This window comes from Nonomuraea rhodomycinica, from assembly GCF_013363995.1.
Classification (GTDB): Bacteria; Actinomycetota; Actinomycetes; order Streptosporangiales; family Streptosporangiaceae; genus Nonomuraea; species Nonomuraea rhodomycinica.
Genome location: NZ_JABWGO010000002.1, coordinates 398,375 through 513,717, shown reverse-complemented (window position 1 = coordinate 513,717; position 115,343 = coordinate 398,375). Strand labels below are relative to the sequence as shown.

The window sequence follows — 115,343 nt, the reverse complement described above, 5'->3', positions numbered from 1 at the left end:
CGCGCCCGTGTCCGCCGAGTGGACGGCGCTGCCCTCCGGCCCGCTGGGGCCGGCCGACCGTGACCTTCTGGTCAAGGTACGTCAGGCAGGCCTATGGGAGATACCCGTCGGACGGTACGCGCAGGAACGCGCGGCGTCCCAGCGGGTCAAGGACGTCGGGATGCACCTGGTGGAGGACCACACCAAGCTGGACGTGGTCACCCGCCAGTACGCGGCGAAACTGGGCGTGCCACTGCCCGACCAGCCCAATCCCGACCAGCAGAGCTGGATGGCTCAACTGGCGGCCGAGAACGGTCCCGCCTTCGACCGGGATTTCGCCAACCTGCTGCGCGCGGCGCACGGGAAGGTCTTCACCGTCGTGGCGGGCGTCCGGGCGGGGACGCGCAACAGCGAGGTGCGCAAGTTCGCCCAGCAGGCGGTGAACGTGGTCATGAAGCACATGACGCTGCTCGAGTCCACCGGGCTGGTGGACCAAAACGCGCTTCCTGAGCCCCCGACCCCCTCGGCCACTCCACCCGCCCCCGCGGCGGTCGAAACGAGGAGACAACCATGAGTAGTTCGAGACGCGTGGCCGCGGCCGTGTCCGCCCTGGCCATGGTGGCCGGCGGTCTGGTGTCCGCGGCCGTCTTCAGCGTCAGTCCGGCCTTCGCCGACCACTGCGACCCCGCCGAACAGCATCAGGGGCAGCAGACGACGCGGGCTCAGCGGCCGGGGCAGGACGAGCAGGCGCCGGACGGCCAGGACCAGGGCCAGCAGGACCAGGGTCAGAACGACCAGGGACAGAACGACCAGGACCAGGGTCAGGACAACCGGGATCAGGGTCAGAACCAGGACCAGGGTCAGCAGCGGAACCAGCAGCGCGACAACCGCCAGGACAACCAGCAGCAGGACAACCAGGATCAGGGCTTCGAGCAGCAGGGCACCGGCGGCGGGGCGCTCTCCCCCGCGCCTGACCCGACCGGCCAGGACCAGAACGGCCAGAGCCGCGACGGCCAGAACCGCAACGGGCAGGACCCCAACAACAACCAGGACCAGGGACAGGACGACCAGGACCAGGGCGACCAGCAGGCCGACCGGAACGGCCAGGACCAGGACGACCAGCAGGCCGGCGAGCCGACCCAGGACGCCAACACCCTGTTCCGCCGGCGCGGCCGGGGCAACCAGCAGCAGCCCACCCGCCGGCCCACCCCGTCGCCCTCCCCCACGGCCGGCGGCGAGAACGAGTGCGCCGACCTGGGCCCGTTCCTGACCGACTTCGTCGACATCCGCCAGGTCCAGCCCACCTCGATCGACGCGCCGCGCGGCCGGGGCGGTTCCCGCGGCACGTTCGTCTCCGCGTGCGGCACCAACCGCAACGGCCACAACAACCCGGACAACTTCATCGTCGCGCCGGGTGTCTCGAACGGCGCCCACCACCTGCACGACTACGTGGGCAACGTGTCCACGAACGGCTTCTCCACCGACGAGAGCCTCGCGGCGGCGGGGACGACGTGCCGGTTCGGCGACAGGTCGACGTACTTCTGGCCGGTGCTGCGCGACCGCAAGGTCGACGTCAACACCGGCGACCCGGACGGCAACGTCGGCCAGGTGCTGCGTGCCCGCTCGGTGACGCTCCAGTTCCGGGGCAACGCGGTGTCCCGGGTGACGGCCATGCCGCGGTTCCTGCGGTTGATCACCGGCGACGCCAAGGCGGCCACGAACGGCGGGGCCAACGCCCGCGCGGCCTGGACCTGCACCGGCTTCCAGAACCGAATCACCACGAAATATCCGCTTTGCCCGCGCGGTAGTGGGGTCGTGCGTATTCTGGACTTCCCGAGTTGCTGGGACGGGCAGAACACCGACAGCGCCAACCACCGGACGCACGTGGTCTTCCCCGACCAGAGTGGTGCCTGCCCCGGAGGCATGAAGGCTGTTCCGCAGCTGCGGATGACCCTCGTCTACAGCGTTCCCCAGGGTCCCTCGTTCGCCGTGGACGCCTTCCCCGAACAGCAGCACAACCCCATCACCGACCACGCGGACTTCGCCAACGTCATGCCCGACCGGCTGATGGCCTTCGTGGTCAACTGCATCAACCGGGGCCGCCGCTGCTGACCTGACCACGCGCCGTCCACCGGGTCGCCCGCCGGCCCGCCACCCGACGCCACCCTCCCGCCGCACCGGCGCGCGGGCCCGCCTCCCCGGGCCCGGCCGGAACGAGCCCGGCCCTCCTCCCCCGAGGGGCCGGGCCGAGCGGAGCCGGGCCCCTGTTCCCGAGGGGCCGGGCTCACGGCGAGCCGGAGCGGCGGTCACGGGCCGGCGGAGCCCGACGGGCGATCCGGGTGAACGGCGCGGTCAGGACGGCCCGGACCCTCCCGAGGCGCACCCTCAACTGACCTTGGAGGGAATGAATGCTCCACAGACGACACCCCCGGCACGCGCCGGCCAAGCTGGACACCCGCAACGTCCGGCTGGGCCTGAGCGTGGCCATCATGGCGCTCGGCCTGTCGGCCTTCGCCCTGACCAGGACCGACCGCGGCATGTCCGTGTTCGGTCAGGGGGTGAGCTTCCTCGAGTTCTACGCCGGGGTCTTCGCCCTGATGCTGCTGACCGCCACCGTCGGGCTCGGCCTGCTGACGACCGAGCGCGTCTTCCTGTCGCCGTCCAACCGGGTCAGGGCCCAGCTCGCGCACCGGGCCACCGCCGCGATCGGCATGGGGTACATGTTCACCCACATCGGTCTCATGGTCAGTCTCGGCCACGTCCCGCCGGCCGCGGCCGTGCTCCCCGTGGCCGGGGTCTGGGTGGGCTTCGGCGCCCTCGCCTCGAACCTCATGATCGCGGTCGTGGTGACGGGCGTCGTCCGGGGACGGTTCGCGGTGACGGGCAAGCCGTGGATGTGGCGGACGCTGCACGCCGGGGCGTACCTGGCCTGGCCGGTGTCCATCCTGCACGGGCTGACCGCCGGCCGTACCGCCGCCGGCTGGGTCACCTGGTCGTACGCGGCCTGCCTGGCCGCGGTCGGCTCGGCCCTGCTCGTCCGGGTGCTGGCCACGGTCCTGCGGCCCGCCACGCGGGCCGAGGTGGTGCCGACGCCCGCGGTCTCCGACGCGCCGGCGGCGCGCCGCCCGAGGGAGGCCAACGCGCCGGTCAGCCTGGCCGCCGCCGCCGCGCGGCGGAAGTTCCGGGAGGCGGGATGATCCCGCTCCGCGCCTCCGCGGAGGTCCCCTCTCCCAGGGACCTCCACCCCTCCCCGGAGTCCCCCGCCCGAGGGGGCCTCCTCACCTCCCCGGAGACGACCATCCAGGAGACGTTGTGATCCCGCACCGAGCACCGGACGTGTTACGGCTGGGCCCCGCCCGGCTGACCGCCGGGCTGGACCACACCAGGCGGCTCGACCTGCCGGCGCACCGCACGCTGCACGGCGAGCCCGCCCCCCGCGACGTCGAGACCCTCATCGCGGAGGTGAACGAGGTCGACATGCGCGGCCGGGGCGGCGCCGCCTTCCCCTTCGGCCGCAAGCTGCGCGCCGTCGCCGACGCCTCCGGCTCGCGCGAGTGCGTGGTGCTGGTCAACGGCGCCGAAGGCGAGCCGGCCAGCTCCAAGGACGCGATGCTGCTCATCCGCGCCCCCCATCTCGTCCTCGACGGCGCCGTGCTGGCCGCCGAGGCGCTGAACGCCCGCGAGGTGGTCGTCGCCACCGCCCGCGGCGAGGTGGCCGAGTCCTCCATCGCCGCCGCCGTGGCCGAGCGGCGCGCCGCCAAGGTGGCGGGCGCGGCCGAGAGCCACATCCCGATCCGCGTGGTCGGGCTGGAGGAGCGGTTCATCTCCGGCGAGGGCGGCGCGCTCGTCCGCGCCGTGAACGGCCTGGAGGGCATCCCGCCGGGCCGCAAGAAGCGCGCCGCGACGAGCGGCGTGGACGGCCTGCCCACGCTGCTGTCCAACACCGAGACCTTCGCCCAGCTCGCCGTCCTCGCCGAGCTGGGCCCCGAGAAGTACGCCGAGGTGGGCACCAGCAGGGAGCCCGGGACCGTGCTGCTCACGGTCAGCGGCGGCGCCGCGACCAACGCGGTCATCGAGGCGCAGACCGGCACGCTGCTGGCCGACGTGCTCGACCTCTGCGACGCCGAGCCGGGCGAGGGCGTGCTCATGGGCGGCTACCACGGCGCCTTCCTCACGCCGCAGGCCGCCGTGTCGGCGGTGATCTCCCGCGAGGGCATGAAGCAGGCCGGCGCCGACCTCGGCGCGGGCATCATCGTGCCGCTCGGCGAGGCGACCTGCCCGCTGGGCGAGGCGGCCCGGGTGGCCGCGTACCTCGCCGCGCAGTCGGCCGGCCAGTGCGGCCCGTGCCGGCTCGGCCTGCCGGACGTGGCGCGCCAGCTCCTCGCCCTCGCGGACGGCACCGGCTCGACCGACGCCGTGCGCCGGGCCGTGCGGGCCGTCGAGCGGCGCGGGGCCTGCTTCCACCCGGACGGCACGGCCAAGTTCGTGCTGTCGGCGCTGGACGCGTTCGAGAGCGACATCGCGCTGCACCTGGAGTTCGGCTCGTGCGGCCGGCCGGTGCTCGGCGTGCTGCCGCTGCCGGAGCAGGAGGTCGAGCCGGAGTACCGGCTGGACGTGGACTGGACCCGCTGCGAGGGGCACGGGCTGTGTGCCCACCTGCTGCCGGAGTTCGTGGCGCTGGACGAGTACGGGTTCCCGTCGTTCAAGACCGTGCCGGGCTGGATGGCGAAGGAGGCGCGCCGGGCGGTGGACATGTGTCCCGCGCTGGCGTTGCGCCTGGCCGAGTCGTCGATGGTCCGCACGGGCTGACCGACCGCCCCGGGCCCGCCGGGAGGGGCTCCGGCGGGCCCGCGGCCCCGCGGGGGGAGGACATCAGATCGTGATGAACCCGTCCCTCCGCGGTTGCATCTCACCGGATGTGCTGAACGACGACCGCGGGGAGCCGACCATGGACCGCCGCCACTTCCTCCGCGCCGCCGCCCTGGCCCCGGCGCTGATCACGGCGCCGGCCCTGGTGACCGCCCGGCCGGCGCGGGCGCAGGCGCCCGACTGGGCGAAGCTGCGGCGCGGCCTGTCGGGCACGCTCGTGCTGCCCGGCGACTCCGCGTACGGCACGGCCCGCCGCCTGTTCAACCCGGTCTTCGACCGGATCCGGCCGCGCGGCGTCGCCTACTGCGAGAGCGCCGCGGACGTGGCGGCGAGCCTGGCGTTCGTGCGGGCGCACGGGCTGCCGGTCACCGCCCGCTCGGGCGGCCACTCCTACGCGGGCTGGTCCACCGGCACCGGCCTGGTCGTGGACGTCTCCCGGATGAACAAGGTCCGCTACGCGAGCGGCCGGGCGACCGTCGGCGCGGGGGCCAAGCTGATCGACGTGTTCTCCACGCTGGCCGGGCACGGGGTGGGCATCCCCGCGGGCACCTGCCCCACGGTCGGCGTGGGCGGCCTCGCGCTGGGCGGCGGCATCGGCGTGCTGTCCAGGAAGTACGGGCTGACCTGCGACACGCTGGAGTCGGTACGGATCGTGACGGCCGACGGGCGGGTCCTGGACTGCGACGAGCGCACTCACCCCGACCTGTTCTGGGCCTGCCGGGGAGGCGGCGGCGGCAACTTCGGCGTGGCCGTGTCGTTCACGTTCCGCACCCACGCCACGCGCGACCTCAACGTCTTCTTCCTGCGCTGGCCGTGGGCCAAGGCGTCCGCCGCGCTGACCGCCTGGCAGGCGTGGGCGCCCGGCGCGCCCGACGACCTGTGGTCCACGCTGCACCTCACCCGCGACCCGGGCGGTCCGGAGGTGCGGATCACCGGCGTGCACCTGGGCTCCAGGGCCGAGCTGGACCGGCTGCTCGCGCCCGTCGTGGCGCGGATCGGCCGGCCGGTCTCCCGCACCGTCTACCGGACGTCGTACCTCCAGGCGATGAAGGTGATGGGCGGCTGCTCCTCGCTGACCGTGGACCAGTGCCACCCCTCGCCGCACGGCCGGCTGGGCCGGGCGAGCTTCGCCGCCAAGTCGCACCTGGCCTACCGGCCGCTCACCCCCGACGGGGTGCGCGCGATGGTGGCCGAGGTGGGCCGGCCCGGTCCGCACTCGGTGCTGATCGACGCCATGGGCGGCGCCGTGTCGCGGGTGCGGCCCGACGCGACCGCCTTCCCGCACCGGGCCGCGCTCTACAGCGTGCAGTACTACCAGGAGGGCAGCGACCGGTCCTGGCTGCGCCGGATCCACTCCGCCATGGCGCCGCACCTCGGCGACCACGCGTACGTCAACTACATCGACCCCGACCTGACGGACTGGCGCGCCGCCTACTACGGGCCGAACGCCGCCCGCCTGGCCCAGGTCAAGGCCGCCTATGACCCGTCACGCCTGTTCCGGCTCCCGCAGGGGGTCTGAGGGCCGGAAGTGCTCCAGGACCTCCGGGTTGGCCATGGCGTCGGGGTTGGCGGCCTGCTCGACGGGGGTCCCGAGCAGGATCTTGCGGACCGGCACCTCCAGTTTCTTGCCCGACAGCGTGCGCGGGATCCCGGGCACGGCCCGGATCTCGTTCGGCACGTGCCGGGGCGACAGCTCGTCGCGCAGCGCCGCGCACAGGGCCCGGGTCAGCTCGTCGCTCATCTCGGCGCCCTCGGCCAGCGTCACGTACAGCAGCAGCCGCCCCTCCTGGCCGAGCACGCCCGTGTCGATGACCAGGCTGTCGGTGATCTGCTCGAACCGCTCGACGACCCGGTAGAACTCGCTGGTGCCCATCCGGACGCCGCCCCGGTTGAGGGTGGAGTCGGAGCGGCCGTAGATGACGCAGCTCCCGTCCTCGTCGATCCTGATCCAGTCGCCGTGGCGCCAGACGCCCGGGTAGACGTCGAAGTAGCTGTCGCGGTAGCGCTCGCCGTCCGGGTCGTTCCAGAACATGACCGGCATCGACGGCATCGGCCGGGTGAGCACCAGCTCTCCCACCTCGCCGGTGACCGACCGGCCCTCGGGGTCGTACGCCTCCACCGCGGCGCCCAGCGAGCGGCACGGGATGACGCCCGCCCGGATCGGGTGCAGCATGGTCGCGCCCACGAAGCCGGTGCACACGTCCGTGCCGCCGGAGAACGAGCCGATCGGCACGTCCGGCAGCTCCTCGTGGACCCAGGCGAAGCCCTCGGGAGGCAGCGGCGATCCGGTGGAGCCGACGCCGCGCAGCCGCTCCAGCCCCTCGGGGCGCAGCCCCGCCTTCAGCGAGGCCATGATGTACGGCGCGCCCACCCCGAAGTACGTCACGCCCTCCGAGGCGGCGATCCGCCACAGGGTGGCGGGGGAGGGATGGGTGGCCGAGCCGTCGTAGAGCACCGGGACGGCCCCCACCAGCAGGGCGCCGATGAGGTAGTTCCACATCATCCAGCCCGTGGTGGTGTACCAGAAGAACACATCCCCCTCGCCGAGGTCCTGGTGGAAGGAGAGCGACTTCAGGTGCTCCAGGACCACGCCGCCGTGGCCGTGGACGATCGGCTTGGGCAGGCCGGTCGTGCCGCTGGAGTACAGGATCCACAGGGGATGGCCGAACGGCACCCGCTCGAACTCCAGCGGCCCGCTCTCCGCGCGCAGCCCCTCCCAGCCGATCACCTCGCCGTGCGGCACGGCGCGCGCCGGGCCGGGGGCGGGCTCGGCCTGCTGGGGCGGCAGCCCCTCGGCCGCGGCCGACAGGTACGGGATCCACACCGTGGCGCGCAGCGAGGGCAGCGCGGCGGCGATCTCGTTCACCGCCTCCGAGCGGTCGTAGGCCTTGCCGTTGTAGCGGTAGCCGTCGACGGCGATGAGCACCTTGGGCTCGATCTGCCGGAAGCGGTCCACGATGCTGGCCACCCCGAAGTCCGGCGAGCCGGCCGACCAGATCGCGCCGAGGGAGGCGGTGGCCAGGAAGGCGACGAGCGCCTGCGGGATGTTGGGCAGGTAGGCCGCGACCCGGTCGCCGCGGCCGACGCCGAGCCGCACCAGCCCGGCCCGCACGCGGGCGACCTCCTCGCGCAGCTCGTCGTGGGTGATCTCCTGGCGGGCGCCGTCCTCCGAGACGAACACGACGGCCGTGCCGCCGGAGTGGCGCAGCGCGTTCTCCGCGTAGTTCAGGCTGCTTCCGGCGAACCACTCGGCGTCCGGCATCGTCCCGGACAGGACGGGCCCGTCACCACGCTCGCCGACCACCTGGAAGTGGTCCCAGATCGACGTCCAGAACTCCTCGGGACGCTCGACCGACCACCGCCACACCTCCTCGTAGCCCGCCCCCGGCTTCCCGATCGACTCCACGTATCGGGTCAGCTTGGCGCGCTTGACGATCTCTTCGGTCGGCTCCCAGAGAAGTGTCCCTTCAGCAACCATGTGCCCCATCCTGTCGCCCGGTCGGGCGGAAGTCATACCCGCTCCGCCACACAACTAGCTAGCGTCTTAGGTGGTCCACCGCCATACGCGCGGCCGTGCCGATCACCGCGTCGGCGCGCGGCTGGTTGACCGCGGGGCTGAAGGAGCGGGTGAACACCGCCACCGCGTAGCGGCCGCCGTCGGGGTACTCGACCACCCCGGCCTCGGCGCGCAGCGTCGGCAGGGAGCCGGTCTTGCCGCTGACGTCCACGTCGTCGTACGGGAAGCCGGAGGCCAGCCGGTGCGGCCACACCTGCTTGTTGAGCACCGAGCGCATCCAGGCGCACGAGGCGGGCGAGGCGGCCTCGTCGCGCCAGATGAGCCCGAACAGCTCGGCCGTCTCGCGCGGCGTGCTGCGGTTGGTGCGCGGCGGGTCCAGCACGCTCAGCCGGTCGATCTCCTCCAGGTCGAGGTACGGCCAGCCGTGCCCGGTGTCCTCGGCCATGCTCGCGTACAGGTCGGCCGACTTCTGCTGGACGAAGGTGCCCTCCAGCCCGAACTCCGCCAGCATGGTGTTGACCGCCGCGAACCCCACCCGGGCCGACAGCACGTCGGCGGCGGTGTTGTCGCTGACCGCGATCATCAGGTAGGCGAGGTCCCGCAGCGACATCGTGACGTCGTCCAGCATGGCCGACAGCCCGGTGGGGCCGAAGGCGCGCTCGCCGGCCCGCACGGTGACCGGCGCGGCCGGGTCGAGCAGCCCGGCGTCGGCCTGCCGGCAGAACGCGACCAGCAGCGGCACCTTGAACACCGACGCGGTCGGCACGGGCACGTCCGAGCCGTGCCCGACCTGCCGGCCGGTGTCGACGTCCGTCGCGTGCAGCCAGCCGGTGACGCCCGCCGCGCGGAAGACCGCACCGAAGTCCGGCTCGTTCATGCCAGCACCCCCGGCCGGCGGCTGACCCGCCGCACGGGCACCGCGCCCTCGTCCGCCATACCGGCGCGCTCCTTCAGCGTTCGTACGGCCACCGCCGAGAAGGCGGCGACCGCTTCCGTCTCGACCCGCCAGGCCGTGGAGACCCGACCGGCGATGGGCGAGCCTAGCAGCGGGCGCCAGGCCAGCCCGGGCAGGTCCGCGTGCGGTCCGAAGGCCACCGCTGCCCCGGCGAGCACCAGGCCCAGGCCGGCGCCCTCGTGCACCTGCGGCGGCACGTAGCCGTGGCGGCGGCACTCGGCCAGCACCTCGGCGTGGACGCCCGGCTCGCCCTCGCGGGGCGGCATCAGCAGCTCACGGCCGCCCAGGTCGGCCAGGTGCAGCTCGCCGCCCCGGGCCAGCGGGTCGTCCTCGGCCAGCAGCACGCCCTGCGACTGGATCAGGGGCGGGCCGAACAGCAGGCCGGGCGCGGCGAGGGGGTGGCGCACGATGCCCACGTCGATGGCGCCCTCGGCCAGCGCGGCGACCTGCTCGGCCGTCCAGATCTCGGCGGGCGCCAGCCGTACCTCGGGATGGCTCTCCCGGAAGCCGGCGACGAGCCCGGCGATCACGGCGGGCGCCAGGTCGGGCGGGACGCCGACGCGCAGCACGGTGCCCTGGCCGTGCCGGGCCAGCTCACGCAGCCGGTCGGCCCGGGAGACGATCTCGCGGGCCTCGCCGAGCAGCAGCCGCCCGGACTCGGTGAGGCGGACCTGCCGGGCGGAGCGGTCGAACAGCCGGACCCCGAGCTCCTCCTCCAGTCGCTTGATCCGCTGGCTGAGGGGCGGCTGCGCCATGCCGAGCCGGATCGCGGCGTTGCCGAAGTGGAGTTCCTCCGCGACCACGATGAAGTAGCGAAGGTGCCGGACGAGGTCCATGAGCAGCAACTATAGCCAAACTCATATGCAAGGTCGGCTCATATCGGTATTGGACAGGACGGCGAGGGCTCTGGTCTTCTCACCCCATGGCACCACCAACGGGGACAATCTACGCCCACCTCAGGGAGGACGAGCCGCGTCCGCGCAGGCGGCGCAGGTGGCGATGGGTCGCCGCGGCACTGCTCGTCCCGGCCCTCGCGGCCGGCGGCACGCTCTGGGTCCTGCGCACGGAGGGCACACCCGAGCAGACCGCCGACGACTACCTGCGCGCGTGGACGGACCAGAGCTACGCCGACATGCGCGAGCTCGTCGCCGACCCGCCCGCCGACTTCGAGCAGTGGCACCGGCGCTTCCTCACCGACCTCAAGGCCGAGCACGCCTCCTTCAAGCGCCACATACCGAACGGGGTCTTCGCCAGCGCCGTGGGGGACGACGGCACCGTGACCTTCGGGGCCGCCGTCCGGGGCAAGCGGGACTGGGACTACGACGGCGAGCTCAAGCTCGTCGAGCGCGACGGCAGGTGGAAGGTCGCCTGGACCCCGGCCACCATCCACCGCCTGCTCAAGAAGGGCAGGTCGCTGCGGGCCGTCACCCGGCCGGGCGAGCCGGCGCACGTGCTCGCCGCCGGCGGCGAACGCATCGACACCCCGGGCACGCCCGGCTCGGTGCAGCAACTCGTGGAGGGCCTCAAGCAGACGTACCCGGACTGGCTCGCCGGCTACCAGGAGACCACGATCGAGCTCTACGAGGGCAACGAGCCGGTCAAGACACTCGTGGCGGCCGGCGGCAAGGTGCCGCTGAAGACCACGATCGACCTCAAGGTGCACCGGGCGGGGGCCGCCGCGCTGGAGGGCGTGGACAAGCCCGCCTCCCTGGTGGCGCTGCGGCCCTCCACGGGCGAGATCCTCGCCGTGGTCAACAAGCCGGGCGGCTTCAACCGGGCGCTGCTCGGCAAGTACCCGCCCGGGTCCACGTTCAAGATCATCACCGCGTCCGCACTGGTCGCGGACGGCGCGAAGCCGGACGCGCGGGTGACCTGCCCGGCCGAGCAGAACATCGGCGGCTTCCCCTTCCACAACGCCGGCTTCAAGGACTACGGCACGCTGCCCTTCCGCGACGCCTTCGCCCACTCCTGCAACACCACGTTCGGCGCGATGAGCGTGGACCGGCTCGGCGCCGACCGGCTCGCCGAGGTGGCCGCCGGCTTCGGCTTCGGCGCGGCGATCACGCCGGGCGTGCCGGCCGTCAAGGCGGAGTTCCCGGCGCCGAAGGACGACACGGACCTCGCCTCCGCCTCCATCGGGCAGGGCCGGGTGCTGGCCAGCCCGCTGAACATGGCCTCCGTGGCCGGGGCCGTCGCCGCCGGCGCCTGGTGGCCGCCCCGGCTGGTGCCGGAGGAGCGGGTGCCGGACCACACGCTCCGGCCGCGCCGCCTGGAGGAGAACGTGGTGCGGGCGCTGCGCGACCTCATGCCGGCCGTCGTCACCGACGGCACGGCCAAGGCCGTCAGCTTCCCGGAGGGCACAGCGGGCAAGACCGGCACGGCGGAGTACGGGTCGGGCAAGGAGCCGCCCGCGCACTCGTGGTTCGCCGGCTACCGGGGCGACCTGGCGTTCGCGGTGATCGTGGAGGGCGGCGGGGCGGGCTCCGCCGTGGCGGCCCCGGTCGCGGCCCGTTTCCTCGACGCGCTCACCTGAGCCGCTCGCGCGAGAGCGCTCACCTGAGCCGCTCGTGCGAGAGCGCTCGCCCGAGCCGCGGGCGGCCTGAGGTCAGGCCGGGGTGGTGAGGCGCGCCACGGCGGCCACCACCTCCGCGGCGTCGGACAGGTCGGGCAGCACGACGTCGGCCCCCTCCTCGCGCAGCTCGCCCGCCGTCGAGCGGCCCGAGGCGACCGCGATCATCGCCGCGCCGCCGATGCGGGCGGCCTGGACGTCGCGCGCCGAGTCGCCGATGACCACGGTGTTGGCCGCCGTGAACGGCGTGCCCAGCCGCTGCCGGGCCCGGCCCTGGGCGACCTGGAGCAGCGTCGCCTTGGGGTAGGCCTCCTCGCCGTAGCCGCCGAGCTCGAAGTCGATGTGCTTGTCCAGCCCGAACGCCTTGAGCTTGTGGACGGCGTTGCCCTTGATGGTGCCGGTCAGCACCGACTGGACCACGCCGTCGAGCCGGGCCACGGCCTTGAGCGCGGCCTTGGCCCCGGGCATCGCCCTGCCCTCCCGCGGCAGCCTGCCGCTGCGGTCGGCGAAGGCCGCGGCCAGCGCGTCGAGGAACTTGGGCAAGTGGGCGTCCTCGGCCACGACGCCGTTGAGGGCGAGGGTCTCGAAGACGATCTCGGAGTCGGGGCGGCCCAGCGCCGGGGCGAGCTTGACCAGCGGGCGGCCGGTCACGGCGCGGAACGCCTCGGCGTAGGCGTCACGGGTGACGATGGTCACGTCGACCAGGGTCAGGTCGATGTTCCAGAGCACTAGGCGGTTGATGGCGGCCTCCTGGGGGGACCCTGCAAGGGTACGGCCAACCCGGCGGCCACGGCGCCCCGATCCCCCGGCACCGTCGCGCCGTCAGATGTGGTCCATCGCCTCGGCCAGCGTGTCGACGACCGGCAGGCCCGTGGCCTCCAGGTCGGCCCGCGAGGTCATGCCACCCGTGTAGAGCACGGCCCGCGCGCCCACGTGACGGGCGGCGATGCCGTCGTCGACGCTGTCGCCGATCACCAGCACCTGCCCAGGCTCGACGTCGAGCGCCTGGATGTGGGCGGCCATGTGCGCGGCCTTCTCACCGCCGGTGGCCCCGACCAGGCCGTCGACCCGGTTGAAGTGACCGGTGATGCCGAAGGACTCGATGATCGTCAGCAGGTGGGGGTGGGGGGCCATCGAGCACAGCGACTGCGTGCCCGTCCAGCTCGCCAGCGTGGCCAGCGCGCCCTCGGCCAGGCCGCACACCGCGCTCAGCCGGTAGTAGTGCTCGTGGAAGCCCGCGTCGAGCACTTCCCACTCGCCCTCGTTCAGCGGGCGGCCGAGCAGCCGCTCGTAGGCCAGCCAGATGGGCCGGGTGTAGACGGCGCGGAAGCCGTCGGCCGTGAGGGGCTCCAGCTCGTACGGGCCGAAGACCTCGTTGGTGGCTCCGACGACGGCGTCGATGTCGTGGAAGAGGGTGCCGTTCCAGTCCCAGATGATGTGCTTCGTCATGACAGGCTTCAGGGTAGCGGGCCCCTGTGACGAAAAGGTCAACGGACGGATGAACGGACCGCCGCGGCGCACGGGGCCGCGGCGGTAGTCCGTGCGGTCCTACTTGCAGGCCTGGCCGGTCGCCCCGGAGCCGCGCTGGCCGCCCATGCCGCTGCCCCACTTCACGCTGGCGCTGCCCCAGGCGCAGATGTTGTTGCCGTCGACCATGTTGCCCCAGTGGCGGCCGCCGTTGCCCTTCCTGAACTGGAAGACGTCGACGGTGCCCTTGGCGTTCTCGACCCTGATCGAGCCGTAGACGTCGGTCGCCGTGTTGATCTCGATCCAGTTGGTCTTGCACCGGAACGAGTACATGAGCTTGACCGTGCCGACCTTGGGCTCGAGCTGGCTCCTGATGATCGCGGTGCGGACCGCGCGGGCGGAGTTGCCGCAGCCGGTCTGGTACGGGTCCTTGTGGTCGTATCCGCGGGCCTGGGCCGTTGCCGCCTGCGCGGGCGAGACGACCACCAGGGCCGCGGCCACCGCGCCGACCGCGGTCACGACTGCTCGGAGCTTCACGGGAAGCGACTCCTTCTGTCAGGGGACGTGGTCCGGCCTGAGATCCTAGCGACCTTGGTCAAGAAAGGGTCAAGGTCCTTTACCCGCTATTTAACACGCCCCTAATGATCACTGTGCAGGAGATGCGGGATCTCCTGCGTCGCGTACCACATGAGCTCGTGCGCCTCGGCTCCGTCCACGGTGAAGCGGGCGTCCTCGTCACCCGCGTCGGAGGCGGGCAGCGCGGCGACGGCCGCCCCGACGTCGGGCACGGCGTACAGGTCGTCCACGTGCACCGCGGCGACCTTGGACATCGGCACCGGCCGCGACAGGCGTACGGTGGCCCGCTCCTCCAGGTCGGCGCCGGCCGTCAGCGTGCCGTCGGGCACCTCGGCGGCCACGACCACGCGCCGGGGCACCCAGACGGAGCCGTCCTCGTCCTTGACCGGCTCCGTGTCCTGTCCGCCGGTCCCGGCGGGGCGCTCGGCGGCCAGCAGCCGCAGGGAGGCGCGGGCGGCCTCGGTGAGCGCGACGTACTCGAGCTCCTCGGTGTCGCCCGAGGCGTACCACTCGGTCAGCGCGGGCGTCACCGCGTAACCGGTCAGCGGGGCCGGGCCGAGCTCGCCCGCCTCCACCGCGCGGGCGAGGGCGGACAGCGTGCACGGCAGGTAGACGCGCATCAGAAACCTTTCACAACGTGCGGAGGCACCATCATGCCGGTCGCAGGGGGATCTGGAGCAGCGACTCGAGCTGCGCGATGGTCGTCTCGGCGTCGCGGTGGTGGATGCCGTGGATGCCCAGCGCGCGGGCGGCGGCGATGTTGGCCTCGAAGTCGTCGATGAACACGCACGACTCGCCCGGCAGCGCCAGCAGGTCGAGGGCGTGCCGGAAGATGCGGGGCTCCGGCTTGCGCATGCCGACCTCGCCGGAGATGACCACCGCGTCGAAGAGCTCGTCCCAGCCGTCGCGCGGGTAGGTGTGGGCCCAGGAGTTGGACAGCAGGCACGTGCGCACCCCGTGGCCCCGGACCGCCCGCAGCATGTCGTGCATGGCCTCGACCCGTTCGAAGCCGGCGAACATCCGCTCCAGCAGGCCCTCCGCCTCCGGCGGCACCCCGTCGAGGGTCAGCAGGCGGGCGGCCAGGTCGCGTTCGAAGACGGAGCCGTCTAGCTCGCCGCGCTCCAGCGCGTGCACCACCGTCTCCTGCGAGCCCTCCTCCGCGCCGTCGTACGCCTGGCGGACCAGCTCGCTCATGACCGCGTGGTAGTGGGCGTGGTCGATGCGGTCGGCCACGATCCACCTGGCGATGGAGTCGGACAGGCTGGTGGTCAGCACGCCGCCCCAGTCGATGAGAACCCCGGCTACCACACCGCCTCCTCCGACAGGTCAGGATCCAAGCGTAGAGCGTCGCGCGGGACGGCTAGCTGCCCTCCCGGGTCACCTGGGCGGCCAGCCTGCGGTGCTCGGCGGAGCGCAGCACGCCGGCCGCCTGCGCCGCCGAGGCCCGCGGCGCCGCGCGCAGGAAGCCGCGCTTGTGCCGCAGGGTCAGCAGCCGGGTCACGGACTGGTCGAGCCGGGCGCGGCTGATCCGGCCGGACTTCACGGCCGACATCACCGCGGTGTACGCCTTCGGCAGGTCGTTCGGCATGAGCAGCAGGTCGGCGCCGGCGAGGACGGCCCGCACGGCCACCTCCCCGTCGCCGTACTTCTTGCGCACGCCCTCCATGTTGAGCGCGTCGGTCGAGACCACGCCCTTGAAGCCGAGCTTCTCGCGCAGCAGCCCGGTCAGGATGGGCCTGGACAGCGTCGCCGGGTCGCCGGACGCGTCGAGCTTGGGGAAGACGATGTGCGCGCTCATCACCGCGTCGACCCCCGCCGCGACGGCGGCCTTGAACGGCGGCGCGTCGATCCGCTCCCACTGCGCGCGCGTGTGCTTGATCACCGGGAGCCCGGTGTGGCTGTCGACGTCGGTGTCGCCGTGGCCGGGGAAGTGCTTGGCGCTGGAGGCCACGCCCGCGTCGCCGAAGCCCTTGACCGCGCCCGAGACCATCGCCGCCACCTTGGCCGGGTCGTCGCCGTAGGCGCGCCGGCCGATGACCGGGTTGTCCGGGTTGACGTTGACGTCGGCGACGGGGGCGAAGTCCAGGTTGACGCCGAGCGCGCGCAGCTCCTCGCCGGTGGCCCTGGCCACGGCCCGCGACCGCGCCGGGTCACCGGTGGCGCCCACGGTGGAGGCGCCGGGGAACTTCGTCATCAGCGCACCCATGCGGGACACCAGGCCGTTCTCCTGGTCGGTGCCGATGATCAGGGGCACGCGCGGCGAGGCGGCCTGGAGGCCGTTGGTGAGCGCGACGACCTGCGGGACGCTCTTGACGTTGGCCGGGAAGAGGATGACGCCGCCGAGGTGGTACTTCGCGATCACCTTGGCGGGGGTCTGGGCGCCGTACCTGGCCTGGTTCTCGCCGGAGACCGAGTCGGCGGCCGTGCCGTACAGGACGGGCATGAAGAGCTGGCCGACCTTCTCCTCCACGCTCATGCGGGCCAGCACCCGGCTCACGTCGCCGTTCGCGGCGGGGACGCGGCTCGGCACGGCGGTGCCGGTCGTGCCCTCCGGGGAGTCCTGCGCGGCGGTGGCCGTGGGGGCCGCCGGGGCGGTGGGTGTGCCGGGAGCGCGCGTGCCGGGGGTCGCCCCCGCGGTGCCGCCTCCCCCGCACGCCGTGAGCGCGAACACGAGCAGCCCTGCCATGCCGATCCGTCCAGACATGCCCTCCACCGTATCCAGGCTCGGGCACCTCCGAAGCCCGATCCCGCCGGGCCCGTGGCTCTCCCGGCCCCCGGCCACGGCTCACCTCCAGCTCTCCCCCGGTGTCCGGTCGCAGCCGCCCCCGGCTGCCCGTGGAAGGTGCGGACGCTCAGAGGCCCAGGCGGTCCAGGGCGGGCAGGCAGGCGCGGGCGGCGGCGCGGGCCGAGGCCGGTCCGGTGGCCGCGAGGGCCGCCTCGGCCGCCTCGCGGCACTGCTCCAGCGTGTGCTCGCCCAGCCCGGCCCGTACGGCCGGCAGCGCCGCCGCCGCCATCGACAGCGACGTGACCCCGAGTCCCACGAGCACGCAGGCCAGCGCCGGATCGGCCGCCGCCTCGCCGCACACCCCGCACGGCCGCGCCGCTTCGGCCGCCCCGGCGGCGGCCAGCCGGACGAGGTCGAGCAGGGCGGGCTGCCACGGGTCCTGGAGGTCGCCGAGCGTGCCGAGCTCCCGGTCGGCGGCGAACGCGTACTGGGCCAGGTCGTTGGTGCCGATCGACAGGAAGTCCACCTCGGCGGCCAGGCTCGCGGCCCGCAGCGCCGCCGCCGGCACCTCGACCATCACCCCGGCCCGGCGCAGACCCCTGGCCCGGCACGCCTGCGCGAACCACCTCGCCTCCTCGGCGGTCGCCACCATGGGCGCCATGACCTGGAGCTCGGCCGTCTCGGACGCGGCCGCCCGCGCCAGCGCGCCGAGCTGGGCGTCGAGGACGTCACCGAAGCGCCGCAGCAGCCGCAGGCCGCGCTCGCCCAGCGCCGGGTTCGGCTCATCGCCGGGCGGCGGCAGGAAGGCCAGCGGCTTGTCGGCTCCGGCGTCGAGCGCGCGCACCACGACCGGGCGGCCGGGGAAGGCGACCAGCGCCGCCCGGTAGGCGCGCTCCTGCTCCTCGGCCGCCGGCGCGTGCCTCCTGCCGAGGAAGAGGAACTCGGTCCGGTAGAGGCCGACGCCCTCCGCGCCGTTGCGCAGCGCGGCGTCGAGGTCCTGGGGGCCGCCGATGTTGGCCAGCAGCGGCACGGGGTGGCCGTCGCGGGTCCCGCGGCTCTCCCCGGCCCGGGCCCGCGCCGCCCGGCGGGCCTGGTCGAGACTTGCCGCCCGGGCCAGGTCCTCGGCCGACACGTCGGTCCGCACCTCACCCGAGGATCCGTCGACCAGCACGGTGGCGCCGGGCGTGATGGCGGTCGCGCCGGCGCAGCCGACGACGGCGGGCACGCCCATCGCGCGGGCGAGGATCGCGGTGTGGCTGGTCGGGCCGCCCCCTTCCGTGACGAACGCGGCGACCACGTCGCGCGACAGCAGCGCGGTGTCCGCGGGGGCGAGGTCGCGCGCGACCAGCACGTACGGCCGGGGCGCGCCGCCGGGCTCGGCGGGCGGGGCGGGCTCGGCCGGAACGCCCGGCAGGGGGTGGCCGGTGAGCACGGCGATCGCCCGGTCCCGGACGTCGTCGAGGTCCGCGACCCGCTCGGCGAGGTAGCCGCCGGCGCCCGCGAGCGCGTCGCGGTACTTCGCGAAGGCGGAGAAGACCGCCCGAGGCGCGGCGACCCCCTCGTCCACGAGCGCCTCCACCCCCACGGTCAGACCGGGGTCGGTGGCCATGAGCGCCTGCGCGCGCAGGATGTCGGCCCCCTCGCGGCCGGGGCCGCCGGAGGCGGGGTCCTCCGGCCGGTCGAGCCGCGCCGCGCGGGCCTCCAGCTCGTCCGCCACCTGGCGCAGGGCGGCCAGGGCGCGTTCCTTCTCGGCGTCCGCGTCGCCCGCGTGGGCGGAGTCCTCGGGGGGTTCGGGAACGGATGCCGTCAGGATGTACGCGGGGCCGTGTCCGGCGCCCGGGCTCACCCCTGCCCCCGTCAGCCTCACGGCGATCCGGCGATGTTCGCCAGCTCGTCGAGGACCGCGTCGGCGCCGTCGCCCTCGGCCTTGATCACGACCGTCTCGTCCTGCTGGACGTCGAGCGCGAGGATCTGCAGGATGCTCTTGGCGTTGACCGGGTCGCGGCCCGGCTTGGCGATCCAGACGTCCATCGGCGCCTTGGCCGCCGCCCGTACGAACGTGGCCGCCGGTCTGGCGTGCAGCCCGACGTCCGCGACCACGGTGACCTTGCGTTCAGGCATGGCTCTTCGTCCTCCTTCGCCGGTCCGGACCACGCCGGACCCGTCTGCCGTCCCGGCGCGGTGCCGGGTCTCGTACCATCATCGGCGCCGGCGCGGAGCCGGAGCCACACGGGTCAGAGCCAACGGAACAACTCCTCCCCTGCCCGCACGCTTCCCGGCGCCACCCGGCTGACCGCGGCGGCGTCCGCGTCGAGCGCGACCACGGCGCAGACCGGCGACCGGCCGCCCGCCTCGATCGCGGCCGGGTCCCAGGCCACGACGGGCTGGCCGGCGCCGACCCGGTCGCCCTCCGCCGCGAGCGCCTCGAAGCCCTCGCCCTTGAGCTGGACCGTGTCGATGCCCAGGTGGACCAGCACACCTCTGCCGTCGTCCCCGACGATCACGTAAGCATGCGGATGCAGTTTCATGATTTTTCCGGCGATGGGGGCCACGGCCTTGCCGGGCTCCCGCAGCGGGTCGATCGCCGCTCCGGGGCCCACCATCCCCGCGGAGAACACCGGATCGGGCACGGCCGCCAGCTCCACTGCCGCCCCCTCGACGGGGGCGAGAACAGTCGTCATGGTCTCGCCCTCTAGCCGATGAGATCCTCGATGTCGCTGGCGATCGTGTCGGCCTCCGGACCCACGACGACCTGGACGACATTGCCCGCGGCCATCACGCCGTGGACGCCGGCCGCGTGCAGGGCGTCGCGGTCGATCTTGGACACGTCGCGCACCTCGGTGCGCAGCCGGGTGATGCAGGGCTCGATGTCGATGATGTTGCCGGCACCGCCGAGCCCGGCGATGATCGCGCTCGCGTCCGCCGCCATCCGTCCTCCTCCTCGCTGTCCGACCAGGTTAGACGGCTGTCCGGCCGGGCCGGACGACCGTGCGCGGTCAGTCGGTCTGCGTCACCTTGTTCAGGCCGCGCGGGGCGTCGGGGTCCACGCCGAGCCGCCGGGCCAGGGCCTCGGTCAGGAGCTGGCCGGGGACGATCAGGCCCATCGGCGCGACCCACTCGGGCAGGTCCGGGCCGTTGAGGGCGGCCGTGCCGGCCGCGGCGAGGGCCGCGCCGCCGCCGATCGTGAACGCGGGCGCGCCCGCCGCGACGACCCGCTCGGCCAGGGCGACCGTGCCGGGCAGCGTGGGGCTGTTCTCGGCGGCGAGCAGCAGCGCCGGGGTCTCGGCGTCCACGACCGCGATCGGGCCGTGCAGCAGGTCGGCGTACGACAGGCCCATGGCGTGCAGGTAGCACGCCTCCTTGAGCTTGAGCGCGGTCTCCAGCGCGGTGGAGAAGGCCAGGCCGCGGGCCGAGACGACCGCGCCGTGCTTGTCGGCCAGGCCCTCGACCACGGCGTCCAGGTCGCCCGGCTGGTCGATGAGCCGCTCGACGGCGTCCGGCACCCGCTGGAGGTCCTTCTCGTCCACCTCGGCGCCGAGGCCGAGCGCGAGCACCGCCAGCGCGGCGAGCTGGGTGGTGTAGGTCTTGGTGGCCGGCACGGCCTTCTCCTCGCCGGCCAGCGTGCACAGCGCGAGGTCGGCGGCCTGCGCGAGGGGGCTGTCGGGGCCGCCGTTGGTGACGCCGACGGTCTTCGCCCCGCAGTCGCGCGCCCAGGCCAGCGTCTCGACGATCTCCTCCGTACGGCCCGACTGGGAGATCGCCACGGCCAGCACGCCGTCCAGGTCGAGCTTGCGGCGGTAGGTCGTCGCGATGGACGGCGCGGCGAGCGCGGACAGCCGGCCCGCGCGCGACTCGATGAGGTAGCGGCCGTAGACTGCGGCGTTGTCCGACGTGCCGCGGGCGATGAACAGCAGCTGACGGGTCCGCTCACCCAGCGCCCGCACCTCGTCCACCCGGGGGAGCAGCGCGTCGAGTGTGGCCCTCAGCGCCGCGGGTTGCTCGGCGATCTCGCTGCGCATTCTGCTGGTCATCTCACGCTCGCAATCGTTACCGTTCGGACTTGACCCTGTTTTGCGACATGTGGTCTAGTCCGGACTAGACCAGTACGAACCATAGCCCATTGCCCAGGTCAGATCGAGGGGAGGATCCGTGGCCCGCATCGATCCGGACAGCCCGGTGCCCAAGTACTTCCAGCTGCGCGAGATCCTGCTGGACCTCATCGACAGCGATGAGCTGCGCATCGGCGCCGCCATCCCGTCCGAGCGGGAGCTGTGCCAGCGCTTCGGCCTGTCCCGGATGACCGTGCGCCAGGCGGTCGACCACCTGGTGTCCGAGGGGCGGCTGCACCGAGTGCCCGGCAAGGGCACGTTCGTCGCCCGGCCCAAGATCGAACTGGCCCTCCAGCTCACCTCGTTCACCGACGACATGCGCGCCCGCGGCATGGAGCCCGGCTCGCGCGACCTCGACCGGCGCGTCGTGCGCGCCAGCGCCCACCTGGCCAAGGAGCTGGGCATCCAGCCGGGCGAGGAGGTGCACTTCATCGAACGGCTGCGCACCGCCGACGGCGAGCCGCTGTCCATCGAGCGCGCGCACATCCCCGTGCGCCTCGCCCCCGGCCTCGGCGACCTCGACCTGGCCGACAAGTCGCTGTACGAGCTGCTGGAGACCCGCTACGGCCTGGTCATGGACGCGGGGGAGCTGACCATCGACGGGGGCATCGCCGACCCGAGCGACGCCGACCTGCTCAAGCTGCCGCGCGGCGGCGCCGTGCTGCTGCTCCAGCGCAGGTCCTTCTCCGGGGGCGTCTGCGCCGAGCTGGGCGTCTCGACCTACCGCGCCGACCGCTACCAGCTGCGCACCAGCCTGGAAATGCCCGCCAGACGGGGCTGAGGGCCCGGCTCCCACCCTCAGGAGGAACGTCCGGTGAACGAGACCACCGCCCGGCCTTCGCCGTTCGCCCGCGCCCTGACCGCCCTCCGGCCCCGGCTCGCGCGGGTCATGAGCGTGCTCCAGCGGCTGGGCCGCTCCCTCATGCTGCCCATCGCCGCCCTCCCGGCTGCCGCGCTGCTCGTCCGCTTCGGGCAGCCCGACATGCTCGGCTCCAACGGCCCGGCCCCCGGCGGCCTGGCGGACGTGGCCGGGTTCGCCTGGATGGGACGGGTCGCCCCGGTGCTGGCCGCGGCGGGCGCCGCGCTCTTCGACAACCTGCCGCTGCTGTTCGCCGTGGGGGTGGCCATCGGGTTCGCGCGCAAGGCCGACGGGACGACCGCGCTGGCCGCCGTGGTCGGCTATCTGGTGTTCGACCGGGTGTCCAAGGTGATGTTCCTCGGCTCGTCCATCCGCGGCACCGTGCTGCTGCGCAAGGTCGAGGACGGCGCGATCACCGAGGTCGTCGACCTCGGGCTGCAGAACCCGACCAAGGTGCTCGGCGGCATCATGATGGGGCTCGTCGCCGCCCTGCTGTGGCAGCGCTTCCACCGGATCAAGCTGCCGTCGTGGCTGGCGTTCTTCGGCGGGCGGCGCTTCGTGCCCATCGTCACGGCCATCGTGGCACTGCTGCTCGGCGTCGTCATCGGCTGGATCTGGCCGGTCCTCGGGGGCTGGATCGGCGACGCCGGACAGGCCCTCACCACGCTCGGGCCGCTCGGCACCGGCATCTATGGGGTGATCAACCGGCTGCTCATCCCGCTGGGGCTGCACCACTTCGTCAACTCCATCGTGTGGCACGTGGTGCCGCAGTGCGAGGTGGGCGGGCGGGTCCTCGGCGGCGACTGGAACTGCTACTTCGGCGGGGCCGAGCACTCCGGGCAGTTCATGGCCGGGTTCTTCCCCGTCATGATGTTCGCGCTGCCGGCCGCCGCGCTGGCCATGTGGCGGGCCGCGCCGCCGCACCGGCGCCGCGCCGTGGGCGGCATCATGCTCTCGGCCGCGCTCGCCTCCCTGGTCACGGGCATCACGGAGCCGATCGAGTTCGCGTTCATCTTCGTGGCGCCGCTGCTGTTCGTCGTCCACGCCGTGCTGACCGGGATCGCGGTGGCGGTGACGACGCTGGTCGGCGGGCAGCTCGGGTTCGGCTTCTCCGCGGGCCTGCTCGACATGCTGCTGAACGCGAGCAAGTCCAACACCCGCAACCTGCCCGGGATCCTGGCGATCGGGGTCGTGTACGGGGTGGTGTACTACGTCGTGTTCAGCTTCCTCATCCGGCGGCTGAACATCCTGACGCCGGGACGCGAGCCCGAGCCGGACGTGGACTCCGGCGAGCCGCGCACACCCCCCGCAGACGCCGCCCGCGCGGCCCCCTCCTCGGCGGAACCGTCAGGAACGGCGGGCGACCAGGGCACGGGGTGAGGGTCGGGCGTTTCCTGTCGGGCGTTTCCTGTCGGCCGTTTCGCTCCCTCGCGCCGGGCCGGAAGTCTTACGGACGGTCCGGTGTCGTGACGGGCGCGACCGGAAGGCCGCGGGGGACGGCCGGGCACCGCTCCAGCTCCGGGTGATCTTCTCCGCCAACTGCCCCGAACCACCGTTCCGCACGGGAAAGCTGGCGGCCGGCGTATTCGGGGGCCGGGCCGAAAACTCCTTGTAGCGATCGTCTCCCCCGCGATTCTGGAGGGCCCATGCCATCCCTTCCCCGCACGCCCCTTGCCCGCCGTGCACGCGCGGCGCGCACCGCCCGAGCGGCCACCGCAAACGCCGTCGCCACCGTCGCCACCACCTGTCCAGACGTGGCCCGTCCCGATGCGGACCGTCCTGACGTGGCCCGTCCAGACGTGGCCCGTCCCGATGCGGACCGTCCTGACGTGGCCCGTCCAGACGTGGCCCGTCCCGACATGGGCCGTCCCGACGCGGCCCGTCCCGACATGGGCCGTCCCGACGCGGCCCGTCCCGACGCGGCCCGTTATGGCGTGGAACCGCCCGAGGTGGTGGGGTCGCTCGCCCTGGACACGCGGCACCTGGTGTGGGGCCCTCCGGGCGCGGCGCCGGACGAGCGGGCGCTGCGCCTGCTCGGGCAGGCCCTGGCCGAGGTGCTCACCGGGCGCCGGCCGCCCGAGACGGTGGCCGACCGGCTCACCGACCAGGCGTACCGGGAACTGCTGCGGGCCGGCCGCATGCTCGACACGCGCCGCCCGCCGTTCGCGGCCGTCCCCCGCGTGACGGAGCCCGCGGACGGGGTCGTCGAGATGTGCGTGCTGCTGCACTGCGGCGAACGCAGCCACGTCCTGGCCGTACGCCTGGAGCGACGTGGCGTGCAGTGGCTCGTCACCGACTTCGAGACCGCCTGAGAGGCTCCCCGACGAGACAGGGCATGTGACGACCTCCCCGGCGAGGCAGACCACCCGACGGCCACCCCGACGCGACAGGCCACCTGATGGCCTGCCCGGCGAGACAGGCCGCCTGGCCCTCTGACGGGGAGGACAAGACAGCCCGACGGGGCCGCGGCGCGAAGGACCGTCCGAGGGGCGCCCTTCGACGGCAAACGGCCCCGCTCCCCTCGCCTGGGCGAGAGCAGCGGGGCCGCTGAACCTCAGCCGCGAGCCCGGTCAGGCCGCGTTGCGCGGATCGGCCGCGTTGAGCGGGACCGGGTCAGGCCGCGTTGCGCGGGTCGCCGTGGCAGCGCTTGTACTTCTTGCCGGACCCGCACGGGCACGGCGCGTTGCGCTCGACGTTGCCGTAGGCCGCCCGCTCCGCCGCGGTGGTGCGGACGCGGGTGTGCTCGACCTCGCCCTGCTCGCCCGGCGCGGAGTACTCCAGCTCGGCGGGCCGCTCGGGACCGCGCAGGCCGCGCGCGATGATGGAGCGGGTCTCCGCCACCATCGCGTCCTCCTGCGCCTCCTCGACGATCGGGTTCTGCTGGACCTCGACCTCGATGTTGAACAGGAACCCGACCGAGTCCTCCTTGATGCCCTCGAGCATCGCGGCGAACATCTCGAAGCCCTCGCGCTGGTACTCGATCTGCGGGTCCTTCTGCGCGTAGGCCCGCATGCCGATGCCCTCGCGCAGGTAGTCCATCTCGTACAGGTGCTCGCGCCACTTGCGGTCGAGGACGGACAGGATGACGCGGCGCTCGAACTCGCGCATCGCCTCGGAGCCGAGCTCCTGCTCGCGACGGTCGTAGGCGGCCAGCGCGTCCTGCTTGATCTTCTCGCTGATGAACTCGGCGGTGAGCTCCTCGCGCGAGCCGGCCTCCTCGACCAGGTTGTCGATGGTGACCTGGATCGGGTAGAGCTCGCTGAACGCCTTCCACAGCTTGTCGAGGTCCCACTCCTCGGCGAAGCCCTCGGAGGTGGCGCCCACGACGTAGCCGTCGATCACGTCGCCGATGAAGCCGCGCACCTGCTCGTGCAGGTCGGCGCCCTCCAGCACCCGGTGGCGCTCGGCGTAGATGACCTTGCGCTGGCGGTTCATCACCTCGTCGTACTTGAGAACTTCCTTGCGGATCTCGAAGTTCTGCTGCTCGACCTGGTGCTGGGCGGAGGCGATGGCCTTGGAGACGATGCCCGACTCGATCGGCTGGTCGTCGGGGATGTTGAGCCGCGTCATGATCATCTCGACGCGGGCCGAGTTGAACAGGCGCATCAGGTCGTCGCCGAGCGAGAGGTAGAAGCGCGACTCGCCGGGGTCGCCCTGACGGCCGGAACGGCCGCGGAGCTGGTTGTCGATGCGGCGCGACTCGTGGCGCTCGGTGCCGAGGACGTACAGGCCGCCGATCTCGACGACCTCGTCGTGCTCGGCCTGGACCGCGGCCTTGGCCTTCTCCAGCGCCTCGGGCCAGGCCTTCTCGTACTCCTCCGGCGTCTCGACCGGGTCGAGGCCGCGCTGGCGGAGTTCGAGGTCGGCGCGGAACTCGGGGTTGCCGCCGAGCATGATGTCGGTGCCGCGGCCGGCCATGTTGGTGGCGACGGTGACGGCGCCCTTGCGCCCCGCCTCGGCGATGATCGCGGCCTCACGCGCGTGGTTCTTCGCGTTGAGCACCTCGTGCGGGACGCCCTGGCGCTTGAGCGCCCGCGACAGCCGCTCGGACTTCTCGACCGAGGTGGTGCCGACGAGCACCGGCTGGCCCTGCTCGTAGCGTTCCTTGATGTCCATGACCACGGCGTCGAACTTGGCGTCCTCGGTCTTGTAGACCACGTCGGCCTGGTCCTTGCGGATCATCGGCCGGTTGGTGGGGATCGGGACCACGCCGAGCTTGTAGGTCTTGTGGAACTCGTTGGCCTCGGTGACGGCGGTGCCGGTCATGCCGGACAGCTTGTCGTAGAGGCGGAAGTAGTTCTGCAGCGTGACGGTGGCGAGAGTCTGGTTCTCGTCCTTGATCTGCACGCCTTCCTTGGCCTCGATGGCCTGGTGCATGCCCTCGTTGTAGCGACGGCCGTGCAGGATGCGCCCGGTGAACTCGTCGACGATCAGGACCTCGCCGTCGGCGACGATGTAGTCCTTGTCCTTCTTGAACAGCTCCTTGGCCTTGAGCGCGTTGTTCAGGAAGCCGACCAGGTGGGTGTGCTCGGGCTTGTAGAGGTTGTCGATGCCGAGCCAGTCCTCGACCTTGGCGACGCCCGCCTCCAGCACGCCGACCGTGCGCTTCTTCTCGTCGACGACGTAGTCGCCGGTGCTCTCCTCGCCGGGGTTCTTCGCCTCGACGCCGCGGCGCAGCCTGGGCACGATCTTGGCGAACTCGGCGTACCACTTGCCGGACTGCTCGCCGGGGCCGGAGATGATCAGCGGCGTGCGGGCCTCGTCGATGAGGATGGAGTCGACCTCGTCCACGATCGCGAAGTAGTGGCCGCGCTGCACGCACTCGTCGAGCGACCAGGCCATGTTGTCGCGCAGGTAGTCGAAGCCGAACTCGTTGTTGGTGCCGTACGTGATGTCGGCCTCGTACTGCCTGCGGCGCTCGTCGGGCTGCTGCCCGGCGATGATCACGCCGACCTCCAGGCCGAGGAAGCGGTGGATGCGGCCCATCTTCTCGGCGTCGCGCTTGGCGAGGTAGTCGTTGACCGTGATCACATGGACGCCCTTGCCGGCCAGCGCGTTGAGGTAGGCGGGCAGGGTGCAGGTGAGGGTCTTGCCCTCACCGGTCTTCATCTCGGAGATGTTGCCCATGTGGAGGTTGGCGCCGCCCATGATCTGGACGTCGTAGGGGCGCTGGCCCAGCACACGGCGGGCCGCCTCGCGCACGGTGGCGAACGCCTCGGGAAGCAGGTCGTCGAGCGACTCCCCGTCTTTGTGGCGCTGCTTGAACTCGTCCGTCAGCGCGCGCAACTCCGCGTCGGACAGGCTCGTGAAGTCGTCCTCGATGGAGTTGACCTGGTCTGCGATCCGCTTGAGCTTACGGAGGGTCTTGCCCTCGCCGGCACGCAGGATCTTGTCGAGAATGGCTGCCACTTTATGTAAAGCTCCTCGCAGGTCTACCCCGGCGGCGCCGCCAGGAGGAGAGGCCGAGACAAACTTCCCCGTTGCCATGGTAGGCGGTTCCGCCAGCAGACACAGCCACCGCGACATCGAGGGCGCAGGTGATGTCTGGGAGAATGGGACGAGGCAGAGGGTATGCCGGTTGACAGCCGGCTCGCACCAAATAGCGGGATATCCGGCAAAGGGAAGGATTGTGTCATGGTAGAGGGCCAGAAGAGCGAGCAGACTGAGCATCTCGGCAGTCACGGCGGGCGCGCGTCTTCGTGGCTCGCGGTCACCGTCATGCTGATCGGGTTCATCATCGGCGGTGTCGGACTGACCATGGCGAGCTGGACGCTCGTCTGGGTCGGCGCCGGGGTGATCGTCGTGGGCGGCATCCTGGCGCTCGTCTTCGACATCTTCTCCGACGTCGTGATCGACGCTCCCCGCGTCGGCATGTCCGTCGAAGACCACCGCTGACCCCGAGCCCCGACGGTCGTCCGAGCCGCGGGAGCGGCGTCACACCACGCGACGCCGCTCCTTCGCGCGCTGGCGCTCCTGAAGCTGCCGCTCCACGCGCCTGACGTCTCCTCGGGCGCGCCGCAGCTGTTATCTCCTCCGGTTTCCCGGGCGCGTCGCCTGAGCCGACTGCGTTCTCCCAGGGGTACGCCACGGGCTGACCCCGTTCTCCCCGGGGTTACGCCACGAGCTGATGCCGTTCTCCCCAGGGGTGCACGGCGGGCCTGATGCCCGTCCTTTCGGCGCGCCACGGCCTGTTCTCCCTCCCCCTGATGTCGCCACCGGCCAGATGCTCTTTCCCAGGCGTGCCGCGTTCTCCGCGTTCTCTCCCGGCGTGCCGCGAGGCCCGGTGCGGCTTCGTGGGCGGGTGTTTCGCGGGTCCCGGGTGTTTCGCGCGCCTTGGGCATGGGGGTCCCTTAAGGACCTTGAGTGCGAGGGCGGTGCGGGTGGTGAAATGACCCGGTCAGCGATGGACGCTCCGGCCCCGCCACCTCCCGGGGCGTTCCTCCAGATTTCCACCAGCCGCCCCCGCGCTCGCACTTCTGTCGGTGGGCGGCGCTAGCATGCGCCGCATGCTCCCTCGTACTCGTACGGAATCGCTCACATGACCGACCTGACCGCCGACGAGGCGCGCCGCATCATCCTGCGCGCGCAGGGCCTGCTCGGCGCCGAGGGGCGCCGAGGCGGCCCGCGCGGCATGCTGCGCAGGCTCGGCGCAGTGCAGCTCGACACGATCTCGGTCCTCGCCCGGTCCCATGAGCTGGTCGCCTACGCGCGCCTGGGAGCGGTGGGCAGGGCGGAGGTCGAGCGCGCCTACTGGCACGAGCCGGCTCAGAGCTTCGAGTACTGGTGCCACGCCGCCTGCATCCTGCCGATCGAGCACTGGCCGCTCTACGCCTTCCGCCGCCGCGCCTACCGGGAGCGCGGCTTCCGCTGGCACGAGGTCCCCTACGACCACGTCGAGAAGCTGCTGCGGCAGGTGCGCGAGTCCGGCCCCGTCACCACCGCCGAGGTGGGCGGCGCGCGGGCGGCCAGGCGTTCCGACGGCGACGGCCAGGCCGGCGAGTGGTGGGACTGGTCCGAGTCCAAGATCGCGCTGGAGTGGCTGCTCGACATCGGCGAGCTGGTCTGCACCCGGCGCGTCGGCTGGCGGCGGATCTACGACCTCGCCGAGCGCGTCGTCCCCGCCGACCTCCTGGCCGAGGACCTCACCGACGAGGAGTGCGTCGTACGGCTCGCGCGAGTCGCGGGCCGCGCGCTGGGCGTCGCGACGCGGGGCGATCTGATCGACTTCCTGCGGCTCAAGGGCAAGTACGCCGCGATGCTGGACGAGTGCCTGCTCAGCGGCGCGGCCGGGCTCGTGCCCGTGACCGTGTCGGGCTGGCCGGCCCGAGACGCCTCCCGTGGCGGGAGCGCGAACGGTGGGAGCGCAAGCGCCGACGGGCAGGGTGCGGGCGACGGCGACGCGAGCGGCAGCGGCAGCGGCAGCGGCAAGGTGACGATCGCGGTCAACGGGCGGGCCGCCGGTGCGGGCCGGGCCGCCGTCAGGGCGAAGACCGTCAAGGGCGCCGCCGCGTGGGCCGATCCCGAGGCGCTGGCGTCCGAGCCGCGCGGCCGGCACCGCACCACCCTGGTCTCGCCGTTCGACTCGCTGATCTGGCACCGGGGCCGCACCGAGCGGGTCTTCGGCTTCGCGTACACGCTGGAGCTGTACGTGCCGCGCCACAAGCGCGTGCACGGCTACTTCACGATGCCCGTGCTGGCCGGAGGAAGGCTCATCGGGCGGGTCGATCCCGCGCGCGAGGGCTCCACGCTGGTGGCGCGGCAGCTCAGCCTGGAGCCGGGGCTGAGCGGCGCCCGGTGGGCCGACGCGCTGCGCGACGCCCTCTGGTCGGCCGCCGAGTGGGTGGGCTGCGACGCCGTACGGGTCGAACGGGCCGACCCGGGCCTCGCCGCCCACCTGGAGACGGCCGTCAGGTGATCTCCAGCATGCGCTCGCGCACGGCGTAGACCACGGCCTCCATGCGCGAGTGCAGCTGCAGCTTGTCCAGGATGTTGCGGACGTGGTTCTTCACCGTGTTCTCGCTGATGAACAGCTGCTTGGCGATCTCCCGGTTGTTCATGCCCTTGGCGACCAGGCGCAGCACCTCCATCTCGCGCTCGGTGAGCCGCGGGACCGGCAACTGGGGGGGTCGCTCGGCCTCCTTGCGGCTCATGTTCGCGAACTCGGTGATGAGCTTGGCCGCCATGGCCGGGTTGATGAGCGACTGGCCCTCGTGGACGCCGCGCACCGCCGCCGGGACGTCGTTGATCTGGACGTCCTTGAGCAGGTAGCCCGTCGCGCCGGCCTTGATGGCCTCGAAGAGGTCCTCCTCCTCGTCGCTCACCGTCAGCATGATGATGCGGGTGCTCGGCACCGAGGCCCGGATGCCCTTGGTGGCCTCGATGCCGTCCTGCCGGGGCATGCGGACGTCCATCAACGCCACGTCGGGCATGAGGCGGTCGGCCAGTTCGACCGCCTCCTGCCCGTCGCTCGCCTCTCCGACCACGTCGATGTCCGGCTCCGCGGCCAGCGCCAGGGCCAGGCTCCGCCTGATCAGCTCGTGGTCGTCCACGATCAGCACACGGATCGGCTCGCCGCCGGGCGCGCCGCCCTCATCGGGCTCGGTCACGAGGCCTCCTCGGTCAGCCTCGCGACCTCGCTTCGCTCGCTCACACGCACCTGACTGAGCTCGCTCACGTCTCCTCCTCGTCGGGGGGCCAGAGCCGTTGGACCGATGATGACACGAGTGCCGGGTCCTCGGTTGGTCGAGAAGATCCTTTAAGACGCTATCAGGGCTCGACGAGCCGCAACACGCCGTAGTTGTACCCCCGCCGGTTGTAGACGACGCACGGCTGGCCGCTCTCCTTGTCACGGAACAGGTAGAAGTCGTGTCCGACCAGCTCCATCTCGAGGAGGGCCTGGTCGATGGTCATGGGCTCGGCTCGGTGGAACTTCTCCCTCACGATGAGGGGGCCGTCACCTTCCATCTCGATGGGGACGATGTCGTCGTAGCGCCGGTCGTCGTACTGGGCGTCGTCGGGAAGCTCGCCGGTCTCGGGCTCGGGGGCCTCGGTGGCGAGCGGGGATGGGGCGGGTGTGAGATCCGCTGCGTCTGGGAGCGACGCGGTGAGCTCCGCCACGGAGGGCGGGCAGTGGTTGCCGTGGTGGACCTTGCGCCGGTCGGCGAGCCTGCGCAGGCGGCCTTCCAGCTTGTCCAGGGCGATGTCGAGGGCGGAGAAGCGGTCGTCGGCGGAGGCCTCGGCCCTGATGGCGGGCCCCCGGGAATGGATGGTCAGCTCGACGCGCTCGCGTTGCGCGGCGAGGCGCGGATTGCGCTCCTTCGACACCTCCACGTCGACTCTGATCAGTTTGCTGTCGAGACGCTCGATCCTGGCCAGCTTGGTCGTCACTTGGTCGCGGAACCGATCACTCACTCCTGTGTGCCGGCCCTTGACGATGATGTCCATGCAACAGCCCCCCTTCGCCTAACGACTGAGATAGAGCGCCCGGCGACGCGCCTGCCGGGCGGGGTCTTCTGTTTGCCTCCTGTTCACCGTTCCCCGCTTTCGGCCTTCCATCACCGGAGTTTCGGGCGGCACCCGTCCGGCCGACCTGGTCTTCGACCCCACATCCGCCTGCTGAGGGTTTCGCAGCTCTGATGCCACTACCGCCCTTCTCTTCTGACGAGGGACATCTGGACCCTCGGGAAGGCAGGACTTACCCCTAAGCCGCACCGTGATCGGTCGACAAAGAGTCGCCTTACGTGGACCGTTTCGCCTGCGGCTGGCATCGGCTAGCAGAGCCGGGACTCCCGGCTCTGCGCAACCACGGACCCGAACGGGTGCCATGTCAGAACGCTATCCGGATCGGACCCGAATGTCAGCCTGGGGATTGCCCAAAGGATCACTTTCTGTGATTTTCGCTTGGTGTGACTCGGGGGAAAGTTGCCCCCGTTTAGGATCTCCCTACCTTTATGTACTCCGGGATGATCTCTCTGAGCTGGCCTTCATCCGTACGGGGGGTAGTCAGATGTGACCCGCACGTGAGCACGCCCCGCCGCCGAACGTCACTTACGGTGACCTTCGGGCATTTTCGGATCTTCGGCGTGTCGCGGCCACGGTCACGGCGCAGGCCACGTCCCACCCCTCCTCCCGGAGCGCGCGGGCGGCCTCCGCCAACGTCGCGCCGGTGGTGACCAGGTCGTCCACGAGCACCACGGGCATGCCGAGCGCCCAGGGCGTGCCGGGCGTCCGAAACTTGTCCGTCCCGTGACCGTGGAGGGCTGCCGGTGACGGTGCCGTCGCGGTGGCCTTCGGCGCCGCCTCGCGTCCGACGACGCCGGTCATGTCGGCGGCGCGTTGCGCGAGGCGCAGGGAGCCCGCCACGTCGGCGCCGCGTTCGGCGGCGCTCAGGGAACCTGTCGGGTTCGGCGGGCGTCCGGTGACGCTCAAGGAACCTGTCGGGTTCGGCGGGCGTCCGGTGACGCGCAGGGAGCCCGCCAGGTTCGCGGCGCGTCCGGCCGCGTCGAGCCCGGCCTGGTCGGCCACGCGTCGTGCCGGCGTCAGGGCCCGCCACAGCACCGCCGGACGGCCGAGCCGGGTCAGGGCGTGGACGGCCAGCTCGGCGAGCCGCCCCATGGGGTCGTGGCCCCGCGAGCGCAGGGCGCGGCGGGCGCTCGGCACCGGCACGACCGCGAACGGGCCCTCGACGGGACGGCCGGCCGCGAGGGCCGAGGCCACGGTGAAGGCGAGCAGGGCGGCCAGGGGGACCGCCAGGCCGGTCTGGGCGCGTTCCTTGTAGGCGATCACGGCTCGCCGCAGCGGGCCTTCGTACCAGGCGGCGGACCAGCAGGCCGGGAGCCCGGCGGGGCGCGGCGCCGGCGTGCGGGGCTCCGGGGCGACGAGCGGCGCGAGGCACGCGTCGCACAGGGGCGCCCCGGGCGCGCCGCAGCCCACGCAGGGGCGCGGCAGGAGCACGTCGAGCACGGCGGTCAGCACGCGCCCCAGCATGCAGGACGCCACCGACATTCCCGCCGGGGGCACGAGGCGCCCTCCGCGCCGGGCGGGTTCCCTTCGCACCGCGCTCCTCCTGTACGCGCCCCGGGGTGCAGGCCGGTGGGACCGGACGACGGCGGTGGAGGGCGGCGAGGCGGTGGGACGTCGACGGGAGCCGACGAGGGCGCGACGGGTGCGGACGGTGCGCCAGACCGTGCGGTCAGCCCAGGGAGAAGATGGGGTTGGCGGCGTCGCCCTCGCCGACCTTGGACACCCACCCCTGCTTGTCCTGGTTGAACTCCAGGATCCCCTTGCGCCCCTCCGTGGCCGCGAGCAGCCGCTGGCCCAGGGCGCTGATCGACTCCAGCCGCTTGTTGGTCGCCGGGAGCTCCGTGCTCTGCCCGTCGCCCACGTAGATCTCCCTGACGCTCTGCGCGTTCTTGCTCTGGACGAGCACCAGCAGCCGCTCGCCATCGCGCCAGGCGATGTCCCGGATCTCCTCGTCGGTCACCGTGATCAGCGTCTGGAAGTTGCCCAGCATGGGGGCGCCGCCCCCGCCGGTGATCGCGCCGACCCGCACCTCGTTCTTGCCGACCGTCACCGCGACCCGCACGCCGTCGCGGGAGACGCGCAGCCGCGTGACGTCGAGCCCGTCGAGGCCCGGCGCGGCGACCCGTTCGGGGCCCCGGCCCGAGGCGGGGTCGCACCGCAGGACGGTGTCGTTGGCCCGGTCGTAGGTCCACAGCGTGCCGTCGCGGTGCCAGGACGGCGGCGTGAGGTCCTCCTGGCGGCCCTGGATCCAGCGCTGCCACCGGCCGTCGGGGGCGACCCGGGTGACCCAGATGCCGCCGCCGGCCGCCGGCGTGCCGCGCGCCGCCACCATGGCGCCGCCGTCGGACATCGCCAGGCGGCTGTAGAGCTCGTTCGGCTGGCCGGCGGGGCCCTGGACGGCGTTGCCCGGCCGGTCGTCGCCCAGGGAGCGCACGGCGCCCCGGCTGACGTAGTAGGCGGGGCTGACGTTGCTGCCGAGCCAGTCCTCGCGCATGTCGTCGGCGCGGATGACGAGCGGGTCGGAGGAGTAGAACGGCTCGCCGTCGAGCTGCACCTCGATGGTGCGGCCGTTGGCCATGTCGTTGTTGTTGAGCGTCCACTTGAGCTGCGCCTTGAGCCCGTCGGTGTACAGGTCGTCGGGCGCGATGGGGCCGTGCAGGTCGACCACGACGCGGTCGTCGTCGGAGCGGACCGAGCGGACGCTCATGCCCTGCGGGAAGACGCTGCCGACCGCGCCGTGCAGCGCCTTGCTGGGCCCGTCCAGGAGACGGCGGACGATGGTCTGCGCGAAGTTCTCGGTCGGCTTGACGCGCAGCCACACCCGGTCGACGACGAGCCGCCGCTCGGCGAACAGCCGGCTCGGCCCGGGCGGCCCGGCCAGGAAGTACAGCTTGGTGGGCCGGTAGGCGCGGGCCACGTCGTCCATGGTCAGCAGCAGCCCCGCGCCCCGCTCGACCGACTGGACGTGGTAGCCGCCCTGCGCGTCCTTGACCAGGGTGAAATCGACGGAGATGTCGCCCACGGCGGCCGAGTACGGCATGTACGTGTCGTCGGCCTCGATGCGGGCGACCGGGGTGCCGGTGAGCCTGATGACCACCTGGTCGCCGTCGCTCTTGCCCACGTAGTCGTACTTGGGGCGGTTGGCGATGACCGTGATGGGACCGTCCGGTCTCCAGGTCTTCGCGGCGGCGGGCGTGAGGTACGTGGACAGCACGCCGGGCTCGTCGGCGTAGGCCGCCATCGCGGCCTGGAGCCCCTGGACGACCTGGATGGGCGCCCAGGCCGGCTGCGGCGGCACGGCGATCATGCGTTGGAACGGCTTGCTCATGGGGTCGCCGCCGCCGGCCTCGTCCACCGGGAACGGGCCGCCGACCGGGATCACCGCGCAACCGGAGCCCGCCCATGCCACGACGGCGACGGCCAGGGCGGCCACCAGCCGCCTAGAGCTCCTCATGTCCGGCCCCGTCTCCCGACGCCGGCAGCAGCACCGGGGTCATCTGACCTCGCCAGGTGCGGCGCATCTCGATCTCCGGGGGCACCAGCGACAGCGGCGACCCCTTGAGGTCGGCGCCCGCCGTCCTGGGCAGCGTGAGCCTGAACTGGGAGCCCTCGCCGGCCTGCCCCCACGCCTGGAGCCAGCCGCCGTGGAGCGTGGCGTCCTCGCGCGAGATCGCCAGGCCGAGCCCGGTGCCGCCGATGGTGCGCGCCCGCGAGGGGTCGGCCCGCCAGAACCGGTCGAACACCATCGTCTCCTCGCCGGCCTTCAGGCCAATGCCGTGGTCGCGCACGGCCACGGCGACGGCGTCGCGGTCGGCGCCCACGGTGACCACCACGTCGCGGCCCTCGCCGTGCTCGATCGCGTTGAACAGCAGGTTGCGCAGGATCCGCTCGACCCGGCGGTTGTCGATCTCGGCCATGCATGGCTCGTTGGGCAGCCGCAGCTCGAAGCGGGTGGAGTGGCGCTCCGCCAGCGCCTCGGAGTCGGCGATGGCGCGCAGCACGACGTCGCGCACGTCGACGGAGTCGAGGTCGAGGGTGGCGGCGCCGGCGTCGTAGCGGCTGATCTCCAGCAGGTCGGCCAGCATGGACTCGAAGCGTTCGAGCTGGGCCTGCATGAGCTCGGCGGAGCGGGCGGCCATCGGCTCGAAGTCCTCGCGGGCGTCGTAGAGCAGGTCGGCGGCCATCCGGACCGTGGTGAGCGGGGTGCGCAGCTCGTGGGAGACGTCGGAGACGAACTGGCGCTGCACCTGGGACAGCTCCTCCAACTGGTGGATCTTGAGGGCGAGGTTGCCGGCCATCTCGTTGAAGGAGGTCGCCAGCCGGGCCAGGTCGTCCTCGCCGCGTACCTTGAGCCGTTCGTCGAGCTTGCCGGCGGCCAGGCGCTCGGCGGCCTGGCGGGCCAGCCGCACGGGGGTGACGACCTGGCGCGCCACGAGGTAGGCGATCGCGGCCAGCAGCAGCACCAGCCCGAAGCCCACCACGACGATGGCGAGGCGGACGTTGGAGAGCATCTGCTCTTCGTCGTTGAGCGGGAAGAAGTGGTAGACCTCGTAGCTGGCGCCCGCGTCGGGCGGGATGAGGCCGCCGATGACCAGCGTCAGCCGGGGCTGGGTCTCGCCGCTGAAGCGGATGAGCGCCTGGTGCCGCAGCGGCTTGTCGTAGCGCAGGTTCTTGGCCTGCCGTTCGAGGCCCTGCCGCAGGGCGAGGGGCACGTCGCGCGGCGACACCTTGCCCGAGGCGCGCGAGGAGCCCGGGGTGGCGGTGTTGAGGACGAGCACCTCGTAGCGCTTCTTGGAACCGTTCTCGCCGGAGCCGGTGATGGTGTTCATCACGGCGTCGAGGGGGTCGGCGGGCGCGCTCTTGCCGGTGTCGGCGGGCTTGGCCTGGTCGTCCGGCTCCTGGCTGAGCGCGGCGGCGATCTGGACGCGGTCGGCGAACGCCTCGCTGGCGGCCGACGCCTGGCTGCTCGCGATGACCGACTTGTTGATCTGGTCGGACAGGAACACGCCGAGGACGACCACGACCGTCACCGAGATGACCAGCGTGCTGGTGACGACCTGGAGCTGGAGCGAGCGCCGCCAGGCCCGGCGGACCGCTCCCACCGCACGCCGCGCCCGCCGGCGGACCCCGCCCAGGATCTGGCGGAGCGTCCGCCGACGGAGGGATCTGCTCGTCGTCGGGGGCATGGCGCGCGGAGGAGCCCGCTAGGCGGGGCCGGCCTTGTACCCCACGCCGCGGACGGTGACCACGATCTCGGGGTGCTCGGGGTCCTTCTCGATCTTGGCGCGGAGGCGCTGCACGTGCACGTTGACCAGGCGCGTGTCGGCGGCGTGCCGGTAGCCCCAGACCTGCTCCAGCAGGACCTCGCGGGTGAACACCTGGCGCGGCTTGCGGGCGAGCGCGACGAGCAGGTCGAACTCCAGCGGCGTGAGGTTGATGGTCTCCTCGCCCCGCTTGACGGAGTGGCCCGCGACGTCGATCGTGATGTCGCCGATCTGCAGGATCTCGGGGGTCGGCTCGTCGGTGCGGCGCAGCCGCGCCCGCACCCGCGCCACGAGCTCCTTGGGCTTGAACGGCTTGACGATGTAGTCGTCGGCGCCCGACTCCAGGCCCAGCACGACGTCGATCGTGTCGCTCTTGGCGGTGAGCATGACGATCGGGACCCCGGATTCGGCCCTGATCCTGCGTGCCACGTCGATGCCGTCGGCCCCCGGCAGCATCAGGTCGAGCAGCACCAGATCCGGGCGCGTGTCCCGGAACGCGTCAAGCGCCTTGTCGCCGTCGGAGACAAAGGATGGTTCGAAGCCCTCTCCGCGCAACACGATGCCCAGCATCTCGGCGAGAGCGGCATCGTCATCGACGACCAGCACGCGACCTTTCATGGCCCCTCATTCGTTCTACGCATTCTGGGACATACCCGCACGATCGCTGAAGGTTACCCTTGGTCGGCTCATGTGTGGGACAGGGGACCTTCAAAAGACCAATTTTAGACTCGCCCCACGATCGCCATATCAGTCTGCGGTAACCGACCGCCTTTCTGCCATCCCTAGACGAGATCACGCTGTGATTCGCCCGGGAATGCGGGCAACCGTCGCACCGAATCCCCTCCCCGACACCACCGTGTCCCCCAGCGTGCCAGGATTGGGATATGTCTGACGGTCACGGCCCCTCGCCCGAGACGCCACCAGGCTGGGCGGCCGAGCAGCCCCCACCCTACGGCCCTTCGCAGGCCTCGCCGTGGACCGCCCCTGGCTCCGCCCCGGGAGCTCCGCACGGCGGCGGCCCGGAGGCCCCCTTCCAGCAGGCCCCGCACGCTCCGTACCCGCCCCATCCCCAGCAGCCGACGGGCGGCTCGGGCTACGGGCTCGGCCACGGTTACGCCTACGGCATCCCGCAGGCCCCGCGCCCGGGGATCATCCCGCTGCGCCCGCTGCGCCTCGGCGACATCCTCGACGGCGCCATCAAGCTGGTCCGCTCCAACCCCAAGGCGGTGCTCGGGCTCTCGGCCGTCGCCGCGCTGCTGGCCTCCCTGCCGCTCGCCGTGGGGCAGGCGTTCGTGCTCGGCTCGATGCGCTCGACCCTCCGCGACGCCTACACCGACCCGTACGCGGAGCCCACCGGCGTGGCCGGCGGCTTCGTCGCCCAGTACGGGGGCTCCCTGGTCTCCGCGGCCGTCAGCTTCGTGGTCGTGACGGTGCTGACCGGCGTGCTGACGCGCATCCTCGGCCGGGCCGTCTTCGGCGGCTCCATCACCGCGGGCGAGGCGTGGCGGCTGACCCGCGGGCGCCTGCCCGCGCTGTTCGGCATGGTGGGGCTGCTCGTCGCCGTGCTGGCGGTGCCCCTGGTGGCCTTCCTCGGGATCCTCCTGGCGCTGTACGCCACCGGGTCGGTCTCCGGCGGCGGCCTGGCGGCCCTGCTGCTGGTGATGGTCCTGCTGTACCTGCCCTACCTGGTGTTCTTCCGCACCAAGTTCGGGCTCGCGGCCCCGGCGGTGGTGCTGGAGGGCATGGGCCCGGTCGCGGCCCTGCGGCGCTCCTGGCAGCTCGTCAGCGGCGACTTCTGGCGGGTCTTCGGCATCATGCTGCTCACCTCCATCATCGTGGGGGTCGCCGCGGCCATCCTGCAGGTGCCGTTCACCTTCGTCGGCATGCTGCTCGGCCTGCTGGGCGACGGCGCGGGCGCCACGGTCAGCGCCGTGGTGCTCATCGCCGTCGGCGGCACGGTCGGCGCGATGATCACCTATCCGATCGAGGCCGGCGTGTCGGGCCTGCTGTACGCCGACCGCCGCATGCGCAGCGAGGCGTTCGACCTCGTCCTGCAGACCGCGGCCGTGGAGCAGCAGCGGCAGGGCTGGGTGCACGCGTCGGCGGACGACCTCTGGCGTCCGACCCACACCCCGGCCCCGTGATGCCGTTCCTGGCGAGCCCGATCGGCCGCGACGAGGCCGCGCGCCGGGCCGCCGAGGAGCTCGCCCGGCCCGAGTACGCCCACGAGTCGCTGGTCGACCAGCTCTACCGGCACTTCACGCAGTTCCTGAGCGACCTGCTGGACGCGGTGGCCGGCGGCGGCACCACCGGCGGCTTCGTCGCGGCCGTCCTCATCACGCTCGTCCTCATGGGCCTGGTCGCGCTGGGCGCCTGGCGGCTGCGGCGCGCGGCCCGCGAGCACGCGCCCGCGCACGGCGTGTTCGGCGCGCGGGTGATGACCGCCGCCGAGCACCGGGAGGCGGCCGAGCGCGCCGCCGCCGAGGGCCGCCACGCCGAGGCGATCCAGGAGCGGCTGCGCGCGATCGCCCGCGACCTGGAGGAGCGCGCGCTGGTCGACGGCCAGCCCGGCCGCACGGCCGACGAACTGGCCGCCGAGGCGGGCCGTGCGCTGCCCGGCTTCGCCGGTGACCTCGCCGCCGCCGCGCGCTCGTTCGACGACGTGACCTACGGTGGCGTGGCCGGCACCCCGGCCGCGTACGCGGCGATGCGCGACCTCGACGAGCGCCTGCGCCAGGCCCGGCCCGCGCCCCTGGGGGCCCCGGCATGAGGGCCCGGGAACGGTGCCGGGAGGGCCGGGCATGAGTCTCACCGGCACGGGACCGGCCGAGACGCGGCAGTCGGCGCCCACCTCCCCCACGGCCCGCTCCATGTGGCGGGCGAGCCGGATGGCGATCCTGCTCGGCCTGCTCTTCGTGGCCGCCGCGGTCGTCAGCGTCGCCATCGGCGGCGGGACCGGCCCGTCGCGCCGGCTCGACCCCGACGACACCTCCCTCGACGGCTCCAAGGCGCTGGCCCAGCTCCTGCGCGCCCGCGGCGTGAGCGTGGACCGGGCCGACTCGGTGACGCGCGCCCGCGAGCTCGCGCGAGGCGGCGACCGGCTGCTGCTGATCACCGACACGAGCTTCGTCCTGGACCCGGCCGGGCTGGCCACCATCCCCGGCGACCGGGTCGTGGTGGGCGACCTCTACCGCCTCGACCTGCTCGCCCCGGGCGTGCGCAGCTCGGCGCAGGCCGGGGAGCGTTCGCGCGAGCCGGAGTGCCCGCTGCCCGCCGCGAGGGCCGCGGGCGACGCCTTCATGGGTGGCGCCGCCTTCACCGCGCCGCGCGGCGCGACCGGCTGCTACCCGGCCGGCGACGACGGCTGGACCCTGGTCAGCATGCCCAACGCGGGCGGCACGACCACGGTCGTCGGCGGCGGCGAGTTCATGACCAACCGGCGGCTGGCCGAGGACGGCAACGCGGCGCTCGCGCTCAACCTGCTGGGCTCGGCCAAGGCCGTCACCTGGCTGGTCGAGCCGCCGCGGGACGGCACGGGCGACACGGTGGCCGGCCCCGCCGGCCGGTCGATCTACGACCTGATGCCGCCGGGCGTCCCCTGGGCCGTGGCCATGGCGGCCGTGGCCGTGCTGGTCACCGGCCTGTGGCGGGGCAGACGGCTCGGCCCGGTGGTGACCGAGCGGCTGCCGGTCGTGGTGCGGGCCGCCGAGACCGTCGAGGGGCGCGGGCGGCTGTACCGGGCCAGGCGCGCCCGGGGCCGCGCGGCCGACGTGCTGCGGGCCGGCGCGATCGACCGGCTCCTCCCCCGGCTCGGGCTGGCGCCCGACGCGGGCCGCGACGAGGTCGTCGCGGCCGTCGCCGCGCGCACCGGACAGGACGCCGTCCAGGTCGGCTCCGCGCTGTACGGACCGGAACCCGCCGACGACGCCGGGCTCGTCGCCCTGGCCCAATACCTGGACACCATCGAAAGGACGGTCGGTGAACACTGAGGAGACCACCCGCGTGACGGGCCGCGGTGAGGCGGCCCGCGAGGCGCTGGGGGCGCTGCGGGCGGAGGTGTCCAAGGCCGTGGTCGGCCAGGACGCGGTCGTGACCGGGCTGGTGATCGCGCTGCTGTGCCGGGGGCACGTGCTGCTCGAAGGCGTGCCGGGCGTCGCCAAGACGCTCATGGTCCGCACGCTGGCGAAGGCGCTCGACCTGGGGTCCAAGCGGGTGCAGTTCACACCCGACCTGATGCCGGGCGACGTGACGGGCTCGCTGGTGTACGACGCGCGGACGGCGGAGTTCGAGTTCCGCGAGGGGCCGGTGTTCACCAACCTGCTGCTCGCCGACGAGATCAACCGCACCCCGCCGAAGACCCAGGCGGCGCTGCTGGAGGCCATGGAGGAGCGGCAGGTCACCGTCGAGGGCGACGCCCGCCCGCTGCCCGACCCGTTCGTGGTCTGCGCCACCCAGAACCCCGTCGAGTACGAGGGCACCTACCAGCTCCCCGAGGCCCAGCTCGACCGGTTCCTGCTCAAGCTGACCGTGCCGCTGCCGCCGCGCGAGCAGGAGATCGCGGTGCTGGAGCGGCACGCGCTCGGGTTCGACCCGCGCGACCTGTCGCACGTGCGCGCCGTGGCGACGGCGGCCGACCTGGCCGCCGGCCGCGAGGCGGTGGCGGCCGTCCACGTGGCCCCCGAGGTGCTCGGGTACATCGTGGACGTCTCGCGCGCCACCCGGAACTCGCCGTCGCTCCAGCTCGGCGTCTCGCCGCGCGGCGCGACCGCGCTGCTGGCCGCCGCGCGGGCCTGGGCGTGGCTGTCGGGCCGCGCGTACGTGACCCCCGACGACGTCAAGGCGCTGGCCCGGCCCGCGCTGCGGCACCGGGTGCAGCTGCGGCCCGAGGCGGAGCTGGAGGGCGCCACCGCGGACGGCCTGCTCGACGGCATCCTCGCCTCGGTCCCGGTCCCGCGCTGATGGCTCTGACCGGACGCGCCGCGCTGGTCGCGGCGCTCGGCGTCGTGGTGGTGCTGGTGGCGCCCCAGCCGGGGGCGGCCCTGGCCGGGGTGTGCCTGGTGCTGGCCGCGGCGATCCTCGTGGACCTCGCGCTGGCCGGGGCCGTCCGGCCGCTGCGCTTCCACCGCTCCGGCGAGACGCTCGTGCGGCTCGGGCAGCGGGCCACGGTGGAGCTGGTCGTGGAGAACCCGGGCTCGCGCCGGGTCCGCGGCGTGCTGCGCGACGCCTGGCCGCCGTCGGCGGGGGCCGCGCCGCGGGTGATGCGGCTGGACGTGCCGCCGGGCGAGCGCCGCCGGCTCACCGTGACGCTCACCCCGACCCGGCGCGGCGACCGCGAGTCCGTGGCGGTGACCGTGCGCTCCGTCGGCCCGCTCGGGCTGGCCGCACGCCAGGGACGGCACCGCTCGCCGTGGGCGGTGCGCGTGCTGCCGCCGTTCCTGTCGCGCAAGCACCTGCCCGCGCGGCTGGCGCGGCTGCGTGAGCTGGAGGGCCGGCATCCGGCACTCGTGCGCGGCCAGGGCACCGAGTTCGACTCGCTGCGCGAGTACGTGGTGGGCGACGACGTGCGCTCGATCGACTGGCGCGCCACCGCCCGCCGCCACGACGTGGTCGTACGGACCTGGCGGCCCGAGCGGGACCGGCGGGTGCTGATCGTCCTCGACACCGGCCGCACCTCGGCGGGCCGGGTGGGCGAGGCGCCGATCCCGCTGGCCGGGGCCCCGGCCGACGGGGGCGGGCCGGTGAGCGGGCGCGGGGCGCGGCCGGTGCCCGGCTGGCCGCGGCTCGACTGGTCGATGGACGCGGCGCTGCTGCTGAGCGCGCTCGCCGCCCGCGCCGGCGACCGGGTCGACTTCCTCGCCCACGACCGCGCCGTCCGCGCCTGGGTGTCGGGCGCCTCCCGCACCGAGCTGCTGTCGTCGCTGGTCAACGCGATGGCGCCGATCGAGGCGGAGCTGGTGGAGGCCGACTCGCGCGGCATGGTCTCCGCGATCCTGGCCCGGGCCAAGCGGCGCTGCCTGGTGGTGCTGCTGACCGACCTCAACGCCGCGGCCCTGGACGAGGGGCTGATGCCGGTGCTGCCGCAGCTGTCCTCCCGCCACCTGGTGCTGGTGGCCGCCGTCTCCGACCCGCGGGTGGCCGACATGGCGGCGCGCAAGGGCACGGCCGAGGAGGTCTACGACGCGGCGGCGGCCGAGCGCACCCGGCTGGACCGGCGCCGGATCACCGCGCGGCTGCGGCGGCACGGGGTCGAGGTGGTGGACGCGCCGCCGGACGACATCGCGCCCGCCCTGGCCGACGCCTACCTCGCGCTCAAGGCCGCGGGCCGCCTCTAGCCCGCTCCGCGAGGGCGCCGGAGGCGGCGGGCGTCAGGCGCTGGGGGCGACGTCCGGGGCGTGCTCGATGTCGCCCGTCTCGTCCCGGCGGGCGGCCCGCCGCCCGAACACCAGCACGTACGCGATGAAGACCGCCTCCGCCAGCACGCCGATGCCGATGCGCGCCCACGTCGGCAGCCCCGACGGCGTGACGAACGCCTCGATCAGCCCGGACGCGAACAGCACCACGACCAGCCCGAGCGCCACGCTCATCACGGCCCGGCCCTGCTCGGCCAGCGCCTCGGCGCGCCTGCGCGGCCCCGGGTCGACGACCGTCCAGCCCAGCCGCATGCCGACGGCCGCCGCGAGGAACACCGCGGTCAGCTCCAGCAGCCCGTGCGGGGTGATCAGGCCGAAGAAGATGTCGAGCTTGCCGCGCGAGGCCATGAGACCGCCGGAGACGGCGACGTTGGCCGCGTTCTGCCACAGCACGTACGGGATGGGCAGCCCGAGGAAGACCGCGTAGACGATGACCTGCGCCGACACCCACGCGTTGTTGATCCACACCCGGCCGGCGAACGACGCGGCGGGGTTCTCGGAGTAGTAGTCGGCGAAGTCGTGCTCGACGAGCCGCTTGATCTCCTCGGGGCCGGCGATCGCGGCCTGCACCTGCGGGTCGCCGGCCACCCACGCGCCCATGACCCACGACACGGCGAGGAACGCCAGGGCGGTGGCCAGCCACCACCACCGCGCCCGGTAGGCCACCACGGGGAACGACACCGTGGCGAACCTGGCCAGCTCCCGCCAGGCCGGCGCGTGCGCCCCGGTGACGGCCGACCTGGCGCGCGCGACCAGCGCGGACAACCGGCCGGCCAGCATCGCGTCGGTCGACGACGAGCGCACGATCGACAGGTGGGTGGACACCCGCTGGTAGAGGTCGACCAGCTCGTCCACCTCGGCCCCGGTCAGGGACGTGCGGTGCTTGACGAGATGGTCGAGCCGGTCCCAGGCCCCGCGGTGCGCCGTGACGAACGCGTCGATGTCCACCCGACCATTGTGGCCGGTCGATCAACGGGCCATTGCCGTTAGGCTCCACATATGTCTGAGGTCGTGACCGGGGACGCCGTCGTCGTCGAGGTGCGGGTGGCGCAGCTCCCGTCCCGCGCGCTGGCGCTCGCCATCGACATGGTCGTGCAGGTGACGCTGCTGATCGGCGCGCTCGTCGCGGTGCAGGCGTTCGCGATCGTCAGCGACCCGGCGCTGCTCGCCGCGGTCATGATCATCTTTGTGGTCCTCGTGCTGGTCGGCTACCCGGTCATCTTCGAGACGGCCACCCGGGGGCGCAGCCTCGGCAAGCTGGCGCTGGGCCTGCGGGTCGTGGGCGACGACGGCGGGCCGGAGCGGTTCCGGCAGGCGCTGTTCCGGGGGCTGGCGGGCATGCTGGAGATCTGGACGTTCACGGGGGCGCCGGCGCTGATCTCGTCACTGGTCTCGCAGCGGGGCAAGCGGCTGGGCGACGTGTTCGCCGGCACGATCGTGATCGCCGAGCGGGCGCCGCGCGACAACGGCCACCTCATCGTCATGCCGCCGCCGCTCGCGGCGTGGGCGGCGACGCTGGAGCTGTCGCAGCTTCCCCAGGAGGCGGCGACGGCCGCCCGGCAGTACCTCCTGCGCTGGCACGATCTCGCGCCGGCCGTGCGGCACGAGATGGGGGTGCGCATCGCGACGCAGGTCGCGGCGTACGTCTCGCCCGCGGCCCCGGCGGGGGTGCCGCCGCACGCGTACCTGAGCGCCGTGCTGGCCGAGCGGCGGCGGCGCGAGGAGGCCCGGCTGGCCCGCGTGACGCAACCCTGGGGCCGCCAGGCGCCCCAGCCTTACGCAGCCCCTCAGCCTTACGCCCCGTCCCAGCCATACGCGGGCCCTCAGCCTTACGCCCCATCCCAGCCATACGCGGGCCCTCAGCCTCACGCCGGCCCTCAGCCTTACCCGCCGCCGCAGGGGTTCCCGGCGCCGCAGCCCTTCACTCCCCCGCCGCCCTTCACGCCGGAGCCGCCCTCCGAGGGGCCGCAGAGCACGCCCGGGGGGTTCGCCCCTCCGCAGTGAGCGCCCGCTGAGAGGAGCGAGCGCCCGCCGACAGGTGCGAGCGTCCGCCGGAGGGAGGAGCGCCACCGTGCGAGGCGGCGGGTCCCCTCCCCCGGCAGGGCCGTCCTACTGGGTCTGCGGGTTGAGGACCTTCAGCCGCCTCCCGGCCGCCGAGGCCGTGCGCGGGTCGGTGATGCGCAGCACGTCCAGACCCTTCTGGATGTCGCTGCTGTAGATGTGGCCGTTGTAGTAGTACGCCGACCACGAGCCGCCGAAGTCGCGCGGCGAGAGCGGGCCCCGGTCGAAGTAGGCGATCTCCTGGGGCTTGGCCGCGTCGGTGAAGTCGAAGACCGACACGCCGCCCTGGTACCACGCCTGGACCATGATGTCGCGGCCCTTGGCCGGGATCAGCGAGCCGTTGTGGGCGACGCAGTTCTCGCCGGCGCTCTGGTGCCGCGGGATCTTGAAGTACGCCTGCTTGACGAGCCGGCCGCCCTCGACGGTGTAGATGGCGTCCGCGCCGCGCTGCGGGCCGACGGCCCGGGTGCAGGCGGCGCCGAGGCCGCCGCCGAGCTCGTCGGTGAAGACGACCTTGTCACCGGTGGCGTTGAAGGTGGCCGAGTGCCAGAACGCGAAGTTGTCGTCGGTCACCCGGGCGGTGACCTTCGGGCGCTCGCGGTCGGAGATGTCCATCAGCACGCCGTCGCCCATGCAGGCGCCCGCGGCGAGGTTCTTGCGGGCGAAGACCGTGATGTCGTGGCAGCCGCTGGTGGGCGAGAGGAGCGTCTCCTGCGTCTCGTTGCCGCCCTCGGGGAAGAGCACGGGCTTGGCGACCACCTTGGCGGCCGTGGGGCGGTCCAGCGGCACCTTGACGATCGAGATGCTGTCGTGGGGCGGCTTGCAGTGCGGGAAGTCGTTCTGCGGCCCGTACGAGGACACGTACAGGTAGACCGCCTTGCCCGTCTTGTCGGGCACGAGGGTGTTGGTGTGCGAGCCGCAGTCGGTCCGGACGGACTTGATGTACTTCGGACGGGACTTGTCGGAGATGTCGAAGATCCGGATGCCCTCCCACGCGGACCTGAACGCGGGCGAGGTCGGCTCCGCGCGGCAGGAGTCGCCCTTGACCGGGTCGTCCACCGACAGGAACAGCAGGTCGCCGTGGACCGACACGTCGTTCTGGCCGCCGGGGCAGGACACGCGGCTCACCACGGCCGGCTTGGCCGGGTTCTTGATGTCGTAGACCGTGAAGCCGTAGTAGTTGCCCTGGTAGGCGTAGCGTCCCTGGAAGGCCAGGTCCGTGCTGTAGGCGTCGGACGCGGTGAAGGCGCCCTGCTTGGGGATGGTGGCCACGTGCTTGACGTTGGAGCTGGCCTTGGCGCCGTCGTCGCGGGCCTGGGCCGGGGATGTCACGAGACCCAGCACCGCTCCCGTGAGCACGAGGACGCGGCCGATTCTGGACGCCACGGAGGACCTCCTGGTCGGGGATGAAGTCAGCCGCCCCACTATCGCAGGAAAAATCATCTTCTGTGGTGCGTGGCGTCCGGGCATGGCGAGGGCCGGCCCGCGGAGGAGGCGGGCCGGCCCCCCGCTCACGGGACCGCCCGGCACGCCGGGCCGGTCACCCCTGTGAGCTCAGCCGGTACGGAGGTCAGTCGTGGCCCCAGCCGCCTCCCCGGTAGGACTCCTGGGTCTGGACGTTGAGGCGGTCCGTGCGGACGCGCTCGGCGCCCCGCACGAGCGGGTCGTCGATCTTGATGACATCGAGCCCCTGGTGGAAGTCCGCCGCGTAGATGTGGCCGTTGTAGTAGTACGCCGACCAGACGCCGCCGCCGCTGCCGTCGGCGCGCGGGCCGCGCTCGAAGTAGCCGATCTCCCTGGGCTTGCTGGAGTCGGTGAAGTCCCAGATCGAGACGCCGCCCATGTACCACGCCTGGACCATGATGTCCTTGCCCTTGACCGGGATCAGCGAGCCGTTGTGGGCGACACAGTTCTCGCTGTCGGCCTGGTAGCGCGGGATCTTGAAGTAGCTCTTGAAGACGAGCCCGCGCCGCGTGACGTCGTAGATGGCGTCGGCGCCGCGGTTCGGGCCGGTGGCCTCGTTGCAGGTGGCCGCGCCGCCGCCGCCGAGCTCGTCGGTGAAGACGACCTTGCGGGCGTCGTTGCTGAACGTCGCCGAGTGCCAGAAGGCGAAGTTCGGGTCGGTGACCCGGGCGGTGACCCTCGGGTTCAGCCGGTCGGAGATGTCGAACAGCACGCCGTCGCCCATGCAGGCGCCCGCCGCGATGTCCTTCTCCGCGTACGCGGTGATGTCGTGGCAGCCGCTGGTGGGCACGAGCAGGCCGGGCTGGGTCTCGTTGCCGCCGTCGGGGAAGACGACCGGCGTCGCCGCGACCGCCGCGGCGGTCGGGTCGTCCAGCGGCACCTTGATGATGGAGATCTTGTCGTGCGGCGGCTGGCAGTCGGGGAAGTTCGCCGACGGGTTGTACGACGACACGTACAGGTAGACGTTGCGGTTGCGGTCGCGGCCCTTGCCCGGCACCAGGGTCAGGGTGTGGGAGCCGCAGTTCGTCTCGACCGACTTGATGTACTTGGGAGCGGCCTTGTCGGTGATGTCGAAGATGCGGACGCCTTCCCAGGCCTCCTTGTGGTCGGCCGACAGCGCGGTGCTGTTGCACGAGTCGTCGCTGCGCGAGCTGTCCACGGCGCTGAAGAGCAGGTTGCCGTAGACGCTGACGTCCATCTGGCTGCCCGGGCAGACGACCGAGCTGACCGGCTTGGCCTGCTTCGGGTCGCGGACGTCGTAGATGGAGAACCCGCCGTAGTTGCCGACGTACGCGTACCCGCTCTGGAACGCGATGTCGGTGTTGATGGTGCCCGCGATGGGCGCCGGCTTGGGGATGTTGAGCACGTGCGAGACGTTCGGGCTGGTCACCACGGTGTCAGCCGGAGGGATGTCCGCGGCCGAGGCGGGCATCGCCATCGCGCCTAAGGCGACGGCCGCAGCCGCGGCCACGAGACTCCTTCGCAGGGAGAGCACTCGGGGGCTCCTCTCGGAGGATAAAGCCTATATAAATGACAAGATTCTGACCCGTCTTGTCATCTGTCGCCTAGCGAGCACTATGTCAAGAAATTTGCTGACTTGCCGTATTTACGGGCGGTTGCCGGACCGTCTACAGTGCAACGTCGCAACTCCCCGCGGTCAAGGAGGTCGGGTGCGCAGCGCACTCATCGTCGGCGCCTGCGCCTTCCTGCTGGTCACCGGCTGTACGGACACCCCGGCGGCGGCTCCGCCGGTCCCCACGGTGACCGACACGGCGCCCGTTCTCGCCCCCGGCAAGCCCGGCGAGGAGGCCCGCACGCTGGCGCCGAGCGAGGCGGCCACCGCCGTGCCGCCCCAGCGGGCCAACGCGGCCGACGTCCGCTTCATGCAGAACATGATCGTTCACCACCGGCAGGCGCTGGACATGAGCCTGCTGGCCGGCTCCCGAGCCGAGAGTGACGCGGTCAAGCGGCTGGCCGCCCGCATCAACGACGTGCAGGGCCCCGAGATCGCGATGATGACCGACTGGCTCAGGGCGCAGGGCCAGCAGGTGCCCGACCACCACGCCGCGCACCAGGGCATGCCCGGGATGGCCACGCCCGAGCAGATGGAGGCCCTGAAGGCGGCCAAGGGCGCCGCCTTCGACCGCCTGTTCGTCCAGCTCATGACCGCCCACCACCAGGGGGCGCTCACGATGTCGGCCGAGGTCCTGACCAAGGGCTCGCACCAGCGGGTCCAGGAGATCGCCGAGGACATCTCGGTCAGCCAGTCCGCCGAGATCCGCCGCATGTCCGCCATCCACTGACGCACCGCCGCCACTCCGAGACGCCGCCGGCCGTCCGACGAGGCCACCGGCCGTCCGACGCGCCGCCCGCCGTACCACGCGCCGCCCGCCGTCCGAGGCGCCGCCCGCCGTCCCATCCGCCCGCCGTCCCACGCGCCGCCCGCCGTCCGCGGGACCTCCCGGCGGACGTGGCGGCTCCTGCCGCGGTCAGGAACCGGCGCGCCAGGAGTGCAGGTACGACTCCTGCTCCTCCGTGAGGGCGTCGATGCCGATGCCCGTGGCCGCCAGCTTGAGCCGGGCCACCTCCTGGTCGATCGAGTCGGGCACGTCGTAGACCCCGGGCGCGAGCCCGGCCCGCTCCCCGACGAGCCAGGCCACCGCGAGGGCCTGCGCCGAGAACGACATGTCCATGACCGCCGCCGGATGCCCCTCCGCGGCCGTCAGGTTCACCAGGCGGCCCTCCGCCAGCAGCAGCAGCCTCCGGCCGTCGGGCAGGACGTACTCGTCGGTGTTGGGCCGCACGCCGCGGTGGACCTCGACGGCCAACTCGTCCAGGGCCCGCACGTCGATCTCCACGTCGAAGTGCCCCGCGTTGGCCAGGATGGCGCCGTCCTTCATGACGGCCAGGTGCTCGGCCCGGATCACGTCGCGGTTGCCCGTCACGGTGATGAACAGGTCACCGGTCTCGGCCGCCTCCGCCATGGGCCGCACCTCGTAGCCCTGCAGGGTGGCGTCGAGCGCCTTGACCGCGTCGATCTCGGTCACCACGACCCGCGCGCCGAACCCCTTGGCCCGCTCCGCCACGCCCCGCCCGCAGAACCCGAACCCCGCCACCACCACCGTCCGCCCCGCGAGCATGGTGTTGGTGGCCCGCATGATCCCGTCCAGCGTGGACTGCCCGGTGCCGTAGCGGTTGTCGAACATCCGCTTCGTCCGCGTGTCGTTCACCGCCACGACCGGGAACCGCAGCGCGCCCTCCGAGGCCATCTGCCGCAGCCGGATGATCCCCGTGGTCGTCTCCTCGCAGCCGCCGCTCACCCCGCCGAGCAGGTCGGTGCGCTCGGTATGCAACGTGTTGACCAGGTCGCAGCCGTCGTCGAGCACCAGGTCGGGCCCCAGGTCGAGGGCCTGGTGGATGTGCCGGTAGTAGGTGGCCCGGTCCACGCCCGCCCGCGCGTGCACCGCGATGCCGTAGCCGCGCAGCGCCTCGGCCACGTCGTCCTGGGTGGACAGCGGGTTGGAGGCGGCCAGCGCGATCTCGGCGCCGCCCGCGCTGAGCGCGCCCATGAGCACCGCGGTCTCGGCGGTGACGTGCAGGCACGCGGCGATCCTCAACCCGTCCAGCGGCCGTTCGGCCCCGAACCGCTCCCCGATCGCCGTCAGAACAGGCATCGACCGGGCAGCCCAGGAGATCTGCCGCTCACCACTGTCCGAGAGATCCACGTGCCAAGCCCCAACCGAAGAACACGGCCAAGAGTGCGCTCGTGACGGCGCGCATGCCGTGAGCCCTCACGACCGGCCATGACAGACGGAGGGGACGTCGGCGAGTGCGGGTAACTTGGCCTGCCGTAAAAGATGATCTTAAAGACAGCTCCGGAGGGAAAGCCCCTCCGGAGCATCAGCACTCACACCACTCAGTACCGGTAGTGGTCCGACTTGTACGGGCCCTCGACGTGGACGCCGATGTAGGCGGCCTGCTCCTTCGTCAGCTCGGTGAGCTTGACGCCGAGGGCGTCGAGGTGGAGCCGGGCGACCTTCTCGTCCAGGTGCTTGGGCAGCGTGTAGACGCCGATCGGGTACTCGCTGGTCTTGGTGAACAGCTCGATCTGCGCGATCACCTGGTTGGTGAACGAGTTGGACATCACGAAGCTCGGGTGGCCGGTGGCGCAGCCGAGGTTCATCAGGCGGCCCTCGGCCAGCACGATGATCGAGTGGCCGTCGGCGAAGACCCACTCGTCGACCTGCGGCTTGATGTTGCGCTTCTCGATGCCCGGCAGCTTGGCGAGGCCGGCCATGTCGATCTCGTTGTCGAAGTGCCCGATGTTGGACACGATCGCCTGGTGCTTCATCCGCGCCATGTGGTCGGCGGTGATGATGTTGAAGTTGCCCGTGGCGGTCACGAAGATGTCGGCGAGGCCGACGACCTCGTCGAGCGTGGTGACCTGGAAGCCGTCCATGGCCGCCTGCAGGGCGCAGATCGGGTCGATCTCGGTGACGATGACGCGGGCGCCCTGGCCGCGCAGCGCGTCGGCGCAGCCCTTGCCGACGTCGCCGTAGCCGCACACCACGGCGACCTTACCGCCGATCAGCACGTCGGTCGCGCGGTTCAGGCCGTCGATGACCGAGTGGCGGCAGCCGTACTTGTTGTCGAACTTCGACTTGGTGACCGAGTCGTTGACGTTGATCGCCGGGAACAGCAGCTGGCCGTTCTTGTGCATCTCGTACAGGCGGTGGACGCCGGTGGTGGTCTCCTCGGTGACGCCCTTGATCTGCTCGGCGATCCGGGTCCACTTCTTGTCGTCGCCGACCGTGCGGGTGAGCAGGTCGATGATGACGTGCCACTCCTCCGGGTCCTCGGCCGTGGCGGCGGGGACGGCGCCGGCCTTCTCGTACTCGGCGCCCTTGTGGACGAGCAGGGTGGCGTCGCCGCCGTCGTCGAGGATCATGTTGGGGCCGTCACCGCCGGGCCAGGTCAGCGCCTGCTCGGTGCACCACCAGTACTCCTCCAGCGTCTCGCCCTTCCAGGCGAAGACGGGGACGCCCTTGGGGTCGTCGACGGTGCCGTCGCGGCCGACGACGACCGCGGCGGCGGCGTGGTCCTGGGTGGAGAAGATGTTGCAGCTGACCCAGCGCACCTCGGCGCCGAGGTCGACCAGCGTCTCGATGAGGACCGCGGTCTGGATGGTCATGTGCAGGGAGCCCATGATCTTCGCACCGCGGAGGGGCTGCGCGGCCGCGTACTCCTTACGGATCGCCATGAGTCCGGGCATCTCGTGCTCGGCGAGCCTGATCTCCTTGCGGCCGAAGTCGGCAAGTGAAAGGTCGGCGACCTTGAAGTCCATTGTTTCCCCTCGCATCGGGACGGTGTCTCGCATCGGGACGGTGTCGCCGACGAGTCTAGGCGTCCTTCCGGCGAGGTCGCATCTCGGCGCCCCCGAAACTGACGTAAGAATGTAAGGATGCGTATCACGGAGGCCGCGCGGCGGCTCGGCATGTCCCCCCGGATGCTGCGCTACCGGGAGGCGCTCGGCCTGCTGCCCCCGGTCCGCGAGCAGGGCGCCCACCGCCGGTTCGGGCCGGAGGAGCTCGCGGCCGTGGCCCAGGGGGTCGAGCTGGAGAAACGCTTCGACGTCTCGCCCGCCGAGCTGGCCTTCGCGCTGCGGGTGCTCAGCGAGCCCGCCGTCGCCGCGGCGGTGCGCGACCTCGGCATCCGGATCGGGCGGATCGCGGTGCCGCGCCGCGCGCTCGACTTCGAGAAGGAGAAGGCGCTGCGGCTGCTTCGAACCAGCGCTCCCGCGCATACGTCTAAGAAATCATGAAAGAGCTCTTAGTGGCCGCCGTGCTCGCGCTCTCGCCGGCGCAGGCGGCGGGCTCCCCGGCGGCGCCCGCCCCGGACTCCCCGGTCCAGGCCGTGCCGGCCGGCGGCGCGTCCGGCAAGCCCCGCGAGGTCAAGGTGTACTTCTCCAAGGGACACGGCATCCCCGGCAAGGTCGTGGCCGTGACCCGCAAGGCGCCGGACCGGGGGGTGGCCAGGTTCGCCGTCCAGCAGCTCATCGCCGGCCCCACGAAGGCCGAGCGGCGGCGCGGCCTGCACTCGGAGCTGACGGGCAAGCTGCGCGGCCGGTCGACCTGCGGCGCCGACTTCACCGTCGCCATCAGGAAGGGCGTGGCGACGCTGCGCTTCTGCCGCACCGTCGTGAGCGACGGCGTCGGCGGCGACGCCCGCGCCCTGTACACGATCGACCGGACACTCAAGCAGTTCGCCGGCGTGCGCGACGTGATCAGCCTGGACAAGAAGGGCCGCTGCCTGTTCGACCAGAGCGGCACCGGCCGGGCCTGCCTGACCGCTCACGAGTAGGAAGCCCCCGCGGCGGCGTCCCCGGGCAGGCCACCCGGAGATGCCGCCCCCGGACGGGGCGGGGCTCAGCCGGGGGTGCCGGTGGGGGACGGAGTCTCCCCGGTGGGGGCATGGAGCTGCTGGGCCAGCCACGGCAGGGCCTGCGGCAGCTCCCGGTTCCAGGTGTTGAAGTTGTGGCCGCCGCTGGGCAGGATCAGCGACGACGCCTGCATGGGCGGCTTGACCGCGGCCAAGAAGGCGAGCGTCGAGCGGTAGTCGCTCTCCCCCTTCCGGCTGCTGGTCACCAGCACGCTGACCGGCGGCGCGGGCAGCGTCGCCAGCCGCCACATCAGGTCGTTGTCGTGCTCGACGGCCTGCTGCCCGCCGAACAGGTCGCCCGTGGTGCCGTCGATGATCGTCCGGTAGTAGCCCGACAGCGACACCGCCGCCGAGAACGCCTGCGGATGGGTCATGGCGAGCTTCAGCGCGCAGTACCCGCCGGTCGAGCCCCCGAGGATCCCCCAGGACTCCCTGCCCGGCGCCACCCGGTACGCGGTCGTCATGTCCCGCCGCACGTCGTCGGCGAAGTACTTCTGGACCTGCGGCCCGCCCGGCACGTCCACGCACTCGGTGTCGCGCGGCAGCACCACGCTGGGCCGCATCATGACGAGGACCGCGGGCGGCACCTGGTGGCGGCTGATGGCGGTCGCGAGCCGTCCGGGCAGGTCGAGCCTGGTCATCAGGTTGCGCGGGTCACCCGGGTAGCCGGTCAGCGCCAGGATCGCGGGGAAGCGCCGCCGCTGGTCCCTCAGGTAGGCCGTGGGCAGGAACACGTACGCCTGCTCGCTGAGGTGCGTGGTGGGGCCGGGCATGATGACCTGTTCGATCCGGCCGCCGCGCACCGCCTGGCTGTCCAGCACCTGCAGGCCCTGCCCGGCGATCGTGATGGCCGCCGTGCCGGGGTCGGTGCCGAGCAGGTCGTCCCACGAGCCGTAGAAGCCGAAGTAGTTGTTGACCAGCAGCCCGAGCGCCGCCAGGGTCAGCACCTGGTTCCCCGTCAGCACCCCCGCCCGCGCCAGCACGGCGGTCCAGCGCCGTCCGGCCAGTCGCCCGGCCAGCCGCGGCCACGCCCACACCGTGGCGACGAGCGCGCCGATCGCCAGTGCGGCCGTCATAAGCTGGAGGAGCAGCGAAGTGAGTCCCATCTTCCAGAGGCTTACCCGCCACGCCGTAAGACCGTGGTTAACACGCGGATTATCGCCACAGGCGTTGAATCCGAATGGTGAAGCAGATCTCGCACCCCTGGGTGCCCGCCGTCGCGGGCTACGCGGCCCTGATGGTCGGGCTTCTCGACATCGTCAAGGCCGTGGCCCCCCGCCTGGGCCGCAGCGGGATGGCGGCGTGGTCGGACGCGCTGCCCGGGATCGTGACGACCGTCGCCCGGGCGACCTCTCTCGTGGTGGGCATCCTGCTCATCATGCTCGCGCACGCGCTGCGCCGCAGGAAGGTGCGCGCCTGGCGGGCGGTCGTGGCGCTGCTGCCGGTCAGCGCGATCCTCGCCGTCGTCCATCTCCGCCCCGTCACGGCGGCCATCAGCCTGCTCTTCCTCGTGGCGCTGCTCATGAACCGCCGCGAGTTCTACGCGCTGTCCGATCCGCGCAGCCGGTGGCGGGCGCTGGGCAACCTGCTCGCCTTCGGCGCCCTCGACCTCGCCCTCGGGTACGTGATCGTCAGCCTGCGCCCCCGGGCCATCGCCAGCGACCCGGGCGTGCTGGAGCGGCTCCAGCACGTGGTCCTCGGCCTGGTCGGCATCGAGGGCCCGGTCGTCTACATCGCGCCGCGCGTGGGCGACCTGGTCTACTTCTCGCTGCTCGCGCTCGGCACCCTGACCGCCGTCACCACCGCCTACCTGGCCCTGCGCCCCGAACGCCCGGCCGCGGAGCTGACCGACCAGGACGAGAGCCGCCTGCGCGAGCTGCTCGACCGGCACGGCGCGCGCGATTCGCTCGGCTACTTCGCGCTCCGCCGCGACAAGAGCGTCCTGTTCTCGCCCACCGGCAAGGCGGCGATCGCCTACCGGGTGGTCTCGGGCGTCATGCTGGCCAGCGGCGACCCGATCGGCGACCGGGAGGCGTGGCCGGCGGCGATCAGGGTCTTCATGGCCGAGGCGAGGAGGCACGCCTGGGTGCCGGCCGTGATCGGCTGCAGCGAGACGGGCGGCGAGGTGTGGACGCGCGAGGCCGGGCTGTCGGCGCTGGAGATCGGGGACGAGGCGGTGGTCGAGGTCGCCGACTTCACCCTGAAGGGGCGGGCCATGCGCAACGTCCGCCAGATGGTCAACCGGACGGAGCGGGCGGGCTACACCTGCCTCGTGCGCCGGGTGGGCGAGCTCACGGAGGACGAGAAGGAGCGGATCAGGGCGGCCTCGGCCTCCTGGCGCGGCGCGGAGACCGAACGCGGGTTCTCGATGGCGCTCGGCCGCTTCGGCGACCCCGGCGACGGCCGCTGCGTGGTGGTCACGGCGCACAAGGACGGCCAGATCAGGGCCGTGCTGCACTTCGTGCCCTGGGGGCCGCGCGGCATCTCGCTCGACCTGATGCGCCGCGACCGCGACGCCGATCCGGGCCTCAACGAGCTGCTGATCGTCAAGACCCTGCAGGCGGCTCCCGCGATGGACGTCACCCAGGTCTCGCTCAACTTCGCGATGTTCCGGGCGGCCCTGGCGCGCGGCGAGCGGCTGGGCGCCGGGCCGGTGCTGCGGGCCTGGCGCGGCCTGCTGCTCTTCCTGTCGCACTGGTTCCAGATCGAGTCGCTCTACCGGTTCAACGCCAAGTTCCGCCCGGTCTGGGAGCCGCGCTTCGTCGTCTATCCGAACGCGCGCGACCTGCCGCGCATCGGTGTGTCGGCGCTGCAGGCCGAGGCGTTCATCACGCTCGGCCGGCCGCGTCTCAGGCGCCGGAGCACGCGCCTGGTCGGGAACGAGGCGGCGCCGCTCACCTGATCCCGGCGCGCGGTCGCGAGCCGGGTGTCAGGCGGTGGTGGCGCGAAAACGGTCAGGCGGTGGTGGCGCGGGAACGGTCAGGCGGTGGTGGTGCGGGAACGGTCGAGGTCGGGCTCCAGGTAGATGACCCGGGCGATCGGCACGGCCGCGCGGATGCGCCGCTCCGCCTCGTCGATGCCCCGCGCGACCTCCGACGCGGTGTCGTTGTGCGCGACCGCGATCTTGGCCGCCACCAGCAGCTCCTCCGGCCCGAGGTGCAGCGTCCGCATGTGGATCACCCGCTCGACCTCGTCGGCGGCCTCCAGCGCGTCGCAGATCTGGCGCTCCATCTCGGGGGTGGCGCTCTCGCCCAGCAGCAGCGACTTCGTCTCGATCGCCAGGATGACGGCGATCACCGCGAGCAGCGCACCGATCATGATCGTGCCGATGGCGTCCCAGACGGGGTTGCCCGTGATGACCGCCATGGCGACGCCGAACAGCGCGAAGAGCAGGCCGAGCAGCGCGCCGAGGTCCTCCAGCAGGATGACCGGCAGCTCGGGCGACTTGGAGCGGCGGATGAACGCGAACCACGACTGCTGTCCGCGGTGCGGAGCGGCCTCGCGGATCGCCGTCCGGAACGAGAAGCCCTCCGCGATGATCGCGAAGATCAGCACGGCGAACGCCCAGACCGGCGACTCCACCCCCTCCTTCGAGGAGAGCTTGTGGATGCCCTCGTACAGGGAGAAGACCGCGCCGATCGTGAACAGCACCACCGCCACCACGAACGCGTAGAAGTAGCGCTCACGGCCGTAGCCGAACGGGTGCTCCCGGTCGTGCCCGCGCTGCGCCCGCTTGCCGCCGATCAGCAGGAGCAGCTGGTTGCCCGAGTCGGCCACCGAGTGGATGCCCTCGGCCAGCATCGACGACGAGCCGGTGAAGAAGGCGGCCACGAACTTCGATGCGGCGATGGCCAGGTTGGCCGACAGGGCCGCGATGATTGCTTTCGTACCGCCGCTCGCGCTCACCGGTCTGCTCCACTCATAAAGATCATGTACTCATTGCCCCGGGGAAGGGATCCTATTCCGCAATCCTGGACTTCAGCTCGGTGATGGCCGACACCGGGGTCGGGTCGATGCCGTACCCGAGGGCGAGGTAGACACTCGCGTAGTCGGCGAGCCCGATGAGCGAGGCCATCCGGACCAGCGGATGCTCCCCCTCGGCGGCCAGCTCGCTGACCGGCACGTCACGCTCGTGCGCCAGCCGCGCCGACGCCTCGCGGCGGCGCGTCACCTGGGGGTGCTCCTCGCTGTCGCGCACCAGCACCAGGCGCAGGCCGCGGCCGGGCTCGTCGGAGAAGATGTCGCGCTGGGCGAACGGGCCGTCGAAGGCGACCACCTGGTTGTGGTTGGCCTCGGGCAGCTCGCCGAAGATCGCGGGGTACTTCGCGTTCTCGTTGAGCTGGCAGGCCAGCCGGTAGCCGGCGACCGCGGCGAGCGGCGAGGTGCCCCAGATCATCGGCACGCTCTCGGCCAGCTCCATGGCCAGCGTCTTGCCCGGGTTGATGAACGACTCGCTGGAGGGCCGGCACCGGTGGGCGATGCCCTCCAACGTCACGGCCACCTCCTCGAACAGCTCCGGCTCGGCACTGACCAGGCCGAGCGCGGCCGCCGCCACGATCAGCGGGACGGTCAGCAACCAGACGTTCGCGCGCGGCTGGCCGACCGCGGGCACCGGCACGAACGGCGCCGACGCCTGCCGGGCGATCGCCTCCAGCGGCGATCCCGCGCCGCCCACGGCGATGAGCCGGCAGCCGCGCCGTACGGCCTCCGTGGCCGCCGACAGCGTCTCCTCGGTACGCCCCGAGCAGGAGACGGCGACCACCAGGTCGGCGGCGCCCACCCAGCCGGGGAGCTGGTAGGAGCGCACGGTGACGATCGGCAGCGGCGCGCCCCGGCCGCACACGGCGGCGAGGATGTCGCCCGCGATGGCCGAGCCGCCCATGCCCGCGACCACGACGGCGCGCGGCCGGGACCCCCCGGCCGAACCGGGGAGTCCGGCCTCGACGGCGACGCGGTGCCCGGTGCGCACCTGGGCCGCGGACGCTGCGACCGCGAGCAGCATGCCGCCCGGGTCGCCGTCGGTCAGGTGGTGCTGGTCGTCGAGCCGGTCGGGCTCCCAGATCACGGCTTCCTGGCCTCGTCGACCAGGAGCACCGGGATGTCGTCGCGCACGGGGTAGACCAGGCCGCACCCGGTGCAGGCGAGCTCCCCGGCCTCGTCGCCGGCCCCGCCCTCGGCACGCAGGGGGGACTTGCACGCCGGGCAGGCCAGAATCTCCAGCAGCCAGTCGTCGATCTTCACTCTGACACCCTTCTCACAACGGCGAGCACCTCGTCGGTGACCGCCTTCATCGTGGTCTCGTCGGCCGCCTCGGCGTTGAGCCTGAGCAGCGGCTCGGTGTTGGACGCGCGCAGGTTGAACCACCAGCCGGAGCCGGTGACGGTCAGCCCGTCGAGCTCGTCGAACTCGCCCCTGCCCGCGAACTCCTCGCGTACCCGGCGCAGCGCGGCCCCCTGGTCGGCGACCGTGCTGTTGATCTCGCCGGAGGCGTGGTAGCGGGAGTACGCCCCGACCACCTCGGACAGCGGCCGGTCCTGCTCGCCGAGCGCGGCGAGCACGTGCAGCGCGGCCAGCATGCCGGAGTCGGCGTACCAGAAGTCGCGGAAGTAGTAGTGGGCGGAGTGCTCGCCGCCGAAGACCGCGCCGGTGCGCGCCATCTCGGCCTTGATGAACGAGTGGCCCACGCGGGTGCGCACCGGCCGCCCGCCCTGCTCGCGGACGATCTCGGGCACGCCGAGCGAGGTGATGAGGTTGTGGATGATCACGGCGCCGGGGTGCTTGGCCAGCTCACGGGTGGCGACCAGCGCGGTCACCGCCGACGGGGAGACGGACTCGCCCCGCTCGTCCACGACCCAGCAGCGGTCGGCGTCGCCGTCGAAGGCCAGGCCGAGGTCGGCGCCGCTGTCGACGACCGCGCGCTGCAGGTCGCGCAGGTTGGCCGGCTCCAGGGGGTTGGCCTCGTGGTTGGGGAAGGCGCCGTCGAGCTCGAAGTAGAGGGGCACCGTCTCGATGGGCAGGCCGTCGAGGACGGCGGGCACCGTGTGACCGCCCATGCCGTTGCCCGCGTCGACGGCCACCTTGAGCGGCCGGACGCCGGACAGGTCGACGAGGGTGCGCAGGTGGCCCGCGTAGCCCTGAAGCAGGTCCTTCTCGATCAGCGCCCCGGTGGCGCCGCCGCCGGTCACGCCGCCCGCGGCCAGCAGCTCGGCGGCCCGGTCGCGGATCTCGGTCAGGCCCGTGTCGCCGCCGATCGGCACCGCGCCCGCGCGGCACATCTTCATGCCGTTGTAGCGGGCCGGGTTGTGGCTGGCGGTGAACATCACGCCGGGCAGCCCGAGGCTGCCGCTGGCGTAGTACAGCAGGTCGGTGGAGCCCAGCCCGGCGTAGACCACGTCCACTCCGCGCGAGCGCGCGCCCCGCACGAACGCCGCGCTCAGCGGCACGGACGACTCGCGCATGTCATGGGCGACCACGGCCGACCGCGCCCCGGTCACCTCCGCGAACGCCGCCCCCACGGCCTCCGCCGCCGGCTCGTCCAGCTCGTCGGGCACCACTCCGCGTACGTCGTAAGCTTTGAAGATCTTGGCGAGGTCGCCCACTCTCCAGCTCCGCCCCTAGGTCTGCTACGTCTGGACGAGCCTACCGGTCACGGTGCTGCTGGGCGGAACGAAGAACACGCAGATGCCCGCGGCGGCCGACCTCGACACCCTGCCCGACCGGCTCACCGCCGCCGGGGGTGGGCCGGGCGGCCTCGCGCACGGCGTTGGCCAGCGCCTCCAGGTCGTCCGAGCTGGGCGAGGCGCCGTCCGTCGGCAGGCGCACCACCTCCCAGCCGCGGGGGGCGGTCAGCCGCTCGGCGTGTTCGGCGCACAGGTCGTAGCAGTGTGGCTCCGCGTACGTCGCCAGGGGGCCGAGAACAGCGGTCGAGTCGGCGTATACGTACGTGAGCGTGAAGACGGCAGGCTGGCTGCAGGCGGTGCGGGAACAGCGGCGGACGGGGCTCACGGAGGGACCGTATCCGGTAAGGGGGCGGGGCGCCACTATCTGAGCGCTCTTAACGAGCGTGTCGCCACAATTCGGACAGCTGTCGCAGCGTTCGGACGCCTGTCAGAGTGTTCGGCCGCCTGTCACAGCGTTCGGCCGACTGTCGCAGCGTTTCCACCCACATGCCCCCGATGGCCGTCGTCCTCGGCCCCGGAGGCCGGGTCCCCTTAGACTTGCCGTGTGACACATGAGCGGCGCCCGAGGCGGCGCGATCGGCATGGTCGCGGCCTGCGCGGTCCACTGGCGCCCTCCCACGTGCCCATAGCGCGCTCGCGCAGCGAGCGGTTCGACGACCTGGTGCTCGACGCGGTCGACCGGCTGCGCCCGCAGTGGGGCAAGCAGCTCTCGGCGGTGGAGTTCGCGGTGGAGGACGTGCCTCCGCTGAGCGAGCTGGGCGACGGGCCGGGCATGGGTGCCGACCCCGTGCCGTTCGGCCGGGCGGAGGTGGCCAAGGGCGCCGACCCGGCGTCGATCGTGCTCTACCGCCGTCCGCTGGAGGCGCGCGCCCGCGACCGCGAGACGCTCGGGGCACTCGTCCACGACACGGTCGTGGAGCAGGTGGCCACGCTGCTCGGCCTGTCGCCGGAGACGGTCGACCCCGGCTACGACGACCGCCGCTGACCTCGGCCCGTACCCCCGGCACGAGAAAGGGCCACGCGGTGCTCCGCGTGGCCCTTTCGGCAGATATCTCTAAACGGCCTGGCGCTTGATCCTTCTGCGCTCCCGCTCGGACAGTCCACCCCAGATGCCGAACCGCTCATCGTGCTCAAGTGCATATTCAAGACACTCTGCACGTACTTCGCAGGATCGGCAGACCTTCTTGGCCTCTCGGGTGGAGCCGCCTTTTTCCGGGAAGAACGCCTCAGGATCAGTCTGCGCGCACAAGGCGCGCTCCTGCCATCCGAGTTCTTCAGCGTCAAGCTGATCCTGTGCGATGACCAGATCGGTCACTGCACACCTCCCTGCCGCCCGCCCGCAATGGAGCCCCCCATGAACGCCTCCCTACTACCCACCCACGGGAAGGCGTAACAACATGGTTGTAATTACACGCGTGTGCTGTACGTGACGTCAAGCGGCATGCCGGTATCCGGGGAAAGGCCAGCTCTCGCCCCGGTGTGCATGGCATGTGATGTTCGCACCTGACCCATCGCCACGTGATCCATGGCGTTGGCCTGGCGTGTTCAACGCTGTCAGCGGTCGGAACCGTACCAGGGCGGTATAGAGCCCCGCCCGTGGCCCACCTACTCTCTAGCCGTGCTTTGCCGGTTCGTTACCTGCGTGGCTCGTTGGGGGTGTATATGGCTGTGGGGTCGATCGGGTCGTCGCCGTCGCGCGACCGGTCGGCGCCGCCCGTCGCGTAGGGCTGCTGCTGGTCGAGGCGGACCGTCGACTCGGGGTTGCCCTGCGGCCAGCCCTGCGAGGGCGGCTGCGGCTGGTAGGGCTGCGGCTCGTAGTGCGCCGGCTGGGGCTCGTAACCCTGCTGGCTGTGCTGGCCGTAGCCCTGCTGCTGCGGGGCGCCGGTCTGCTGCTGGGGGTTGCCGTACAGCGCGTCGTACGGCCCGGGCTGCTGCTGCGGGGTCGCGTAGCCGGGCTGCTGGCCGGAGTGCTGGTACGTCTCGGCCTGCTGGTAGGCGTCGAGGAGCTGCTGCGAGCGCGGGTCGACGGGCGGGTCCGGCTCCTGGTAGGCGGACTGGGCGTACTCGTGGCCGGAGTAGCCGGTGAACGGCTGGCCGCCCTGGGCCTCGTACGCGGGGCGGGACTCCTGGCCGGCCGGCGGGTACGGCACGCTCGGGGAGGTCTCGCCGGAGGCGTAGACGGGGTCGGCGGGGCTGTTGAAGGCGTTCGGCTGCTGGGGCTGGTAGCCGGCCCCGGCGTCGTGGGAGGGGGTGTAGGGCGCCGCCGGCTGGACGCCGCTGGGGGGCTGCGGCGTGTAGGACGGGTACGACGCGCCGCCCTGGGGGTCCGTGGCGTAGGGGTTCGCCTGGGAGTCGGGGGCGGGGGCGTAGACGTCGGGCTGGGAGTGGGTGGGGGTGTAGCCACCGGGCCGCGTGTCGGCCGGGGTGTAGCCGCCGCCCGGCTGGGAGTCGGCCGGGGTGTACGGCGTGAGCGGGGTGTCCAGCGTCGGGTAGGTGCCGGGGCCCGAGTCGATCGAGGAGTAGACGTTCGGCGAGGAGGCCGAGAACGGCGACGACGGCGACGAGGGCGACGAGGGCGACGGGTCCAGGGAGTCGAGCGAGTCGAGGGAGGAGTACGGGCTCGACTGGCCGTAGGCGCCGGGGTGGCTGTCGGCGGGGACGTACGGCGCGGGCTGGTACTCGGTCTGCTGGTAGTCGCTCGGCTGGTAGTCGCTCTGCTGCGGGTAGCCGCCGCCGGGCGCGGTGTCGGCCGGGGTGTAGTCGGCGGTGGTGTAGGAGGGCTGGGCGGGGGCCTGGGCCGGGTGGCCGTAGGTCTGCTGGCCGGGCTGCGGGGGGAACGCCTGCGTGGGGCTGGTCTGGCCGAAGCCCTCGGGCTCCCCGGTCCGGCCGTACGGGGGCTGCTGGTCGCCCTGCCCGGCGGGGGCGCCGTGCTGGCCGGTCGGCGCGGCCTGGCCGTAGGCGGGCTGCTGCTCGCTCCGGCCGTAGGCGCTCGCGGGGTCCGCCTGCTGGCCGTAGGCGCTCGCGGGGTCGGTCTGGCCGTAAGCGGGCTGCTGGTCGGAACGGCCGTGACCGGGCTGGTGGTCCGGCTGGCCGCCGAACGGCTGCTGCTGGCGCTCCTGCTGCCCGCCGAAAGGCTGGTGGTCCGCCTGCCCGCCGAAAGGCTGCTGGTCCGGCTGGCCGCCGAAGGGCTGGTGCTCCGGCTGGCTTCCGAACGGCTGCTGGTCGGGCTGGGTGAAGCCCGGCTGGGACTGGCCGTATGCGGGCTGCTGGTGCGCGTCCGGCTGGCCGAACGGCGTCACGCCGGGCTGGCCGAACGGCTGCTGCTGGTCGCCCTGCCCGGCGGGGGCGCCGTGCTGGCCGGTCGGCGCGGCCTGGCCGTAGGCGGGCTGCTGCTCGCTCTGCCCGTAGGAGGCGGCGGCGTCGCCCTGTCCGTAGGAGGCCGCGAGGTCGGCCTGCCCGTAGGCGGGCTGCTGGTCCGGCTGGGCGAAGCCCTGGTCGGGGTGGTCCTGGCGGCCGGAGTCGGCGTCGGCCTTGCTGTCGCCGGGCGCGGCGGGGAGCGCGGCGCGGGGCTGGGGAACGGGCTGCTGCGGGGTCTGCGGCTGCTGGTAGGGGTCCTGCGGGCCGTGCGGGGCGCCGTCGGGCCGGCCGAAGCCCTGCTGACCGTAGGCGGGCTGCCCGCCGTACTGGCCGGGCCGGCCCTGCGGGTCCGGGGCGTACCCGGGGCCGAAGGCGTCGGAGCCGCTGCCGTGCACCGGGTTGCCGTACGGCGTCGCGCCGAAGCCGGGACGCGGCCCCTGGGCGCCGGAGCTCGCGGCCATGGCCTGCGGGAGCAGGAAGACCAGCGCGACGGCCGTCAGGCCGAGCTGCGGCACGCCGGACAGCAGGAACTCCACCGTGAGCCGGACCGTGCCCCCGGCCAGGAGCCCGAGCAGCAGCGCGAGCGCGCCGAACAGGGCCGCGAGGCCGAGCGCCCCGGTCGCGCCGAGGACGATCAGCCGCGCCTTGGGCGACGGCGGGCCGAACCGGGTGACCAGCAGCACCGAGCCGACGAGCAGGGCCACGGCGACGGGGCTGGTGAGGCCGGCGAAGTTGGCGAAGGCGCGGTCCATCAGGGACGAGCCGCCGCCGTACGGGGTCGTCGTGCCGATCAGCACCCTGCCGACGGCCAGCAGGACGTTGATCGCGCCCGATGCCAGCATCAGCCAGGCGGCCGGCTCCCTCAGCCGGGCTGCGTCAAGTTTGTTCACGACTACTCCCATCGGACCCTTTAGCCCGAAGGGAGTTTGCCACATCACCGCCATGGATGCCGGGAGTAACGCCAACCACTTATCCCCCAAAAGCCCCACATCGCCCGCTATGCCGTGTTTTTCGGAGGGTTGCGGATCGGCAACACCGAGGCCGTCTCGGGCGTGTCAGAGGCCGGTGGAAGACTGGTCGGCATGCACATCGTGTCCCTCGCCGGCGGCATCGGCGGCGCCCGCTTCCTGCGCGGACTGCGCGAGACCGCGCCCGACGCCCGGATCACCGTGATCGGCAACACCGGTGACGACATCACCCTCTTCGGCCTGCGGGTCTGTCCCGACCTCGACACGGTCATGTACACCCTCGGCGGCGGCATCGACGAGGAGCAGGGCTGGGGCCGGGCCAAGGAGACCCACGTCGTCAAGGACGAGCTGGCCGCCTACGGCGTCGAGCCGCAGTGGTTCGGCCTCGGCGACCGCGACTTCGCCACCCACATCGTCCGCTCCCAGATGCTGGAGGCCGGCTTCCCGCTCTCGCAGATCACCCGGGCGCTCTGCGCGCGCTGGCAGCCGGGCGTCGAGCTGCTGCCGATGAGCGACGACCGCTGCGAGACGCACGTCGTCGTCACCGACGAGCGCGGCCGGCGCGCCGTCCACTTCCAGGAGTGGTGGGTACGGCTGCGCGCCTCGGTGCCCGCCGAGTCGATCGCGCTGGTCGGCGTGGACAGCGCCAAGCCCGCCCCCGGCGTGCTGGAGGCCATCGAGGAGGCCGACGTGGTGATCCTGCCGCCGTCCAACCCGGTGGTCAGCATCGGCACGATCCTCCAGGTGCCCGGCATCCGCGAGGCGCTGCTGCCCAAGACGGTCGTGGGGGTCTCCCCCATCATCGGCGGCGCCCCGGTGCGCGGCATGGCCGACGCCTGCCTCACGGCGATCGGCGTCGAGACGACGGCCCAGGCGGTGCTCGAGCTGTACGGCGCGGAGCTGATCGACGGCTGGCTGGTGGCGCCCGAGGACTCCGGCGTCCGGCTCGACGGCGTGCGCGTCGTCGCCCGGCCCCTCCTCATGCGCGACCCCGAGACGGGCGCCGACGTGGCGGCCGACCTCGCCCGCGGCGCGCTCGACCTGGCCCTGGAGCTGGCCCGATGACCACCGAGCCGACCACCCCCGCCCCGATGAGCGCCGACCCGACGACCGCCGGAGAGAGCACCCCCGGCCCGGCGGTCCCCGGCTCGATCGAGGTCATCCCGGTCACCGGCATCGGCGAGGTCCGGCCGGGCGACGACCTGGCGCTGCTGCTCCGCGACGCCGGCCTGCGCGACGGCGACATCGTGGTCGTCACCTCCAAGATCGTCAGCAAGGCCGAGGGGCGGGTGCGCCGCGCGCCCGACCGCACGGCCGCCATCGAGGAGGAGACGGCCCGGGTCGTCGCCCGGCGCGGCGACACCGTGATCTCCCAGACCCGCCACGGCTTCGTGATGGCCGCGGCCGGGGTCGACGCCTCCAACACCGAGCCGGGCACCGTCCTGCTCCTGCCGGAGGACGCCGACGCCTCCGCCCGCCGGGTCCGGGCCGGGCTCGGGGCCAGGGTCGGGGTGATCGTCTCCGACACGTTCGGCCGGCCCTGGCGCAACGGCCTGACCGACCTGGCCGTCGGCGCCGCCGGCGTCGTCCCGCTGGAGGACTTCCGCGGCGGCGCGGACACCCACGGCAACCCGCTCAGCGCCACGGTCACCGCGCTCGCCGACGAGATCGCCTCGGCCGCCGAGCTGGTCAAGGGCAAGCTGGCGGGCGTGCCGGTGGCGATCGTGCGCGGCCTCGGGCACCTCGTCACCGACGACGACGGGCCCGGCGTGCGCCCGCTGATCCGGCCGGCCGACGACGACCTGTTCCGGTACGGGTCGCGGGACGTGGTGTTCGCCCGCCGGACGATCCGCGAGTTCTCGGACGAGCCGGTGGACCCGGCGGCGGTGCGGCGGGCCGTCGCCGCGGGCATCGCCGCGCCGGCGCCGCACCACACGACGCCGTGGCGGTTCGTGCTGGTGGAGTCGGCGGCGGCCCGCCTCAAGCTGGTGGACGCGATGCGCGCGGCCTGGATCGAGGACCTGCGCGGCGACGGCTTCACCGAGGAGTCGATCGCCAAGCGGATCCGGCGGGGCGACGTGCTGCGCAACGCGCCGTACCTCGTGGTGCCGTGCCTGGTCATGGAGGGCTCCCACACCTACCGCGACGACCGGCGCAACGCCTCGGAGCGGGAGATGTTCGTGGTGGCGATGGGCGCCGGGGTGGAGAACCTGCTCGTCCAGCTCGCGGTCGAGGGGCTGGGGTCGGCGTGGGTGTCGTCCACGATGTTCTGCCGGCCGGTGGTGCGCGAGGTGCTGGACCTGCCGGAGTCGTGGGACCCGATGGGGTGCGTCGCCGTGGGCCACGCCGCCGCGCCGCCCCGCGACCGCGCCCCGCGCGACCCGGCGGACTTCCTGGTCACGCGGTGACGGCCTGACTAAGCATGTCAGCGGCCATTTACCGTTAGGAAAGTTTCCTTTACATTTAGGGCAACCCCCCAGGTAAAGGAGCACTTTCAATGCGAAGGACGCTCACGTTAGTCACCGTGGCGGTGCTCACGATCGCCGCCACGGTGTTCGTGGCCGAGCCCGCCATGGCCCACGGGTACGTCGACTCGCCACCGAGCCGCCAGGCGTTCTGCGCCCGCGGCCAGGTGCCGGACTGCGGCGACATCATCTACGAGCCGCAGAGCGTCGAGGGCCCGAAGGGACTGCGCACCTGCCACGCCAACGTCGCCCGCTTCGCGCAGCTCAGCGACGACAGCAAGCCGTGGCCCGCGACCTCCGTCGGCACCAGCGTGACGTTCAACTGGACGTTCACCGCCCGGCACGCCACCAGCTCGTACGAGTACTACATCGGCAACACGAGGGTGGCCTCCTTCAACGGCAACGGCCAGCAACCGCCCGCGACGATCTCCCACACGGTGAACCTCTCGGGCTTCTCAGGCAGGCAGAAGGTCCTGGCGATCTGGAACATCTCCGACACCCCCAACGCCTTCTACTCCTGCATCGACCTCCAGATCGGCGGCGGTGGCGGCAACCCGACGCCCACCCCGACCCCGACCGTCACCCCCACGCCCACCCCCACGCCGACGCCGACCTCGAACCCCGGCGACACGTGGAAGGCGGGCACCGCCTACGCCGTCGGCGCGGTGGTGACCTACGGCGGCGCGTCCTACCGCTGCCTGCAGGCGCACACCGCGATCGCCGGCTGGGAGCCGCCCAACGTCCCCGCGCTCTGGCAGCGCGCCTGACCCCCTGGTGACCGGGCGCCGCCCCGCGCACCCGGGGCGGCGCCTTCCCGCGTCCGGCTCAGGGCGTCTGCTTGCAGGTCGGGTGGCACAGGCGGCGGGCCAGCGCGGCGAGGAAGACGTCGATGATCTCGCCGGGCTGCCGCGCCACGTGCAGCGACCCGTTCGTCGCGGCCGTGATCTGGCCCAGGCTGTCGCGGTCGGCGCCCGTGCCGAACGCGATGACGACGATCTGCACGGGCCGGTCCGGCCGCCACTCGTCCTTGAGCTTGCCCACCAGCTCCTGGAGCGTCACGCCCCGCCCGTCGTCCTTCCCGGAGGTGATCACGAGGAGCGTGTTGTTCATCTCCTCGCGGTACTCTCGGGTCACCTCGCGGAACCCGGCGAGGATCCCGTCGTACAGGGAGCTGTCGCGGTCGGGATGCGCGGTGATCGTGCTGGTCAGCTCGTCCAGCACGCTGCGCCGGACGACCTGCCCGGTGTCGGGCCTGGTGATCGGCCCGAGCGAGACGCGCTCCTGGTAGCCCTTCGCGCCGCCCAGCCCGTCGGCGAACTCCCACATGCCCATGTGCGTCGAGTCGGGGAACAGCCGCAGCCCGATCTTGGCCGCCTGGAGGGCGATGCCGACCCGCGTGGTGTCCTTGACCCGCTCGGCCATGTGCCGGGAGGTGTCGGCCAGCACGAGGATGTTGGTCGGCGGGGCGAGCCTGCTCCACGCCTGCAGCGCCTCGTCGATGTCCTCCGGCGACACCGAGGGCCGGGTCATCGGCGTCTCGGCCGGCACCTGCGGGCCGGGCGAGACGGGCCCGCGCGCGCCGTCGCCGGACCAGAACCCGTCCCGCCGCACGAGGTCCTGGGCCTCCTCGCCGCGCAGCCAGTCGGCGAAGACCTTCGACGCCTCGGCCACGTCCGGGTCGGTCGCGGTCACCACGTACGGGTAGTCCAGGATGATCGTGCCCTCGCGCGGGCGCAGCGCGACGACCGGGTCGGCCGACGCCGCCCGCCGGTTGTGCTCCCACACCGACTGCTCGGGCACGATGACGACCGGCCGCTTCCAGAACGCGCGGTCGTCCACGGCGGCCATCATCGTGCGGTAGTCGGGGGCGGAGCCGGCCTGCGCCCAGCGCACGAACGCCGTGAGCGCCTTGTCGGCCTCCGCCCCGGTGCCCACCACGTCCCGGGCGGCGGCCACGGTGGCGATGCCCGCGCCGGCCAGCGACGGGTCGGGCACCCGCACGACGTCCGGCTCCTGCTCGGTCGGCAGCAGCCGCCCGCGCACGGTCGCGGGGAAGACCATCCGCCAGTTCATCTGGGTGCCGCCGACGGAGAACGTCCGCGCGAGCGAGGAGCGGGTGGCGAACACCAGCGGCGAGGTCGCCACCACGCTCTCCCCGGCGGGCAGCCCGCTCGCGCCCTGCTTGCGGGCCAGCCGGATCCAGGCCGAGGAGTCGGCGATCCAGCCGTCCGGCCGCTGGCGCAGCACGCCCGCCCGGTCGCCGATCAGCGTGCGCAGCACGGTGGCCGGCGGCTGCTCGGTGACCTGGACGAGCACGCACCGGCCGCCCGAGGCGGTCCTCGTCTCGTTGAAGCGGGCGGCGGCCCGCATCGCCACGGGCGCCACGTCCACCGCCGCCGCGACGTTGACCAGAACAGGCTCTCGTGTGGCGCACAGTGCCCCGCCGCCGCCCAGGAGCACCACGAGCGTGCCGGCGACGAGGACCACGGCGGTGACCCCCGCCAACAGCCCTCGCCGGAGTGCCTTCCTCCGCCGCAGCTCAGCGCTTAACGCGGCGCGGTGTCGCCCCAACCGCACGGTGAACCCTCTCTCCAGGGGAGTGATGATTCTCCCAGCGCCTCCCGGGCGAGACGCAAGTGCAATTTAGAACATGTTATACCTACGCCATCGGCAGGACCCGGCGCACGCTCGTGCAGACGCCGTCGCTGGCGAGGGAGGCGGCCAGGCGCTCCTCGCCCGGCACGCCGTACTCGGTGGTCCGCTGCCGGACCGGCCGCCCGGTCGCGCCCGCCATCGCGCGCAGCTCGCTGATGGTCTTGTACGAGCCGTTCTCCGACCCGGCCATGCGGCTGATCGTCTCCTCCATGAGCGTGCCGCCGAGGTCGTTGACGCCGCCGTCGAGCACCTGGCGGCACAGGTCGTCGCCGAGCTTGACCCAGGAGCACTGGATGTTGGAGATGGCGCCGTGCAGCAGGATCCGGGCCAGCGCGTGGACGGCCCGGTTCTCCCGCGCGGTGGGCCCCGGCCGGGCGATGCCCGCCAGGTAGATGGGCGCGCTGGTGTGGACGAACGGCAGCAGCACGAACTCGGAGAAGCCGCCGGTCTCCTCCTGCAGCCGCCGGATGAGCTTGATGTGCCGGACCCAGTGCCGGTGGGTGTCCACGTGGCCGTACATCATCGTGGACGTCGTCGGGATGCCCACCCGGTGCGCCGTGGTGATCACCTCGATCCACTCGGCGGTGGGCAGCTTGCCCTTGGTGAGCACCCAGCGGACGTCGTCGTCGAGGATCTCGGCGGCCGTGCCCGGCAGCGAGTCGACCCCGGCCTCCTTGGCGGCGTGCAGCCACTCCTCGATCGACAGGTCGGCCCGGCTGGCGCCGTTGACCACCTCCATCGGCGAGAACGCGTGGACGTGCATGTCCGGCGTCCGCTCCTTGATCGCCCTGGCCAGGTCGAAGTACGCGGTGCCCGGCATGTCGGGGTGGATGCCGCCCTGCATGCACACCTCGGTGGCGCCCGCGAGCCACGCCTCCTCCGCCCGGTCGGCGACCTGGGCGAGGCTCAGGGTGTACGCGTCGGCGTCGGTGCGGCGCTGGGCGAACGCGCAGAACCGGCAGCCGGTGTAGCAGACGTTGGTGAAGTTGATGTTGCGGTTGACCACGTACGTGACGTCGTCGCCCACGGTGCGGCGGCGCAGGTCGTCGGCGATGGCGGCCAGCTCGTCGAGGGCCTCGCCGTCGGCCGACAGCAGCGCCACGGCCTCGTCCTCGCTGAGGCCGGCCGGGTCGCGCTCGGCCTGGCGCAGCGCCTGCCGGACGTCGGAGGGCGTGCCCGCGCCGGCTCCCGCCCCGGCCGTCGCCGCCGGCCCGGTCGCGGCGGCCGGGTCGAGGCGGTCGCGCAGGGCCTCCCAGTCGCCGTAGACGTGGTCGAAGTCGTCGCGCCGGTCGTGGGTGCGGCCCGTGGTGTCCACCTCGACGTGCAGGTCCACCCTGCCCGAGGCGGTGAAGCCGCCGTCCGGCTCCTGCCACGGCAGCCCGCGCGGCGTCACGTCCTCGCGGGCCAGGCCGGTGTCCGGGTCCGCCAGCGCCTGGACGTGTGCGAACAGCCGGGGGTCCAGCCACGGCTCCCCCGCCAGCACGTACTCGGGGTAGATGGTCAGCCGCTCGCGCAGCCGGAACCCGGCGTCGGCCGTGCGGGCCGCGAGCGCGTCGATCTGCGGCCACGGCCGCTCCGGGTTGACGTGGTCCGGGGTCAGCGGCGACACGCCGCCCCAGTCGTCGATGCCCGCCCGGATCATCAGCTCGTACTCGGCGTCGACGAGGTTCGGCGGGGCCTGCAGGCGCATGCGCGGCCCCAGCACCAGGCGGGCGACCGCGATCGTGGCGGCCAGCTCCTCCAGGTCGGCGTCCGGCAGGCCGCGCATGGCCGTGTCCGGCTTGGCGCGGAAGTTCTGCACGATCACCTCCTGGACGCCGCCGTACTCGCGCGCCACCCGCCGGATCGCGAAGATCGACTCGGCCCGGTCCTCGACGGTCTCGCCGATGCCGATGAGGATGCCCGTGGTGAACGGCACGTTGGAGCGCCCGGCGTCCTCCAGCACGCGCAGCCGCACGGCGGGATCCTTGTCGGGCGAGCCGTAGTGCGGCTGCCCCTTCTCCTCGAACAGCCGCCGGGAGGTGGTCTCCAGCATCATGCCCATGGACGGGGCCACCGGCTTGAGCCGCTGGAGGTCGCGCCAGCCGAGCACGCCGGGGTTCAGGTGCGGCAGCAGCCCGGTCTCCTCCAGGACGCGCACCGCCATGGCCCGCACGTACGACAGGGTGTCGTCGTACCCGTGGGCGTCCAGCCACTCTCGCGCCTGGTGCCAGCGGTCCTCGGGACGGTCGCCCAGCGTGAACAGCGCCTCCTTGCAGCCCATCGCCGCACCCTGCCGGGCGATCTCCAGGACCTCGTCCGGGCTGAGGAACGCCGCGGGCAGCTTGTGCGGCGCGGTCGCGAACGTGCAATATCCGCATTTGTCGCGACACAGCCTGGTCAACGGGATGAAAACCTTGCGGCTGTAGGTGATCACGCCTTCCCGTCCCACCGCCGCCAGCCCCGCGTCCCGGACCCGGGACGCGTGCTCCAGCAAGGCGTCCAGATGTTCGCCGCGGGCGTGCAGGAGCACGGCGGCCTCGGTGGCGTCGAGGGCCTTGCCGTCACGGGCGCGGGCGAGCGCGCGGCGCAGCGCGCTGTCACTGACCAGACTCATACGAGGCACACTACGACGGCCTGAGTTCACGCCCCGCACCCAGGGGCCGCCAGAGGTCAGAAGGAGCGGTAGTCGCGGGCCGGCATCCGCGGTCCGCGCGCGGGCGGGCGCAGGCCCGTGAGCATGACCAGGACGGAGGCCCGGTGCCGATGCCCGGCGTACGGCTCCAGCAGCCGCAGCATGCCCGGGTCGTCGGTCTTCTCCCCCGTCAGCGCGTAGCCGACGAGCTTGGCCAGGTGGAAGTCGCCCACACTGAGCGCGTCGGGGTCGCCGAAAGCCCGCTGGCGCACCTCGGCCGACGTCCACACGCCGACGCCGGGCAGCGCCCGCAGCAGCCGGTCCAGCTCCTCGGTGGTGGCGGCGGCCTCCAGCTTGGCGGCGTGCGAGGCGGCCGTGGCGATGGTGCGGGCGCGCACGGCCTCGGCGCCCGCCCGGTGCCAGTGCCACGACGGGACCTGCCGCCACACCTCGGGCTCGGGCACCACCCGCATGCCCTCGGGCGCCGGGCCCGGCGCGGGCTCGCCGTGGCGGTGCAGCAGCCACCGCCAGGCCCGCCACGCCTCGCGGCCGACGACCTTCTGCTCCAGCACGGCCGGCACCAGGGCCTCCATGACCCGGCCGGTGCGCCCGATGCGCAGCCCGGCGTGCCTGCGGGCGGCCTCGGCCAGCACCTCGTGCCGCACCGCGAACCCGGACAGGTCGTCGTCGGCCCCGACCCAGGCCGGCATCATCTCCAGCAGCCACCCCGCCCCGGGGCCCCAGGCCCGGCCGAGCACCGCGCCGCCGTGGAGGCCCACCCGCAGGGTGCCGGGGCCGTCGGGGGTCCTGGAGGTGCGCCACACGGCGCCGTCGGGGGTCCGCCGCCAGGTGGGGTCGCCGGAGCCGCGCCGGTGCGGGGCCAGCGCCAGCCCGACGTCCAGCGGCCCACCGGGCTCCCACCTGCGCTCCATCACCCGTCCAGTGTGCCGCCTCACCACCCCGGCCGCGGACGCCGCCTTCACCTGCGTGCGGGCATGCCCTCTCATGAGGCCGCGCCCCGCCGTGACAGCGCCCTCCTCATGCGAGCATGCCCCTCCACGAGAGCGCGCCCCATCCGTGGCAGCGCCCCTCCTCATGCGAGCTGCCCCTCCCATGAGGCCACGCCTCCGCCGCCAGGGGGCGCCCCCAGCGAGGGCGCGTCACTGCGTAGGGCGCGTCACTGCGTGGGGCGCGCCGCCGGGTGACGAGGCGCGGATGGGTGACGGGGCGCTGGGTGTGGGCGTCGGACGTCGTTGGGATCCCAGGCGCCGGTGGGATCCGGACGCCGGTGCGACTCAGACGTCGGTGGAGTAGCGGACCGCCCGCTCGGGCAGCTCCACGTTGGGCCACACGCGCACGCCGTGCTGGAGCTCGTTACCCGCCCCCACCACGGCCCCGTCGCCGATCACGGCGTCGCGCACCACCGCGCCCGAGCACACCCGCGCCCCCTGCCCGACGGCCGAGTCGACCACCGTCGCGCCGGAGTGCACCACGCAGCCGTCGCTCAGCACGCTGCCCGACACCACGGCCCCGGCCTCGACGACCGTGCCGGCGCCGATGGCCGAGCCGCCGTTGACCTTGGCCTCCGGTGAGACCAGCGCGCCGTCGAGCGCGAGATACTCGCCGGGAGGCCCGGGCAGCGCGGGCGAGGCCAGGCGGCCGAGCACGAGGTCGCGCGAGCCCTGCACGAACGCGGCCGGGGTGCCGACGTCGAGCCAGTAGGTGCGGTCGGCGTAGCCGAGGACCAGCTCGCCCGACTCGATGAGCCCGGGGAACGTCTCGCGCTCGACCGAGACGACCTCGCCGCGCGGGATGCGGTCGATGACCGAGCGGGTGAAGACGTAGCAGCCCGCGTTGATGCGGTTGGTGACGGGATTGGGGGTCTTCTCCAGGAACGCGGTGACCCGGCCCTCGTCGTCGGTGGGGACGCAGCCGAACCGCGTCGGATCGTCCACCTCCGTCAGATGGAGCGTTACAGAGGCGCCCCGGGAGACATGGGTGCGCACCTGGTCGCCGATGTCGTGACCCGACAGGATGTCGCCGTTGAGCACCAGCACGGGATCGGAGGGCCCGCAGGTCAGCGCCTCGGCCGCGTTGCGGATGGCGCCGCCCGTGCCGAGCGGCGTCTCCTCGGTCATGTACTCCAGGGAGAGCCCGAACGCGGAGCCGTCACCGAAGGCCGGCTCGAACATCGACGCCTTGTAGGAGGTCGCGAAGACGATCCGGCGCACCCCGAACGAGCGGGCGCGGGCGAGCTGGTGCGCCAGGAAGGGCACCCCAGCGGTCGGCAGCAACGGCTTCGGCGTGCCGAGTGTCAGCGGACGCAGGCGCGTGCCCTGGCCGCCGACCAGGAGGATCGCCTCGAGGTCTGGCAAAGAGCTCTCCATCACTCCGCGAGGTTACCGAACTATTCGACCGCGCGTTGATAGGAGGCGAGATGCGCTTCGGCGGAAGCCTTCCACGTGAACTCGCGGGCCCGCGCGAGCCCCGCCTCCTGGAGCGCCAGGCGGCGCTCGGGCGAGGCGAGCAGCCGGCCGAGCTCCAGCGCGATGCTGTCGGCGTCGGGCTCGGTGTAGGCGACGGCGTCGCCGCCCACCTCCGGCAGCGAGGCGCGGTGCGTGGTGAGCACCGGCGCGCCGCACGCCATGGCCTCCAGGACCGGCAGCCCGAACCCCTCGCCGCGCGACGGGAACGCCACCGCGAGCGCGCCGCCGAGGAACCCCGCGAGGTCGGGCATGCGCAGGAACCCGGGGCGCACCACCTTCACCGTGGCCTCGACCTCCCGGCAGGCCGCGTCCACGTCGTCCTCGTGGACGCCGCCGCCGAGCACGAGGGCGGGCGGCTCGTCGATGTTCTTGACGGCGGCGGCGAAGCCGCGGATGAGGTTGGGCACGTTCTTGCGGGGCTCGAGCGCGCCGAGGAAGGCGACGTACGGCTGGCCGTGCAGGCCGCACCGCTCGGCCGCCCGGCGGCGCTCCTCCTCGCTCGGCGGGTGGAACAGCGCCTGGTCGACGCCGTGGTAGGCGACGTCGATGCGGGTGGGGTCGGCGGCCAGCACGCGCACCATCTCGTCCCGGGTCGCCTTGGACGGCACGATGACGCGGGCGGCGTGGCGCACGGCGGTGCGGGTGGCCGAGCGGAAGAACGCCGCCTTGGCGGGGCTGTGGTGCTCGGGTTCGGTGAACCAGGTGACGTCGTGGACGGTCACGACCGTCGGCAGCCCGGCGTGCAGCGGGATCGAGTAGTAGGGCGCGTGGATGACCTCCGCCCCCGCCTGGCGGGCGAGCAGCGGCAGGCCGGTCTGCTCCCACGCGAGGCGGGCGGCGCGGTTGGTGATCGAGACGGGGCCCGGCCGGACGTCGGCCGAGGGCGCGAGACGGCGGTAGCGTCCGGCGTCGGGCCGCTGGCAGACCACCACGAGGTCGGCGCCGGCGGCGTCGAGGGCGGCCACCAGCCCGTCCACGTAACGGATGAGCGCGCCACGGTCCGCGGGGACGGCCGCCGCGTCGACGAGCACTCGAGGCATTACGAAGATCTTCTCCCCTCAAGATCATCGCGGGAGCCCTGGCGTCCCCCTCTGGGTTCAGCTTATGACCAGCCTCCCCCAAATCGGGGCTCAAATCACACGTCGCCGCGTCGTGCGGCGAGTCCCGCCAAACCCGCGCAGATGAGATCGCCGATCACGATGATCACCCGGGAGCAGAGGGCCACCGCGATGGCCGATCCGCGGTCCAGGACCGGGGACAGCACGGCCACCATGGCCACCTCGCGCACCCCCGCGCCGGCGGGCACGACGAAGGTCAGGATGCCCAGGCACCACGTCAGCGCGAACGCGCCGACGGCGAACACGAGGCTCGCCCGCGGGACCAGGAAGTACAGGTGGACGCCGTAGCACGCCCAGCCGGCCAGCGCCCAGCCGAGCGCGGTCAGCATGCCCCGGCGGGAGAGCGGCCGCTCCAGCGGCTCCCGCCTGAGCTTGCGCAGCCCGAAGCCGATCAGGCCGTTGACGACCTTCGGCTCCAGCAGCACCAGCAGCACCGGCACGAGCAGCAGCAGCCAGCCGAAGCGGTCCCAGCCGAGCGTCACCGCGCTGACGAGCAGGCCGGTGGCGAGCTGGATCGGCATCATGAGGAAGAACGCGGCGGCGCTGCGCGCCCGTGGCACGCCGAGGTCGCGGCCCATCTCCATCTGGGCGAGCACCGGCCAGACCGCGCCGGGGATGTACTTGCCGAGCTGGCCGACGAAGAACACCTTGGCCGCCGGCCGGTACGGCAGCGGCGAGCCGAGGTCGGCCAGCAGGGTGCGCCAGGTGAGCATGGCCCCGAGCAGCGCGGCCACCACGCCGGCCAGCGAGCCGGCGACCGCCGGCCAGGTCAGCGTGGCCAGGCCGACCACGACGGAGTCCCACTGCGAGGCCACGGCCCAGCCGCCGAACCCGAGGGCGATCAGCAGGAAGCCGAAGCGGACCACCTTGCGGGCCACCGGCCGCCGCCCGGCGCCGACGTCGGTGCTCACAACGGCTGCGGGGGTTGCGGGAGCGCGGCGCCCGCCGGGCGGCGCGGCGTCTTGGTGGCCACCCACAGGTACGTGGGCACGAGCGGCAGCGTCATCCGCAGCAGCGCGCGCGGCGCGCGGGCGAGCACGGCCTGCGCCACGCGGCCCACCACGCCCGGGAACAGCTCGGAGCCGGCGAAGCGGGTCGGGGTGGCCAGCACCGGGAGCGTGTAGTCCCACACGTGGAAGGCGCGCAGCATGCGGCGCAGCCCCCGCCGGGTGCGGAAGCGCTCGTAGTAGTGGTCGGCCCGGCCGGAGGCGCGCACGTAGCGGTCGGCCAGCGCGGGCGGCAGGTAGGACAGGAACGGCAGCTTGTAGTGGGGCTCCATGATGCCGAGCCGGTTGCCGAGGCCCAGGTAGAGCGTGCCCTTGTCGGACAGCACCCGGTGCATCTCGGCGACCACCGCGTCGGGGTCGACCACGTGCTCGTAGATGTGGTTGAACACCAGCACGTCGATCGAGCCGTCGGGGAACGGCAGCGCCGTGCCGTCGCCGCAGACGAACGCCACCCGCTCGCCGAACCGGTCGGCCGCCCTGCGCAGCCCCGGCACGTCGATGTCGACGCCCAGCGTGCGGCCCGCGCCGGCCGCGGCCAGCTCGTCGGCGATGAACCCGGCCGAGCAGCCCACGTCGCCCACGACCAGCCCGTCGAGCGGGCCGTGGAAGTGCTCCAGCACCGCGATGATCTTCGCGGCCTTGCGCCTGCGCTTGGCCTCGTCGAGCATCGCCGACTGGAACTCGGAGTACTCGAGCTGCGCGACCCGTTCCTTTCCCACGACGCCCAACAGTACCCGCGCCTGGGCCGCCGATCGCCCGTCCGGACGCGACGGGCGGGCCGGGGCGTCCGGCCGCGGGCCCGCCGCGGCCCGTCCCCCGCCCCCGCGCCCCCTACCCGCCCGTGCTGATCACGCGTACCCTTGGCGGATGCTCCGCCGCCTGCTGCGCATCGTGCTCGCGCTGGTCGCGCTCGGTTTCCTCGGCTACGGCCTGGCACGCAACTGGGACGAGACCACGACGGCCGTGGCGCGCCTGTCACCCTGGGCGCTGCCCGGCGCGTTCGCCGCGGTGCTGGCCGGCCAGTTCTGCAGTCTGCTCGCCTGGCGGCGGGTGCTGGCCGGGCTCGGCTCGCCGCTGCCGCTGCGGGTCGCCGGCCGCATCATGTTCGTGGGCCAGCTCGGCAAGTACATCCCGGGCTCGGTCTGGGCATACGCCGCGACGATGGAGCTGGGCCGCGACCACGGCAGCCCGCCGCGCCGGACGTTCGCCTGCATCTCGCTGTCGCTGGTCGTCAACCTCGGTGTGGCGCTGTCCGTCGCCGCCGCCACGCTCGCCACCCAGCAGGCCGTGCGCCAGGCGTGGTACCTCCTGCTGCTGGTGCCGGTGATCATCGTGTGCCTGCACCCGAAGGTGCTCACCTGGGGGCTCAATCTGGCGCTGCGCCTGGCCCGCAGGGAGCCGCTGGAGAGCGTGCTGCCCGGCCGCGCGGTCGTGGCCGCCGTGGGCTGGACGGCGCTCGGCTGGTTCGTGTTCGGGCTGCACACCTGGCTGCTCGTCGGCCGCTGGGACCTGTACCTGGTCGCCACCGGGGCCTACGCGTTCGCCTGGGCCACCGGGCTGCTGGCGTTCTTCGTGCCCGCCGGGGTCGGGGTGCGCGAGGGCGCGATGGTGCTGGTGTTCACGCCGGTCGTCGGCACCGGGGCGGCGCTCGCCGTGGCCGTGGCCTCACGACTGGTGTTCACGCTCGCCGACGTGACCGCCGCGGGCGTCGCGTTCCTGCTGGGCCGTCAGAGCGCCAGGAGCGCCGAGGTGTACGCCGACCAGAACGGCTCGGGATCGACCGCCTTGACGCCCGACCGCAACCTCTCCGGCTCGCCGGAGGCGTAGAAGCGCTCGATCGCCGCGCGCAGCGCCCCGGCGTCTCCCGGCTCGACCAGCAGCCCGTCCACCCCGTCGGTGACGTGGTCGGCCAGCGCGCCGACCCGGGTGGCGATCACCGGAACCCCGTGCTCGTGGCCGAGCCAGACGTTCTGGCTCGCGGTCGCGCTGCGGTAGGGCAGCACCAGCGCGTCGGCCCGGGCGAACAGCCCCGGCACGTCCCCGGCCGCCACGTAGCCGGGCCGCAGCTCGACCCGGTCGGCCAGGCCCAGCTCGGCGACCAGCGCCTTGGTCTCCTCCAGGCCGCCCCAGAACTCCCCCGCCACGGTCAGCGACACACCCTCGGGCAGCGCGCGCAGCAGCAGGTCGAGCCCCTTGTACGGCCGGACGATGCCGAAGAACAGCAGCCGCCGGTGCACGGTCGTGGACCGCTCGGCGTGGGTGGAGGGCAGGTGCGGCGGCAGCCCGGCCACGCCGACGGGCGCGGAGGTCAGCGCCCTGGCCAGCTCCGCCTGCTGCCCGGAATGCGTCAGCACGCCGTCCACCCGCCGCAGCAGCGCCCGCATCAGCGGCCGGTCGTACGGCTTGCGCTCATGGGGCAGCACGTTGTGGCACAGCGCGACGGCGCGGGCCCGGCGGCCCAGGCCGTACAGGATGCCGAGGTAGGCGGGCACCTGCACCGGGCTGAGCACGGCGAGGACGACCAGGTCGGCGGAGCGTAGCCGGCGGCCGGTCGCGACCCACCCGTCGGGGCGGCGCCAGTCGAGGCGGCGCTCGGTCCGGGGGTACGGCCGGCCCTCGGGCGCGGAGATCGTCTGCTGGCCGGGGTAGAGGAACGACGGGTACTGGGCGCGCCAGGACTCGATGACCACGTCGTGGCCCAGCGCGGACAGCCGGTGCGCCAGCTCGGTGGTGTGCTGGGCGCCGCCCCCCTTGTACGGGTAGGTGGGGCCGACGATCGCGACGCGCACGCTACTCGCCCCGCGAGCGCACGATCAGGTCGGCGAGCAGCGCGACCGAGCCGATCAGCAGCCCGGACAGGAAGATCATCACGGTGTTGGCCGGGAAGTAGAAGGGGTGGTGGACCATGTCCCAGATGCCCTTGACCGCGCCGATCGCCACCAGCCAGAGCGCCGGCGGCATGAGCACCTTCAACGGGTTGAAGTACATGATCATGCGCAGCACCTGCAGGATGTAGCGGTAGGCGTCCGAGACGAAGCTGAACTTCGACTTGCCGGCCCGCTTGGCGTACTCGATCGGCAGGTAGTGGACGTCGTGCTGGTTCATCAGGAACGACAGCGTGATCGTGGTGACGCAGGAGAACCCGGGGGGCAGCAGCCGCAGGTAGGGCCGGGCCACCGACTTGCGGAAGGCCCGCAGCCCCGAGTTGAGGTCGGGGATCCGCTGGCCGGCGAGCATCTCGGCCACCTTGCGGATCACCCACTTGGCCGGCACGCGCAGCAGCTTGTGGGAGCCCTCCTCGGTGGTGCGCGCGCCGACGACCTGGTCGATCGTGGCGTCCTTCTCCAGGAGCTGGACCAGCTCGGGGATGCGCTCGTTGGGGTAGGTCATGTCGGCGTCGGTCCAGACGACGATCTCGCCGCGCGCCTCCTGGGTGCCGATGCGGCGCACGGTGCCCGACCCGCCGTTGCGGTGGAAGGCCCGGATCCTCAGGTGCGGGAAGCGGGGCGCGGCCTCCTCCAGCCGGGCCAGGGTGCCGTCGGTGGAGCAGTCGTCGACCGCGACCAGCTCGTAGGTGTAGCCGCTCGAGTCCATCGCCCGGGTGATGCGCTCGACCTCGTCGATGACGTGGTCCTGCTCGTTGTAGCAGGGCAGGACGATCGTGACGTAGGGCGCTTCATCCACGGTGGTTCCACTCTGGCCGATCTCGGGCGTGCTCACGTGCGTCGAGGGTACTCTGCCCGGCGGCGGCCCGGGTCCACATCGGGCCGCGCGCCACCGCTGCTCGGCGCGGGACCTGTCAGGCGGCGGAGCCGGGCTCCGGGTCAGAGGACGGCCATCCAGGCGTTGATCACCAGCCCCCAGGTGCCGTCGGGCGGGCCCGTCAGCGAGCGCTCGTCCTGGCGCGTCACCAGGCCCATGACCTGCGTCGGCGTGCCGTACGGCGCGACCTGGCCCTCGTCGGCGGCGAGCACGACCGGCACGCGCCCGGCCGCCCTGACGCGCGAGGCGAGCCGCAGCACCGTGTCGCCGGGCGCGGTGTCGCCCGCCGTGACGGCGACCTTCGCCGTCGGCACGCCGCAGGAGCCCCGCACGACCTGGGTGAGCCGGTCGCCGGTGACGCGCTCGGCGATGAGCACGGACGCGTTCGCCGGGAACCGCGCGCACATGGCGGCCACGGCGGCCGCCTCGCCCCGCTCGACGGGGGTGAACGCGGTGCCGATGGAGGTCACGACCGGCGGGACGAGCAGCAGCGCGAGGCCGGCGGCGGTGACCCGGGCCGGGGCGCGCGGGCCGTACCGCAGCCACCAGGGCCGCTCGCGCAGCCAGCGCAGCCCCCAGACCGCGAGCACGACCAGGCCGGGGATCACCACCGGCACCAGGCGGCGCGACGCCCACGGGTGGTCGGGGGTGATCTCCGGGCGCAGCAGCGTGGAGACCGTGGTCCAGCCGATCACCGCGAGCGGCAGCAGCCAGGGGAACGGCCGGCCGTCGCGCAGCAGCCGGCGCACCAGGACGGCCGCCGCCAGCGTCGCCAGGATCACGGCCGGCACGCCCACGTACCAGAAGACCCAGCGCAGCGACTGCTCGAAGTAGAGGTGCTCGCCGTCGGGCGGCAGGCCGTTGGCGCGCTGCGTGTCCATGATGAACTGCCAGGTCAGCCGGTCCTCCTCGGTCACCGGCACGCGCCGCACGGTCTGGAACCACGGCCTCACGGCCAGTCCCGCCATCACCAGGACGGTCAGCGCGGCGCCCGCCGCCGGGAGCCACCGCGGGCGCGGCAGGCGCCCCAGCCACGGCGCCGCCGCCGTGCCCGCCACGGTCAGCGCGAGCACCGCCGCGCAGATCAGCAGCAGCGGCCGGACCGAGCGCGACAGGTACTCCAGGTACGGCCGGGCCAGCTCGTACGCCGCGTACAGCCCGAGCCCGGCCCCCACGGCGACCCCGGCCAGCAGCGGCGGCCCCACCGCCCCCTCCGGACGGCCCGAGCGGCGCATCGCCACCAGCAGGCCGGCGAACGCCAGCACCGGCAGCACGTCGCGCAGGCCGTCGATCCGGACCAGCACGGCCAGCCCGAACACCAGCCCGGCCACCGCCCCCTCGGCCCACCGGCGGCCCGGCACGCCCGGGGCCGCGGCGGCGCGCGACAGCGTGTCGTGCAGCAGGGCCATGCCGCCGAACAGCAGGATCAGCGACGGGATCTCGCTCAGCGTGGTGCGCGAGGTGTAGAGCACCGGCTGGCACACCGCGAACGCCAGCGCCGCCGGGACCGCCCACCGCGCCCCCGCCAGCCGCGCCGCGACCCCCGCCACCGTGAGCACCGCGAGGGCTCCGAGCACGGCCGGGGTCAGCAGCAGGCCGCCCGCCCACTGCCCGGCGGCGAACAGCAGCGGCGGGCCGGGCATGAACTGCGGCACCACCGCGCCGCCGGCCGGGTAGAAGCCGACGCTGTGGAACACCAGCGCCTGGTCCGGCCCGCCGAACGCGGCCGCCTGCGAGGGGATGGGGAGCGAGCCGTGGCGGGCCAGCCAGATCGCGTACTGGGCGTAGGTGGCCGGATCGCGCCGCACGGCGAGCTGCTCGCTGTGCAGCAGCGCGTTGAACACGCCGGAGGCCAGCGCCACCGCCCCGACCCCGGCCACCTGCCACCGCCCCGCCCCGAGCGGGTCGCCGGCGGGGCCCGCCGGGAGGCGGAGGGCGGCCAGGCAGAGCAGCGCGATCACGGGCAGGCCGAGCAGCAGCGCGGGCAGCGGCCGGTAGACCCCGGCCAGCAGCAGCGGGAGGCCGGCCAGCAGCCAGCCGGCCAGGACGAGGGCGGGCAGCACCGAGGCCACGGCGAGCACCCTGCCCGCCGAGGCCCTTCGCGCCTGGTCGAGCCCGCCGGATGCCATCGGTGATCGCGAGGGTATCCGACCCGCGGGTGCGGCCGGTGACGCGACCCGGGCGACGCGGCCCGGCCATGACCTGGTGGGACGCCCGGCGGCCGAACGCGGGTAGCGTACCGACGTGCGCCACCGTCCCACGTCCGGCCCGTCCGCCCGCGCGGAGGGGCGACGCCTCGTGCCCACCTCCTGGAGCGCCCGGTGACGGACGAGTCGGTCCGCGACGCCGGACCCACCACCCCGCCGCGGCCGCCGCGGGTCCGCGGGGCGCGGCGCGCTCCCCGACGGGTCGTGGCGGGGGCCGCGGCGCGGGCGCGGCGGCACGCGTGGTTCCTCGGCCTGCTGGCCGCGGGCGCGGCGCTGCGGGTGCTGGCCATGCTGGGCTACCGGCCGGTGCTGTGGTTCCCCGACTCCTACACCTACATCGTCACCGTCTTCCATCCCCGGCCCGACCTGGTGCGCCCGGCGGGCTACTCGGCGTTCCTGCGGCTGCTGGAGCCGTTCCACTCCTTCGCCGTGGTCGCGGCGGCGCAGCACCTGCTCGGGCTGGCCACGGGTGTGCTCGTGTACGTGGCCGCGCGCCGGGCGGTCCCCTGGTGGTCCGGCCGGCGGCGGCGGGCGGGATCAGGGCGGGCGGGGACCCGGCGGGCCGGGTCCGGGCGGCCGGTCCCTCCGTGGGCGGCGGCGCTCGCGGCGGCGCCGGTGCTCCTCGACGCCTACCAGGTCGAGCTGGAGCACCTGCTCGTCTCCGACACGCTCTTCATGTTCCTGCTGGTCACGGCGGTGGTGCTGGCGCTGGGCGGCCGGCGCCGGGCCGTGGCGATCGGGCTGCTGCTGGCCGCCGCGACGCTGACCAGGACCGTCGGCCAGCCGCTCATCGTGGTGGTGGCGGTGTGGTTCGTGCTGGACGGCCGGCTGCGGCGCGCCGCCGTGCTCCTCGCCGCCGCGCTGATCCCCCTGGCCGCGTACGGCGCCTGGTTCCACGGCACGTACCAGCGCACCGGGCTCGTCGGCGCCAACGGCGCGTTCCTGTACGCGCGCACGATGTCGTTCGCCGACTGCGCCCGGATGGACCCGCCCGCCGACCTGCGGGTGCTGTGCGACCCCCGCCCGCCCGAGCGGCGGCCCCCGTCGCAGGAGTACCTGTGGGCCGCCGACTCCCCGCTGGTCGAGCTGCCCGGCATCACCTTCACCAAGGCGAACGACGACCTGGCCGCGCGGTTCGCGACGCTGGCGATCCGCTCGCAGCCGCTCGACTACGCCGCCTCGGTGCTGTCGGAGCTGGGGCGCACGTTCGTGTGGGGCCGTCCGGTCTATCCCGACCAGGAGATCTACGGCTACTACGAGTTCCCGGCCGTCTCGCCTCCCCCGCCGGGGCGCTGGGCGGCGCAGCTCGGCGTCGAGATGGGCCGCAGGTACGAGCGGGGGCCGATCGGCACGGAGGTGGCCGAGCCGTACGCCGGGTGGATGCGCGCCTACCAGGGGGTGGCCCGGCTGCCCGGGACCGTGGTGCTGGTGATCCTGCTGGCGCCGCCCGTGGCCGGCGCCGTGCGCGTGCTCAGGCGCCGGCGAGCCGCCGGCGGCCGGCGGCCGGCCGTCCGGCCGAGGCGGCTGCCGCCGTGGGCGCTGCCCTGGTCGGCGGCCGTCGTGCTGCTCGTGGCGCCGCCGGCCGTCGCGGAGTTCGACTACCGGTACGTCCTGCCGGCCGTTCCCCTCGCCTGCCTGGCGGCAGCCGTTTGCGCCCGCTCTGACCAGCCCGAACGTCAAGAATTTGGCGATGATATTCCACGAAATGTCCAGCTCTGAGTATGCTTTTGGCCGGTAACAGCACGCCCGGGTCACGGCGAATTCCGCCGGTCATGGCTACGGGTACGCCGTACGTGACCTAGTCTCGTGGCGCAGAAAGGCCATGCCGACGCGTGAGGCCCACAGACCAGGCGAGGGGGCGTATGAGTGACTACAGGAGCGTGTCCGTGCAGGACCGCAGGGTCGCCCCGGCAGAGCCCGGCCACCGCATGTCCCGGAGAGCGGCGGCGTCGCCGCCCCCTCCCCCGCCGCCGGGCGAGCAGCCTCCCCGCGGCGGAGGCGGCCGGCGTGCGGCCCCCGCCAAGGGCGGCGGGGCCGGCAAGATGCGGGTCCTCGCCTGGATCAGCATCGGCGCCACGACCGTGATGGTCGCCGGCGCGCTGACCGGCTACACGGTCTACCGCGACACCTTCGGCAACATCCACAAGAAGAGCGTCAAGAACGACATCATCACGCCCCGGCCGCCCAGCACCGGCGCGCTGAACGTGCTCCTGGTCGGCTCCGACACCCGGGCGGGCGAGGGGAACGCGAAGTACGGCCAGAAACTGGCCCGCTCCGCCGACGCCGGCGGCAAGCGCACCGACACCATCATCCTCCTGCACCTGTCGCCCAACCGCGACAAGGCCCAGCTCATCAGCTTCCCGCGCGACTCGATGGTGCAGATCCCCACCTGCAAGAACGAGACCACCAAGGCGACGATGCCGTCCTACCGCGGCATGATCAACGCGGCCTACAACACCGGCGGCGTCGCCTGCACGATCTCCACGCTGGAGACCCTCACCAACATCCGCATCGACCACTTCGTCGAGGTCGACTTCAGCGGCTTCAAGAACATCGTCAACGCCCTGGGCGGCATCGAGATCTGTCTCAAGTCCGGCGTCGACGACAGGGCGTCCAAGCTCAAGCTGCCCCCCGGCAAGAGCCTGCTGAACGGCGAGCAGGCCCTCGGCTACGTGCGCCTGCGCAAGTACGGCGACGGCAGCGACATCCAGCGCATCAAGCGCCAGCAGATCTTCCTCAGCAAGGTGGTGGCCAAGGCCACCAGCGGCGAGCTGCTCACCAACCCGGCCAAGCTGACCTCCTTCATCAAGGCGGCCGCCCAGTCCGTGACCATGGACCCCGACCTGGCCGACGACACGCAGAAGCTGCTCGACATCGCCAAGAGCGCCGAGAAGCTGACCGCGAACGGCGTCAAGTTCACCACGATCCCGTGGATCCCCGACCCGGAGGACCCGAACCGGGTGGTCTGGAAGCAGCCCGACGCCGGCGAGCTGTTCAACGCCATCAGGACCGACGTCGAGCTGCCCGCCGCCACGCCGTCGGCCACCGCCAGCTCGGCGCCCAAGGTCGCGCTCAAGCCCGAGCAGGTCCAGGTCCAGGTGCTCAACGGCACGCCCACCGGGGGCAAGGCCCGCGAGGTCGCCGACCAGCTCAGCAAGCAGGGCTTCAAGGTCGTCGGGCTCGGCAACTACCAGGCCCCCGGCGGCAAGGCGATCGCCAAGACGGAGATCCGCTACGCCAAGAAGGCCCCCGAGGGCGCCGACTACGCCGGAGTGCTCTCCGGGATGGTCGTGCCCAAGCCCGGCCCCACGGCGGGCAAGATCAGGCCCACGTCCACCGACGTCTACACCTCGCCGGTGGCGCTGCCCTCGGGCGGCACCAAGGCGGCGGGCGCGCCGGTGGTCCAGCTGATCGTCGGCGAGGACTTCGAGGGGGTCAAGGTGGAGAAGCTTCCTGACAGCGTCACCACCAACACCATCGTCGCCTCGGCCCAGAAGAACGTCTGCACGTGACCTCAGAGTTCCCTGTGTAAGCGGGCGTTCCGGAGCGCGTCGAGAGACAGGACCGTCCCGGCCGGGATATCGTGGTGCGGGTCGGCGACACCGCTCGTCCTCCGCCGTCAGGGCGTCAGTAAGACGTGGCGGCCGTCGCGTATCCCCCGGCCCCGAGCGAAGCTGAGCGACTCCCCAGTGTCTGAGACCAAGCCGTCGTCCCCGGTCACCACTCCCCCGGAATCCGGGGGCCCAGGTGCGAACGCCGGTCCCGCGAGCACGGGGGCCCGGTGGCCGCTGCCGGAGGAGACGTTCTGGAGCGAGCAGACCGACCCGCACGGCGTCCTGCCCGGCCACGGCGCCCCTCGCGCGCCCGGCGGGCCGGAGGCGCCGGCCGCCACGGGCGACCGCGCGGGTTCCCCGGCCGCGGCGGCGCCGGTCACGGGCGACCGTCCGGCCGTCGCACCGGGGAAGGCGCCCGGCGGGTTGACGGCCGCACCCGGCACGCCAGGGACCGCGCCCGGCGGGTTAAAGGCCGTACCCGGCACGCCGGGGACCGCGCCCGTCGGACTGCAGGCGACGCCCGGCACGCCGAAGACCGCTCCGGGCGGCGGATCCGGACCGGCCGCCCGCCGCGCCACGGACGCTCCGCCGGAGCGCCCGGCCGGCCCCGGTGAGTCCCGGGCCGCGGTCGCGGCCGGGACGCCGCAGGAGCAGGGCAAGCCGGGCGAGCAGCCGGAGCAGCCGCCCCGGCGCAGGCGCGACCCCTACCTCGACAACGTCAAGTTCGTCCTGATCGCGCTGGTGCCCATCGGCCACGCGCTGGTGCCGACGCTCGACGCCGACTCCTCGCGCGCCGCGTACATCTTCATCTACACCTTCCACATGCCGCTGTTCGTGATCATCAGTGGCTACCTGTCCCGCAACTTCTGGAACTCCAACGCCAAGACGAACAAGCTCGTCGACACGTTCGTCGTGCCGTACGTCATCGTCGAGGTCGGCTACGCGGCGCTGCGCACCGCGCTGGGCCAGAAGTGGTCGCTGACGATCATCGACCCGGCCTGGCTCAACTGGTACCTCCTGGCGCTGCTGTTCTGGCGGCTGTCCACACCGGTGTGGAAGCGGATGAAGTACCCCGTGCCGGTGGCCATCGCCATCTACCTGTTCGCCGGGTACTCCCAAATCTCCGGCGACTTCAGCATGGACCGCTTCTTCGGGCTCATGCCGTTCTTCGTCATCGGCCTGGTCCTGCAGCCCGAGCACTTCGACCTGCTCAACCGGCGCTGGATCAAGATCGTCTCGGTGGGGGTGCTCGCCTCCGCCGTCGCGGTCGCCATCTACATCGCGCCGAAGGCGACGCTGAAGCCCTTCTACTTCAAGCACAGCTACCAGGACATGGACCTGTCCTGGTGGATGGGTCTCGGCGTGCGCACCGGACTGCTCGTCTGCTCGCTCGCCGTGTGCTTCGCGGTGCTCGCGCTCGTGCCCCGCGGCGAGACGTGGTACTCCGACCTCGGCACCCGCACCCTCTACTGCTACCTGCTGCACGGCATCCCGGTGCTCATCGCCAAGGAGAAGGGCTGGCTGGAGCTGCCCTGGCTGCACGGCCCGCTCGGCGTGCTGGCGATCAGTTCGAGCTGCTTCGCGCTGGCCATCGTGCTGTGCCTGCCGGAGACCCGCACGGTGTTCAAGTGGGTGCTGGAGCCACGCCTGACCTGGCTGTATCGGCGCCCGTCGGAAGTTAAGCGGTAGTTCGACCGGCATTAACGCTCATGACCTGGTAAGCACCGAGCATCGACGCATGCGGGTATGCGTCGCCACCATCGTCCACCATCCCGAGGACGCCCGGATCATGCACCGGCAGATCCGGGCGCTGCTCGACGCGGGCCACGAGGTGACCTACGTCGCGCCCTTCACCCATTTCAACGTCACGCCGCCCATGGGGCTCGGCGCGGTCGACGTCCCGTACGGGGCGGGGTTCGGCCGGGCGGGCGCCGCGCTCAGACGCGGCCTGCGCGGCGCGGACCTGCTGCTGGTCCACGACCACGCGCTGCTGCGCCTGCTCCCCCACCGCCGCCCGCCGGTCGTGTGGGACGTCCGCGAGCCGGTCAACGCGCGGCGGCTGGCCCGGGCCGAGCGCCGCCACCACGTCTGCACCTCCTCCGTGGTGCCGGAGGCGACCATGGTGGCCGCGGCCCCGCCCGTTCCCGGCGACACCCGGGTCGTGCACATCGGCCGGCTGTCGGCCGAGCGCGGGCTCGCGGAGCTGATCGGCCTGGCCGAGCGGCTGGTGCCGCACGGGATCCGCATGGAGCTGATCGGCGCCGCCGACCCGGGCGCGCGCCCGCTGCTGCGCGACGCCCAGCGGGTCGGGCTGCTCGACTGGTTCGGCTACGTGCCCAACCGGCACGCGCTGCGGATGGCCGAGGGCGCGCTGGCCGGGCTGTCGCTGGCCGCCGAGACGGTGACGGGGGTGCCGACGAAGGTCCTCGACTACATGGGCCGCGGGGTGCCGGTGATCACCACGGCGCAGTCGGCCGCCCTGGTGGAGCGGACCGGCTGCGGGATCGTGGTGCCGCTGGACGTGGACGCGGTCGTGGACGCCGTGCTCGACCTCAAGGAGGACCCGGCGCGGCGCTCGGCACTGGGGGTGCGCGGCCACGCCGAGGCCCGGCTGCGGCACCACTGGCCCGATCACGCGCCCGCGTTCGTGGCCCGGATGGAGGCGTGGGCCGGGCTCCCGGTCACGATCCGGAGCCGAGCCGTCAAGACGCCCCTCTCACGCACGGCCTAGCGAGGGTCGTCGAGGTCGAAGGTCACGTCGGCCAGGTGGACGGTGCGCACCCGGGGGTTTTCGATGAGCTTGCGCAGGTCCTTGACCCTCGCCACGTCGTCGACGTAGCCGTAGACGAGGCCGTCGGCCGACGCCTTGCGCAACCGGGCCAGGGACAGGTCGAAGCGGCGCAGGTTGGCCTCGTCGTGGTCACGCAGCATGCCGACCCAGCGGCGGAAGTGCTCCAGGTCCTGCGCCGACTCCTTGTCACAGGGCAGGCCCATCTTCTCGCCCGGCAGCAACCGGTCCCAGGTGGTCGTGTCCCAGGTGATCGGGGTCGCACCGGGACGCCGCTCGTAGACGAGCCGGGCGGCGCAGGTGGCGGGGAACGCGCCCAGCTCGCCCAGCGTGAGCGGATTGTCGAACTCGACGACGGCCAGCGCGTTGAGGCCGTCGGGCAGCCTCGCCAGCACCTTGCGCACCTGGTCCTTCTGGTCGAGGGTGGTGCCGAAGTTGGCCAGCGAGGTGCTGAGCCGCGTGTTGGCGTAGTTGCCGAGCGGCAGCCGGCCCACCCGGCCGAAGAAGTCCTGAGTGATGGTGGAGAAGCCGCCGTCGCCGCCCTCGAAGCCGCCCGCGGCCCGTCTCTGGCGGGCGCCGACGGTGAGCGACATGGACCACGGCGTGGTCTCGCAGCAGTCCTCCACCACGATGCTGTACGCGGGGTTGTAGATCTTGAAGGCGGTGCCGAGCACGTCCCTCATGCGCTCCTCCCGGTCGCCGCGCTTCTGCACCGCCGCCGAGCCGAGTGTCGCGACGAGCGCGACCGCCACCAGCACGGCCAGCACGAGCGACGCCGTCCGCACGACTCCCCGGCGCACCGCCTTACGGGTGACCTTGGGGTCGAAGTCCGGCAGCTCCAGCACCGGCTCGTCCTCGTTCATCGCACTCCTCCGTACGTCTCGGCGAACGCGCTCCGCGCGCGCCACACCGCGGTCTTGATCGTCGCGTGCTTCGTGCCGGTCATCACGGCCACCTCCACCAGGGAGAAGCCTTCGAGGTAGACCAGCGTGAGCAGCCTGCGGTGCCGCTCCGGCAGCCGGTCCAGGGCGTCGCGCACGTCCACGGCGTCCACGTGCAGCGCGGGCACGCCGAGCTCGTCTGCGTCGGGCAGGGCGAGCTCCCGGCGGGAGCGCCTGACATGGTCGATGAGGACGTTGCGGGCGATCGTGAGCAGCCAGGCGGCCGCGTTCTCCCCGCGCCAGCCGAGCAGCGCGCGGGTGGCCTTGACGAACGTCTCCTGGGCGAGATCCTCGGCGAGATGGGGGTCGCGGGTGCGGCGCAGGAGGAACCCGCACACGAGCGCCCAGTGCTCGCGGTACAGCTCCTCGATGATGACGGCCTCCGCGGGGTCGGTGTTGTCACATCAGCCCAGACGAGACCTCCCCGGGAATGGTCACATCCCTTTCCGGTTGATGTACTGGACGCATGGCATCGCATGTGATCCAAGGGCGTACGGTCACCATGCCTGTCGAGGTGCGAGACGCGACCGTCTGCAGCGCGATGTATCCCGTACGGGCCGACGCGGCCCGGGCGGTGATCGCCTACTCCGGGTTGGACGTGGCCGAGGTGTTCCCGGGCAAGGCCGTCTGCGTGCTGACGTTCGTCGACTACCGCGACGGCGACCTCGATCAGTACCACGAGTTCGGCATGGCGTTCATGGTGCGGCCGCCGGGCGTGGCGGGCGCGGCGGGGCTGGCCGACCTCCGGCAGGCGGGGGTGTTCATCCACTGGCTGCCGGTGGACCAGGGGTTCACGCTGGAGGCCGGGCGGAGCATCTGGGGCTTCCCGAAGGAGCTGGCGGACATCGAGCTGCGGCTGTCGTCGCCGTACAAGCGCTGCATCGTGCGCAAGGACGGCCGGCTCGTGCTCGACATGCTGGTCAAGCCGGGCGTGCCCGTGCCCGGTCCCGGCCCGATGACGCCGCTGGACGCCTACACGCACCGCGACGGGCTGACCCGGCGCGTGCCGTGGTCGGTGCGGGCGCGCGGGGTCAGGGTGCGGCCGGGCGGGGCGCTGATCCGGCTCGGCAACCACCCCATCGCCAAGGAGCTGAGCGAGCTGGGCCTGCCCAAGCGGGCCCTGACGTCGTCCACGGTGGCGCGCGCGGAGATGACCTTCGGCGACGCGATCAACCCCTGACCGCCCCGGCGGGGCGATCAGGGGTGTCAGACGATCGGGGGACGGCCGAGCTTCACCATGCGCCAGGCCGTGCTCCAGGCCATGGGACGGCGCTCACCGGCCGGGGTGCGCAGCCCTTCGAAGAAGCCGGAGAACCACGCCTTGAGCGCCATGCCGGAGCCGCGCTCGCGGATCACGGTCAGCACGATCCAGTCGAGCAGGTAGAGGGCGGCCAGCGGCCACGGCAGGTTGCGCCGCGCCAGCCACACCCGGTTGCGGGCGTTGAGCCGGTGGAAGTCGGCGTGCCGGGTCGGCGGGACCTGCGGGTGGTACATGACCGTCTCGGCGTCGTACTCGATCCGGTAGCCCTCGCCGAGCAGCCGCCAAGCGAGGTCGGTCTCCTCGTGCGCGTAGAAGAACCGCTCGGGCAGCCCGCCCACCTGGAGGAAGGCCGAGCGCCTGATGGCCGAGGCGCCGCCGAGGAACGTGGTGACCGGCGAGGAGCGCTCGGGGTCGCCCGCGCGCAGCCGGGGCACGTGGCGGCGCTGGCCGGTGCCGCCCTCCGGGTCCATCACCCGGAACGAGATCACCGCGAGGTCGGGCTCGGTGGCGAACCGGTCGCGGACGTGCGAGACGACCTTCTGGTTGGCGTACCAGCCGTCGTCGTCGAGGAACAGCACGACGTCGCCGGAGCACTCCTCGACGCCGCGGTTGCGGCCGGCCGGGATGCCGGTGTTGCGGTCGAGCCGGATCGTCTTGACGGTCGCGGCCGAGCCCTCGGGTGGCGTCGCCGACACCGCGGGCACGTCGGCACCGTTACCGACGATCACCACTTCGACGTCGCCGTCGATCTGGTTGAGCGCGGACTCGACCGCCCGGTTCAGCTCCGCGACCCGGTTGCCCATGGTGAGGATGACGCACGAGATCTTCAACGAATCATCGTCCTGACGCGTCGAAGGCACGGGCGGAGCATTCTTTCATGATCACCGAGTCTGCTGGTCGCATGGTCCTGATGTTGGTGGAGCTAAGCGTATCGGAACCGGCCGTGAACCCCCGCCGAACGACGGAGGTCCGATCAATACGACGGACGGGGCGGGCAACCGGTTCCGGGCTTCTGATCAAGCAAGCCGCCTCGACGCCATGATGCTCACCAGATGCAGCACGACCTGCAGGGCCGCCGCCACGCAGCAGGCGACGACCAGCACCCGCGTGGCCGTGAGATCGCCGATCGCCAGATCGACCAGCATCGCCACCAGCGCGAGCAGCGACAGCTCGACCGGCTGCATGATCCGGTGGAACTGCGTCGCCGCCAGCACCCGCCGGCCCAGGCTCAGCAGCCCGGAGCGGAACTGCACCCCGGCCGCGTCGCTGGCGGCGCCCAAGCCGCCCTTCGCCCGGGCCACCTCGACGAGGTCGCTCTCGGCCTTGATGAGGATCGCGCCGAGCGCCCCGGCGAACCCGAGCACGGTGTACCAGTCGGGCAGGACGGCCGAGGCCCGCCAGCCCAGCCCGGCCAGCAGCGCGGCCTCGGTGAAGTAGGCGCCGACCCGGTCGAGGTAGACGCCGGCCAGCGACGTCTTGCCGGTCCAGCGGGCCAGCTCGCCGTCGGAGCAGTCGAGCAGCAGGTAGACCTGCGTGAGCAGGGCGGCGACCACGACGGCCCACGGGCCCGGCAGGGCCAGCACGACCCCGGCCAGGACCCCGACCACCGTCATCACCCAGGTGAGCTGGTTGGGCGTGACGGGGGTCTTGGCCAGCAGCCAGGTGGCGTAGATGGACAGGCGGCGCATGTAGAGCACGCCCGCCCAGTGCTCGCCGTTGCGGCGCTCCAGGTGGCCCGGCGGCTGGGCCACCTGGCGCAGCTCAGCTACCGAAGGCCCGGACATAGTCCTCAACCCGATCGCGGATCTCGGAGTCGCTCATGCGCAGGTGCTCCAAGATCGTGTAACGGCCGGGGCGCGTGGCGGGCGCCAGCGCGACGGCCTCGGCGAACTGCTCCGCGCTCAGCCCGATCTCGGCCGGCGACACGGGCAGCCGGTGGCGGCGCAGGCACCCGGTGACCTGCGCGAGCCGGGCCTCGTCCTCCCTGAGGAAGAAGCAGAAGGCGGCACCGATGCCGGCGAGCTCGCCGTGGTTGGAGGTGCCCGGGAAGAGTTGATCCACGGCATGAAGGATCTCATGGTCTCCGCCGCTCGACGGCCGCGAGGACCCGGCGATCACCATGGACATGCCCGACAGGATCAGCGACTCGGCGAGGACCGTCAGGAACGCGTCGGACTCGATCGAGTCGCCGCGCCCGATCAGCGCCTCGGCCGAGGTGCGGGCCATCGAGCAGGCCAGGCCGTCGATCGGCTCGCCGCGCTCGACGTTGCTGAGGATCCAGTCGTCGATGGCCGACAGGTTGCTGACCACGTCGCCCACCCCGGAGCGGACCAGCGACTCGGGCGCGTTGTGCACGAAGTCGAGGTCCACGAGGATCGCCAGCGGCATCGGCACGCCGAAGGAGCCCTTGCCGCCCTCGTACGTCAGCGAGGCCGTCGGCGAGCAGATGCCGTCGTGGGACAGGTTGGTGGCCACGGCGACCATCGGGATGCCGGCGAGCGAGGCGGCGTACTTGGTCGCGTCGATCGTGCGCCCGCCGCCGACGCCGACCACCACCTCGTAGGCGCCCTTGCGCAGGTCGGCGCCCAGCGAGACGGCCGCCTCGACCGACCCGTCGGCCACCCGGAACACCTCGGCCTCGTCGAGCGTCGGCGCGATCAGGCCCTCGATGTGGTCGCCCTGGCCGGGACCGACCGCCACCGCGACGCGGCCGGAGGTCGCCACCCGGCTGTCGGCGAGCAGCGCGCCGAGCTGCGCCACCGCGCCCCGCCTGACCTCCATGGTCAGCGGCGCCGGCAGCATCCGCGCTAGGAGCGGCATGGGGCCCCCTCAGAAGCGGCTGGAAGCGGCATCGCGGCCCCCTCAGTAGCGGACGGCGATGGTGCGGGCCTTGGCCAGGTCGTCGTGGTTGTCCACCTCGACCCAGTCGACCTCGCCGATCGGCGCGACGTGGATCTGCTCGCCGCGCTCGATCATCTCCTGGTAGCCGTCCTCGTAGTAGAGCTGCGGGTCGCGCTCGAACGTGGCCCGCAGCGCGTCGGCGAGCCGCTCGGCCGCGCCCGGCCGGATCAGCGTGGCGCCGATGTACTCGCCGTACGCCTCGGCCGGGTCCATGAGCTTGGTGATGCGCCGGACCGCGCCGCCGTCGAGGGTCACCTTCATCTCCTCGTCGGCCAGCTGCTTCACGTCGTCGACGGCCAGCAGGATGTCGCTGGTCTCGGGGGCCGACAGGAGCGTCTTCTCGACCGAGACGGGGTGGACGGTGTCGCCGTTGACGAGCAGCGCGCCCTGCGCGAAGTAGTCGCGGGCGCACCAGAGGGAGTAGGCGTTGTTCCACTCCTCGGCCTTGTCGTTGTGGACGAGGGTGAGCTTGACCCCGTGGCGGCGCTCCAGCTCCTCCTTGCGCTCGTGCACGGCCTGGGCGGCGTATCCCACGATCACCACGACCTCGCGCAGGTCGACCTCGGCGAGGTTGCGCAGCGAGATGTCCATGATCGTCGTCTCGCCGTCGACCGGCACGAGCGCCTTGGGCAGCGTGTCGGTGTACGGCCGCAGACGTCTTCCGGCTCCAGCGGCCAGCACCATTCCCAGCAACGTGCACTCCTCAGTCGAGCATGACTACCGTAGGCCCAAAGGTTAGTTGGCTTTCGGGCCTGTGCGGGTAATCCGCCGTCAGTCTTGCGTTCCCATGTCGGCCACCTCGGCCGCCGGCTCGGGCGCGGAGCGCGGCGCGGCGAGCCAGCACGTGAGGCTCTCCCAGCCGAAGAGCCCCCACAGGTAGAGCGCGAGGAGCGCGTAACCGAAGGTCATCACGCCGGCGACGCCCGCCAGCGCGATCACCAGCATCCGTCCCTCCCAGCCGAGGCCGGACGTGGACAGCCATGGCGGCGGGTAGACCCGCTGCCGCAGCCGGTACACCAGGTCGTAGTGGTGGAAGGCGAGCGCGCCGAGCAGCAGCATGATCAGCACGGGGTGGACGCCGTGGGCGAACCCGCAGGCCGCGACGAACGCGTACTCGATCACCCGCAAAACGGGCGGGACGAGCCAGTCGAAGCGGCCGTCGTGCGGGTGGGAGCTGCCCGGCCCGGCCAGCAGCAGCGTCACGGCGGGCGCGAAGAGCGCCAGCCCGTCGCTCCCGGCCACGCCGAGCATCAGCAGGACGCCGGTGACGAACGCGCCGGCCACGACGGGGGGCAGCGGCGGGAGCTGGCCCGCCACGAGCGCGCCCATGCCGCGCGAGAGCGGCCCGTCGTCGCGGTAGGTGACGACCGTGCTCCTCGGCACCGGCGTCATGTGCACGGTGGTCATCGTGCCGACCTCGCGATCCGCCCGGTGGGCTGGTGGACGCCGGTCATCGTGTCGACCTCGCGATCCGCCCCGTGAGCTGGTAGAGGGCCGCGACGGCGCCCCAGGTGATGAGCGCCGCGAACGTCACGCGGGCGTTGAACAGCGCGGCGGTCACCGCGATCAGGGCCATCCGCTCGCCGATGGGCAGCACGATCATCTTCTTCGCCCAGTGGATCAGCGAGTCGCGCTCCAGCCGATGGGACAGGCCCAGCACGCCCTGCGCGGGAGCCCCGGCGCGCCCGTCGGTCTCCTCCAGCAGCGAGCGCACCGGCTTGGCCCACAGCGCCCCGACCTTGGCCGCGTCGGCCACCGACCCCCCGTAGGCGAAGTCGATCGCGTGCCGTACGACCTGGAGGATCATCGCGGCGATGGCGAGGTACCAGATCCCGTCGGGGCCGCCGTGCTGCCACGGCAGGCCGCCCGCGTAGCCGAGGGCGAGACCGGCGTAGACGACGTACTCCTTCAGCCGGTCGGCCATGCCGTCGGCCCACGCCCCGAGCGGCGTGAACATGCGGGTGTAGCGGGCGAGCTGGCCGTCCAGGCAGTCCAGCACGAACGACAGGTAGACCAGGACCGCGCCGAGCACCATCGCGCCCCGCGTGCCGGCCGAGAACCAGACGGCCGCCAGGACGGCCAGGCCGACGGAGCAGCCGGTGACCGTGTTGGGCGTGAGCCTGAGCCGCGTCGCCGGGCGCACCAGGTGGCGCGACCAGGAGGAGACGAAGTACGTGGTGAAGAAGCCGTCGCGGTCCTTGACGGCGTTGTCGAGGCGCACCTGGTCCTCGTCCACCTCCGCGAGCCGGCTGATCGCGCTGTCGGCGCCGGCCTGCCCGGTCACCCGGTCGGCGTGCAGCGGGCCGAGCCGGGCCGCGCGGACCCGCGCCCCCGCCCTGACCAGCCCCACGAGCAGCAGATCGACCGCCTCGACGGCGCTGACGGGCCCGAGCCGGCCGCTCTCGGCCAGGTCGGCCAGCTCCTCCGCGACGTCGGCGAGCGAGGCGAGGTCGGCCTCGGCCGCCTGGAGCACGCCGCGGAAGGTGGCGTTGGCCTGCGGCACGGTGTGGAACGAGCTGGCCGCGGCCACCACCCGGCCGCCCTCCACCCGCACGGGCGGGCGCAGCGGTCCGACGTCGGCGTCGGAGGAGACGAGCGCGGCCGAGCCGCGCGCCGGATGCTGGAGCAGGAGGCCGAGCGCGTCGTTGTGGGCGACGAGGTCGGCGGGCAGCACGACGAGCGGCCCGGTCGAGCCGCGGGCCAGCTTGGCCACGGCGCGCAGGTCGGCGCCGAGCCCTCCGGCGTGTACGGCATGCTCCGGCTCGGGCTGCTCGCCGTGCGCGAGCAGCGCGCCGCCGGGCGTCAGCACCTGGACATCGCGGACGGAGAGCGCCGCGAGCTGGTCGCCGAGCCGGTCGAGCAACGTGCCGTCGGCGCAGGAGAGCCTGCATGCCGGGGTCGTGGCGAGCAGGACGACGGAGGCCGTCGAGCTCGCGCGGGTCAAGGAAGGTGTCAAGCGCAGGTCCTCCCGGTCGTGAGGGAGTGCGTGGACTCAGCGTAGCGAGAGGGCGACGCGATATCACGGACCCAGACCGTTACGCTCCGGGTATGGATTCTGGGTTGCGCGCCGTCGGCGTCGTGCTGGCGGGCGGAGTGGGGCAGCGGATGGGGCTCGGCCGGCCCAAGCAGCTGGCCACCGTCGCCGGGCGGAGCATCCTCGAGCACTCGATCGCGCTGTTCGACGGCTCCCCCGACATCGACGAGGTCGTCGTGCTGATGACGCCGGGCCTCGTGGAGGAGGCGAGGGAGCTGGTCGCGCGGGCCGGGTTCCGGAAGGTGACCAAGGTCGTCGAGGGCGGGGCGAGCCGTACGGAGAGCACCTGGCGGGCGCTGCGGGCGATCGGCGAGGAGGAGTGCGACGTGCTGCTGCACGACGCCGTCCGGCCGTTGCTGGAGCCCCGGATCATCACGGACTGTGTGCGCGCGCTGCGGGAGCACCGGGCCGTCGAGGTGGCCATCCCGAGCTCCGACACGATCTTCGCGGTCGAGCCGGGGCCCGGCGGGGAGACGATCACGGAGGTGCTTGACCGGTCGCGGCTGCGCCGGGCGCAGACGCCGCAGTGCTTCCGGCTGTCGGTCATCAGGGAGGCGTACGAGCGGGCGCTGGCCGACCCGGGTTTCGCCGACCGGCCGGCGACCGACGACTGCGGGGTGGTGCTGCGGTACCTGCCGGACGTGCCCATTCACATCGTGCCGGGCAGCGAGCGCAACCTGAAGATCACCCATCCGGTGGACGCGCGGATCGCGGCGGCGCTGTTCGAGGCGTCACCCGTTCCGGTGCTGCCGGAGGAGGACGCGCGGGGGGCGCTGGCGGGGCGGACGGTGGTGTTCCTCGACGCGGGCGCCGGTGCCGGTGCCGGTGCCCGTGCCGACGCGAAGGCCGGAGGCGAGGCCGGTGTCGGCGCGGCGGGCGCGGGGGTGCGGGAGGCGGCGGAGCTGGCGTCCCGGCACGGGGCGCGGGTGGTGGTCCTGTCGCGCGAGCGTGACGGGCTGCGGCTGGACGACCCGCGCTCCGTGGCCAAGACGCTGGCCGGGGTGGGCCGGATCGACCATCTCGTCCTGGCCGTCGCGGCGGCGGGAGCGGCCGGGGGGCTCATGGAGGCGGCCGACGAGACCGTGGCCGAGGCGGCGGTGTCCGGGTACCTGGGGCCGGTCAACGTGGCGCGGGCGGCGTACCCGCGGCTGCTGGAGAGCGGCGGCGGCCTGCTGCTGTGCGTCCCTTCGGGCACGGGAGACCCGCTGGGGGCGCCGGCCCGGGCGGCGGTGACGGCCCTGGCCCGGTCGCTGGCGGCCGAGTGGGCCGGCGAGGGGGTGCGGGTCAACTGCGTCACCGGCGGCGCGACGGCGGAGGAGACGGCCGGGGCGTGGCTGGCGGTGCTGGCCTCACGCCTCACGGGCCAGGTCGTGGACGCGGCGTCGGTCCCGCGCTGACCGCGCCGGCCTGGAGAGGGCGCGCGTACCCCGTGGACATGGGGGACGCGCGCCCGAGGCGGGTGGGTCAGTGGAGTGAGAGGTGGCCCTGCTGGGGCGACGGGCGGGCCAGCTTGCGCGGGCTGGTCAGGAAGCCCCAGCCCCACGAGACGTGCATGGTGGCGTACACGAGCGGCAGCCTGGCCTTGACCGCCATCGGGTAGCCGCTGCCCGTGAGCACCGAGCCGCCGACGATGGCCAGCAGATAGCCGCCCGGGACGATCAGCCCGAGCGGGAAGAACGGCGAGACGATCAGCCCGAGCGCCATCGCCAGCACGGCGGCCGGCGGCGCGAGGTAACGCAGGTTGATCGTGCCCTCGTGGGTGCGCGAGACGACGCGCCGCCAGCGGCCGTAGTGGAAGTACTGCTTGGCCAGCGCCTTGACGTTGGGCCGGGGCCGGTAGGTCACGCGCATGCGGGGCTGGAACCACACCAGGCCGCCGCTCTGGCGGATGCGGTGGTTCATCTCCCAGTCCTGGGCGCGCTGGAAGTGCTCGTCGTAGCCGCCGACCCGGTCGAGCGCGGAACGCCGGAAGACGCCCAGGTAGACGGTGTCGGCCGGGCCCGCCGTGCCGCCCACGTGGAAAGCGGCGGCGCCCACGCCGATCTTGGACGTCATGGCGCAGGCGACGGCCTGCTCGAAGGCGGTCACGCCCTCGGCCGCCATGACGCCGCCCACGTTGTCGGCGCCGGTCTCCTCCAGTGTCTCGACCGCCACCCGCAGGTAGTCGGAGGGAAGCATGGCGTGCCCGTCGACCCGGGCGACGATGCCGCTGCGCGACGCCGCGATGGCGGCGTTGAGCGCGTTGGGGGTGCGGCCCGTCGGGTTGGGCACGACGACGACCCTGGGGTCGGCCGCCGCGATGGCGTCGGCGACCTCCTGGGTGCGGTCTTGGGACGGTCCGACGGCGAGGACGACCTCGATCTCGCCGGGGTAGCTCTGGGCGAGGACCTGGTCGACGGCCTCGCGAAGATGCCGTTCCTCGTTGAGGACCGGCATGACGACGGAGATGGGCGGCCAGCTACGGGTCTCCGCTGGCGCGTGCGGCGAGTCGGGGAACTGCTTCATGGCGGGGCTCACGCTACTGTACGAGCAGGGGAGGAGGGCAATCGAAGGCCCGATCCTCGCGGCGGAACAAGAGGGGGACGGATGCGCGACCCGGGCGAGGAGGACGCTGGGGTACACGTGGGCGGCGACGCCTACGGCGGCGTCAGGCTCGCACCCGGTCCCGGTCGCAGGCGCGGGCCGGGCCGCGGCGCGAAGGCTCGCCGGCGCAACCTGATCATCTCGGGCCTGCTGTCCGCCGGTGTGCTGGTCGGCACCGGCGTGGTGTGGGCGACCCCCCGGCAGATCGGCACGGTGGACGCCGGGGTGACCGAGCCGGTGTCCCGCGGCGCGATGAACATCCTGCTCGTCGGCGTGGACAAGCGCGACGACCTCACCCGCAAGCAGCAGAACCAGCTCAAGCTGGGCCGTGAGGTCGGGCAGCGGACCGACACGATGATGGTCATCCACCTGTCCGAGGACCACAGCAAGATCACCGTGGTGAGCCTCCCCCGCGACACCTGGACGACCATCCCGGGCAAGGGCCAGCACAAGATCAACTCCGCGTACCAGTTCGGCGGGCCGAAGCTCGCCAAGGAGACCGTGGAGCAGGCGACCGGGCTGTCCATCAACCGCTACATCGAGGTCAACGTCCTCGGCTTCATCGACGTCGTGGACGCGCTGGGCGGGGTCACGGTCTGCACCCCGGTGCCCATCAACGACCCCAAGACGGGGCTCGCGCTCACCGCCGGCACCCACGAGCTGCACGGAGCCCAGGCGCTCGGCTACGCCCGCACCCGCGCCACGGCCCGGTCCGACCTCGACCGCATCGACCGGCAGCAGCAGGTGATCTCCGCGCTGCTGAACCGCGCCCTCAGCGCGGGCACGCTCACCAACCCGGCCAAGCTTGCCGATTTCGTCAACTCGACGCTGCGCACCATCAAGGTCGATCCCGACGACGGGCTGACCGGGCTCGCCACGCAGATGCGCGACGTGTCGCTGAACGACGTCGCGTTCGCCGACGTACCGCTGAAGAACGTCGACTTCAAGGCGCCGACCGGCGAGTCGGCGGTGCTGTGGGACGACGCGGCGGCGCGCGAGCTGTTCCGCCGGATCGCCGCCGACGAGGACCTCGTCAAGGCCGGCGCCTCGCCGTCCGCCTCCGCCGCCGCCAAGCCCACGGGCAAGCCCGCCGGCGAGGTGATCCCGCCGGAGCGCATCGCGGTCACGGTCAAGAACGGCACGCTGGTCACGGGGCTCGGCGCGCGGACGAAGGAGGCGCTGGTGGCGGCCGGCTTCCGGGTGCCGGACCAGCCGGGCAACACCACGGACAAGGACTACAAGAAGACGGTCATCCGCTACGCCCCCGACCGCGAGGACTCCGCCCGCACCGTCGCGGCCGCGATCCCCGGCGCGGAGCTGCGCGAGGCCGCCGACGTCAAGGGCGTCGAGGTCATCGTGGGCACCGACCAGCCGAAGATCCAGAAGCCGGCGCTGGAGACGCCGGGGGCTAAGCCCTCGTCAACCGCCACGCCGACTACGAAAACGGCAACTCAGAACATATGCAAGAAATAGGCATAAGTATTCTTACTTCGGGCACTGGACCGTCATGGTGGTCAAGTATTGGCGGGAGGACCCCTGTACGGTTGTGCGCGTCGTCGGTGACCTCGACGTGGCCGGAGCCCCGCGCCTGCGGGCCGAGCTCGACCACGTCCTCGCCAGGAGCGACTCCGCCAACGTGGTCATTGACCTGACAGAGGTCCCGTTCTGCGACTCGGTGGGGCTGGGAGTGCTGGTGGGCGCGTTCAACCACGTGCACCACTCACGCGGCCGGATGATTCTCGTGCTGGCGGACGGCATGATCAGCCATTTGTTCACGATCACGAACCTGGACCGTCACTTCGAGACGGCCTCGTCGATCGAGGAGGCGTGCTCGGCCCTGTCGGCCGCGGCGGCCTGACCGGCGGCCCTCCCCCGTGACTCCGGGAACGCCCCCGCGGCCGGAGGCACCCCTTGGGGGCCTCCCCCGGCACCCCTGGTGACATCCCCGGCGCCGTTCGGACGCCCTCGACGACCTCACCCTGGAAGGGCACCGGCCGTCCATCTCCAGCGGGATATGTCCCCTGTGTCGCACATGTCTCCCGTGCTGGATACTCGGAGGCCGGACGGCCGCCTCGCGCGTCACCGCTCCCCCGCTCTTGGAGACCACCGCGCGGGCGGGCGGACCCAGGAGCAGCGGACGGCCGTGCCGCCTGACCGACGTGACACGGGAGGCCGCTGTGAGGCTCGGAGTGATGTTCGACCGCGACCTGGCGCCGGAGCTGCTGGTGCCGTTCGCCCGCGAGCTGGACGGCCTGGGTGTGGCCGACCTGTGGGTCGTGGAGGACCTGGGATGGACGGGCGCCGTGTCCTCGGCCGCGACCGCGCTGGCCGTGACCGAGCGCATCCGGGTCGGCATCGGCATCACCCCGGCCCCGCTGCGCAACCCGGCGCTGCTGGCGATGGAGCTGGCCAACCTGGCCCGCCTGCACCCCGGCCGGCTCGCCGCCGGCATCGGGCACGGGGTCCAGGACTGGATGCGCCAGGTCGGCGCGGCCGTACCCTCGCCGATGACGCTGCTGGAGGAGACGATCACCTCCGTGCGGGCGCTGCTGCGCGGTGAGACCGTCACCCTGCGCGGCCGGACCGTTCACCTGGACGGGATCTCCCTCGTGCACCCGCCCGCCGAGCCGCCGCCCGTGCTGGCCGGCGTGGTGAAGCCGCGCTCGCTCGCGCTGTCGGGCCGCGTGGCGCAGGGCACGATCGTCCCCGAGGGCCTGGCGCCCGACCGCATTCCCGGCATCCTTCGGCAGATCGGCGCCTCGGACGGCCACGAGCTGGTGGCGTTCACGTTCCTGTGCGTCGGCGACGACATGCCCGAGGTGATGCGGCGGACGGTGGAGGGCCAGGCCGGGTTCCTGGGGGTGGCGCCCGAGGACGTCTTCATGGCGGCGGGGTCCCCGAAGGAGGCGGCCGCGCGGGTGCGGGAGCTGTGGGAGGCGGGGACCACGACGGTCGCGGTGCGGCCGATGGGCGACGATCCCCTGTCCCACGTGCGCGAGCTGCTCTCCGCTCTCTGAACTCCTCGCGGGATCTCGCGGCACCCCTCCGGGGATCTCGCGGCACTCTCCGGGCATGTCGCGGCGGAAATGGGGCCGAACGGTGGATCCGCACTCGGCCGGACGGCCGATGGCGCAGCGACGCCGCCGGACGACGATCGCCTCATGAGACGGATTCTGGGGGCGATGGCGGCGGCGTCGGCGGTGGCCGTGCTGGCGACGGTCACGAGCGGCTGCGGGGTCGAGCTGGACGCGAAGGAGGTGCACGACAGCCACGCGTTCACGCACGCCGGCGGGCAGCTCACCGTCAGGAGCTCGACGGGCGGTCTGCGGATCCTGCCGGGCGAGCCGGGCGCGGTGCGGGTGGAGCGCTGGGTGCGCGGCAAGGCGGCGGGCGAGGGCAACGCGTCCTGGTCGCTCAAGGACGGGGTGCTGCGGCTCGGCGCCGACTGCACGATGGTGTTCGGCGACTGCGGCGCCCGCTACCACGTCCGGGTGCCGCCCGGCGTGCGGCTCGTCGTGGAGGGTTCGGAGGAGGGCGTGATCCTCCAGGACCTCGCCCAGGACGCGGACGTGTCGTCGCACGGCCCGATCAAGGCGTACGGGGCGTCGGGGCGGCTGCGGCTGAACGGGGACCACGGGCTGGTCGAGGGCGAGCGGCTGAAGTCGGCGAGCGTGCGGGTGCGGACCCGCGCGGGCGCCGTGCGGCTGGCGTTCGCCATGCCGCCGTCGCAGGTGGACGTGGTGTCGGACCACGGGTACGTCAGGACGACGGTGCCCAAGGGGGCGTACCGGGTGACCGCGCAGAGCCGGTACGGCGACGAGCGTTCCGAGGTCGAGGACGTGCGGAGCGAGCGGACGATCGTGGCGAAGAGCACGTCGGGGAACATCGACGTCCTCGCCCGGTGACACCGGCCTCCTCCTGACGCCGGCCGCCCGGTGACACGCCTTACGCGGCCGCCTGGCGCTCCGGCCGGGCGCGCGGGCCCGGCACGCGGGCCTGGCACGCGGGTGGGGCACGCGGGCCGGGCGGCCGGGAGACCGGCCCGTCGGGCGCTCACCCGACGGGCCGGTCCGCCCGGAACGTGGAGGACGGGCGGCTACCGGCCGGCCTCGAAGACGGCGGCGTAGTGGCCGCCCTCGCCGTCCACCTGCACCGGGCGCAGCCCCTTGGCCTTGAGCTGGTCGAAGCGCTGCTGGTAGCCCGAGCCGCTCATCCCGACGTAGTGGGCCCACGACTTGAGGCCGTCCTTGCGCCACACGGCCGTGTAAGTGCCGTCAGGCGCGACCGCGATTTCGGTCGGCCGATACCCCCGCTTCGTCCGGGACTTGAACTCGGCCTCGTGCTGGGAGAGCGTCTTGCCGGTGGTGCATTCCCAGTCACCGCGCGTGTCCTGCGTCCAGACGGCCACATACCGGATGTCACCGGCCGTGCCGTACGCGTCGACCGACGTGAGCGCGTACCCGCGGCCCTTGGCCGAGGAGTTGGCCGCGGCGAGCTGGCCGCCGGTCAGCCCGTGCTTGGCGAAGAACTTCGCGCCGGTCCTCGCGAACGCGGCCACGAAGCGCGCGCCGTCACCGGCCCCGGTGGCCGACACCGAAACCGGCTGCATCCCGCTCTTCGACGCCTGGTCGAAGCGCTGCTGATAGCCCTTCGCCGACATGCCCTGATACAGCGCCCAGGGCCGGACGCCGTCCTTGACCCACACGGCCGCGTACCGGCCGCCACCCGACACGTCCACGGCCACGGGCCGGTAACCCTGGGCGCGCAGCGTCTCGAAGCGCTCCTTCTGCTCGGCCGCGCTCACACCGTGGTAGGCCATGAAGGCCGTTCCCTGGGCGTTCGCGGCGGGCGCCATCACGGCCAGGGGGACGGCTGCCCCGACGGCCATGGAGGTGGCTACTGCGATCTTCCTGACGGTCCTCATGACTCTCCCATGCAGAAACTTTTACTGTTTTGGGGGATACGGACGACCATAACAGGCTTCACTGAACGCCCACCGAGCCCACCGGAAGGATCACTGGTGGAGCGCGTTCGACAGGCGCCCGCGAGGCGGGGCGCGGAGCTGCCGCTAGATCCAGCCGGACTCGGTGGCGATCCGAATGGCGTCGACCCGGTTGCGGGCCCCGAGCTTGGTCACCGCCGAGGTGAGGTAGTTGCGCACTGTGCCGTAGGTCAGGAAGAGGTGCTCGGCGATCTCGGCGGGCTGCGCGCCCGTCGCCGACATGCGCAGCACCTCGGTCTCGCGCTGGCTCAGCGGGCTCTCGGGCGCCTCGAGCGCGACCAGCGCCAGCGCGGGGTCCACCGCCCGTCCCCCCGCCGCGACCGTCCTGATGGCCGCGGCGAGCTCGGCGGGCCGGATGTCCTTCGGGACGAAGCCCGCGACCTGGGCGCCCAGCGCCCTGCGCAGGACACCCGGCTTGGTCAGTGCCGTCAGGATCAGCACGGCGCATTCGGGCAGCGCCCTTCGCAGCTCGGCCGCCGCCGCCACGCCGTCCCGCCCCGGCAGATCGATGTCGATCACGGCCACGTCGGGCCGGCACTCCAGCGCCGCGGGCACGATCTCCAGACCGGAGGCGACCCCCGCCACGACCTCGATGTCGTCGTTCAGCGACAGCAGCTCGACCAGCGCTTCGCGCAGGATGTGCATGTCCTCCGCGACGAGCACGCGAATCACGGCCCCTCACCCTCCCGGCCCTCGAACCGACAGCCTGCGAGCAACGACCTGATCTCAGCCAAGGGAGAGCCGGCTGCCTGCGACGGGGCCGAAGCCTTCCCGGGCACCACCGGGTCCGGCCGGTGCCGCGAACTCGGCGAGCACCTCGAACCTGTCACCGGCTCGGTGTCCTGCCGTCACCTGCCCGCCGGTCCGCTCGGCGATGCTGTCGAGCCCGCTGCCGCGCCGTTCCGGCGGCTCCGCTTCCTCCCGTACGGCGGCGCCGTCGTTGACCAGCCGTAACCGTACGCCGCCCGCCGTGCCCGACACGGTGATCTCGCAGGTGCGGGCCTGACTGTGGCGCAGGACGTTGGTGACGGCTTCTCGCAGCACGGTGGCCAGCGCGGTGTCGACCGCCGCGGGCAGCGGTCCTGTCTCGACGCGCACCGCCGCCGTGATCCCGGCGCTCGCCAGCACCTCGCGGGCGGCGTCGATCTCCCTGCTCAACCGCAGCTGCACCCGGTCGCCGGTGATGGAGTCGAGCTCCGTCACGGCCCGTTCGACCAGTGACCCGAGGGCGGCGATCTCGGCCTCGGCCCTCGCGGGGTCGCTGCCGAGCAGGCGTTCGGCGACCTCGCCCTTGAGGGCGACCGCCGACAGGCTGTAGCCCAGGATGTCGTGCAGGTCGCCGGCGATCCGCAGGCGTTCGCGGCGCACCGCCGCCTCGGCGAGCTCGTGCCGGGTCCGCTCCAGCACGGTGAGCAGTCCGCTCAGCCGCCCGAGGCAGTACACCAGCCACATGATCATGATGTGGCCGCCGAAGTTGGCCAGTGCGGCGGGGAGGTCGTCGATGAACAGGTAGTTGCGGTCGATGCGGTGCAGGAACCAGGCCAGGTGCCCGCCCAGGACGACCCCGACGATCGCCCACGAGCGCGGCGGCCGTACGTTGAGCAGCAGTTTGCCGGTGAAGATGCTCAGCAGGCGGTCCCAGGCGTCGGGGACGACGGGCAGGGGCAGCAGGATCAGCAGGCTCTGCGCGACCAGCACCGCCCGCGACTGCGGGAGCACCTGGAGGATCACGATGACGACGAGCAGGGCGGCGGCGAAGGCGAAGCCCGGCCAGTCGCCGGGGCGGACGTAGGCCAGGGTCCTCAGGACGAGCAGGCATTGGATGACCAGGACCGCGAGCAGCACGCGTCGCGCCAGCCGCGGCGACTCGATCGGCGCCGAGAACGGCTCGGGGGCGTCGGCGCGGTAGGCGCCGGCCGTGGCACGCACCTCCGCCATGGTGCGCCGCGCGAGCTCGATCCCTTCCCGGAGGGTGTGCCGCGCCTCGCCGGGCTCCTGCCGGGCTGCCGTCCGCATCCGGAACGCGATCGCCTGGAGTTTCCCGCCGAGCAGGTGCCGCAGCTCTCCGTCCAGCCGCAGCCGTTCCCTCGACAGGGCCGTACGGGCCAGTTCCTCGCGGGTCTGGTGAAGTCTCGTGACGGCCATGACGAGCCTGGACAGGCCGAAGACGATGAGACCGTCGTCCGCCGTGACGATCATGTACCCGAGGGCGGCCTGGATCTCCTCCCCGGGAACGGCGTCGTAGCCGAGGAGGAAGACCGACGCGCCGGCCGCGGCCACGCTGAGGACGAACAGCGGCCAGGCGATCCGGATGGGGAGCGCGCACAGCGCGGCGGCGGCCACGGTCCACGGCATCCAGTCCCAGGACTCCCCGACGAACGGGAACGGCAGGAAGTAGAGCAGCACCACGGCGGCGACGAGCCCGTATCGGACGGACGGGCGCCAGCACCACAGCGACAGCGCGACGAGCGGCGGGTACGACGCCATCGGCAGGAGCACCCCGAGCAGATCGGCGCCGTCGTCCAACGCGCTGAACGCACGGATGTAGACGAGGATGCCGAACGAGGCCCACAACATGGCCCTGGCCAACCGGAGCGGAAGATCGTCCGCCGATCGCTCCACTCGCCGGGACCCTCCCGTGAAGCGTGCAAAATGCACTTCTTGCCGATGACGGGGACACTATCAGGCACGCTTCCCGCGATGTCACGATCTCGTACGCCGGCGGCCGGACCGCCGCGCGCGTGCCCGGCCCAGCCACGGCACAAGATCGTTCATGTCGGAAGCCCCTGCGAAGGAGAGCACGGGCGGCGCGGCCACACCACCTCGCCCACCGGCCTTCCGCAGCCCATGGAGACAACCATGCTGAACAGACTGTCCCTGTCCGTCATCTCGGCCGTGGCCGTACTCGCCCTGACCGGCACGCCGGCCGCCGCCACGGCGCCGGTCACCGGTACGGCGCAGATCACCGCCACCGCGCCGGTCACCGCGGCGGCCGTCCGGACCCAGGGCGCGCCCAGCGACCCGCTTGCGCCCGGGCCCTACCACCGCCGGCTCGACCCGCTGGCCGGCACCTGGAAAGCCACCAAGTACAACTACATTCTCGGCCGCGACGGCAGACCGGTCGTCTCCCGCGACATCACGGTCAGGACGCGATGGATCGCCAAGACGGGCGGCCGGTTCCTGGAAGAGCAGACCGAAGGAGTCCTCGGCGGTCATCCCTACTACCGGCTGGGCATCCTCGGCTTCTCCACCATCGACCGGCGCTACGAGTGGACGACGTTCGACAGCGTCACCCCCACCGCGATGACCTACCGCGGTCCTGCCCTCAGCAAGGGCAGCAACCGGCTGTCACTGCCGGGAGAGTTCACCGATCCCGGGGTGCTCGGCCCCGAGTACGCCGGAAAGACGATACCGATGCGCACAGTGATCACCATCAGGTCCGACGACCGGCACACCTTCGAGCTGTACTTCACCCCGCCAGGCCAGTCCGAACGGCTGGTCGACCGCGTCGTCTACACCCGCAGGGCCAGGTAGGCGCGGGCAGGAGCTCCGTCCGGCCTCGCCACCGATCGACAGGACCTTTGTCGTCCGCCGCCCGGGGCGTAGGCGTCCGCCGCCTTGGGGCGTCAGCCTGTGGCGCGGTGGTCAGCCGGCCGGAGCCACTGGACCGCGCCGGCGACGGCCCAGGACGGCCGCGGCGGTGAACGCCAGGGCCGCGCAGCCGAGCTGTGCCAGAGCCGTGGGCGTGGAGACGAAGGGCAGGTCCCCCAGGTCGCCGAGGGCCGCCGCGGGCAGGAACAGGATCAGCGCGGCCCGCCGCCCGACGGCCGAACGGCAGGCGTGCCCGGCCGCCAGCGCCACCACGACCAGCCACGGCACGGGCTTCCACGCCACGATGTCCTGGTGGGCGAGCACGTCCACCCACCGCACGACGGCCTTGCTCGCCGTCAGCCCGGCCACCGCCGGCGGCCCCCACGCGAGGAACGCGCGCCGCGGGACGAGCCTGACCGCCCGGTGCGCGGCCGGGAGGAACGCGATCACCAGCGCCGCCACCTGCGCCAGCAGGACGACCCCGTGGTCGGGGAACAAAAGCGCGTCCAGATGCAGCAGGTACGGGTGCCGGGCCGAGTACAGGGCGAACGCGACCACGCCCAGCACGGCGATCCACCGGCGGCCGAGCAGCACGGCCAGCGCCGGCAGGGCCGCGACCACGACCGCCTCGGCCACGAAGAGAACCACGGTCGATCGCCGCAGCGCGGCGAGGCCCACGTTGTGCAAGGACTCGGCCGACAGCAACAGCTGGGTCGCCAGCGTGCTGATCAGGATCAGGAACGGCCACAGCGCCAGGGCGACGGCCGGCCCGTCCCGCCACGCGGACGCGGAGACCGGCCCGAAGGCCCGCCGGCCGTGCACGCGCAGCGCCCCCCACAGCAGGTCGGCGACGTCCGCCGGGTGCGGGCGGGTCTGGCCGGGGCGGGCGCCCGCCAGCAGCACGCCGATCATCTCCTCCTCGTGCAGCGCCCGGTGGTCGCGCGGGTAGCAGGCCAGGAGACGCCGGTAACGGGCTTCGAGCCGGCTCACGCCACGCCTCCCGAACCGGCGGCGCGCAGGCGCGCGGTGGCCGCCCGCGCGTGCCTGCGCATCCGCTCGGCCTCGGTCGCCAGCCTGGTCGCGCCGTCGCCGGTCAGCCGGTAGTAGCGCCGCACCCTGCCGTCCACGATCTCCTCCCGGTCCTGCGTGATGAGCCCTTCCGCCTGGAGGCGGTCGAGCGCCGCGTACAGGGTGCCGGCCCGCAGGCGGACCTGTCCGTCGGAGATGCGCTCCACGTCGGTGATGACGCCGTACCCGTGCTGTGGACCGGCGGCGAGCGCGGTCAGGATCAGGAAGGTCGGCTCCTGCATCTGCCTCATGTGATCAATATATACAGATCATCTATGCATGCGCCTTGTCGGAGAGGAGACGTCCAACGTCTGTACGACATCCAACGTTGGACGTAGGATGTCCGCTCATAATCTCCTCCCGTCAGGAAGGGCGAGGACATGCACGATGGCCACCCCCCGGAGAGCCGCCGTACCTGGCGCTCCCGCAGCCGCCGTGCGGGCGCCGTGACGGCGCTCGCCGCCTTACTCGTCAGCACCTTCACCGCGACGGCGTCCGCGGCAGCCGAAGACGCGCGGCGAGCCGGCGCCTTCCAGGCCGGCACGACCGCCGGCGCCGTGCCGTTCATGGACGAGCAGGTGCTCTACAAACAGGGCGACTTCGGATACGCCTGCTTCCGGATCCCCGCGGTGGTGCGCGCCACCGACGGCACACTCCTGGCGTTCGCCGAGGGACGGGTGAAGGACTGCGGCGACGACGAGGACATCGACCTCGTGCTGCGCCGCTCCGCCGACGGCGGGCGAACCTGGGGCCCCCTCCAGGTGGTCTCGGAGGGCAACGGCACGACCCATGGCAACCCGGTGCCGATCGTCGACGAGCGCACCGGCCGCGTCGTGCTGGTGAGCACCCACAACGGCGCGGAGCCGTGCCCGAACGGCTGCGACCGCGACCCCTGGGTGCAGTTCAGCGACGACCACGGGGCGACCTGGTCGCCCGCCAGGGAGATGACCGAGGGCAAGCGTCCGGAGTGGAACTTCTGGTACGCCACCGGCCCCATGCACGGCATCCAGCTCAAGCGCGGCCCGCACGCCGGCCGGCTGGTCGTCGGGGCGAACTTCGAGAGCTGGGACCGGGTCGGCAAGCACGTCTACGGCACGCACCTGCTCTACAGCGACGACAGCGGCGCGACCTGGAACATCGGCGCCGAGACGTCCCGCGACGACGGCACGGTCATCGCCCAGGAGGTCACCGTCGTCGAGCTCACCGACGGGCGCGTCTACGCCTCGGCCCGTGAGCGCGGCACCGACGAGGGCAGCCGGGCGTACGCGACCAGCAGCGACGGCGGCCAGACGTGGGACGCCCCGTTCCGCACCATGCCGGCACTGGCGACGACCGACGTCCAGGCGTCGCTGCTGCGCTTCAGCGAGGAGCGCCTCCTCTTCTCCTCGCCGATGCACCCGAACGCCCGGGAGGCGATGGGGATCCGGTCGTCCCACGACGAGGGGCGCAGCTTCGACACCTGGAACGAAGGCAAGGTCTTCCACTGGGGGCCGTCGGCGTACTCGGACATGGTGCGCCTGGACGGTGACGAGGCGGCCCTGATGTACGAGGCCGGCGCCGTCACGCCGTACGAGCAGATCCGGTTCGCGCGCTTCAACGAGGCGTACCTGGAGACGCCGAACGGCACCCCGCCCGGCATCCCCGGACCCCCGGCGCCCGGCCCGACGACCCCGGACGATTCGCCGTACCACAACGAGGCGTACGTCCGCGGTGGCGCGCAGACCACCGACGGGCGGTTCGGCGACGGGCTGGCCCTGGACCGGGTGGACGACCGGGTGGAGGTGCCGTTCGACGACTCCATCGACCTCGGCGCGAAGGACTTCACGCTGACCTCCTGGATCCGGTACTCGGACAAGACCGGGGCGCACGCGATCCTCTGGCTCTACCGGGTGAACCGGGGCACCAACCCGCCGGCGCTGTGGCTGCGGGCCGAACCGGCCAGCAACCGCATCCGGGCGGTCCTGTCCGTCGACCGGTTCAACGTGACCGTGCAGTCGCCGAGCGCGTACAACGACGGACAGTGGCACTTCGTGGCGCTCCAGCGGGTACGCGGCGAGCTCCGGCTCCTGGTGGACGGCGTGCAGGTCTCGTCGGCGGCGACGCCGGCCGGTTCGCTGACCCTCGGCAAGGAGTTCGGGGTCGGCGGCATCCACATCGGGCAGCGGATGGACGGCGTGGACCGCTTCCACGGGACGCTGGACGAGGTACGCGTCTACCGGCGCGCCCTCACCGGCACCGAGCTGGACCTGATCCGCCAGCGGAACCTCCCGATCGGCGGCCGGCTGGGGCTGCGGCTGCCGTTCGACCAGGTCGGCTGACGAACCACTTCCACGACGGCGCTCGCCGGACACCGGCGAGCGCCGTCGCCGCGTCGTGACGGTGCCCGGCCGCCGGTGACCGCCCACCGAGCGGCCCAGGACATCCCACGTCCTGCCGGCCGGCCCAACCGCCGACCTTCCGAACGATCGGCAGGACGACCACGCCACGCTCGCCCCCGGCGTCTCGTGGGAGCGGCGACCGGGCCGCGTCCATCCGGTGGCTCCTCCATGTCGTCGATGTGAACTTTCCCGCTTCGCCTGGCCTTACGGGACCGAGAGGTGGGATGTTTTGACACGAGGTCGTCGACGAGCCTGGAGGCAGCATGCGTACGCGTGACGGCGCGTCGCTTCAAGAGCGCATCGTCGCCCTGATCCACGAGCGCGGACTGGCCCCCGGGTCGCCGATGCCGACCGAGGTCCAGTTGATGGACCTGCTCGGAGCGAGCCGGAACAGCGTCCGCGAGGCCGTACGGGCTCTGAAGGCGTTGGGCATCGTCGAGATCCGGCACGGTCACGGGACGTTCGTCGGTCACGCGTCCCTCGACGTGCTGACCCCGTCGCTCGCCTTCCAGGTGCGCTCGGGTCCGGGCGGCGGGATCCGCGCGCTGCACGACCTCGTCGAGGTCCGCGAACTCCTGGAGACCGAACTGATCGGCCAGGTGGCCCGGAGCACCAGCGCCGTCCGGCTCGCCGCGCTGGACGCCCTGGTCAACGGCATGGACCGGGACCGGGAAGCCGATCGGGCGTTCCACGCGCTGCTGTACGAGTCGTGCGGCAACGAGCTGGTGCTGCAGCTGATCGGCCTGTTCTGGGACGTCTACCACGAGGTGGAGCCGACGCTCGGGCCCCCGGAGGAGCGGACCGCGGAGATCGTCGTCAACCACCGCCGGATCGTGGCGGCGCTGCGCGCCCGGGACGCCGAGGCCGCGCGAGAGGCGATGCGGCTGCACTTCCGCGACGTGAAGGCGCGCATCGCCCGAGCGGAGGCACGGTCACTGACCGCCCCGACCTGACCCAGGTTTCGCGGGACGGATCGAGCGGCTTCCTATGGTCCGCGTCGTTGTGGGGGTCATGGCCAACTGGTGACGGAGCGGGGTTCGGGGGCGCGGCAAATCTCAGGAATGCCGCAGATCGTACTCAATGCGACATCCCACCTTGTAGAGCACTTCCATGCGTTCATGCTCGGCCGGGGGAAGCCGCAGATATTTTCCTTGAGATGCGGCTGCGAGGGCCGCCTCGATCGGGTCGGGGAGCAGGGCCGCCATGAGGACACGCGTGGCACTGCTGGCCACTTCAAGCTCCAACGCTGCGTCCGCACGGCCCGGAGTGGCGTCGGCACGTAGCCTTCCGGCCTGTTGCCAGGTCATGTCTCTGTGCTCGGCCAGGAGCGCCTGAAGGGCTTGGCGCTGGCCCGGGTAACGCTCTCCGTGGTCGAGTAGTGCCATGATCTCCTCGGCCAGCTCGCCCTGCAGCGCGGCCACGCCGGCGGCGGCGGAGACGACCATCCTGGCGATCGCCGGAGCCGCCGTAGGCGCCGGTCCGGACAGAATGCGCGTGAACTCGGGTTCGTCGAGAAAGGAGGGCCGAGGGCTGAGGTAAGAGGGCAGCACGGGCAGGTCGGGCAGCGGGTCCGTGATCGTGAAGACGAAGCGCGGTGAATGCAGCCAGTCCGGCGTCAGTGGCCGCCCGCTGATCTTTTCGCCCAATGCCAGGCTGCGTGCTTTGCGTGTCTCGACCGGCAGCCCGCCGTGCAGGCCAACCTCCCGCAGCACCGGATCCAGCACCGCCGGGTCGGCTCCGTAGCGCGTCTCGACCTCCACCAGGTTGAACGAAGTCTTGATCTCTCCGTCTGCGGCATAGCAGACCGAGCTGTCCAGTTCGATATTCCAGGAGACGCTGAACGCCTGCCCACCGGATGACAGCGGGCCTATGATCTCTGGGCGCACCCCTTGGAAACCGGCTGGTTCGAGCGCGATGACCCAATCGCCCAAAGGAGCGAGCTGGAGCAGTTGCCCAGGGTGTTCCTCTTCCAAGTCCTCGATGTCGTCCGGGGTGGCCCACGCGCCGCTCGACATGTCCGCACCAAACCTGCGCGCCACCTCCTCCAGATCGTCGCCCTGACACCAGCTGAGGCACAGCTGCCCCGGCAGGCCCGCTAGACGAAGCTCAGCAAATGTCGCATCGGAAGGACTCATGTGATGACCTTTCTTATGCGAGAAGATTGCTGTTGCGGCCGCTGCGGCCCAGTGCGGCCGCAGTGGCTTGGGATCACCCAGAATGCGTCCCGAGGCTTTTCCAACCTGATCGCGCAGGTCGCCGCGGGCAGACCTTCGCCGACAAGGAGGGGCAACTATCGGATCTTCATAGGTCCAGGTAGCGGGCTATCACCGGAAACACCACGGGCCTCCGCAGCTTCGCCAAGACCGCCCAGCCCATGTCCGATCACCCACCGTGGGCGTCGTAGTGCGCGTAGGCCAGAGCTTCGAACCCCGGCTGCTCTTCGGTGGAGCACCTCAGGCAGTTCGATCATGATCGTCCATCAGACGTCATAGTCGATGACTTCCTCGACCGGTCGACGGGAAAGCCTGCTTTCCAACCACGCGACACGCGCTTTCACGGCGGCAGCGCTCGATCAGGTCCCATAAGTCGTCGACGTCCATGCCGCGTGACGCTGGCATTTCTTGATCCACACTGTGAAGAGCACAGAACCGGGATGGAACAGGCCGGCTTCAGCGGACGGGCGGCTCAGCTGGTCGTGGAACTGGCGCTCGCCGCGAAACCGGTCCGCTGGAGCTTGCCGATCCGACGGATATGACGACTCTCGGCCATGACAGCGGCCCACCCAGGTGAAGCACAACCGCCGACGTCCACGGAGGCGAGCGTTGCATCGAGCACACGGCAAGGATCACAGACCTCACGGCCTACTGGATGCTCCAGGAGTGCGGGTGCGAGGGAACGCGGCAGGCGAAGACGTTCAGCTGCCCCCAGTTACCCACGGCGACCTCGGTCGGTGTGGCGAAGCGGTGCGCGGGCAGATCCTGCTCCTCGATCGGCTTCCAGCTGCCGCTGCCGCCGTCCCACTCCTTGCTGTGGATGGTCAGCAGCAGGTCCATCGGCGCCGCGCAGGTCCGGCAATCCATGGGGGACGGGTCGGTCACGTGCCACGACGCGAACCCTCCGGCGCGCCAGCCGGGCGGAATGGACAGGTCGAACTGGTAGGTGGGCGCCTCGGGGGCCTCGTCGTTCTCCCACTCTTCGGCCTCCTCCTCGAGGGCTTCCTCCCAGGCGTCGATCCGGGCGCGCAGGTCCTCGGGCAGCAAACCGGCGAACGGGTAGGTGGCCACTTGTTCCGGGTGCAGCACGCAAGGCTCCGGTACGTACCCCTCGAAGCCGACGACCGCTGGTCGAGGCGGCGCGGCCAGGACCTCCACCACCTCGGAGGACCGGCGCCAACGGAGGTCGATCGACATGCCGTAGCCGGTCCCTCCGTGCAGGTCGAACGGGCACCAGAACACCTGGAGCAGGTCGCACCCGTCCGGGCCCGCCAGCAGGTCGGGAACGTCCCGCCGGTACAGCTGGGCGACCCCGATCATCGGCAGCGGATCGGTGTCGGCCACCCCCGCGACGCGATGCTTCCGCGCCCGCTCCTCCAGGAGTGCCCGCTCCTCCGTCGTGGGACCGGGATTCGCATCGCGGGCCCAGGCTGCCGCGAGGATCTGTCGCTCCCGATGGATGTCGGCGGGGCGCCGGCCGACCCCGCGCCGGTGCGGTTCCGTGCACACCGGCCATGGCTCGTCCGCCGGCCACAGAAGCGGCCCGCCCACGGAGCTGGAGGACACGTCGGGGCTGCCCGGACGCGGGTGCAGCCGGGTAGTCGTGCCGCGGTAGGCGGCCAACTCCGGGAACAACGCCTCGACATCGAGCGGGCGCGGCGGCGTGGTCCTCGTCACGGATGCGATCTTAGACAACACCTCAGTTACCGGGAGCCCCGCTCGCGTTCTCCGGGCGCCGACTCGAACGTGACCGAACCCGACCGCCTCCTGGCTCAACTCCGACACCGAGCAGTGATCACCAAGCCGCGGCGCAGCTGCGTCAGCAAGATCGGTCAGCGCGGGGATGCTCCCGCCGGCACGGCTTTCGCCTCAGCCCTTGGTCGCCCGATGGCAGAGCCGGACAAAGGAGGGGCCTGGCGGCGATCG

Annotated in this window: 99 protein-coding genes (1 of these 99 cut by a window edge); 39 read left to right on the top strand and 60 right to left on the bottom strand. The window is 72.8% G+C overall.

The features are described from left to right. The 5 genes from HT134_RS13370 to HT134_RS13350 form a co-directional block, all read left to right on the top strand. Positions 1-553: the 3' portion of a DUF4142 domain-containing protein gene (locus tag HT134_RS13370; protein ID WP_246364382.1), read on the top strand. 62 nt of this gene lie to the left of the window's left edge; the window shows 553 of its 615 coding nt (coding positions 63-615); its start codon lies beyond the left edge, outside the window; its stop codon occupies positions 551-553. Beyond that, positions 550-2,091, top strand: a complete 1,542-nt coding sequence (locus HT134_RS13365) for a DUF1996 domain-containing protein (protein ID WP_246364381.1) — start codon at positions 550-552, stop codon at positions 2,089-2,091. Before HT134_RS13370 ends, HT134_RS13365 begins: the two co-directional genes overlap by 4 nt. Positions 2,092-2,387: 296 nt before the next feature. After that, positions 2,388-3,176 (top strand): hypothetical protein, encoded by a 789-nt coding sequence (locus tag HT134_RS13360; RefSeq protein WP_175600664.1) that lies wholly within the window; start codon positions 2,388-2,390, stop codon positions 3,174-3,176. Between the two features lie 115 nt (positions 3,177-3,291). Beyond that, positions 3,292-4,788, top strand: coding sequence for an NADH-ubiquinone oxidoreductase-F iron-sulfur binding region domain-containing protein (locus HT134_RS13355; RefSeq protein WP_312888113.1), 1,497 nt, complete (start codon positions 3,292-3,294; stop codon positions 4,786-4,788). Positions 4,789-4,897: 109 nt separating this feature from the next. Then, positions 4,898-6,367 carry an FAD-binding oxidoreductase gene (locus tag HT134_RS13350; RefSeq protein ID WP_175600663.1) on the top strand — a complete coding sequence of 490 codons (1,470 nt, stop codon included), beginning with the start codon at positions 4,898-4,900 and terminating at the stop codon, positions 6,365-6,367. Here HT134_RS13350 and HT134_RS13345 read toward each other — a convergent pair. Genes HT134_RS13345 through HT134_RS13335 form a run of 3 tightly spaced genes read right to left on the bottom strand, consistent with a single transcriptional unit; the run spans position 6,335 to position 10,156 of the window. Beyond that, positions 6,335-8,326 (bottom strand): acetoacetate--CoA ligase, encoded by a 1,992-nt coding sequence (locus HT134_RS13345; RefSeq protein ID WP_175600662.1) that lies wholly within the window; start codon positions 8,324-8,326, stop codon positions 6,335-6,337. The genes HT134_RS13350 and HT134_RS13345 overlap by 33 nt on opposite strands. 58 nt (positions 8,327-8,384) lie before the next feature. Then, on the bottom strand, positions 8,385-9,242 hold the full coding sequence (locus HT134_RS13340; protein ID WP_175600661.1) for a serine hydrolase: 858 nt from the start codon (positions 9,240-9,242) through the stop codon (positions 8,385-8,387). Then, positions 9,239-10,156: a LysR family transcriptional regulator gene (locus HT134_RS13335; RefSeq protein WP_175600660.1), complete on the bottom strand. Its 918-nt coding sequence runs from the start codon at positions 10,154-10,156 to the stop codon at positions 9,239-9,241. The genes HT134_RS13340 and HT134_RS13335 overlap by 4 nt, the downstream gene beginning before the upstream one ends. 86 nt (positions 10,157-10,242) lie before the next feature. On the opposite strand from HT134_RS13335, the gene HT134_RS13330 reads away from it, so the two are divergent. After that, positions 10,243-11,853 (top strand): penicillin-binding transpeptidase domain-containing protein, encoded by a 1,611-nt coding sequence (locus HT134_RS13330; protein WP_175600659.1) that lies wholly within the window; start codon positions 10,243-10,245, stop codon positions 11,851-11,853. A gap of 72 nt (positions 11,854-11,925) precedes the next feature. Here HT134_RS13330 and HT134_RS13325 read toward each other — a convergent pair whose 3' ends face one another. The 11 genes from HT134_RS13325 to HT134_RS13275 all read right to left on the bottom strand — a co-directional run bounded on the left by HT134_RS13325 (position 11,926) and on the right by HT134_RS13275 (position 20,688). After that, a complete protein-coding gene (locus tag HT134_RS13325; protein WP_175600658.1) occupies positions 11,926-12,618 on the bottom strand; it encodes an HAD family hydrolase in 693 nt (230 codons plus the stop codon). A 93-nt stretch (positions 12,619-12,711) separates the two neighbouring features. Beyond that, the gene (locus HT134_RS13320) at positions 12,712-13,338 is read right to left on the bottom strand and encodes an HAD family hydrolase (RefSeq protein WP_175600657.1); all 627 of its coding nucleotides are present in this window, start codon (positions 13,336-13,338) and stop codon (positions 12,712-12,714) included. Between the two features lie 99 nt (positions 13,339-13,437). Further along, positions 13,438-13,893, bottom strand: a complete 456-nt coding sequence (locus tag HT134_RS13315) for a DUF2690 domain-containing protein (RefSeq protein ID WP_175600656.1) — start codon at positions 13,891-13,893, stop codon at positions 13,438-13,440. Positions 13,894-13,994: 101 nt separating this feature from the next. After that, positions 13,995-14,552: a DUF6912 family protein gene (locus HT134_RS13310; protein ID WP_175600655.1), complete on the bottom strand. Its 558-nt coding sequence runs from the start codon at positions 14,550-14,552 to the stop codon at positions 13,995-13,997. 31 nt (positions 14,553-14,583) lie between these two features. Beyond that, positions 14,584-15,240 (bottom strand): HAD family hydrolase, encoded by a 657-nt coding sequence (locus tag HT134_RS13305; RefSeq protein WP_175600654.1) that lies wholly within the window; start codon positions 15,238-15,240, stop codon positions 14,584-14,586. A 52-nt stretch (positions 15,241-15,292) separates the two neighbouring features. Then, positions 15,293-16,636: a glycoside hydrolase family 3 protein gene (locus tag HT134_RS13300; protein ID WP_175600653.1), complete on the bottom strand. Its 1,344-nt coding sequence runs from the start codon at positions 16,634-16,636 to the stop codon at positions 15,293-15,295. Between the two features lie 148 nt (positions 16,637-16,784). Further along, positions 16,785-18,524 (bottom strand): phosphoenolpyruvate--protein phosphotransferase, encoded by a 1,740-nt coding sequence (gene ptsP, locus HT134_RS13295; RefSeq protein WP_312888112.1) that lies wholly within the window; start codon positions 18,522-18,524, stop codon positions 16,785-16,787. Further along, complete coding sequence (locus HT134_RS13290; protein WP_175600652.1) at positions 18,521-18,778, bottom strand: HPr family phosphocarrier protein; 258 nt, start codon at positions 18,776-18,778, stop codon at positions 18,521-18,523. Before HT134_RS13290 ends, ptsP begins: the two co-directional genes overlap by 4 nt. A 113-nt stretch (positions 18,779-18,891) precedes the next feature. Then, positions 18,892-19,338 carry a PTS sugar transporter subunit IIA gene (locus HT134_RS13285; RefSeq protein ID WP_175600651.1) on the bottom strand — a complete coding sequence of 149 codons (447 nt, stop codon included), beginning with the start codon at positions 19,336-19,338 and terminating at the stop codon, positions 18,892-18,894. 11 nt (positions 19,339-19,349) lie between these two features. Then, positions 19,350-19,586 (bottom strand): PTS sugar transporter subunit IIB, encoded by a 237-nt coding sequence (locus HT134_RS13280; protein WP_175600650.1) that lies wholly within the window; start codon positions 19,584-19,586, stop codon positions 19,350-19,352. 67 nt (positions 19,587-19,653) lie between these two features. Beyond that, positions 19,654-20,688 (bottom strand): SIS domain-containing protein, encoded by a 1,035-nt coding sequence (locus HT134_RS13275; RefSeq protein WP_175600649.1) that lies wholly within the window; start codon positions 20,686-20,688, stop codon positions 19,654-19,656. A gap of 118 nt (positions 20,689-20,806) precedes the next feature. Between HT134_RS13275 and HT134_RS13270 the strand changes: the two genes are divergently transcribed. The 3 genes from HT134_RS13270 (at position 20,807) to HT134_RS13260 (ending at position 23,937) form a co-directional block, all read left to right on the top strand. Continuing rightward, positions 20,807-21,547 (top strand): GntR family transcriptional regulator, encoded by a 741-nt coding sequence (locus tag HT134_RS13270; protein WP_175600648.1) that lies wholly within the window; start codon positions 20,807-20,809, stop codon positions 21,545-21,547. A 33-nt stretch (positions 21,548-21,580) separates the two neighbouring features. Continuing rightward, a complete protein-coding gene (locus tag HT134_RS13265; RefSeq protein ID WP_376768088.1) occupies positions 21,581-23,005 on the top strand; it encodes a PTS transporter subunit EIIC in 1,425 nt (474 codons plus the stop codon). A 449-nt stretch (positions 23,006-23,454) separates the two neighbouring features. Then, positions 23,455-23,937 (top strand): Rv3235 family protein, encoded by a 483-nt coding sequence (locus tag HT134_RS13260; RefSeq protein WP_312888111.1) that lies wholly within the window; start codon positions 23,455-23,457, stop codon positions 23,935-23,937. A 301-nt stretch (positions 23,938-24,238) separates the two neighbouring features. Here the strand turns inward: HT134_RS13260 and secA are convergent, their stop codons facing one another. Next, positions 24,239-27,034: a preprotein translocase subunit SecA gene (gene secA, locus HT134_RS13255; RefSeq protein ID WP_175600647.1), complete on the bottom strand. Its 2,796-nt coding sequence runs from the start codon at positions 27,032-27,034 to the stop codon at positions 24,239-24,241. Positions 27,035-27,259: 225 nt separating this feature from the next. Between secA and HT134_RS13250 the strand changes: the two genes are divergently transcribed. Together HT134_RS13250 and HT134_RS45500 are read left to right on the top strand one after the other, a co-directional pair. Then, positions 27,260-27,520, top strand: a complete 261-nt coding sequence (locus HT134_RS13250) for an HGxxPAAW family protein (protein WP_175600646.1) — start codon at positions 27,260-27,262, stop codon at positions 27,518-27,520. 643 nt (positions 27,521-28,163) lie between these two features. Next, positions 28,164-29,540 (top strand): winged helix-turn-helix domain-containing protein, encoded by a 1,377-nt coding sequence (locus HT134_RS45500; protein ID WP_246364380.1) that lies wholly within the window; start codon positions 28,164-28,166, stop codon positions 29,538-29,540. Here HT134_RS45500 and HT134_RS13235 read toward each other — a convergent pair. The 6 genes from HT134_RS13235 to mtrA form a co-directional block, all read right to left on the bottom strand. Continuing rightward, positions 29,533-30,231 (bottom strand): response regulator, encoded by a 699-nt coding sequence (locus tag HT134_RS13235; protein WP_175587569.1) that lies wholly within the window; start codon positions 30,229-30,231, stop codon positions 29,533-29,535. The two genes, HT134_RS45500 and HT134_RS13235, sit on opposite strands and share 8 nt — an antisense overlap. Before the next feature lie 160 nt (positions 30,232-30,391). Beyond that, positions 30,392-31,069: a ribosome hibernation-promoting factor, HPF/YfiA family gene (gene hpf, locus HT134_RS13230; RefSeq protein WP_175600645.1), complete on the bottom strand. Its 678-nt coding sequence runs from the start codon at positions 31,067-31,069 to the stop codon at positions 30,392-30,394. A gap of 603 nt (positions 31,070-31,672) precedes the next feature. Then, entirely contained in the window at positions 31,673-32,599 is a 927-nt protein-coding gene (locus tag HT134_RS45495) for a ComF family protein (protein WP_312888110.1), read from the bottom strand. A 217-nt stretch (positions 32,600-32,816) separates the two neighbouring features. Further along, positions 32,817-34,601 carry an LpqB family beta-propeller domain-containing protein gene (locus tag HT134_RS13220; RefSeq protein WP_175600644.1) on the bottom strand — a complete coding sequence of 595 codons (1,785 nt, stop codon included), beginning with the start codon at positions 34,599-34,601 and terminating at the stop codon, positions 32,817-32,819. Next, on the bottom strand, positions 34,588-36,333 hold the full coding sequence (mtrB, locus tag HT134_RS13215; protein WP_175600643.1) for an MtrAB system histidine kinase MtrB: 1,746 nt from the start codon (positions 36,331-36,333) through the stop codon (positions 34,588-34,590). The genes HT134_RS13220 and mtrB overlap by 14 nt, the downstream gene beginning before the upstream one ends. Before the next feature lie 18 nt (positions 36,334-36,351). After that, on the bottom strand, positions 36,352-37,029 hold the full coding sequence (gene mtrA, locus HT134_RS13210) for an MtrAB system response regulator MtrA (protein ID WP_043620615.1): 678 nt from the start codon (positions 37,027-37,029) through the stop codon (positions 36,352-36,354). Positions 37,030-37,295: 266 nt separating this feature from the next. Here mtrA and HT134_RS13205 point away from each other — a divergent pair, with 266 nt between their 5' ends. The 5 genes from HT134_RS13205 to HT134_RS13185 are packed head-to-tail and all read left to right on the top strand — an operon-like array spanning position 37,296 to position 42,743. Then, on the top strand, positions 37,296-38,555 hold the full coding sequence (locus tag HT134_RS13205) for a DUF7847 domain-containing protein (protein ID WP_175600642.1): 1,260 nt from the start codon (positions 37,296-37,298) through the stop codon (positions 38,553-38,555). Beyond that, entirely contained in the window at positions 38,555-39,181 is a 627-nt protein-coding gene (locus HT134_RS13200) for a DUF4129 domain-containing protein (RefSeq protein ID WP_175601103.1), read from the top strand. The genes HT134_RS13205 and HT134_RS13200 overlap by 1 nt, the downstream gene beginning before the upstream one ends. A 31-nt stretch (positions 39,182-39,212) precedes the next feature. Beyond that, complete coding sequence (locus HT134_RS13195) at positions 39,213-40,400, top strand: DUF4350 domain-containing protein (protein ID WP_175600641.1); 1,188 nt, start codon at positions 39,213-39,215, stop codon at positions 40,398-40,400. Beyond that, complete coding sequence (locus HT134_RS13190) at positions 40,390-41,370, top strand: AAA family ATPase (RefSeq protein WP_312888108.1); 981 nt, start codon at positions 40,390-40,392, stop codon at positions 41,368-41,370. Before HT134_RS13195 ends, HT134_RS13190 begins: the two co-directional genes overlap by 11 nt. Further along, complete coding sequence (locus HT134_RS13185) at positions 41,370-42,743, top strand: DUF58 domain-containing protein (protein WP_175600640.1); 1,374 nt, start codon at positions 41,370-41,372, stop codon at positions 42,741-42,743. The genes HT134_RS13190 and HT134_RS13185 overlap by 1 nt, the downstream gene beginning before the upstream one ends. Before the next feature lie 33 nt (positions 42,744-42,776). Here the strand turns inward: HT134_RS13185 and HT134_RS13180 are convergent, their stop codons facing one another. Then, entirely contained in the window at positions 42,777-43,769 is a 993-nt protein-coding gene (locus tag HT134_RS13180) for a stage II sporulation protein M (RefSeq protein WP_175600639.1), read from the bottom strand. A 51-nt stretch (positions 43,770-43,820) separates the two neighbouring features. Between HT134_RS13180 and HT134_RS13175 the strand changes: the two genes are divergently transcribed. After that, a complete protein-coding gene (locus tag HT134_RS13175; protein ID WP_175600638.1) occupies positions 43,821-44,825 on the top strand; it encodes an RDD family protein in 1,005 nt (334 codons plus the stop codon). Positions 44,826-44,930: 105 nt separating this feature from the next. Here HT134_RS13175 and HT134_RS13170 read toward each other — a convergent pair whose 3' ends face one another. Further along, positions 44,931-46,325 carry an LVIVD repeat-containing protein gene (locus HT134_RS13170; RefSeq protein ID WP_246364379.1) on the bottom strand — a complete coding sequence of 465 codons (1,395 nt, stop codon included), beginning with the start codon at positions 46,323-46,325 and terminating at the stop codon, positions 44,931-44,933. 127 nt (positions 46,326-46,452) lie between these two features. Beyond that, entirely contained in the window at positions 46,453-47,784 is a 1,332-nt protein-coding gene (locus tag HT134_RS13165) for an LVIVD repeat-containing protein (protein WP_217707885.1), read from the bottom strand. A gap of 232 nt (positions 47,785-48,016) precedes the next feature. On the opposite strand from HT134_RS13165, the gene HT134_RS13160 reads away from it, so the two are divergent. Further along, entirely contained in the window at positions 48,017-48,649 is a 633-nt protein-coding gene (locus HT134_RS13160; protein WP_312888107.1) for a DUF305 domain-containing protein, read from the top strand. A 186-nt stretch (positions 48,650-48,835) separates the two neighbouring features. Here HT134_RS13160 and HT134_RS13155 read toward each other — a convergent pair whose 3' ends face one another. Together HT134_RS13155 and ahcY are read right to left on the bottom strand one after the other, a co-directional pair. After that, entirely contained in the window at positions 48,836-50,071 is a 1,236-nt protein-coding gene (locus tag HT134_RS13155) for an adenosylhomocysteinase (protein WP_175600634.1), read from the bottom strand. Positions 50,072-50,262: 191 nt separating this feature from the next. Continuing rightward, on the bottom strand, positions 50,263-51,690 hold the full coding sequence (gene ahcY, locus HT134_RS13150; RefSeq protein WP_175600633.1) for an adenosylhomocysteinase: 1,428 nt from the start codon (positions 51,688-51,690) through the stop codon (positions 50,263-50,265). A gap of 117 nt (positions 51,691-51,807) precedes the next feature. Here ahcY and HT134_RS13145 point away from each other — a divergent pair, with 117 nt between their 5' ends. Together HT134_RS13145 and HT134_RS13140 are read left to right on the top strand one after the other, a co-directional pair. Next, on the top strand, positions 51,808-52,167 hold the full coding sequence (locus HT134_RS13145) for a MerR family transcriptional regulator (protein ID WP_175600632.1): 360 nt from the start codon (positions 51,808-51,810) through the stop codon (positions 52,165-52,167). Beyond that, a complete protein-coding gene (locus HT134_RS13140) occupies positions 52,164-52,706 on the top strand; it encodes a GerMN domain-containing protein (protein ID WP_175600631.1) in 543 nt (180 codons plus the stop codon). Before HT134_RS13145 ends, HT134_RS13140 begins: the two co-directional genes overlap by 4 nt. A gap of 65 nt (positions 52,707-52,771) precedes the next feature. Here the strand turns inward: HT134_RS13140 and HT134_RS13135 are convergent, their stop codons facing one another. Then, positions 52,772-53,890 carry an alpha/beta hydrolase gene (locus HT134_RS13135; RefSeq protein WP_175600630.1) on the bottom strand — a complete coding sequence of 373 codons (1,119 nt, stop codon included), beginning with the start codon at positions 53,888-53,890 and terminating at the stop codon, positions 52,772-52,774. Positions 53,891-53,967: 77 nt separating this feature from the next. Between HT134_RS13135 and HT134_RS13130 the strand changes: the two genes are divergently transcribed. Continuing rightward, positions 53,968-55,686 carry a phosphatidylglycerol lysyltransferase domain-containing protein gene (locus HT134_RS13130; protein ID WP_217707796.1) on the top strand — a complete coding sequence of 573 codons (1,719 nt, stop codon included), beginning with the start codon at positions 53,968-53,970 and terminating at the stop codon, positions 55,684-55,686. A gap of 77 nt (positions 55,687-55,763) precedes the next feature. Here the strand turns inward: HT134_RS13130 and HT134_RS13125 are convergent, their stop codons facing one another. Genes HT134_RS13125 through HT134_RS13105 form a run of 5 tightly spaced genes read right to left on the bottom strand, consistent with a single transcriptional unit; the run spans position 55,764 to position 59,789 of the window. Continuing rightward, the gene (locus tag HT134_RS13125) at positions 55,764-56,690 is read right to left on the bottom strand and encodes a cation diffusion facilitator family transporter (protein WP_175600628.1); all 927 of its coding nucleotides are present in this window, start codon (positions 56,688-56,690) and stop codon (positions 55,764-55,766) included. 52 nt (positions 56,691-56,742) lie between these two features. Then, positions 56,743-57,849 (bottom strand): bifunctional phosphoglucose/phosphomannose isomerase, encoded by a 1,107-nt coding sequence (locus HT134_RS13120; protein ID WP_312888106.1) that lies wholly within the window; start codon positions 57,847-57,849, stop codon positions 56,743-56,745. Continuing rightward, entirely contained in the window at positions 57,846-58,025 is a 180-nt protein-coding gene (locus tag HT134_RS13115) for a Trm112 family protein (RefSeq protein WP_175587589.1), read from the bottom strand. The genes HT134_RS13120 and HT134_RS13115 overlap by 4 nt, the downstream gene beginning before the upstream one ends. Beyond that, on the bottom strand, positions 58,022-59,383 hold the full coding sequence (locus HT134_RS13110) for a phosphomannomutase/phosphoglucomutase (RefSeq protein ID WP_175600627.1): 1,362 nt from the start codon (positions 59,381-59,383) through the stop codon (positions 58,022-58,024). Before HT134_RS13110 ends, HT134_RS13115 begins: the two co-directional genes overlap by 4 nt. A 40-nt stretch (positions 59,384-59,423) precedes the next feature. Next, positions 59,424-59,789 (bottom strand): DUF3499 domain-containing protein, encoded by a 366-nt coding sequence (locus HT134_RS13105; RefSeq protein ID WP_175587591.1) that lies wholly within the window; start codon positions 59,787-59,789, stop codon positions 59,424-59,426. 294 nt (positions 59,790-60,083) lie between these two features. Here HT134_RS13105 and HT134_RS13100 point away from each other — a divergent pair, with 294 nt between their 5' ends. Further along, positions 60,084-60,449, top strand: a complete 366-nt coding sequence (locus HT134_RS13100; RefSeq protein WP_312888105.1) for a metallopeptidase family protein — start codon at positions 60,084-60,086, stop codon at positions 60,447-60,449. Between the two features lie 69 nt (positions 60,450-60,518). Here HT134_RS13100 and HT134_RS13095 read toward each other — a convergent pair whose 3' ends face one another. Continuing rightward, a complete protein-coding gene (locus tag HT134_RS13095; RefSeq protein ID WP_049564653.1) occupies positions 60,519-60,779 on the bottom strand; it encodes a WhiB family transcriptional regulator in 261 nt (86 codons plus the stop codon). A 319-nt stretch (positions 60,780-61,098) separates the two neighbouring features. Then, positions 61,099-63,711: a chromosomal replication initiator protein DnaA gene (locus HT134_RS13090; RefSeq protein WP_175600626.1), complete on the bottom strand. Its 2,613-nt coding sequence runs from the start codon at positions 63,709-63,711 to the stop codon at positions 61,099-61,101. 192 nt (positions 63,712-63,903) lie between these two features. Between HT134_RS13090 and cofD the strand changes: the two genes are divergently transcribed. The 3 genes from cofD (at position 63,904) to HT134_RS13075 (ending at position 67,021) form a co-directional block, all read left to right on the top strand. Continuing rightward, a complete protein-coding gene (gene cofD / locus HT134_RS13085) occupies positions 63,904-64,854 on the top strand; it encodes a 2-phospho-L-lactate transferase (RefSeq protein WP_175600625.1) in 951 nt (316 codons plus the stop codon). Between the two features lie 26 nt (positions 64,855-64,880). Next, positions 64,881-66,197: a coenzyme F420-0:L-glutamate ligase gene (locus HT134_RS13080; RefSeq protein ID WP_217707883.1), complete on the top strand. Its 1,317-nt coding sequence runs from the start codon at positions 64,881-64,883 to the stop codon at positions 66,195-66,197. Positions 66,198-66,286: 89 nt separating this feature from the next. Then, complete coding sequence (locus HT134_RS13075) at positions 66,287-67,021, top strand: lytic polysaccharide monooxygenase (protein WP_175600623.1); 735 nt, start codon at positions 66,287-66,289, stop codon at positions 67,019-67,021. 58 nt (positions 67,022-67,079) lie between these two features. Here the strand turns inward: HT134_RS13075 and HT134_RS13070 are convergent, their stop codons facing one another. From HT134_RS13070 to HT134_RS13040, 7 genes are all read right to left on the bottom strand, one after another. Next, positions 67,080-68,759 carry a substrate-binding and VWA domain-containing protein gene (locus HT134_RS13070; RefSeq protein WP_246364377.1) on the bottom strand — a complete coding sequence of 560 codons (1,680 nt, stop codon included), beginning with the start codon at positions 68,757-68,759 and terminating at the stop codon, positions 67,080-67,082. Positions 68,760-68,913: 154 nt separating this feature from the next. Next, positions 68,914-71,505 carry a bifunctional FO biosynthesis protein CofGH gene (locus HT134_RS13065; protein ID WP_175600622.1) on the bottom strand — a complete coding sequence of 864 codons (2,592 nt, stop codon included), beginning with the start codon at positions 71,503-71,505 and terminating at the stop codon, positions 68,914-68,916. A gap of 56 nt (positions 71,506-71,561) precedes the next feature. Then, positions 71,562-72,455, bottom strand: a complete 894-nt coding sequence (locus HT134_RS13060; protein ID WP_175601099.1) for a DNA-3-methyladenine glycosylase family protein — start codon at positions 72,453-72,455, stop codon at positions 71,562-71,564. 363 nt (positions 72,456-72,818) lie between these two features. After that, positions 72,819-73,898 (bottom strand): mannose-1-phosphate guanylyltransferase, encoded by a 1,080-nt coding sequence (gene manB / locus HT134_RS13055; protein ID WP_246364376.1) that lies wholly within the window; start codon positions 73,896-73,898, stop codon positions 72,819-72,821. Between the two features lie 32 nt (positions 73,899-73,930). Then, positions 73,931-75,049 carry a glycosyltransferase family 4 protein gene (locus tag HT134_RS13050; RefSeq protein WP_175600620.1) on the bottom strand — a complete coding sequence of 373 codons (1,119 nt, stop codon included), beginning with the start codon at positions 75,047-75,049 and terminating at the stop codon, positions 73,931-73,933. A 95-nt stretch (positions 75,050-75,144) separates the two neighbouring features. Next, positions 75,145-76,038 (bottom strand): lysylphosphatidylglycerol synthase domain-containing protein, encoded by an 894-nt coding sequence (locus tag HT134_RS13045; RefSeq protein ID WP_175600619.1) that lies wholly within the window; start codon positions 76,036-76,038, stop codon positions 75,145-75,147. Beyond that, on the bottom strand, positions 76,035-76,853 hold the full coding sequence (locus HT134_RS13040; RefSeq protein WP_312888104.1) for a class I SAM-dependent methyltransferase: 819 nt from the start codon (positions 76,851-76,853) through the stop codon (positions 76,035-76,037). Before HT134_RS13040 ends, HT134_RS13045 begins: the two co-directional genes overlap by 4 nt. A 148-nt stretch (positions 76,854-77,001) precedes the next feature. Between HT134_RS13040 and HT134_RS13035 the strand changes: the two genes are divergently transcribed. Then, the gene (locus tag HT134_RS13035) at positions 77,002-77,961 is read left to right on the top strand and encodes a lysylphosphatidylglycerol synthase transmembrane domain-containing protein (protein ID WP_175600618.1); all 960 of its coding nucleotides are present in this window, start codon (positions 77,002-77,004) and stop codon (positions 77,959-77,961) included. Here the strand turns inward: HT134_RS13035 and HT134_RS13030 are convergent. The 3 genes from HT134_RS13030 to HT134_RS13020 form a co-directional block, all read right to left on the bottom strand. After that, entirely contained in the window at positions 77,862-78,923 is a 1,062-nt protein-coding gene (locus tag HT134_RS13030) for a glycosyltransferase family 4 protein (protein ID WP_175600617.1), read from the bottom strand. The genes HT134_RS13035 and HT134_RS13030 overlap by 100 nt on opposite strands. A gap of 1 nt (position 78,924) precedes the next feature. Then, complete coding sequence (locus tag HT134_RS13025; RefSeq protein ID WP_312888103.1) at positions 78,925-79,818, bottom strand: glycosyltransferase family 2 protein; 894 nt, start codon at positions 79,816-79,818, stop codon at positions 78,925-78,927. 140 nt (positions 79,819-79,958) lie between these two features. Further along, complete coding sequence (locus tag HT134_RS13020; RefSeq protein WP_175600615.1) at positions 79,959-82,025, bottom strand: hypothetical protein; 2,067 nt, start codon at positions 82,023-82,025, stop codon at positions 79,959-79,961. A gap of 192 nt (positions 82,026-82,217) precedes the next feature. Between HT134_RS13020 and HT134_RS13015 the strand changes: the two genes are divergently transcribed. The 4 genes from HT134_RS13015 (at position 82,218) to HT134_RS13000 (ending at position 88,388) form a co-directional block, all read left to right on the top strand. Beyond that, positions 82,218-83,822 (top strand): hypothetical protein, encoded by a 1,605-nt coding sequence (locus HT134_RS13015; protein ID WP_312888102.1) that lies wholly within the window; start codon positions 82,218-82,220, stop codon positions 83,820-83,822. Positions 83,823-83,965: 143 nt separating this feature from the next. Next, positions 83,966-85,615 carry an LCP family protein gene (locus tag HT134_RS13010; protein ID WP_175600614.1) on the top strand — a complete coding sequence of 550 codons (1,650 nt, stop codon included), beginning with the start codon at positions 83,966-83,968 and terminating at the stop codon, positions 85,613-85,615. Positions 85,616-85,792: 177 nt separating this feature from the next. Further along, positions 85,793-87,346, top strand: a complete 1,554-nt coding sequence (locus HT134_RS13005) for an acyltransferase family protein (RefSeq protein WP_175600613.1) — start codon at positions 85,793-85,795, stop codon at positions 87,344-87,346. A 49-nt stretch (positions 87,347-87,395) separates the two neighbouring features. Then, complete coding sequence (locus HT134_RS13000) at positions 87,396-88,388, top strand: glycosyltransferase (RefSeq protein WP_175600612.1); 993 nt, start codon at positions 87,396-87,398, stop codon at positions 88,386-88,388. Here HT134_RS13000 and HT134_RS12995 read toward each other — a convergent pair. After that, positions 88,385-89,308, bottom strand: a complete 924-nt coding sequence (locus HT134_RS12995) for a hypothetical protein (RefSeq protein ID WP_175600611.1) — start codon at positions 89,306-89,308, stop codon at positions 88,385-88,387. The genes HT134_RS13000 and HT134_RS12995 overlap by 4 nt on opposite strands. Further along, complete coding sequence (locus HT134_RS12990) at positions 89,305-89,748, bottom strand: RNA polymerase sigma factor (RefSeq protein WP_281387501.1); 444 nt, start codon at positions 89,746-89,748, stop codon at positions 89,305-89,307. Before HT134_RS12990 ends, HT134_RS12995 begins: the two co-directional genes overlap by 4 nt. Positions 89,749-89,852: 104 nt before the next feature. Between HT134_RS12990 and HT134_RS12985 the strand changes: the two genes are divergently transcribed. Continuing rightward, positions 89,853-90,566, top strand: a complete 714-nt coding sequence (locus tag HT134_RS12985) for an acetoacetate decarboxylase family protein (protein ID WP_175600609.1) — start codon at positions 89,853-89,855, stop codon at positions 90,564-90,566. A 26-nt stretch (positions 90,567-90,592) separates the two neighbouring features. Here the strand turns inward: HT134_RS12985 and HT134_RS12980 are convergent, their stop codons facing one another. The 6 genes from HT134_RS12980 to HT134_RS12955 all read right to left on the bottom strand — a co-directional run bounded on the left by HT134_RS12980 (position 90,593) and on the right by HT134_RS12955 (position 96,504). Then, positions 90,593-91,477, bottom strand: coding sequence for a glycosyltransferase family 2 protein (locus tag HT134_RS12980; RefSeq protein ID WP_175600608.1), 885 nt, complete (start codon positions 91,475-91,477; stop codon positions 90,593-90,595). A gap of 186 nt (positions 91,478-91,663) precedes the next feature. Then, positions 91,664-92,431, bottom strand: coding sequence for a CDP-alcohol phosphatidyltransferase family protein (locus HT134_RS12975; RefSeq protein WP_175600607.1), 768 nt, complete (start codon positions 92,429-92,431; stop codon positions 91,664-91,666). After that, positions 92,409-93,467, bottom strand: coding sequence for an iron-containing alcohol dehydrogenase family protein (locus HT134_RS12970; protein ID WP_175600606.1), 1,059 nt, complete (start codon positions 93,465-93,467; stop codon positions 92,409-92,411). The genes HT134_RS12975 and HT134_RS12970 overlap by 23 nt, the downstream gene beginning before the upstream one ends. Before the next feature lie 42 nt (positions 93,468-93,509). Continuing rightward, positions 93,510-94,241: a phosphocholine cytidylyltransferase family protein gene (locus tag HT134_RS12965; RefSeq protein ID WP_175600605.1), complete on the bottom strand. Its 732-nt coding sequence runs from the start codon at positions 94,239-94,241 to the stop codon at positions 93,510-93,512. Between the two features lie 78 nt (positions 94,242-94,319). Beyond that, a complete protein-coding gene (locus tag HT134_RS46890; RefSeq protein ID WP_175600604.1) occupies positions 94,320-94,955 on the bottom strand; it encodes a DUF5941 domain-containing protein in 636 nt (211 codons plus the stop codon). A 43-nt stretch (positions 94,956-94,998) separates the two neighbouring features. Next, a complete protein-coding gene (locus tag HT134_RS12955; RefSeq protein ID WP_281387484.1) occupies positions 94,999-96,504 on the bottom strand; it encodes a CDP-alcohol phosphatidyltransferase family protein in 1,506 nt (501 codons plus the stop codon). A gap of 92 nt (positions 96,505-96,596) precedes the next feature. Between HT134_RS12955 and HT134_RS12950 the strand changes: the two genes are divergently transcribed. After that, positions 96,597-97,979, top strand: coding sequence for an SDR family oxidoreductase (locus tag HT134_RS12950; protein ID WP_175600603.1), 1,383 nt, complete (start codon positions 96,597-96,599; stop codon positions 97,977-97,979). 67 nt (positions 97,980-98,046) lie between these two features. Here HT134_RS12950 and HT134_RS12945 read toward each other — a convergent pair whose 3' ends face one another. Continuing rightward, complete coding sequence (locus HT134_RS12945) at positions 98,047-99,087, bottom strand: glycosyltransferase family 2 protein (protein WP_175600602.1); 1,041 nt, start codon at positions 99,085-99,087, stop codon at positions 98,047-98,049. A gap of 81 nt (positions 99,088-99,168) precedes the next feature. On the opposite strand from HT134_RS12945, the gene HT134_RS12940 reads away from it, so the two are divergent. The 4 genes from HT134_RS12940 (at position 99,169) to HT134_RS12925 (ending at position 103,070) form a co-directional block, all read left to right on the top strand. Further along, entirely contained in the window at positions 99,169-100,638 is a 1,470-nt protein-coding gene (locus HT134_RS12940) for an LCP family protein (protein WP_175600601.1), read from the top strand. Positions 100,639-100,672: 34 nt separating this feature from the next. Further along, positions 100,673-101,023, top strand: a complete 351-nt coding sequence (locus HT134_RS12935) for an STAS domain-containing protein (RefSeq protein WP_175600600.1) — start codon at positions 100,673-100,675, stop codon at positions 101,021-101,023. Between the two features lie 319 nt (positions 101,024-101,342). Then, positions 101,343-102,182: an LLM class flavin-dependent oxidoreductase gene (locus HT134_RS12930; protein ID WP_312888101.1), complete on the top strand. Its 840-nt coding sequence runs from the start codon at positions 101,343-101,345 to the stop codon at positions 102,180-102,182. Between the two features lie 144 nt (positions 102,183-102,326). Continuing rightward, complete coding sequence (locus tag HT134_RS12925) at positions 102,327-103,070, top strand: DUF4097 family beta strand repeat-containing protein (RefSeq protein ID WP_175600599.1); 744 nt, start codon at positions 102,327-102,329, stop codon at positions 103,068-103,070. A gap of 191 nt (positions 103,071-103,261) precedes the next feature. On the opposite strand, the gene HT134_RS12920 is transcribed toward HT134_RS12925, so the two are convergent. The 3 genes from HT134_RS12920 to HT134_RS12910 all read right to left on the bottom strand — a co-directional run bounded on the left by HT134_RS12920 (position 103,262) and on the right by HT134_RS12910 (position 106,744). Then, the gene (locus HT134_RS12920) at positions 103,262-104,089 is read right to left on the bottom strand and encodes a hypothetical protein (protein WP_175600598.1); all 828 of its coding nucleotides are present in this window, start codon (positions 104,087-104,089) and stop codon (positions 103,262-103,264) included. 144 nt (positions 104,090-104,233) lie between these two features. Further along, positions 104,234-104,839: a response regulator transcription factor gene (locus tag HT134_RS12915; protein WP_175600597.1), complete on the bottom strand. Its 606-nt coding sequence runs from the start codon at positions 104,837-104,839 to the stop codon at positions 104,234-104,236. A gap of 54 nt (positions 104,840-104,893) precedes the next feature. Further along, positions 104,894-106,744: a sensor histidine kinase gene (locus HT134_RS12910; RefSeq protein ID WP_175600596.1), complete on the bottom strand. Its 1,851-nt coding sequence runs from the start codon at positions 106,742-106,744 to the stop codon at positions 104,894-104,896. Between the two features lie 282 nt (positions 106,745-107,026). Here HT134_RS12910 and HT134_RS12905 point away from each other — a divergent pair, with 282 nt between their 5' ends. After that, positions 107,027-107,701, top strand: coding sequence for a DUF1579 family protein (locus tag HT134_RS12905; RefSeq protein ID WP_175600595.1), 675 nt, complete (start codon positions 107,027-107,029; stop codon positions 107,699-107,701). A 111-nt stretch (positions 107,702-107,812) separates the two neighbouring features. Here the strand turns inward: HT134_RS12905 and HT134_RS12900 are convergent, their stop codons facing one another. Together HT134_RS12900 and HT134_RS12895 are read right to left on the bottom strand one after the other, a co-directional pair. Continuing rightward, positions 107,813-108,748, bottom strand: a complete 936-nt coding sequence (locus HT134_RS12900) for a hypothetical protein (protein ID WP_175600594.1) — start codon at positions 108,746-108,748, stop codon at positions 107,813-107,815. Next, on the bottom strand, positions 108,745-109,077 hold the full coding sequence (locus tag HT134_RS12895; RefSeq protein ID WP_246364375.1) for a PadR family transcriptional regulator: 333 nt from the start codon (positions 109,075-109,077) through the stop codon (positions 108,745-108,747). The genes HT134_RS12900 and HT134_RS12895 overlap by 4 nt, the downstream gene beginning before the upstream one ends. Positions 109,078-109,206: 129 nt before the next feature. Here HT134_RS12895 and HT134_RS12890 point away from each other — a divergent pair, with 129 nt between their 5' ends. After that, positions 109,207-111,144 (top strand): sialidase family protein, encoded by a 1,938-nt coding sequence (locus tag HT134_RS12890; protein ID WP_217707795.1) that lies wholly within the window; start codon positions 109,207-109,209, stop codon positions 111,142-111,144. A gap of 323 nt (positions 111,145-111,467) precedes the next feature. Continuing rightward, on the top strand, positions 111,468-112,157 hold the full coding sequence (locus HT134_RS12885) for a FadR/GntR family transcriptional regulator (RefSeq protein ID WP_175600593.1): 690 nt from the start codon (positions 111,468-111,470) through the stop codon (positions 112,155-112,157). 102 nt (positions 112,158-112,259) lie between these two features. Here HT134_RS12885 and HT134_RS12880 read toward each other — a convergent pair whose 3' ends face one another. Together HT134_RS12880 and HT134_RS12875 are read right to left on the bottom strand one after the other, a co-directional pair. Continuing rightward, entirely contained in the window at positions 112,260-113,339 is a 1,080-nt protein-coding gene (locus HT134_RS12880; protein ID WP_175600592.1) for a DUF6461 domain-containing protein, read from the bottom strand. 726 nt (positions 113,340-114,065) lie between these two features. Next, positions 114,066-115,094: a hypothetical protein gene (locus HT134_RS12875; RefSeq protein WP_175600591.1), complete on the bottom strand. Its 1,029-nt coding sequence runs from the start codon at positions 115,092-115,094 to the stop codon at positions 114,066-114,068. Positions 115,095-115,343: the final 249 nt, after the last annotated feature.

What these genes read in the sequence shown, in the direction of transcription:
- HT134_RS13035 (WP_175600618.1), top strand. Translation starts at nt 77,002, where the DNA reads ATGCTCCGCCGCCTGCTGCGCATCGTGCTCGCGCTGGTCGCGCTCGGT.
- HT134_RS13285 (WP_175600651.1), bottom strand. Translation starts at nt 19,338, where the DNA reads ATGACGACTGTTCTCGCCCCCGTCGAGGGGGCGGCAGTGGAGCTGGCG.
- HT134_RS13280 (WP_175600650.1), bottom strand. Translation starts at nt 19,586, where the DNA reads ATGGCGGCGGACGCGAGCGCGATCATCGCCGGGCTCGGCGGTGCCGGC.
- HT134_RS12925 (WP_175600599.1), top strand. Translation starts at nt 102,327, where the DNA reads ATGAGACGGATTCTGGGGGCGATGGCGGCGGCGTCGGCGGTGGCCGTG.
- HT134_RS13360 (WP_175600664.1), top strand. Translation starts at nt 2,388, where the DNA reads ATGCTCCACAGACGACACCCCCGGCACGCGCCGGCCAAGCTGGACACC.
- HT134_RS13080 (WP_217707883.1), top strand. Translation starts at nt 64,881, where the DNA reads ATGAGCGCCGACCCGACGACCGCCGGAGAGAGCACCCCCGGCCCGGCG.
- HT134_RS13290 (WP_175600652.1), bottom strand. Translation starts at nt 18,778, where the DNA reads ATGCCTGAACGCAAGGTCACCGTGGTCGCGGACGTCGGGCTGCACGCC.
- HT134_RS12910 (WP_175600596.1), bottom strand. Translation starts at nt 106,744, where the DNA reads ATGTTGTGGGCCTCGTTCGGCATCCTCGTCTACATCCGTGCGTTCAGC.
- HT134_RS13165 (WP_217707885.1), bottom strand. Translation starts at nt 47,784, where the DNA reads ATGGCGATGCCCGCCTCGGCCGCGGACATCCCTCCGGCTGACACCGTG.
- HT134_RS13300 (WP_175600653.1), bottom strand. Translation starts at nt 16,636, where the DNA reads ATGTCTGGACGGATCGGCATGGCAGGGCTGCTCGTGTTCGCGCTCACG.
- HT134_RS13065 (WP_175600622.1), bottom strand. Translation starts at nt 71,505, where the DNA reads ATGAGTCTGGTCAGTGACAGCGCGCTGCGCCGCGCGCTCGCCCGCGCC.
- HT134_RS12885 (WP_175600593.1), top strand. Translation starts at nt 111,468, where the DNA reads ATGCGTACGCGTGACGGCGCGTCGCTTCAAGAGCGCATCGTCGCCCTG.
- HT134_RS13330 (WP_175600659.1), top strand. Translation starts at nt 10,243, where the DNA reads ATGGCACCACCAACGGGGACAATCTACGCCCACCTCAGGGAGGACGAG.
- HT134_RS13060 (WP_175601099.1), bottom strand. Translation starts at nt 72,455, where the DNA reads ATGGAGCGCAGGTGGGAGCCCGGTGGGCCGCTGGACGTCGGGCTGGCG.
- HT134_RS12890 (WP_217707795.1), top strand. Translation starts at nt 109,207, where the DNA reads ATGCACGATGGCCACCCCCCGGAGAGCCGCCGTACCTGGCGCTCCCGC.
- HT134_RS13335 (WP_175600660.1), bottom strand. Translation starts at nt 10,156, where the DNA reads ATGGACCTCGTCCGGCACCTTCGCTACTTCATCGTGGTCGCGGAGGAA.
- HT134_RS12975 (WP_175600607.1), bottom strand. Translation starts at nt 92,431, where the DNA reads ATGTCCGGGCCTTCGGTAGCTGAGCTGCGCCAGGTGGCCCAGCCGCCG.
- HT134_RS12905 (WP_175600595.1), top strand. Translation starts at nt 107,027, where the DNA reads ATGCTGAACAGACTGTCCCTGTCCGTCATCTCGGCCGTGGCCGTACTC.
- HT134_RS12880 (WP_175600592.1), bottom strand. Translation starts at nt 113,339, where the DNA reads ATGAGTCCTTCCGATGCGACATTTGCTGAGCTTCGTCTAGCGGGCCTG.
- HT134_RS13340 (WP_175600661.1), bottom strand. Translation starts at nt 9,242, where the DNA reads ATGAACGAGCCGGACTTCGGTGCGGTCTTCCGCGCGGCGGGCGTCACC.
- HT134_RS13000 (WP_175600612.1), top strand. Translation starts at nt 87,396, where the DNA reads ATGCGGGTATGCGTCGCCACCATCGTCCACCATCCCGAGGACGCCCGG.
- HT134_RS13250 (WP_175600646.1), top strand. Translation starts at nt 27,260, where the DNA reads ATGGTAGAGGGCCAGAAGAGCGAGCAGACTGAGCATCTCGGCAGTCAC.
- mtrA (WP_043620615.1), bottom strand. Translation starts at nt 37,029, where the DNA reads ATGAAAGGTCGCGTGCTGGTCGTCGATGACGATGCCGCTCTCGCCGAG.
- HT134_RS13310 (WP_175600655.1), bottom strand. Translation starts at nt 14,552, where the DNA reads ATGCGCGTCTACCTGCCGTGCACGCTGTCCGCCCTCGCCCGCGCGGTG.
- HT134_RS46890 (WP_175600604.1), bottom strand. Translation starts at nt 94,955, where the DNA reads ATGACCACCGTGCACATGACGCCGGTGCCGAGGAGCACGGTCGTCACC.
- HT134_RS12920 (WP_175600598.1), bottom strand. Translation starts at nt 104,089, where the DNA reads ATGAGGACCGTCAGGAAGATCGCAGTAGCCACCTCCATGGCCGTCGGG.
- HT134_RS12985 (WP_175600609.1), top strand. Translation starts at nt 89,853, where the DNA reads ATGGCATCGCATGTGATCCAAGGGCGTACGGTCACCATGCCTGTCGAG.
- HT134_RS13275 (WP_175600649.1), bottom strand. Translation starts at nt 20,688, where the DNA reads ATGACCAGCAGAATGCGCAGCGAGATCGCCGAGCAACCCGCGGCGCTG.
- HT134_RS13140 (WP_175600631.1), top strand. Translation starts at nt 52,164, where the DNA reads ATGAAAGAGCTCTTAGTGGCCGCCGTGCTCGCGCTCTCGCCGGCGCAG.
- HT134_RS13010 (WP_175600614.1), top strand. Translation starts at nt 83,966, where the DNA reads ATGAGTGACTACAGGAGCGTGTCCGTGCAGGACCGCAGGGTCGCCCCG.
- HT134_RS12950 (WP_175600603.1), top strand. Translation starts at nt 96,597, where the DNA reads ATGGATTCTGGGTTGCGCGCCGTCGGCGTCGTGCTGGCGGGCGGAGTG.
- HT134_RS13145 (WP_175600632.1), top strand. Translation starts at nt 51,808, where the DNA reads ATGCGTATCACGGAGGCCGCGCGGCGGCTCGGCATGTCCCCCCGGATG.
- cofD (WP_175600625.1), top strand. Translation starts at nt 63,904, where the DNA reads ATGCACATCGTGTCCCTCGCCGGCGGCATCGGCGGCGCCCGCTTCCTG.
- HT134_RS12995 (WP_175600611.1), bottom strand. Translation starts at nt 89,308, where the DNA reads ATGAACGAGGACGAGCCGGTGCTGGAGCTGCCGGACTTCGACCCCAAG.
- HT134_RS13050 (WP_175600620.1), bottom strand. Translation starts at nt 75,049, where the DNA reads ATGCCTCGAGTGCTCGTCGACGCGGCGGCCGTCCCCGCGGACCGTGGC.
- HT134_RS13205 (WP_175600642.1), top strand. Translation starts at nt 37,296, where the DNA reads ATGTCTGACGGTCACGGCCCCTCGCCCGAGACGCCACCAGGCTGGGCG.
- HT134_RS12940 (WP_175600601.1), top strand. Translation starts at nt 99,169, where the DNA reads ATGCGCGACCCGGGCGAGGAGGACGCTGGGGTACACGTGGGCGGCGAC.
- HT134_RS13200 (WP_175601103.1), top strand. Translation starts at nt 38,555, where the DNA reads ATGCCGTTCCTGGCGAGCCCGATCGGCCGCGACGAGGCCGCGCGCCGG.
- HT134_RS13135 (WP_175600630.1), bottom strand. Translation starts at nt 53,890, where the DNA reads ATGGGACTCACTTCGCTGCTCCTCCAGCTTATGACGGCCGCACTGGCG.
- HT134_RS13195 (WP_175600641.1), top strand. Translation starts at nt 39,213, where the DNA reads ATGAGTCTCACCGGCACGGGACCGGCCGAGACGCGGCAGTCGGCGCCC.
- HT134_RS13075 (WP_175600623.1), top strand. Translation starts at nt 66,287, where the DNA reads ATGCGAAGGACGCTCACGTTAGTCACCGTGGCGGTGCTCACGATCGCC.
- HT134_RS12970 (WP_175600606.1), bottom strand. Translation starts at nt 93,467, where the DNA reads ATGCCGCTCCTAGCGCGGATGCTGCCGGCGCCGCTGACCATGGAGGTC.
- HT134_RS13185 (WP_175600640.1), top strand. Translation starts at nt 41,370, where the DNA reads ATGGCTCTGACCGGACGCGCCGCGCTGGTCGCGGCGCTCGGCGTCGTG.
- mtrB (WP_175600643.1), bottom strand. Translation starts at nt 36,333, where the DNA reads ATGCCCCCGACGACGAGCAGATCCCTCCGTCGGCGGACGCTCCGCCAG.
- HT134_RS13365 (WP_246364381.1), top strand. Translation starts at nt 550, where the DNA reads ATGAGTAGTTCGAGACGCGTGGCCGCGGCCGTGTCCGCCCTGGCCATG.
- HT134_RS13345 (WP_175600662.1), bottom strand. Translation starts at nt 8,326, where the DNA reads ATGGTTGCTGAAGGGACACTTCTCTGGGAGCCGACCGAAGAGATCGTC.
- HT134_RS13020 (WP_175600615.1), bottom strand. Translation starts at nt 82,025, where the DNA reads ATGGCATCCGGCGGGCTCGACCAGGCGCGAAGGGCCTCGGCGGGCAGG.
- HT134_RS13175 (WP_175600638.1), top strand. Translation starts at nt 43,821, where the DNA reads ATGTCTGAGGTCGTGACCGGGGACGCCGTCGTCGTCGAGGTGCGGGTG.
- HT134_RS45500 (WP_246364380.1), top strand. Translation starts at nt 28,164, where the DNA reads ATGACCGACCTGACCGCCGACGAGGCGCGCCGCATCATCCTGCGCGCG.
- HT134_RS13170 (WP_246364379.1), bottom strand. Translation starts at nt 46,325, where the DNA reads ATGATTTTTCCTGCGATAGTGGGGCGGCTGACTTCATCCCCGACCAGG.
- HT134_RS12895 (WP_246364375.1), bottom strand. Translation starts at nt 109,077, where the DNA reads ATGAGGCAGATGCAGGAGCCGACCTTCCTGATCCTGACCGCGCTCGCC.
- ahcY (WP_175600633.1), bottom strand. Translation starts at nt 51,690, where the DNA reads ATGGACTTCAAGGTCGCCGACCTTTCACTTGCCGACTTCGGCCGCAAG.
- HT134_RS12935 (WP_175600600.1), top strand. Translation starts at nt 100,673, where the DNA reads ATGGTGGTCAAGTATTGGCGGGAGGACCCCTGTACGGTTGTGCGCGTC.
- HT134_RS13320 (WP_175600657.1), bottom strand. Translation starts at nt 13,338, where the DNA reads ATGACGAAGCACATCATCTGGGACTGGAACGGCACCCTCTTCCACGAC.
- hpf (WP_175600645.1), bottom strand. Translation starts at nt 31,069, where the DNA reads ATGGACATCATCGTCAAGGGCCGGCACACAGGAGTGAGTGATCGGTTC.
- HT134_RS12945 (WP_175600602.1), bottom strand. Translation starts at nt 99,087, where the DNA reads ATGAAGCAGTTCCCCGACTCGCCGCACGCGCCAGCGGAGACCCGTAGC.
- HT134_RS13220 (WP_175600644.1), bottom strand. Translation starts at nt 34,601, where the DNA reads ATGAGGAGCTCTAGGCGGCTGGTGGCCGCCCTGGCCGTCGCCGTCGTG.